Here is a 109,322-nt window from a genome sequence, read left to right on the forward strand (position 1 = left end):
GCCCGGTTACATTCCGAACCCGGAAGCTAAGCCTCACAGCGCCGATGGTACTGCAGGGGGGACCCTGTGGGAGAGTAGGACACCGCCGAACAATTCTTGAGAAAGGCCCACGCCGAATGGCGTGGGCCTTTCTGCATTTCAGAGACGCTTGCACAATTATGGGGTGCCATCGGCAAGGGGCCGCACTACGGTGGCCCCCATGAGCACCTCGACCGGCGGTGACTACGTCATCCGTGCCATACGACCCGACGACTGGCCCCGAGTGAAGCAGCTGCGGCTGGAAGCCCTGCGGGACCCGATCGCGCACCTCGCCTTCCTGGAGACGTACGAGGAGGGCGCGGCCAGAGCGGACGCCTTCTGGCAGGACCGGGCCGTCGGTTCCGGTGAGGGGTCCACGGCGGCGCGGCAGTTCATCGCCGAGGCGTCCGACGGGACCTGGGCCGGCTCGGTCACCGTGCTCATCGAGGAGGCCGGGACGAAGGACTGGGCGGGGCTCGCCGTCGAGTGCCGGCAGGGGCATGTGGTCGGGGTGTACGTCCGGCCCGAGCACCGGGGGAACGGGCTGATCAAGGCTCTGCTCGACGCCGGTGTGGAGTGGGCGCGGGAGCGGGGTGCGGAGCGCGCACGGCTGCTGGTGCACGAGGACAACGAACGGGCCCGGAGCGCCTACCGCAAGGCGGGATTCGTGCCGAGCGGGGTGATCGTGCCGTTCGTGAGGGACACCACGCAGAAGGAGTGGGAGTTCGTGCTGGAGTGGCGGTCCTAGACCGGCAGTTCCCGGTGCGGCCAGCGGGATCGGGCCTGTTCGCGGGAGCGCAGCAGGGCGAGGGCGGGCAGGCCCTGGCCGGTGCCGGTGGCGAGCAGGTCGGGGAGCTGTGGGATGGGGGCCACGGCCGCGATGTCGTCCAGGACGAGCGTGAGTGGTGGGTCGAGCCGACCGGAGGATGACCGTTCGGCCATGCGCCGGCCGCGCTCGACCACGCTGGAGACGAGGGCCGTCAGGAGCGGCATCGCGCCGGGGTTGCTCCGGGGGTCCTCGATGGATTCACCGACCACATAAAGCGTGCCCCCTTCGTGGACGAAGGAATCCAAGGCAAGCGCATCAGTTCGGTTTGGGGTGCAAGCCTCGCGGATGTTGACGGTGAACAGGGCCGAGAGGGCTCGGCTGGTCAGCTCCTGGGCGATGTCGCGGCGTTCGGGGTGTGCGGTGAGTGCGGCCTCGAGTTCGCCGGCGGCGCCGGGGGCGGCCTTGTGGTGGGTGCGGAGGGTCCGTACGGCGTCCTGGACCTGGTTGCCCTGGGACCAGCGGTGGACGTGGCGGATGGTGCGGTTCTCCAGGGCGGCGGCGTGGAGGTAGCTCCGCAGGAGCGTCAGCGCGGTGTCGGCCACGGCCTGGTCGATCCTGGCCGTGGGCTGTACGGGGCCGAGGAGGGCGGTGGCTCTGCTCAGCGCGGTCTGTTTGTCCTCGCAGCCGGTGGTGGGGGACCAGTGGAGGCGGGCCGGGGTGTCGCAGAGGTGCGCGGGGTCGTAGAGGAGGGTGGGGCCCAGCTTGGCTCTGGCGTCCTTCGTCTCGGACCAGAGGGCGGGGTTCGAGGTGACGATCACGGCGGGGCCTTCCGCGTCGCGTATGGCTTTCGCCGCGGTCGCCCGGCGGGTTTCGGGTGGGGCGTAGAGCACTGGGCCTTCGGCGCGGTCGGTCTCCCACCCGCCCACCGTTTCACCGTCGGCCGAGAGGTGAGCCAGAGGCTTCTGCGGTGCCGGATCCGGTGGGGTCACCATGGGCTGCGGGGCCGGGACGGCCTCCGTCGGCTCGGGCTCCGTACGCGGTACCGGCACCCCGTGCCGCTGTTGCGGCGGTGCCGGCATCGTTTTCTGGGCGCGCGCCCGCGCTCTGCCCGCCCGCCATCTCGCCGTCGCTCCCATCACGAAAACGGTGAGGACGAACAGGACCATCAGCTGGCCGATGAACAGGCCCCAGAACAGGCCCCAGCCGGAGAGCTGGGCGGCGGGGGTGTCGGGCCAGGCGCCGGTGATGTCGTGGGGTTCACCGATGAGGTGGCGCATGGCGAGGGGGGTGCGGGTGAAAGTGACGCCGTGCGGCCAGACGCCCTTGGCGAAGAGGGCGGCGAGGCCCGTGGCCGTCCACACCAGCACGGTCATGCCGAGGAGGAAGGCGAGCATGCCGACCAGCAGGCCGTCGGGGATGCCGCCCTGGCCCTCCCGGCGGTCCTCGCGGCGGTCGCGAGCGTCCGGTCTCACCCGTTCCTCCCCTGCCTCTGCCCCGACTCCTGCCGCTGCCTCTACGCCACCGTCGACTCGGAGTCGCCCAGGTGCTGTTCCACGAAGGCCGCGGCCCGCTGCTCGGCCTCCAGTTCGGCGGCGCGCAGCGCGTCGTCGGCCGTGAGGTCGCTGGAGGACTCGGTCATCGCGCGGTCGGTGAAGACCAGTGGGCGTTCCGTCTCCGTGACCAGGTGCTTGACCACCTGGACGTTGCCGTTGACGTCCCATACGGCGATGCCGGGCGTCAGTGTCGGGATGATTTCCACGGCCCACCTCGGCAAACCCAGCACCCGGCCGGTGGCCCGGGCCTCGTCGGCCTTCTGGGCGTAGATGGTCCTGGTGGAGGCCATCTTCAGGATCGCCGCCGCCTCCTTGGCCGCGGCGCCGTCCACGACGTCGGACAGGTGGTGGACCACCGCCACGAACGAAAGGCCCAGTCGGCGGCCGAACTTCAGCAGGCGCTGGAACAGCTGGGCCACGAACGGGCTGTTGATGATGTGCCAGGCCTCCTCGACCAGGAAGATGCGCTTCTTGCGGTCGGGGCGGATCCAGGTGTGCTCCAGCCACACGCCGACGATCGCCATGAGGATGGGCATGGCGATGGAGTTGCGGTCGATGTGGGAGAGGTCGAAGACGATCAGCGGGGCGTCCAGATCGATGCCCACGGTCGTCGGGCCGTCGAACATGCCGCGCAGGTCACCGTCGACCAGGCGGTCCAGGACCAGGGCGACGTCCAGGCCCCAGGCCCGTACGTCGTCTATGGCGACGTTCATCGCCTCGGCCGACTCCGGCTCGGGGTGCCGTAGCTGCTCGACGATGTCGGAGAGGACCGGCTGGCGGTCGAGGATCGACTCGTTGACGTAGGAGTGGGCGACCTTGAGCGCGAAGCCGGCACGTTCGTCCAGGCCGTGGCCCATCGCGACCTCGATGATGGTCCGCAGCAGCGCGAGCTGACCGGTGGTCGTGATCGCCGGGTCCAGGGGGTTGAGGCGGATCCCGTGGTCCAGGGCGGCCGTGGGGTCGAGCCGGATGGGAGTTATCCCCAGCTCCTCCGCGATCAGGTTCCATTCGCCGACCCCGTCCTCGCCCTGGGCGTCCAGGACGACGACCTGGCGGTCCCTGAAGCGCAGCTGGCGCAGGACGTAGGTCTTCTCCAGCGCGGACTTGCCGTTGCCGGACTCGCCGAGGACCAGCCAGTGCGGGGCGGGGAGCTGCTGGCCGTAGAGCTGGAACGGGTCGTAGATGTAGCCCTTTCCGGAGTACACCTCGCGGCCGATGATGACGCCGGAGTCGCCGAGGCCGGGCGCGGCCGTGGGCAGATAGACCGCCTGGGCCTGGCCCGTGGAGGTGCGCACCGGCGGCCGGGTGGTCTCGACCTTCCCGAAGAGGAAGGAGGTGAAGGCGTCGGTGAGGACGGACAGCGGATCCCGCATCGGCGAATCAGCCCCTACCTTCGGATGCCGGTGGCGAAGGGAAGTGTGTTCACGAAGGCGCGGTGGTGCTCTCGGTCGCACCACTCCAGCTTGAGGTACGACTTGCCGGCGGAGGCTCTTATCGTGCGCTTGTCGCGGTTCAGGGCCTCCGGGGTGCGGGCGGAGACGGTGATGTAGCCGACGAGGTTGACGCCCGCCGCGCCGCTGGCGAGGTCCTCGCCGCGCTGGTCGATGCGGTTGTGCGCGGCGACGTCGCGCGGGTCGACGGTGCGGTTCATCTTGGCGGCGCGGGAGGCCTCGGCCTCGTCGTTGGTCTTCTCGGTCAGCATGCGTTCGATGGCTACCTCGGTGGGCTCGAGATCCATCGTGACCGCGACCGTTCGGATGACGTCCGGGGTGTGGACGAGGAGCGGCGCGAGGAAGTTGACGCCCACCGGGGTCATCGGCCACTCCTTCACCCAGGCTGTGGCGTGGCACCAGGGGGCGCGGGTGGCGGACTCCCTCGTCTTCGCCTGGAGGTAGGTGGGCTCCATGGCGTCGAGCTCGGCCGGCCAGGCGTTGCGCTTGGTCATCGCCTGGATGTGGTCGATGGGGTGGTCCGGGTCGTACATGGAGTGGATGAGGGAGGCGAGCCGGCCCTGGCCCAGCGGCTGGCGGACCCGGATGTCGGCCTCCTGGAGGCGGGAGCAGATGTCGGTCAGCTCACGGGCCATGACCACCGCCAGACCCGCGTCGCGGTCGACCTTGCCGCCGCGGGCGCGGACGGCACGGGCCATGGCGTGCGCCTCGGCGGCCAGTTCGCGGTTGTAGGTCATGCAGGCGACGAGGTAGGCGCGGTGCTGCTCACTGCTGGTGGACACCATGGACTGCAGCTGGTCGTACGACTGCTGGAGCCAGCCGGGGGAGCGGGTGTCACCTCGCTGGGCGACGTCCTTGGCGTGGGCGTCGGGGTCGGCGGGCAGGGTGCGGGCGAGCATCTGCAGCCGGGTCACGAACCCGTCGCCGTTGGCGACGTGCTTGAGCAGCGTGCCGAAGCGGTCGACCAGGGCCTCCTGGTCCTCCGAGTCGCGCAGGCCGACGCCGGGACCTTCGATCTCGATGGCGGCGGTGACGGTCTTGCGGTCGGCATGCAGCAGTACGGCGATCTCGTCGGGCCCGAAGGGGGCGGCGAGCCAGGTGATGCGGCCGATGCCCGGGGGCGGGCCGATCTCGACCTCCCGCCCGTCGAGCCGTGTGCCCGCCTCCATGACGCCGGACCGGTAGACGGCGTGGCCGCCCTTCACGGCGCGCTTGTAGCTGCGGTTGATCTCGAACCACTTGTAGAAGGTGCGGCGCTTGTACGGCACGTAGACCGCGGCGAGCGCGAGCAGCGGGAAGCCCATCAGCAGCACGATCCGCAGGGACAGGACCGGGACGAGCAGGCCGCACATCATGCCGAGGAACGCGCCCGCGATGATCAGCGCGATCTCGCCGGACTCGCGGTTCCGGCCGATGATCGCGTTCGGCCGGGCGCGGCCGATGAGATACGTACGGCGGGGCGTGACCGGATGGGACAGGTGGGACTCGGTCGTCAACGCCCTTCACCTCCCGAGCGGTTGATGTTGCGGGTGTTGCCGGCGTGCGGGGTGTTGACGGGACTGGGCGCGCGGGGCGCGGGCGTGGCGGAGGGGACGGCTCCGCCGCCCCCGGTGGAGGTACGGCTGCTGTGGGCGGCGACGCCGCCGGTGGCGGGGTTGGCCGGGCGGGGTGTGCTGCTGCCCTGCCCTCCAGCTGCTCCGTTGTTGTCGGCGCGGGAGCTGTGGGTCTTGATGCCCTGGGCGACGAGGGTGGCGGGGGAGCTGATGACGGCGGCGGCCTTGCTCTCGGCGCCCTGCATGATGCGGTTGTTGCGGCCGCCCGCGATCTCGTCGCCGAAGCCGGGGACGAAGCGGTAGATCATCGCGCTGGCGAAGATGGCGAGCAGGATGATGGCGAGGCCGGAGACGACGGCGGAGAAGGCGTCGGGGCCGTTGCCGCTGGACAGGGCCCCGGCGAGGCCGAGCACGATCACGATGACCGGCTTGACGAGGATCACGGCGATCATGATCCCGGCCCAGCGGCGGACGTGCCCCCACAGGTTCTTGTCGACGAGGCCCGCGTAGACGACGGTGCCGAGGAGGGCGCCGACGTAGAGGAGCGCGGCCCTGATGACGAGCTCCAGCCAGAGGACGCCGGCGGCGAGGATGCTGACCAGGGAGACCACGATCAGCATGATCGGGCCGCCGCCGATGTCGGTGCCCTTGCCGAGGGCGCCGGAGAAGGTGCCGAAGAACGTGTCGGCCTGGTCGCCGGTTGCCTTGGCGAGGACGTCCGTGACGCCGTCGGTGGCCGACACGACCGTGTAGAGGATCAGCGGGGTGAAGGCGGAGGCGAGCACCGTCAGCCACAGGAATCCGACGGCTTCCGAGATGGCCGTGGTCAGCGGCACGCCGCGCACGGCTCGCTTGGCCACGGCCAGGAGCCACAGCAGGAGTGTGAGGATCGTGGACGCCGCGAAGACGATCGCGTACTGCTGCAGGAACTTGGGGTTGGTGAAGTCGACGTTGGCGGTCTCCTTCACGGCCTTGCTGAGCTTGCCGATGGTCCAGGAGGCGGCGTCCGCGCAGCCCTTCGCCAGGGAGGAGAGGGGGTCGAGGGTGTCGGTGAGGGGGTTGTTGGTGGGCCCGGTCACGCCGCTCTTGGAGCCGCCGCTGTCTTTCTCGCAGAACTGTTTGGCAGGGCCGACGATGAGGTCGCACTTGTTGGAGGACGGGGATGGTGAGGGGGCGGCGACGGCGCGTGCGGCCAGCAGGAAGAGCGCACCCTGGACGGCACTGACGACGGTGGCGATCCTGAGTACGCGGGGCGCGCTACCGGGCATAAGTAAAGCCTCCGTACTCCTCGACGGCCTTGGCCATCTGGTCGGCGCTGGATGCCTTGTCGTCACCGGGGACGGGAGCGGGCCCGTCTTTCTGGGAGAAGCTGTTGACCTTCCAGTCACCGTCCGACCATTGCAGTTGCAGCGTCAGGGTGAACCAGTCGCTGGTGACGGGGTTGGTCGAGTCGTTACCGGCCATACCGAACACGCCGGTGCACCAGACGTCTACCGAGGCGGTGGAGTCCGAATAGCTCGTTGTCTTGGTGCCGAGCGGCGCGGTGCGCGAGACGTAGGTGTGGCCGACGGGTGCATTGCCGTTTTCGTCGAGGCCGATGTTGCTCAGGAACTGCTTGCTGTACGCCTTGTTGAATTTGTCCGTCAAGGCGGCCTGCTGAGCTGCTACGAACACCTGTCTGACGATCTCGCTTCGCATGCTGGGCTTGAGGATGTCGGCCGAGACCAGTACGACGGAGTAGTTCGCCGCCGCACTCTCCACCCCCTGCTCCGTGTGGGCGAACCCCGTCGGTACGCCGGCGGACTTGGTGTTCACGGGACGCGTGCCGCTGGGTGCCGTGGGAGTGGACGCCGGCTTGTCGGACTTCGCGGTCGACCCGCCCCCGGACGAATGGTCCCCCCGGTTGGCGAAGGCGATCGCTGCGATGAGGAGGACCACTACGCCGACGACCGTGATCAGGGAGCGGGAGGAGGAGCGGGTGGGGCGGCGGGGGGCGCCGCCGTAGGGGTCGGTTTCGGGGAGGCGGGTGCGGGTGTGGCCCGTGTCGCCGTAGTCGGTGTACGCCTGGTCGTCTCCGGAGGTCATGGCGTGCGCGCTCCCTCACCCTCGTAGGCGTACGACGGTAGCCGTGCTGGTTGCCGCGCGGGCGCGGTGTGGTGACTCGACATCAGGGAGACGCAACCTTCAGGGGACTCAGACCGCCATGCCGTACACGATCGTGAACAGGGTGCCGAGGGAGCCGATGATGAAGACCCCGGTCAGACCGGCGATGATGAGGCCCTTGCCCTGCTCGGCGCTGAAGGTGTCCCGGAGGGCCGTGGCGCCGATGCGCTGCTTGGCCGCGCCCCATACCGCGATGCCGAGGCAGAGGAGGATGGCGACCGCCATCACCACCTCGATCATGACCTTCGCCTCGTTGCCCAGGCTGCCGAAGGGGCCCCAGTCCGGAGCGATTCCGCCGATGATGGTGTTGATGTCTCCCTTGTCGGCCGCAAAGAGCATGTAAGTCACCGCCCCTGGTGGGTAGTTCCGTCGCCCCCTGCGGTGTGCAGAGGTCACGCCTCATTGTCGCCGACAACGTCGCCAACGCATGTCGACTTGACGTCATTGACTGGCGGGTTTCGTACGAATGGTGCGTACGGTCACTCTGTGTATCACGGCAGGTCACGCCGGGCAACGAGGTCCGACCGGAACCTGTCGTGTGGTTCGGTCGTTGTCCTCCTTTACGACCTGGCACGATTTCTGACGGCTGGTCGGGTGAGGCGTCGAGATGATGTTCTCATGGCAGGGGGCGGGAAACCGGACATGGCCTCGGCGCGGGTGCCGTCGGGGCTCGTGACGTGCGACGCGGTGGGTGCGGTCAGCCGGTGAAGACGCTCGTGCCCTCCGGGGTGCCCCAGCCGGTCGGGCCGTCGTGGCCCGACCGGGCGGTGCACAGGCAGCTGGTGGTGCAGGTGCCGTTGTCGCCGCTGGTGACGTCGTTCAGGGCGGAGGTGCCGGCCGCGGTGTACGGGAACTTGGCCGGGTAGCTGTCGCTTGCCGCAGCCCGTGTGCGTCCTGCCGGGCCGGCTTGGCGTCGTATGCCGAGCAGCCGGAGCCGGTGCCTTCGGTGCTGCTCGTCTTCCACACCGGCTGGGTCCAGCCGCGGCTCGTCGAGGAGGACTTCGTCAGGGCCGTGCCGCCCACCGCCGTCATGCACTTCGAGGCCGCCGCGTTCGCGTGGGCGGCGTGCCGAAGAGGGCGAAGGCGGGGCGAAGTATTTCGTTCGCTCGGCCCAACTCCCCACTCACAGTTCACCCATGGGAGGTGGGCAGGGAAAACGGGCCGCGGCCGGCTGCCGTGGCCCGTCTTCCTTTCCGTGCCGCCGAGGGGACCCCACGTCCCCCTCATCCGGCGGCTCCCCGTGACCCGACGGGGCGGTCGTGCGGGTGGATCAGCTCGTGGTGAAGGCGCTCGTGCCCTCCGGGGTGCCCCAGCCGGTCGGGCCGTCGTAGCCGGACCCGGCGGAGCAGAAGTAGTCCGTGTCGCAGCTGCCGTTGCTGCCGCTGGTGACGTCGTTCAGGGCGGAGGTGCCGGCCGCGTTGTACGGGTACTGGGCCGGGTAGTCGCTGCTGCCCGGGGTGCCGGCGAGGGCGTAGACCGAGGCGATGACGGGCGAGCTGGCGCTGGTGCCGCCGTAGGTGTTCCAGCCGGTGCCGTCGGAGCCGTAGGTGTCGTAGACGGAGACGCCGGTGGCGGGGTCGGCCACGGCGGACACGTCGGCGATCATGCGTTTGGCGCAGCCGCTGTCGGTCTGCCAGCTGGGCTTGGCGTCGTAGGCGGAGCAGCCGGAGCCGGTGCCCTCGGTGCTGGAGGTGTTCCAGACGGACTCGGTCCAGCCGCGGCTGTCGGAGGAGGTGGACAGGCTGGTGCCGCCGACGGCGGTCACGTACCGGGAGGCGGCCGGGTACTCGGCGCCGTAGCCCTAGTCGCCCGCGCTGGCGGTGATGGCGACGCCCGGGTGCTTGTAGTACGAGGTGTCGTACGACGTGTCCGACGACGACTCCGAGCCGCCGTAGCTGTTGGAGACGAACTTGGCGCCCAGCTTGACGGCCTCGTTCACCGCGGTGCCCAGGTTGGCGTCGGACGCGGACTTCGCCTCGATCAGCAGGATGTTGCAGTTCGGGCAGGTGGCGCTGACCATGTCGAGGTCGAGGGAGATCTCACCGGCCCAGCCGCTGTCGGCGGAGGGGAGCGAGGTGGTCGAGCCGGTCTGGCCGACCTTGCTGAAGCAGCCGTTGTCGGTGGTGCAGTCCGGCAGGCCGTAGTACGAGCGGTAGGCCGCGAGGTCGGACTCGGCGTTCGGGTCGTCGTAGGCGTCGACGATGGCGACCGTCTCGCCCGAGCCGTTGGCGGACGCGGCGTCGGTCAGGCCGTACGCCGACCGGATGTCGCTCGGGCCGTAGCCGGTGGGGGAGTCGGAGGCGGCCTTCGGGGAGACGGTCTTCGGCGTGATGCCCTTCAGGGCCGCCTGCTTCTCCATGAAGGCGGTGGTGCCGCCGGTGACGCGCAGGGCGTCGCAGGCCGCGAAGCCCTTCTTCGGGGTGGCGCCGCACGCCTTCTCGTAGCGCACATGGGCCTTGGCGACCTGGGCGGCGACGGCCTTGGCGCTCACCTTGTGGGGCGTGGTGGCGGCTTCGGCGTGGGCCGCGGTGGTCAGGCCGGCGGTGACGAGCGCGGCGGTGGCCGCAGCGGCCGACCCGATTTGACGCCATCTGCCGCGTATGTGGGGGGAGTTGGGGGTGGTCGTACGCAAGGTACAGCCTCCTGGAAGTGGTGGACAGAGGCCTGCGGGTGTGGGGGTCCACCGGTGGGTGACCGGTGGGGGCGGCGGCCCGCGACGACCATCGCCTTGTTGAGTACGCGACAACAAGAGGCTTTCGGAATCCTGACTTCCGCGTTACTCAAGGCGGTTGGGGGATTGCTGATCAATGGCTGTGTGCTGGCGCTGTGCTGGGTGCCGCTTGACCCGGGGCACAGGTCCCGCACAGAAGTGGATCGGCCGGCCTCGGCGGGTTCAGCGGGGCTTGAGGCCGTGGAGCAGCAGGTGGACGTGTTCGTCCAGGCCGTTCATGGCCTCCTCGGCGTCGAGCGCGCAGGCGGCGATGAGGGCGGCGAGGCCGTGCAGGCTCGAGGCGGCGATCATGGTGATCCGCTCGGGGTCGCCGGCGACGATCTCGCCCTGCTCCTGCGCCTCCGCGATCATCCGGGCGAAGGAGCCGAGGGACTCGTCGACGGCGGAGGCGAGCTGGGCGGAGCTGTCGGGCGCGTGCTTGCGCGCGAACATCAGCTCCAGCAGCTCCGGGTTCTCGACGGAGAAGCCGAGGTAGGCGCGGGCGAGCGCCGCCATGCGTCCCTCCAGGGTGAGGCCGGGCTGTTCGGTGGCGGCGTCCAGGGCCTGGTTCAGACGCTCGTACCCGTCCAGTGCGAGGGCGTCTATGAGCGCCTGCTTGTCCTTGAAGTGCCGGCCGGGGGCCGCGTGGCTCACCCCGACGTCCCGGGCCAGTTCGCGCAGCGAGAGCGCGCCGACGCCCTTCTCGCGCAGGGTGCGCTCGGCGCTCCTGAGCAGGGCGGCGCGCAGGTCTCCGTGGTGATAGGGGCGGTTCGTCGGTGACGGGGACATGCGCGGCATGCGGACCATCGTAACCTGATGTTGTCATTGACAGCATTGTTGTCGATGCCTACTTTGGAGTCATGACCGATAAATGGAATGCGACCCAACTCCCCGATCTGACCGGCCGTACGGCCGTGGTCACGGGCGCCAACAGCGGCATCGGCTTCGTCACCGCCGAGGCGCTGGCCCGGGCCGGAGCGCATGTGGTGTTCGCCGTACGGGACCTCACGCGGGGCGGCGCCGCCGCGGCGAAGGTGAGCGGCAGCACCGAGGTGCGCCGCCTGGACCTGGCCGATCTGGACTCGGTGCGGGAGTTCGCGGCCGGCTGGGACCGCCCCCTGGACCTGCTGATCAACAACGCGGGCGTGATGATGCTGCCGGAGCAGCGCACCAAGCAGGGCTTCGAGATGCAGTTCGGCACGAACCACCTGGGCCACTTCGCACTGACGAACCTGCTCCTGCCCCATGTGACGGACCGGGTCGTGACGGTCTCGTCCGGCCTCCACCGCGGCGGCGACGGAGTGATCCACTTCGAGGACGTGAACCTGCGCGGCCGCTACACCCCGACGCGCGCCTACGCCCAGTCCAAGCTGGCCAACCTCCTGTTCACCCTGGAACTCCAGCGCCGTCTCACCGAGGCCGCCTCCCCGGTCCGGGCCCTGGCCGCCCACCCCGGCTGGGCCGCCACGAACCTCCAGAGCCACCACGCCAACCCCCTGATGAGGGGTGTCATGGGGATCGGCAACAGGCTGTTCGCCCAGAGCGACGAGGCCGGCGCCCTGCCGACCCTGTACGCCGCGAGCCAGGACCTGCCCGGAGCGTCGTACGTCGGCCCCGAAGGCCTGGGCGAGATGCGCGGCGCGCCCACGCTCGTCGGCCGCAGCAGGGCGGCCGGCGACGCACAGGCGGCCCGGCGCCTGTGGACCCTGTCGGAGGAGCTGACCGGGGTGGAGTGGAGCCTGAAGCCGGTCGGCCGACCCTGATGTGCTTGCCCGTCCCGAGTTGCCTGTGACCGTCGACCGGGCAGTACAGGACGCATAAAGAGCGCCCGTCGGGAAGACGTCCGGGTATGCGTGAGGGTTCATCGTTGAACTTCCGGCTCGACGGCCGTACCGCCCTGGTGACCGGATCGGTGCGCGGGCTCGGGCTGGAGATGGCGCGGGGGCTGGCCGGGGCCGGGGCGCGGGTCGTCCTGAACGGGCGGAACCCGGCGAGCCTGGAAGCCGTGGTGGCGTGCCTGCGGGCGGAGGACGGGTACGACGTCTCCGCCGCCGCGTTCGACGTCACCGACCGGCAGGCCGCCGAGGAGGCGGTGCGCGCCCTCGGCGACCTCGACATCCTGGTCAACAACGTCGGCCACCGTGACCGGCGGGGCGTGACCGAGATGACTCCCGATGAGCTGTCGGCGCTGCTCGACGACCACCTGACCGCGGCGTACGCCCTGAGCCAGACGGTGGCGAGGGGCCTGACCGCACGGGGAGCGGCGGGCCGGATCATCAACGTCTCCTCGGTGGTCGGCCAGTTGGGCCGCACCGGGGACGTCGCCTACGCCACGGCGAAGGCGGGCCTCGACGGCCTGACCCGGGCCCTGGCCGCCGACCTCGGCCCGAGCGGCACGACGGTCAACTCGGTCGTACCGGGCACGTTCGCCATCCAGGTCAACGCCGCCCCGGCCGAGGACCCCGAGTGGGAACGGTGGCTGCGCACCCGCACGGCATTGGGCCGCTGGGGCCGGCCGGCCGAGATCGCGGGGCTCGTGGTGTTCCTGGCGAGCGACGCGGCGTCGTTCATCACGGGGCAGACGATCGCGGTGGACGGGGGGATGACGACGACTTTCTGACGGCGGTGAGCAGGGCGGCGAAGGTGCCGGGGTGGCGGTGAAGCCGTTGTGGGCGGACTGTCGGCGTAGTGACGTGACGTAATCGCTGCTGGTCGGAGGGTGACTGTGCGCACGCCGGGCGCCCAACGGGAGGTTTCACAGGAAAATCTCAGTTAAGTCGCAGCGGGATTCTCACGTTCGTGGGGGACAGTGAGCACTGATGAAGCGCATCTCACGCATCACGGTCACCACGCGTCCCGCGCTGCTCGGAGCCGTGGTGATGCTCGCCCTGACCTCGGCGTCCGTAGCATCCGCCGACGACGGGCCGGGGCCCCTGGGGGTCACCGCCGATGCCGCCGCGAACCGGCAGTCGGCGCGGGTCGGCGCGCTGTTCGGCGCCGACCGGGCCGAGGACCTGTCCGGCGGCCACTTCTGCACGGCCTCGGTCGTGCACAGCCCGCGGGGCAACCTCCTCGCCACCGCCGGGCACTGCGTGGGTGACTCCGACACCGATCTGGTGTTCGTGCCGGGCTACCGGGACGGACAGGCGCCGTACGGGGTGTGGAAGGTCGATAAGCGCTACCTGCCGGTCGGCTGGGCCAAGGACCAGGACGAGGACAGCGACCTGGCCCTCGTCACCGTCGACGACCTGGACGGCAGGCGGATCGAGAACGTCGTGGGAGCGAATCGGTTCACCACCGGTACGGCCACCGGGGCCACCGCCGTGACCGTCACCGGCTACCCCGACTCCCGCGAGGTGCCCATCAGCTGCACCAACAAGCCGGCCGCGCACAGCAGCACCCAGCAGCGCATCGACTGCCCCTCCCTCACCAGCGGCACCAGCGGCAGTCCCTGGATCAACGGTGACCACCAGGTCGTCGGCGTCCTCGGCGGCCATGAGGAAGGCGGCTCGACCGACGACGTGTCGTACAGCGTGGTGCTCGGCGACCGGGCGGCCGAGCTGTACAAGGACGCCATCGGCGATCCTTGAAGTGCGGGCGGTGGGAAAGCGGCTGCCGTGGGTGGCGGGCCCGGGAGCAGCCCCCCTGCGGGTGGCGCGCCCGGGAGCAGCCCCCCTGCGGGTGGCCTGCCGGTCGGCCAGCGGATCGCCGCCACCGGGCCCGTCTTCCCGTCCGTCTCGTCCGTAGCCTTCACCGCCGCTCTCTCGGCCGCGGTCTTCGCCGCCGCTGCCACCGCCGCGCGTCGGCTGACCCGGCGCCGGCACGGGTTGCCGCAGATCGGCGTGCCGGCCGGGACGACACCGGCCGGCACGGAGACGGAGAACGCGGTGAGCGGGACGACGTCGATGAAGGGGACACCGCTGAGCGGGCCGGACGGGCGTCCTTGACTTGGCGGGCGGCTCGTCGCCCTCAAGGTGGTCCGGGACGAGATCACGGACCATCCCGAGGCCCCGGCCAGGTTCCGGCGCGAGGTGGAGACGGCACGGGCGGTCCGGAGTGCCTGTACGGCCAACCTGGTTGACGTCTCGTTGGACAGCGCGCCCTGCACGTGCCCGGACGATCCGCCATCCCGCTCACCAACGGCCCGGGTGACCGGACCGTCGAGTGGCACCACATCCGCACACCCGGCGACCGCGGCGGCGTCATGTGCGCGGGGTTCGCTGTGAAATGACGCCACATCACGCCGAAACCGCCTTGAACCGTCGGCGCATGGGGGAAAGTTGAACCGTGCGGAAAGTATGGGTGATCGGTGGGGCGGCCGTCGGGCTCGGCATGGGCTTCGTCATGCTGCTCGTCATCGGGGTGTACGTCGTCGCCGGGAACCTGGTCAACGGAGTCACCTCGGGAGGCCGGGGGCTCGCGCAGGGTGCCGTACCGGCCGCCTACAAGTCGCTCGTGCAGAAGTGGGGCAACCTGTGCCCGGCGCTCACCCCCGCACTGCTCGCCGCCCAGCTGTACCAGGAGAGCGGCTGGAACCCGACGATCGTCAGCCCCGCCGACGCGCGCGGCATCGCCCAGTTCATCCCCGGCACGTGGGCCACGCACGGCATCGACGGCAACGGTGACGGCAAGCGGGACATCTGGGACCCCAACGACGCGATCCCGTCGGCCGCTTCGTACGACTGCGAGCTGGCGAAGTATGTGAAGGACGTGCCGGGCAACGTCTCCGACAACATGCTCGCCGCCTACAACGCCGGTGCCTATCGCGTGATAAAGGCCGGTGGTGTTCCCCCCATCAGCGAGACGCAGGACTACGTCAAGCGGATCCGGAGCCTGTCGCAGAGCTTCGCCGCCCCCGTAAGCCGTATCGACCCCACCCAACAGGCCGCCGGGGCCATCGGGTTCGCGCAGAGCAAGCTGGGTACGCCCTATCTGTGGGGTGGTGAGGGGTCGGCCGAGCAGGGTGGGCGGTTCGACTGTTCGGGGCTGACGCAGGCCGCGTACGCGAAGGTGGGGATCGATCTGCCGCGCGTGGCCAACGACCAGTACAACGCCGGGCCGCATCCCTCGCGGGACCAGCTCCTCCCGGGTGACCTGGTGTTCTTCTCCACCGACCGCACCGACTCGCGGGCCATCCACCACGTCGGGATCTATGTCGGCGGCGGCTACATGATCGACGCGCCGCGGACCGGGGCCGTCATTCGGTTCGATCCGATCGACGCACCGGACTACTTCGGCGCCACCCGCGTCACCGAAGATGGCGCAAAAGCGCTCCCCACGACGGTTTGAGAGGGTGTGACCCAGCGTGAACCACGGCCCTGAGCTGCGATGATGAGTTTCTCTTCGATAACGTCTGCGTGATCATTCAGTGGAGAGTGGAACGTATTGATGGGGACCGTGCGTTCCTGTTGACGTAGCCGAGCGGACGTCAGTACGGGCAGTGCGGCAGTGCAGCGGAAGCGGATCTACGAAACCACGGGGGTAGAAGCGGCGCACACGAGGTGCGTCCGGTAGCCGACGAAGGGGCCGCAGCACCATGGCTGTACTCGCCGAATCCGGATCGAACCCCGACGTCGACCTGCTCTACGACATCAATGGCCTGGCCAAGGACGCGCCCCACTGGTTCGACCGGGCCATGGAGTTCGTCGGTGAGTACGGACTGCTGCTCGCCATGGTGCTGCTCGTGCTGTGGTGCTGGTGGTCCGTGCGGCGCCGGGGCGCCGAGGATGCCGCGTCCTCCGTCGCCGCGCTGGTGTGGGCGCCGCTCGCGGCCGGCATCGCGGTGCTGGTCAACATCCCGATCCGGGGCTTCGTGGAACGCCCCCGCCCCTTCGTCGATCACCAGGGGCTGGACGTCCTCGTCTCCGGCAAGAGCGACTTCTCCTTCGTCAGCGACCACGCGACCATCACCATGGCGCTGGGGGTCGGCCTCTTCGTCGCCAACCGCCGCTTCGGCATCGCCGGGATCGGGCTCGCCCTGCTGGAGGGCTTCTGCCGGGTCTACATGGGCGTGCACTACCCGACGGACGTCGTCGGCGGCTTCGCGCTGGGTACGGCCGTCGCGCTGCTGCTGTCCCCGCCGTCCATGGCGTTGCTCACCCCGCTGATGCGAGCGGTGGAGCGGTCGCCCCGGGCCGGGTGGATCGTACGGCGGCGCAGCGCCGCGCCGGGCGGCCGCGACGCCCTGTTGCCGGGCGCCCGTTCCTCGCTGGAGTCGGAGGAACGGGACCTGGCGGCGTAGGGCCCGCCCAGGAGGCACCCCGCCCGGCGGCTACAGCCCCTGCGCGTAGGAGAAGAACCGCTGCGGGTCGTACTGCTTCTTCACCGTGGCGAGCCGGGTCGCCGCGTCCCCGTAGTAGGCCTTCTTCCAGTCCATCAGCGTCGGGTCGGTGTAGTTCTGGTACGCCGCGCCGGAGGCGTACGGGGCCATCGCCTGGTGGGCCGAGGTGAGCCAGGACTGGGCCGTGCCGCCGGAGGAGCCCGCGCCCCAGGACGCTATGTACTGGGCCAGCATCCGGGAGCGGCGGTGGACGAAGGCCGTCGCCGTGGGGGAGACCCGGTTGACCGCACCGCCGAGGGCGGTGAACGCGATGCTGCCCGAGCCGCCCCGCACCGAGCCGATCTGCCGCAGCACCGTCTGGATGCCCGCCGCGGAGAGGGAGCGGTCGAAGAAGTCCGAGCGGGCCGCGTAGGTCTCGCGTCCCAGGCGGCCCTGGGGGGAGCGGCCGGGGGTGGCGCCCGCCAGGTGGCACTGGGCGTCCGCGGAGAAGGACGAGCAGCCGGCGTAGATCTCCATCGCCTCCTCGTAGCCTCGGCGGCGCAGGGTGACGGAGGAGGCGTTGGCGCCCGCCGCGTGGGCCAGGCGGTCCACGGCGTTCTGCAGTTCGCCGTAGGTGCCGAGGGAGAAGCAGGCCACGGAGATGGTGGGGGTGCGGCCCGGTGCGCACTCCAGGTGGAGGGAGGACCAGATCTCGTCGGGCTGGCTGGGCCCCCACTCCTGCCAGGCCTTCAGCACGGCCGCGGCCTTGGACCAGGGCCATGTCATGTACGCCGTCACCGCCTGCGGTGCCGGGTGGGTCCTGAACTGCAGCTCGGTGACGACGCCGAAGTTGCCGTTGCCGGCGCCGCGCAGCGCCCAGAAGAGGTCGGAGTGCGCGGACGCGTTCGCCGTCACCTGGGTGCCGTCCGCCGTGATGACCGTCGCCTGGGTGAGGCTGTCGCAGGTCAGGCCGTAGGCGCGGGAGGCGACGCCGTGGCCGCCGCCGAGCACCAGGCCGGAGACGCCGACGGTGGGGCAGGAGCCCGCGGGGATGGTCACGCCCTTCGCGGTCAGCGCCCGGTAGACGTCGATCAGCTTGGAGCCGGCGCCGACCACGGCCTGGCCGCCGGAGACGCGGATGCGGTTCAGCCGGGACACGTCGAGGACGAGGCGGTTGTCGCCGGAGGAGTAGCCCGCGTAGGAGTGACCGCCGTTGCGTATGGAGACCCGCACGCCGTGGGCCTGGGCGTAGGCGAGGGTTGTACGGATGTCGTCGGCGTGTGCGACGTACGCCACCGCGGCGGGCTTCAGGGTGTCGAAGCGGGTGTTGTACAGCTGGTGGGCCGTCGTCCAGGTCGCGTCGCCGGGCCGGACCAGCGTGCCGTCCAGGTCGTGGGCGAGGGCCGTCCAGTTCGCTGCGGCGTTCGCGCTGGTGGTCTTGAGGGACGTGAGCGAGGATGAGCCCGTGCTCGCCGAGGCGGTCGACCTGCCCGCGCCCGAGCTGCAGCCGGTCAGTGCGGTCGCGGCCAGTACGGCCGTGCCGCCCGCAATGAACGTACGCCGTTCCATGCCCATCGTCCCCTGTCACCTTTCCGCGGACCTCCTTGGTCCTTCGTGGGGTGAGACGGCGGCGTGGGTACGTTGGTTCGTAACAGTTCACACACAGGGAATCGAACGTCGAAGACGTGTGCGCGTAACCCGGGAGTCGGAACCTCCACGTGCCCTCCCCGTGAGCATTCCGTGACCTAACCGGGCCGACGGCAGGGGTTCACCCGCCGTTAACTTCCGGCCATCGGCGGCTTCACCTGTTCTGCCTAATTTCGGCCGTGCACGGTGCGGAGCGCGGCTCTTTATGCGCTCGCGCTCCTCCATACCTCGCACGCCGCCGGACAGCGGCGGCTCCTGGAAGGAACTCCTGAAAGTGATGCTTCAGCGCAAGAACCGGCTGCGTGCCCTGTCGCTCGGTGCGATCGCCGTGACCGGCGCCCTGGCCCTGACGGCGTGCGGCTCCGACGACAACGGTGGCGGTTCGAAGGCGTCGGGCAACCCGTCCGGCTCCGCCAACGCCTCCTCGATCAAGTGTGACAACGCCAAGGGTCAGCTGCTCGCAGACGGCTCCTCCGCGCAGAAGAACGCGATCGACGCCTGGGTCAAGGAGTTCTCCCAGGCCTGTGGCGTGCAGATCAACTACAAGGGTGGCGGCTCCGGCGCCGGTGTCACCTCCTTCAACCAGGGCCAGCTGGCCTTCGCCGGTTCCGACTCCGCGCTGAAGCCGGAGGACGTCACCGCCTCCAAGAAGGTCTGCTCCGGCGGCCAGGGCATCGACCTGCCGATGGTCGGCGGCCCGATCGCCCTCGGCTACAACGTCCCGGGTGTCGACAACCTGGTCCTGGACGCCCCGACGATCGCCAAGATCTTCAACAGCGAGATCAAGAACTGGAACGACCCGGCGATCAAGAAGCTGAACCCGTCGGCGAAGCTCCCGGACCTGAAGATCCAGGCCTTCCACCGCTCCGAGGACTCCGGTACCACGGACAACTTCACCAAGTACCTGATCGCCACCACCCCGGACAACTGGAAGTACTCCGGCGGCAAGGCCTGGCAGGCCAAGGGCGGCCAGGCGGCCTCCGGCTCCGCCGGTGTGGCCCAGGGCGTCAAGCAGAACTCCGGCGCGATCGGCTACTTCGAGCTGTCCTACGCCAAGGACATGAACACCGTCGCCATCGCCACCGGCGCCAAGGCCCCGGTCAAGCCCTCCGTCGAGAGCGCCACCGCGGACATCGCGGCCGCCAAGGTCGTCGGCACCGGCAAGGACCTGACGCTGAAGCTGGACTACGCCACCAAGGCCGAGAACGCCTACCCGATGACCCTGGTGACGTACGAGATCGTCTGCGACAAGGGCAACAAGGCGGACACCCTGCCCGCCACCAAGGCCTTCCTCGGCTACATCGCCAGCGAGGACGGTCAGAAGGTGCTGTCGAGCAACGACTACGCCCCGATCCCCGATGCGATCATCAGCAAGGTCCGTACCACCATCGAGGGCCTGAGCTGACCTGATCCGAGAGTGCGGCCCGTGCCCGACAGGGCCCGGGCCGCACCGTCCGGTGCACCGCCGCCACGAGTCGCCGCCCCACGCAGGCGGCCGGCTCCGCAGACCGGAGAACCCGATGGACATATCGACCAAGACAACCGACGCATCTCCCCCCGCGCCCCAGCCCTCACCTGCCGAGCAGAAGCGCAACAGCCGCGGCGCGACCCGCCCCGGCGACCGCATCTTCCTCGCCCTGTCCCGCGGCTCGGGCATCCTGCTGCTGGTGATCATGGCCGCGATCGCGGTCTTCCTCACCTACCGTGCCTCCCTTGCGATCAGCAAGGACCACGGGAACTTCCTGACCACCTTCGAGTGGAACACCAACCTCATCCCGCCGAGCTTCGGCATCGCGGTGCTGGCCTTCGGCACGGTCGTCTCCTCGATCATCGCCATGGTCATCGCGGTCCCGATCGCCGTCGCGATCGCGCTGTTCCTCACCCACTACGCCCCGCGCCGGCTGAGCGGTCCCATCGCCTATGTGATCGACCTGCTCGCCGCCGTGCCGTCCATCGTCTACGGCCTCTGGGGTGCCCTGATCCTCGTCCCGCACATGACGGGCCTGTACGGCTGGCTGAACGACTACTTCGGCTGGACCGGCATCTTCTCCTGGGACGGCGGCGCCCCCCGCGCCATGCTCACCGTCGGCATCCTGCTGGCGATCATGATCCTGCCGATCATCACCAACGTCAGCCGTGAGGTGTTCCGGCAGGTCCCGCGGATACACGAGGAGGCCGCGCTGGCCCTCGGCGCCACCCGCTGGGAGGTCGTCCGCATGGCCGTCCTGCCCTTCGGTCGCTCCGGTGTGATCTCCGCGTCCATGCTCGGCCTCGGCCGAGCCCTCGGCGAGACGATGGCCGTCGCCACCGTGCTCTCCCCGGACTACGTCATCCACGCCAGCCTGCTGAACCCGGGCGGCGGCACCTTCGCACAGAACATCGCCAGCAAGTTCGGTGAGGCCACCGAGCAGGGCCGGGACGCGCTGATCGCCTCCGGTCTCGTCCTCTTCGTCATCACCCTGCTGGTCAACGGCGCGGCCCGCATGATCATCGCCCGCCGCAAGGAGTACTCGGGGGCCAACGCATGAGCCACGCAGCCGTGACCGACAAGCGCCCCAGCACGCTGCGCGGCGCCAGCCTCCCGAACTGGTCCCCGTGGGCCATCGCCGGCGGCTCGATCGTCCTGGCCGTGGCCATCGGCCTGATCGGCGGCCTGCACAGCAAGGTCGAGTGGGGTCTGATCGCCGCGATCCTCTTCCTCCTCGGCACCTACGGCATCGCCACCAAGGTGGAGGGCCGCCGGCAGGCCAAGGACCGGATCGCCACCTCCCTCGTCTGGGTCGCCTTCCTGCTCGCCGTCATCCCGCTGGTCTCCCTGATCTGGGTGACGGTCTCGCGCGGTGTGAAGGTCCTGAACGTCTACTTCCTCACCCACTCCATGGGGGTCGTCGCCGACTCCGAGCCCGGTGGCGGTATCTACCACGCCATCATCGGCAGCCTGGAGCAGGTCGGCCTCGCCACCGTCATCGGTGCGCCGATCGGCATCCTCACCGCGATCTACCTGGTGGAGTACGGGCGGGGCAAGCTCGCCAAGGCCGTCACGTTCTTCGTGGACGTGATGACGGGTATCCCGTCGATCGTCGCCGGCCTGTTCATCCTGTCGCTGATGCTCATCTTCCAGATGCAGCCGTTCGGCTTCGCCGGTTCGCTGGCCCTGGCCATCCTGATGATGCCGGTCGTCGTGCGCTCCACCGAGGAGATGCTCAAGCTCGTCCCGAACGAACTGCGCGAGGCCTCGCTGGCACTCGGCGTGCCGAAGTGGCGGACTATCTTGAAGGTGGTCCTGCCGACCTCCATCGGCGGTATCACCACCGGTGTCATGCTGGCCATCGCCCGTATCGCGGGCGAGACCGCGCCGGTGCTGCTGCTGGTGTTCGGCAACCCGTTCATCAACAACAACCCGTTCGAGGGTGCGCAGGCGTCGCTGCCGCTGTACATCTACCAGCAGTACGCGCAGAGTGCGGGCGCCAACGCGGCGTACGACCGCGCGTGGGCGGCCTCGCTCACGCTGATCGCCTTCGTGATGATCCTCAACCTCGTGGCCCGCGGCATCGCCCGCTGGAAGGCCCCGAAGACCGGTCGCTGACGCGGCCACACAGCGACCGAGCTTGAATTTCTGGAAGTGAAGTAGACGACATGGCCAAGCGAATCGACGTAAGCGGACTCACCGCCTACTACGGCTCCCACAAGGCGATCGAGGACATCTCGATGACCGTCGAGCCGCGTTCGGTGACGGCGTTCATCGGCCCCTCCGGCTGCGGCAAGTCGACGTTCCTGCGCACGCTGAACCGTATGCACGAGGTCACCCCCGGTGGCCGCGTCGAGGGCAAGGTGCTGCTGGACGACGAGGACCTGTACGGCCCCGGGATCGACCCGGTGTCCGTCCGGCGCGAGGTGGGCATGGTCTTCCAGCGCCCGAACCCGTTCCCGACGATGTCGATCTTCGACAACGTGGCGGCGGGCCTGCGCCTGAACGGCAAGTACAGGAAGAGCGAGCTGAACGACATCGTCGAGAAGTCGCTCAAGGGCGCGAACCTCTGGAACGAGGTCAAGGACCGCCTGAACAAGCCGGGCTCCGGCCTCTCGGGCGGCCAGCAGCAGCGTCTGTGCATCGCGCGGGCGATCGCGGTCGAGCCGGACGTCCTGCTGATGGACGAGCCCTGCTCCGCGCTGGACCCCATCTCGACGCTGGCGATCGAGGACCTGATCGGCGAGCTGAAGGAGCGCTTCACGATCGTCATCGTGACGCACAACATGCAGCAGGCGGCGCGTGTCTCGGACCGTACGGCGTTCTTCAACCTCGCGGCGGTGGGCCAGCCCGGCCGGCTGATCGAGATCGACGACACCGAGCGCATCTTCTCCAACCCGTCCGTCCAGGCGACCGAGGACTACATCTCGGGCCGCTTCGGCTGACAGACGCTGCCGCTTCGGCTGAGCCGGGGCTGCGCTGATGGACCCCTCGCGGTGCTGCATGGCGGTGCCACCGCGAGGACGCAAAAAGGGCCCGCCCCTGGCTTCCCGGGGGCGGGCCCACTGCGTTCGGCTCCGGCCGCCGTCCCGGCCCCTACGGATTGAGGTCCGGCACGCGGACCAGCTCGCCGAGCCAGCGGTCCGGGGTGGTGGTGGCGATGATCGCTCCGTCGGGACGGTCCGGGGTGGGCTGAGCGGCGTACTGGCAGTGTGGCCGCGGCCCACGTGTTCTGCAGAGCTACCGCCAGGGCGGCGGGCGGGTCCAGGTCCAGGACGGTGACGGCGAGCAGGGCGGCGAGCTGCTCCGCCGTACCGGGACGGGCCCGATCGGCTTCGACCAGTGCGCACGCCGGGGCATACAGGTGCCGGCCGGCCCCCACACGGGCGCGGTGGATCAGCCGGGGGGCAAGGACATGGCCCCGGCCGGCCGCGGCCATGGCGGTGTCGTCCAGGACGATGTGCATCGCGTCACCGGACCGCCGCCTGGGCCGGCCGGCGGTCCAGCTCGCTGTCGAGGTCCCGTTCCTCTGCGGGACTGGGCCCGTATCCGGCCCACTCCTTCAGGGCGGCGCGGGCCTGCTCGGCCTGCTCGGCCCGCTCGGCGGGGGTGAGCAGGGTTTCGGGGAGCCGGGCCAGGTACGCGCGCAGCGACATCCCTTCGGCTGCGGCTATGGCGGTGAGCCGGTCCCGGGCTTCCCCAGGGATACGGATGTCGGCGTCGGACATCATCGGACTCCGCTGCACACCAGCGTACGGGTACGTACCCGTACTGGTAGGTGCCGTCAGGCGTGGCGGTCCGGCTGGTCCGCTGCCCGCCCGCCTCGAACCACAGCGGCTTCGCGACGCCTCGGGTACCAAAACGCCCACCCCCTTCGCCGGCTTCTCAGCCGACCGAGTCGGGTGGGCGGGAGGGTGAAAGGGAGTTACAGCACCGTCAGTTTCACGACGCCGAAGGCTGTCGCAGCGACCAGCGCGGCCGCCGGCATCGTGATGAACCAGCCCAGGACGATGTTCTTGGCCACGCCCCAGCGGACGGCGTTGACGCGCTTGGTCGCGCCGACGCCCATGATCGCGGAGGTGATGACGTGGGTCGTGGAGATCGGCGCCTTGAAGAGGAAGGCGGTGCCGAACATGATCGAGGCGCCGGTGGCCTCGGCCGCGAAGCCCTGCGGCGGGTCCAGCTCGATGATCTTGCGGCCCAGGGTGCGCATGATGCGCCAGCCGCCCGCGTAGGTGCCGAGGGACAGCATCAGCGCCGAGACGATCTTCACCCAGACCGGGATCGGGTCGCCGAACGTCTCGTGGCCGGAAATCACCAGTGCCATCACGACCACACCCATGGTCTTCTGGGCGTCCTGGAGGCCGTGGCCGAGGGCCATGCCCGCCGCCGAGACCGTCTGCGCGATACGGAAGCCGCGCTTGGCCTTGTGCGGGTTGGACCGGCGGAACAGCCACATGATCGCCAGCATGACGAGGTAGCCGACGATCAGGCCGACCACCGGGGACAGGAACATCGGGATGATGATCTTGTCCAGTACGCCGTTCCAGTGCACCGCCGTACCGCCCGCCAGGGCCGCGCCGACGAGGCCGCCGAACAGGGCGTGGGAGGACGAGGACGGCAGGCCGAAGTACCAGGTGGTCAGGTTCCAGGTGATCGCGCCCAGCAGCGCGGCGAAGAGGATGCCCATCCCCGTCGAGCCCGAGGGCGTCTCGATGAGGCCCTCGCTGACGGTCTTGGCGACCCCGGTGCCGAAGAAGGCGCCGGCCATGTTCATGACCGCGGCCATGGCGAGCGCCGCCCGCGGGGTCAGCGCCCGCGTCGACACCGACGTCGCGATCGCGTTCGCCGAGTCGTGGAAGCCGTTGGTGTACGTGAAGAAGAGCGCGACCGCGATGGTCACGATGAGCGCGAAGGTGTCCATCGACGCCTCAGGACTCCTTGACGGCGATGGTCTCCACCGTGTTCGCCACGTGCTCGAACGCGTCCGCCGCCTCTTCCAGGACGTCCACGATCTGCTTGAGCTTGAGCACCTCGATCGCGTCGTACTTGCCGTTGAAGAGGTGGGCCAGCAGCTTGCGGTGGATCTGGTCCGCCTGGTTCTCCAGCCGGTTCACCTCGATCCAGTACTCGGTGAGGTTGTCCATCGTGCGCAGGTTGGGCATGGCCTCGGCCGTCAGCTCCGCCGCCCGGGCCAGGACCTCGATCTGCTGCTCGACGCCCTTCGGCAGTTCCTCGACGTTGTAGAGGACGACCAGGTCGACGGCCTCCTCCATGAAGTCCATGATGTCGTCGAGGGACCCGGCGAGTGCGTAGATGTCCTCGCGGTCGAAGGGCGTGATGAACGAGGAGTTCAGCTGGTGGAAGATCGCGTGCGTGGCGTCGTCACCCGCGTGTTCCGCGGCCCGCATACGCTCTGCGATCTCGGCTCGGGCAGGTCCGTCCGCCCCGAGCAGTTCCATCAGGAGTTTCGAGCCGGTGACGATGTTGTCCGCGGATGCGGAGAACATGTCGTAGAAGCTCGTCTCCCTGGGGGTCAGACGAAAGCGCACGTGGGGTCCTCGGGGTGCTTCGGTTTCGGTCAGGCTGATGCTAGGCGCATCATCCGGCCACGGCTAATGGGCCGTCCCCCAGTGTCGCCCATCGGGCAGAGTGATCAGCACGGGGGCGTACCAACGGCTCCCTACCCCGGAAAGTTGGTTACCATATACCCACTAGGGGTATGTATCCCTGATTGTGTCCATAGCTTGTCCCGCAGCTCGTCCCGAGATGGAGGCCCGCGATGACGACGACCGAGGCCGGCGCCACGGCTCCCTCCGAGGCCGCGAGCGAGACCGTGAGTGAGACCGCGCACGCGACGCACGGCTACCACAAGCAGAAGGACGAGCACCTCAAGCGGCTGCGCCGGATCGAGGGGCAGATCCGCGGCCTGCAGCGGATGGTGGACGAGGACACGTACTGCATCGACATACTCACGCAGGTCTCCGCCTCCACCAAGGCCCTGCAGTCCTTCGCCCTGCAGCTGCTGGAGGAGCATCTGCGGCACTGTGTCGCCGACGCGGCCGTGAAGGGCGGCGACGAGATCGACGCGAAGGTCGACGAGGCGACGAAGGCGATCGGCCGGCTCCTGCGCACCTGAGCTCGGCTCTGCGCGGCCCAGCCCGAATTCTGTGCACCTGAACCCCGCCGCCGGGTGGCTCAATCCGACTGCCGCTCCTCGGCCACCCGCAGCACCGCGTCGATGCTCTCCAGGCTGAGCCGGTCCTCGGCCGCGGAGGCCGCGATGATCAGCTCTCCGCACAGCTCGATCTCGGCGAGGGCCACGTGGTCCTGTACCGCCGTACCGCCGACCGGAGCCACCCGCCTCACCTCTTCCCTGCCGTCACCGACTTCCTAGAGTAGGCAGCGCTCCACACACCTCGCATGGCACGGACGGGCTACTTACGGGGTGGCGCCAGGGACTAGTTGCCGTTCTCGGCGATACGGCCCGCGTAGATGTCCGCCGGACGCGGCAGCCCTACGCCGGCGGGCGCGCCGAAGTCGTAGAGGAGGGTGGTCGAGGCGACCGCAACGGGGGTTTTCTGCAGGCCGTTGACGAAGCTGAAGCGCTGCCTGAGCTTGCGGATGCGGCCCTGGTCGTCCAGGTAGGCGTCGAACGGGACTTCGGCCGTGGCGAACCCTTTCGCCGCCGCGGCCAGGGGTGCCCTGTTCTCGGCGGAGGCCCGGCGGGCCGCGCGGCTCAGGTCCGCCGTGCCACGGTAGTGCCGCACCGCGGTCCCGCCGACCTCGGTCCTGCCGACGTAGGTCGCCGTCCGCGTCCCGCGCAGCACCTCGGCCGCCGCGTACGGGTCGGTCGCGCCGCCGGTGACCAGGTTGCCGTCGGACAGCGTGGCGGTGTCCACCCGGACCCATTTGTCGGGGGGCACGCCCGCGCCCCGGTTCTTCATGAACAGGGCACCTGGGGCGAGCAGTTCGGTGATCGGCTGGTGCTCGGAGGTGCCCGCCGGGTCCTCGGGCAGGACGACGGTGAGCCGGCCGAGCCGGTGCCGGTAGTCGTAGACACCCTGGCCGCGGATGGTGACCCGGGTACCGCCCGTGGCCATCTCCATGGAGGTGGTCGCCTTCGAGCTGCCCGCGCCGCCCAGGGTGTCGGCGGCCCGCTGCAGCACGGCCACCGGATCGCCGCCCCCGCCCTTGACGTCCTCGGCGGCGGCCCCGCTCCCGGAACAGCCCGTGGCACCCGCCCCGAGGCCGAGCATGATGCCCACCGCGACGACCGTCCTGCCCGCGTTCCTGTGCTGCCGCCGATCCATCGCCTGCCTACCCCCAGCCGGTACGTCCGTCACGGGCCCCCTACACGTCCGGTTAACGACGGGTAGGGGGCGTCGTCACGGGACGCCGGCGGGTGTGGACGGCCGTACGAGCCCTTTGCCGTGGGGCCGGTAACGTTGTCATCGTGGCAGTCACCGAGGCACCGCAGGACGGGCCGGAACGCCCCCGGTCCGGGCAGGGACACCTCGTCACGACGACAGAACAGGGCCGCTTCTGCCTGGCCCGCTGCAGCTGCGGCTGGCGGGGACCCGCCCGCAGGGCCCGCAGCCAGGCCCGTACGGACGCGGAGGCTCACGCGGCGGATCGGTGAAGGGCGTCGACGAGCTCGCGGTCGCGGGGCTGGGTGAGGCGGCTGCGGGCCGCGGCGGGGGAGAGCCACAGGATGCGGTCCACCTCGGCGCTCGGCACGAAGTGCCCGCAGACTGCCTCGGCCGCCCAGTAACGCACCTGCTTCGGGCGGCCGTTCGCCAGATAGCGCAGGGTCGGCAGCTCCTCGCCGGGCGCGGCCGTGTACCCGGTCTCCTCCGCGACCTCCCGAAGGGCGCCCACGAGCGCGTCCTCGCCGCGCTTGAGCTTGCCCTTCGGGTGCGACCAGTCGTCGTACTTCGGCCGGTGGACCAGACAGATCTCCAGGTCCCCGGAGACCGGCGAGCGGCGCCACAGCACGCAGCCGGCCGCCCGCACCAACGTGTCGCTCACACCGCCTCCTCGGGAGAACTCAGGGTGTGCTGACGGTCTGCTTCTGCCAGGCCTGCTGGAAGGCGAACCTGGCGGCCTCCACCTCGTGCCGCTGGTCGGCGTGGAGCACGCCGAGCGCGTACGCCGTCGCCGGGGCGATCCGGGGCGTACGGGCCGCCTGGGCCGCCGCCGCTGCCGCCTCCGAGGCGTCGCGGTGCCGGTTCAGGGCCTGGCCGGCCGCCGACAGGCGTACGTCCACGGGCGTTCCCGCAGGCTCTCGGTCCGGCTCGAGCCGGGAGGTTCCCCCACTGCCGTGCAGCGCCTCCCGGGCGTACCGGTGCAGGCGCAGCAGCAGCCGGACCTGGTGCCAGGGGCCGTCCTGGGGGTGCGGGGACGGATCCGGGGACAGTCCGTGCACCAGGGCCTCCGCGTTGTACGGGTGGCCCGCGACGACCAGCGGGAGCGCCGCGATCGCGTCTGTCAGCCGTTCCTCCGCAGCGGCTGCCAGGGGACGCAGATCGGTGGTCGGCGCGGTGGGGGTGAGGGGGACCTCGCTGGCGAGTACGGCGACTTTGTCCGCGACGGCGTGGAAGCGGGACGAGCCGAGGGCTTGCAGTGCCGTGGAGTGGGCTCGGGTCCGGGCGAGGGTGAGCTGACGTTCGAGCAGGGCGCCCGCTTTCGCCGCGCCTATGGTGAGGTTGCCGCGTTCTGCTGTCGCCGTCGCGCCGGCCGGGCCACTGGAGTTGGAAGGTGCCGCTTTCAGCGGGACGGGCGCCGCCGCAGCGGCACGACTGCCCGCGGCCACGACGTCGACTGCCTGGGCGGGCAGGACCGTAGTCCCCGACAACCGGTGCAACGCCAGCAACAGCCGTTCCAGCCGGGCCTCGTACGCGTGCTCCAGGCCCAATGTGCCGGACAACCATGCCAGTTCGGGGCGCATCTGCTCGGACCAGTCGGGGTCGAGCAGCGGGCGGAAGGTGTGCAGGCTGCCGCTGATGCGGCGGGCCGAGCGGCGCAGCAGCCGCGCCGCGTCGACGGACTCCTCCGCACCGCCCTCCCCCACGCTCGCATAGTCCCCCACTCTCGACTTCGCTCGAGCGGGGGGACCCCCGTGCGCGAGGGCCCCCGCACCGTTGCCGCCGGTCTCGCGGTGCAGGCGCAGTGCGCGGAGGAACTCCGTGGCCTGGGCGCGCAGATACGCCGCGAGGGCGTCCCCCGTCACCACCTCGGCCGTGGGTTCCGTCGGGTCAAGGTGTTGCTGTGCCACGCCGGCGCCTCCGGGCGTCTATGAGCATCTCCTGGACGTTGCGCAGGGGTTGGCCGTCCGCGTCGGTCGCGTGTCGCGTCCACTCGCCGTCCGGGCCGAGGTGCCAGGACGAGGTCGAATCGGACATGCCGGTGTCGAGCAGCCGGTTGAGGGCTGCCCGGTGTGCGGGGTCGACGACCCGCACCAGGGCCTCTATCCGGCGGTCGAGGTTGCGGTGCATCATGTCGGCGCTGCCGATCCACACCTCGGGCTCGCCGCCGTTGCCGAAGGCGAACACGCGGGAGTGCTCCAGGAAGCGGCCGAGGATCGAGCGGACCCGGATGTTCTCGGACAGTCCGGTGACGCCGGGGCGGACCGCGCAGATGCCGCGCACCCACACGTCCACCGGCACGCCCGCCTGGGACGCGCGGTAGAGGGCGTCTATGACCGCTTCGTCGACTATGGAGTTGACCTTGAGCCGGATGAACGCCGGACGGCCCGCGCGGTGGTGCTGGACCTCCTTGTCTATCCGCGAGATCAGGCCGTCGCGCAGGGACTTGGGGGCCACCAGCAGGCGGCGGTAGGTCTCCCGGCGGGAGTAGCCCGACAGGCGGTTGAAGAGGTCGGAGAGGTCCGCGCCGACCTGCTGGTCGGCGGTGAGCAGGCCCAGGTCCTCGTACAGGCGCGCCGTCTTCGGGTGGTAGTTGCCCGTGCCGACGTGGCTGTAGCGGCGCAGGGTCTCGCCCTCCTGGCGGACCACCAGGGACAGCTTGCAGTGCGTCTTCAGGCCGACCAGGCCGTAGACGACGTGACAGCCGGCCTCCTCCAGCTTGCGCGCCCACTTGATGTTGGCGTGCTCGTCGAAGCGGGCCTTGATCTCGACCAGGACGAGGACCTGCTTGCCGGACTCGGCGGCGTCGATGAGCGCGTCGACTATCGGGGAGTCGCCGGAGGTGCGGTACAGGGTCTGCTTGATCGCGAGGACGTCCGGGTCGGCCGCGGCCTGCTCCAGGAAGGCCTGGACCGAGGTGGAGAAGCTGTCGTACGGGTGGTGCAGCAGCACGTCCCGGGTGCGCAGGGCGGCGAAGATGTCCGGCGCGGACGCCGACTCGACCTCGGCGAGGTCGCGGTGGGTGCCGGCGATGAACTTCGGGTACTTCAGCTCGGGCCGGTCCAGGCCGTGGACCCGGAACAACCCGGTGAGGTCGAGCGGGCCCGGCAGCGGGTACACCTCCGCCTCGGAGATCTTCAGCTCGCGCACCAGCAGGTCCAGCACCTCGCGGTCGATGGACTCCTCGACCTCCAGGCGCACCGGCGGGCCGAAGCGGCGCCGCATGAGTTCCTTCTCCAGGGCCTGGAGCAGGTTCTCGGCGTCGTCCTCCTCGACCTCCAGGTCCTCGTTGCGGGTGAGCCGGAAGGCGTGGTGCTCCAGCACCTCCATGCCCGGGAACAGCTCCTCCAGGTGCGCGGCGATGACGTCCTCGAGCGGGACGTACCGGCCGGGCGCGGCCTCCAGGAAGCGGGACAGCAGCGGCGGCACCTTCACCCGGGCGAAGTGCTTGTGGCCGCTGACGGGATTGCGTACGACGACGGCCAGGTTCAGGGAGAGGCCGGAGATGTACGGGAAGGGGTGCGCGGGGTCTACGGCCAGTGGGGTGAGGACCGGAAAGATCTGGTGCCGGAAGAGCGTGAACAGGCGCGCCTGCTCCTTGTCGGCGAGCTCGCTCCAGCGGACCAGGTGGATGCCCTCCTCCGCGAGTGCGGGGGCGACGTCCTCGTGGTAGCAGGCGGCGTGCCGGGCCATGAGCTCGCGCGAGCGGGCCCAGATCATCTCCAGCACCTCGCGCGGCTGCAGCCCGGAGGCGGAGCGCGTGGCCACGCCGGTGGCGATACGGCGCTTCAGGCCGGCCACCCGGACCATGAAGAACTCGTCCAGGTTGCTGGCGAAGATCGCGAGGAAGTTCGCACGCTCCAGCAGGGGTGTGTCCGGGTCCTCGGCCAGCTCCAGGACGCGCTCGTTGAAGGCCAGCCAGCTGCGCTCACGGTCGAGGAATCGACCCTGCGGCAGTAGGGTGCCCTCGACCTTCGACTCTTCGTACGCGTCCAGGTCCGCGTCGAGGTCGGGTTCGAGGTCGGACACCGCGCCCTGCGCGACATGCGTGCGGTGCGCGGCTATGGAGCCCACGTCGGGCTGGATGCGCTGGACCTCTGCCTGGGTGTCTGGCTGACTCATGACCCCATTCTTCCGCGCCACTGGCATGACAGGCGCGTCGGAACGTGCGGGCGGGAGCGTTACGGCCCCGTTCCCCGCTGTCCCCTCGGGGGGCGGCGAAGGCTCTGGCACGGCGGGCTTCATTGGCCGAGCGTCGCAAGCCTGGCTGAATCAATGGTTACGGAGACATGACGTGCGGGATAGCGAGGGGCGGCTCCCGGGGGACTTCCCCCGCGCCCGGAGGGGCGCGGGGGGCGCAAGACCAACGGCGATCAGGCGGTGACGATGACGTCCTTCGCCTCCAGGGCCGTCCCCGCCGCCCGCAGCGCTCCGGTCAGGCGGCGCAGCACCAGGCAGGACGCGAGCGCGAGCAGCGCGGTGACCGCGAGGAGCAGCGCGCTGGTGGTGAGCTGGAGCGGCCAGTAGTGGGAGTAGGGGTGGTAGACGGTGTAGTAGCCGGAGGCCTTCGCGAAGGCCGCGTCGCACGCCGCCGCGGTGGTGCAGTTCGGCATGGGCAGGTGGGCGCCGGACTTGGACAGCAATCCCTGGTCGAGCACGATGGCCGAGCCGATGCCGCCCTGCTGCAGCGTGGTGACCCGGGTGACCGTGGGCCACAGGTGGGGCATCAGCCGCTGGGCCAGGACCGCCACGCCCACGGTGACCAGCACGCCGAGGACCAGCGCGGGCAGCGTACGGCGCAGCAGCAGGCCCGCCAGGGTGCCGGCGGCGAGCCCGGCGAGGGCCAGGGCGGCGATGGTGGGGCCGTTGGCATGGAAGGTGACGAGGGTGTACCAGCCCGCGGCGGTGTCGATGCGGCCCCTGCCCGCCGCCCAGGCGCGGTGGTGCAGCCAGACCAGCAGACAGGTGGCGGCGGTGACGAGGGCCGCCGGGAGGACCAGGCGGACCGTGAGCCAGCGGGCCGGCGAGATGCCCTGGGTCCAGGACAGGCGGGCGGTGCCGGTCTCCAGCTCCCGGCCGGTCAGGGCGGCGCCTGCCCAGGCGGCCACCAGGAAGGGCAGTGCGTCCAGGGCGTAGGTGGCGTACTCGTAGTAGTCCTTGTAGCGCAGGATCGCGGCCTGGTCGTAGGAGCAGATGCTCGTGTGGCAGGCGTCGAACTGCCGCCAGCCCTCGGCCGCCGCATCGGCGAGCGGGCCGGCCAGGGCCAGCTCCAGGCCGGCCAGGCCGATCACCAGGGCGGCGAATCCGTACAGCGTGGGGCGGTGCAGCCGCAGCAGCCAGCGGGCGGTGCGGGGCCGCGGGACGGTCGGGTCGGTGGTCACGCGGCACTCTCCTCGGTGACGGCCGTGGCGGTGGTGAGGACGGGGGCCTCGGGATTGCGCAGGTGGGCGAGGACGAGTTCCTCCAGCGTGGGCGCCGAGGCGCGCCAGCCCGCGGGGAGCGGTCCGGCCGGGCGGATCAGCGCGGTCAGCTGGCGGCCCGTGACCCGGGACTCGACCACGGCGTGCGCGTCGAGGCGGTCCGAGTCGGCGGCGCCGGTGACCCGGACATGGGCGGCGAGCAGGTCGTCGATCTCGCCGGCCAGCCGGATCCGGCCGCCGCCGACGAGCAGCAGATGGTCGCAGGAGTCCTCCAGTTCGGCGACGACGTGGGAGGACATCACGATGGTGGTGCCGTACTGGGCGGCCTGGGCCATCAGCGTGCCCATCAGCTCGTGCCGGGCGAGCGGATCGAGGTCGGCCATCGGCTCGTCCAGGAGCAGCAGTTCGGGCCGCTTGCCGAGGGCGAGGGCGAGCGCCACCCGGGTGCGCTGACCGCCGGAGAGGGAGCGGATGCGCGCCCCGGGGTCCAGGTCGCCGCCCGCGACGACGTGCTCGGCGGCGGCCGGGTCCCAGTGCCCGGGGTTGAGGTCGGCGCCCATGCGCAGGATCTCGGCGATCGTGAGCTGCGGGTAGAGCGGCTTGTCCTGGGCGACGTAGCCGACCCGGGGGCGGGCCGCGGCCGGGCTGGTGCCGAGCACCCGCAGCCGGCCGTCGGTGGGCGGGAGCAGCCCCGCGGCGAGGGCGAGCAGCGTCGACTTGCCGGCGCCGTTGGGCCCGACGAGGGCGCACACCCGCCCGGTGGGCAGCCGGAAGGCGCAGTCGTGCAGTGCCCGGCCTCCCCGGCGCCCGAAGCGCTTGCCGAGGCCGGTCGCCTCGATCGCCGTGTCGCTCATGAACGTTCTCCCTGGAAGTGCGTGTCGAGTACGGCGGTGAAGAGTGCGGCCACGTCGTCCCGCTCCAGCCCGGCGCCGCGTGCCCTCTCGGCCCATGCCACGAGCTCGGTACGGAGGGAGGGGTCGACCGGGGTGGTGCCGAGCGAGCGCCGCACGAAGGTCCCGAGACCCCGGCGCGCCTCCACCAGCCCCTCCCGCTCCAGCTCCCGGTAGGCCTTCAGGACGGTGTTGGGGTTGATCGCGGTGGCCTCGACGACCTCACGTGCGGTGGGCAGCCGGTCTCCCGGCTCGAGCAGACCCATGCGCAGGGCCTGTTTGGTCTGCTGGACGATCTGGACGTAGGTGGCGACCCCGCTGTGCCGGTCGATGCGGTATTCGACCACGCGCTGAACCACCCTTTCACTAATTGAGTAGTGAAAGGGTGGTGCAAGGAAGGGGCGGCCGTCAAGCCGGCCGCCCCTCGCCCCGCCGTGTGTCAGGTCTCCGTGCGGTACATCAGGTCCGTCTCGTACGTCGTGAAGCCCAGCCGCTCGTAGACCGAGACCGCCGCCTGGTTGTCGGCGTCGACGTAGAGCATCGCGGTCGGCAGCTGCTGCCCGGCCAGGTGGCGCAGGCCGATCGTGGTGAGGGCCTTGCCGAGGCCGCCGCCCTGTTCGCCGGGGCGTACGCCGAGGACGTACACCTCGCCGAGGCCCTCCTCGGCGTGCACCTTCGTCCAGTGGAAGCCGATCAACTCCCCGCGCCGCTCGGCGAGGAAGAACCCGGCCGGGTCGAACCACGGCTCGGCCTTGCGGTCGTCGAGGTCCCGCTGGGTCAGCGAGCCCTGCTCGGGATGGTGGGCGAAGGCGGCCGAGTTGACCGCGAGCCAGGCGGCGTCGTCCTTGCCGGGCACGAAGGTGCGCACGCTCACGCCCTCCGGCAGCACCGGGTCGGGCAGCTCAAGACCGGTCAACGGCCGCCGCATCTGCCGCAGTTCGCGGAACAGGGTCAGGCCGAGCACCTGGGCGAGATGCCGGGCGGCGGCATGCCCGCCGTGCGCCCACACCCGAAGCCGCTTGCCGGAAGCGGCGAGCAGCGCCGCGCCGAGCGCCCGGCCGTGCCCGTGCCCGCGGTGCGCGGGGTGTACGGCGAGTTCGGCGGCCGGCGCCTCCACCGGGTCGGTGTCCTCCAGCTGGGCGTAGCCGACGAGTTCACCGTCGACGTTCAGCAGCAGATGCGAGACGCCCTCGCGGGTGCCTCCGCGCAGCTGCAGCCGGCCCTGCTCGGACACCGGCTGCTGCCCGTCGATCGCGGCGGCCTCGGCGAGCAGGGCCCGCACGGCATCGGCCTGGTCCGGGGTGAGCGCGGAGTGGGTCTCGATGGAGCGGGCGGGGAAGGCCCGTACGGTGTCGTCGCTGCTCATGCGTAGAGGGTACGGCAGTCACCCCGTAAAACCTATGTGAATGGCGCCGCGGTTCCCGAAACTCCCCGTGAATTACGCATAGGGCCCTTTAATTGGGATCTCATCGGAATTGGCTTTTCTCGGCTTCCGGATGTCGTAGTGTTTTTCGTGTCGGAATTCACCGGCGTGAATCACAGGAAACGGAGTACCGCCATGTCTTTCCACAAGCTCGTGCCCGTCAAGAAGCACTGCAAGCCCGCTCCCGAGCGGAAGAGGCCGGCGCCGAAGAGGGCCGTGCACACGCCGAAGCGCCGCCCGGTCGGGGACAAGGGCTGAGCCACCCCGCCTCGGCCGTGTCCACGGCGAAGGGCGCGGCCGTGTCCACAGCTGTGGAAAGGAGTTGCCGATGCCCGGGGAAGCCGGGGAGCCTTCCGCCGATTCTGGCCGCTGACCCCGGGGACCGCCGGTGGCTCGGCGTGATCACCGCCTGCGTGGTCGTGGCCGCGCTCGCCGAGACCGCCGTCGGTTATATCGGGAATTCCCTGGGCGCCTGGACCGCCGAGAGATTCGTGCTGCGATTGCGCGCGGCCGTCTTCCGTCATGTGAGGACCTGCCCCGGCACTTCTTTCAGCAGCACCGGCAGGGCGACCTGGTCGACGGCTCACCGGAGATGTCGAATCCATCGAACAGCTGGTGGTCTCCGGCGTCGTGGGAGCCGTATCAGCGGCCTTCTCCACCGTCTTCTGCGCCACCGCCGCATTCTGGCTGCGCTGGGACCTGGCACCGGTAACCTTCGCCCTCGCGCCCCTCTTCCTGCTCGCCGCGCGCCGCTTCTCCGGCCGTATCGAGCAGGCCTCACGCGACGGGCGGGTCGCCGACGGCGCGAGCACCTCGCTGGTGGAGGAGTCGCTCGGCAACGTCGTCCTCACCCGGGCGTACAACAGACAGCGGGACGAGGAGAAACGGCTCGACCGCGAGGCCCGCGCCTGGACGCGGGCGAGCGTGCGCGGGGCGCGGCCGGGCGAGATGTACGAGCAGTTCGTCGAGGCCGTCGAGACGCTGTGCGTGCTCGCGGTGATCGGGCCGGGCGTCCGGGAGATCTCCGCCGGCCGTACGCCCCTCGGCCAACTCCTCGCCTTCGCCGCCTTCCTCGGCCATCTCTGCCCGCCGGTCCGCAACCTCGGCCGGCTCGGCCTGACGGTCACCGCGGCCACCGCCGGCGCCCACCGCATCGGGGAGATCCTGGACGCCGAGCCCGCCGTCACCGACCCCGCCGACCCGGTCCCGCGGTGGCCCGTACGCGGCTGGGTCGGCTTCCACGCCATCTCCTTCCGCTGCCCGGGAGCCCCTCGTGCCACCCTCCGCAACATCGAATTCACCGCACAGCCGGGTGAGTTGGTGCTGATCACCGGCGCGAGCCGGACCGGCAAGTCCACCCTGGCCAAGCTCCTCCGCGAGAACATCGCCTGCGGCCGCCCCGGCGCGACGCAGACCGAGATCGAACAGGCGGCGAGGGCCGCGGCGGCCCACGACTTCGCCACCGCGCTCCCCGACGGCTACGACACCCTGATCGCTCCCGGCACCGGCGCCGGCGGGCGACGACACGGTGATCCTGCGCTGGTGAGGGCCTAGCGCGGCAGCCGCAGGGCGCGGGCGGCGCAGAACCGGGCGAGCAGGAGCCCGAGCAGGCCGAAGGCGGCCAGCGGTATGACCAGGAGCAGCAGGAAGAGGTTGGCCGGCGTCCCGGCGACGTCCTCCGCCAGCGCGACCACGAGCATGAGGGCGAACACCACCACGGCAGCGACGCTCGCCCACTGCCATCCCCGTCGTCGCCCGGCCTGCCGCAGGATCCGTTCCTCGGTCTCGGCCCGCTGCCCGTAGGGCATCCCGTACCGCCAGGCGGCCGCGCGCAGGGCCGCGACCTCGGCGTAGGGATCGTCCAGCTGCCACTCGTTGACCTGCGGCAGCAGGAAGCGGCGGCCTTCGGAGTCGTACAGGTAGGCCGGCCACCGGGGGTGGGCGTTGAGGGGCCGGCTGCCGGAGTTCTCGATCCGGATGTCGTACACGGCGGACCAGGCCCAGGTACGCGCCCGCAGGGGGCCCTGGCGGGTGATTCCCCGCGCCGTCACCACGGTGTGCGCCCGCCACTCCGACAGGGCGCCCCACACGCCGACCGCCACGAGAGCGGCGAGCAGGACGGGGGCCCACCAGATCGGCAGGTCGTCGTGGGTGCGGACGGTCTGCAGCGCGGCGTTGCCCAGGAGGACGAGCGGCAGCAACGCGGCCCGCAGGGGCCGTCTTCGCTGCCTGTGGTACACCCGTGTCGACCCGTCCTCGTCCATGGAGATCCCCTCCCCGGCGCACCGGAAGGGTGCGCGACCGAGGAGAGGCTAGACCCGTGTGCGGGGCGGTGCGGAGGGTGGGTGCGGGTCCCGGTCCCCCGGGTGTCTACGCCGGTGCCGCCGTCGCCGTACCCGGCGAGGCGGCGGTCTCGGCGTTGTGGGTCATGCGTTGCAGGACGTGGACCGCGGTGCGGTACTCCTCGGTCGAAATCCCGGTCATGGACAGGTCGCGGAACGCCCGCACGCTCTCGGTGACGACGGCCAGCCTGCGGCGGCCGTCGGGGGTGAGGACCAGTCGGTGCGGTGCGGTGCGGACCGCCCAGCCGCCGGTGAGCACGGCGTCGACGGAGGCCGTCAGCGTGAGAACGTCGGCGTTGGCGGCGAGTGCCGACAGGACTGCGGAGTCGGTGGCCTCGGGCGTGGTGTCGCGGATGACGTTGAGGACCTGCCAGTCGAGGCGGGTGAGGCCGTACTCCGACAGCACCCCGTTCATCGCGCGGGTGAGTGCCTTGTCGGTGCGGTTGAGCCAGTGGCCGATGGGTTTCATGCGCGGGCTCCTTCGGTGCGGGGTGCGCCCAGCAGGGCGGGCCAGTCCTGCCCGGCCGCCCAGTGCGCGAAGGTGTGCCAGCCGACCTCGGGATACGCGCGGCGCAGGGCCTGGGCGTCGACGTCGAGGCCGGTGGTGGTGAAGTAGGCGAACATGGCCGCGAGGTCCGTGGAGTGGGTGCGGACGACGTCGAGGCCGACCTCGTGGTGGGTGATCGGGCGGCGCGTGACGGCGGTGAGCGCGGCCGCGATCTGCCCGGGCGTACGGGTGTCGGAGGCGATGTCGATACGGCGGCCCAGGAACGCGGTCCGGCGCGCGAAGGCCAGCGCCGCGAAGGCGCCGATGTCGGCGGCGGGGATCAGGGCGAAGGGGCGGTCGGCGGGCATGGGCCACCCGAAGGAGCCCTCGCGCAGGCCGGAGAGGGCCCAGCCGGTGGCGTGGTTGTCCATGAACGCGGCCGGCGCGATCACCGTCCAGGGCACGCCGGACGCGCACAGGTACCGCTCGATCTCGTGCTTGCTGTCGTAGTGCGGGACGCCGGTGCCGCGGTCGGCGTGGGCGGCGGAGGTGAGGACGACGTGTCCGAGGCGGGCGGCCACGGCGGCGTCGACGAGGGCTCTGCCCTGGCGCACCTCGGTCTCGGTGTCGGTGCCGAAAGGGGTCGTGACCGCGAAGAGGGCGTCCGCGCCGGTGAGGGCGGTGTCCAGGGAGGCGGGGTCGTCGAAGTCGGCGTGACGGATCTCGGCGCCGAGGGCGTGCAGGGCGACGGCGGCCGGTGAGTCCGGGTGGCGGGTCAGGGCGCGGACGTGGTGCCCGGCGGTCAGAAGGGCGCGGGCGGTGGCTCCGCCCTGGGCGCCGGTGGCGCCGGTGACGGCGACGGTGAGCATGGGTGTCCCCCGTGGATAGGATGAGTGACGCTTGATGGCTGCGTGACGCATTAGCTGCGCCACGCAGGAGAGTAGCGGACTTTTGCTGCGCCGCGCAGTTGTTTTGAGGAGTCGCAGTGATTCTTGGGAGGCGAGTCAGGTGACGGAAGGGACAGATCCGCGCCGGGCCCGGCTGTACGAGGAGTTGTCGACGGAGTCGCGCCGCTACCACGCGGCGTACGTGCTGTTCAACCAGGCCGTCGCCGACCACCTCGGCCTGCACCCCACCGATGTGCAGGCCCTGAGCCTGCTGACCGTCGAGCCCGAGCCGCTCACGGTCCGGCAGATCGCCGACCTGACCGGCCTCACCACGGGCTCGGCCACCCGGCTGGTGGACCGGCTCGAACGCGGCGGCTATGTGGCCCGCACGCCGGACGTGCGGGATCGCCGCCGGGTGCTGGTCACCCCGGTGCCGGAGCGCATCGCCCGTGTCACCGCGGTGTGGGACGAGCTCGGCCGCACCTGGCAGACCCTGCTCGACGACCACAGCGAGGACGAACTGCGGGCGATCACCCGCCACATGCGCCGCGCGAACGAACTGAGCCGCACCCAGATCCAGCGTCTGCGCGCCCTGCCGAAGCGGGATTGAGCCCGGCGGTTCCGGCCAACGGGGGTGACGCGCTGGCGACCGGCCGGGGCGATCGGTCGGGGCCGGGGGGCATCGGGCCGGCAGTGGGGCATCGGGCGGGCGGGGTCCATCAGGCGGGCGTCCCGGGACCAGGCGGGGCGGAGCCCATGAGATGGGCTGGGGTCCATCAGGGCCGCTCCAGGCGGCCGGGGTCCCCCAGGTCGGCTGAGGTCCATCAGCCCGGCCCGGGACCCAGCGGCCCGGCCCCCCAGGCGGTCCTTGGGCCTTCAGGCGAGCCGGGTCCACCCGGCAGGTCCGGGTCTGCCGGGTGGGCTCGGGTCTGCCGGCGGGCCGTACCAGGCGGGCCGGGTCCCTCGGGCCGGCCGCGGTGCGTCGGTTCGGCTCGGGACCGGGTGGGCCGGGGTGCGTCGGTTCGGCTCGGGAGCACCAGCCCGGCCGCCCCCGAACCCCCGCTTCAGCCGTACAGCGTTTCGGCCGGTTCCGGGCTCTCCGGTGGTGGTGTCGGGGCGCCCGGCAGCCGTACCGTCGCCACCGTGCCGCCGCCCTCCGCGTGGGACAGGGTGACCTCGCCGCCGGCCTGCTGGACCGTGCGGGCCACGATGGACAGGCCGAGGCCGGAGCCGGGCAGGGCGCGGGCGCTGGGGGAGCGCCAGAAGCGGTCGAAGACGTACGGGAGTTCGTCCTCGGGAACGCCGGGGCCGTGGTCGCGGACGGTCAGGACGCCGTTGCTCAGCTGTACGTCGATCGTGCCGCCCTCGGGGCTGAACTTCACCGCGTTGTCGAGGACGTTGACCACCGCCCGCTCCAGCGCGGAGGGCTCCGCCCGGACGTACCAGGGCTCCAGGTCCGACGTGATCGTCAGCTCCGGGCCGCGCAGACGTGCGCGGCGCAGCGCCGCCTCGACCGCGTCCTGGAACGACACCACCTGGACCCGTTCGCCGTGCTGCCCCTCCGAGCGGGACAGCTCCTGCAAGCCGCCGATCAGCGCGGCCAGTTCGGTCATCTGCGCCTTCACCGAGGCGAGCAGCGCCTTGCGGTCCTCGGGCGGCAGCGGGCGACCCGTCTCCTCGCTGCGGGTGAGGAGTTCGATGTTGGTGCGCAACGACGTCAGCGGCGTACGGAGTTCATGGCCGGCGTCGGCGATCAGCTGCTGCTGGAGCTCGCGGGAGCCGGCCAGGGCCGTCGTCATCGAGTTGAAGGAGCGGGAGAGGCGGGCGATCTCGTCGTCGCTGTCGTCCTCCACCGGGATCCGGACGGCCAGGTCCTCGGTCCGCGCCACGTGCTCAACGGCCTCGGTGAGCTTGTCGACGGGACGCAGTCCCGCCCGGGCGACGGCGAGACCGGCGGCACCGGCGCCGACGACTCCTATGCCGGACACGAGGAGAAGGACCAGGGCGAGGTCGTTGAGGGTCTTCTCGGTGTTCTTGAGCGGGGCGGCTACCTGCACACCGATATTGGGTCCGCGGTCACCGCTGGTGGTCGTGGTGGACAGGAGGGGGCGGGTGAGCACGCGGAGCTCGTTGCCCTTCGAGTCGGTTCCGTTGCGGAAGTAGAGCTTGTTCCCGAGGGATTTGACCTCTGCCTCGTCGGCCCGGGTGACCTCGATCTTGCCCGAGGCACCCCCGATGAGGCAGACCTTGCCGTTCTCGGTGACCAGCTGCGAGTACCTGTCCTGGAAGAAACCGTTGGGAGTCGGCGTGTCGGTGCAGGTCTTGAGGGCGTAGTCCAGCTGGTCGAAATGTCCCGCGCCGCCCAGCGACTTCGTCAGGTCGCCGTCGAGCTGGTCGTACAACTTCCCCTGCACGATGAACCAGGCCGTGACCGAAACAGCCGCCACCGCGAACGCCACCGCCGCCGCGACCAGCATCGCCAGCCGGGCCCTGATCGGGAGAGCGTGGTAACGCCGCACGAGCTTGTTCACTCCCCGCCGCCCTGCCGCAGGACGTAGCCCACGCCCCGCACCGTGTGCACGAGGCGTGGCTCGCCGCCGGCCTCGGTCTTGCGGCGCAGGTACATGACGTAGACGTCGAGGGAGTTGGAGGAGGGCTCGAAGTCGAAGCCCCAGACCGCCTTCAGGATCTGCTCGCGGGTGAGGACCTGGCGCGGGTGCGCCATGAACATCTCCAGGAGGGTGAACTCCGTGCGGGTCAGTTCCACCTGCCGGCCGCCGCGCGTCACCTCACGGGTCGCGAGGTCCATGCGCAGGTCGGCGAAGGTCAGCGCCTCGTCCTCCTGGGCCTCGGCCGACACCGCGACCGCGTACGAGCTGCGGCGCAGGAGGGCGCGGATACGAGCGAAGAGTTCGTCCAGCTCGAAGGGTTTGACCAGGTAGTCGTCGGCGCCGGCGTCGAGACCGGTCACCCGGTCTCCGACGGTGTCGCGGGCCGTGAGCATGAGGATCGGGGTGGTGTCGCCGGCCCCGCGGATGCGCCGGGCCGCGGTCAGACCGTCCATGCGCGGCATCTGGATGTCCAGGACGAGCAGGTCGGGCTTGTAGGCGGTCGCCTTCTCCAGGGCGTCCGCGCCGTCGACGGCCACCTCCGTGTCGTATCCGTCGAAGGCGAGGCTGCGCTGCAGCGCCTCGCGTACGGCCGGCTCGTCGTCGACGATCAGGATGCGCTGGGGGTCACGGTCGCCTTCGGCGGGGCTCATGCTCGCGGTTCCTCGGGGTGCGGTGGTCGGGGTGGACGGGGTGTCTCTCGGCTGCCTCTCAGCCTGCCACGCCGGGCGGGCCGGGAGACAGACCTGCCGGGGCGGGCCGGGGAGGCGGCACCGGCCCGGCCGAGCGTCGCCCCGGAGGACGATCGGCCTGCAGGACGGTCGCCCCGGAGGACGATCGGCCCGCAGGACGGTCGCCCCGGAGGACGATCGGCCCGCAGGACGGTCGCCCCGGAGGACGGCCGGACTCGAGCCGAGGGCAGGCCCGATCCGGGACCGGCTGCGGACGGGACTCGGCCCGGACGGGGCCGAGTCCCGTCCGGGCCAGGTTGATCCAGGCCCACCCGGGGGCGGGACCGGTGGGGTCAGGCCCGTACCGCGGTGAGCCGGTTCAGCGGGACCTTGCGGCGGTGGGTGCGGACGGGTGCGGTGCGGAGGCCCATCAGCTCGGGGACCGGTGTGACGACCACCTCGGGTGCGCGGGGCGCCGACTCGGGCTTGCGCGGTGCCGGGATGGGCACGTGCAGGTCCTGGGACACCGTGAGGGCCAGGGCCAGGTCGGCGGGACCGTGGTCGGCGATCTGGTGCGAGACCTTGGTGATCATGACGTACTCCCTGCTGACTGGTGCGGTGCGGTCGGCTAGCTGTTGTTGCCGGCCCGCAGCTTGGCCAGGTCGGACTTGACGGTGTTGACGGGGATCGCGAAACCGAGGCCGATGCTGCCCGCGTCCGAGGACGACGAGGACTGCTGACTCGACGAGTACATCGCGGAGTTGATCCCGATGACGTTGCCGCTCGCGTCGATCAGCGCGCCGCCGGAGTTGCCCGGGTTGAGCGAGGCGTCCGTCTGGATCGCCTTGTAGGTCGTCGTGGACGACCCCGTGTCGCCGTTGAACTGACGGCCGCCGAACTGGAACGGCCACTGTCCGTCGCCGCCCTGCCCCTGGCCCTGGTTCTCGTCGGTGGAGACGGTCACGTCCCGGTTGAGCGCGGAGACGATGCCGCTGGTGACGGTGCCGGTCAGGCCCTCGGGGGAGCCGATCGCGACGACCGTGTCACCGACCTCGACGCCGGCGGAGTCGCCGAGCGAGGCGGGCTTCAGACCCGACGCGCCGCGCAGCTTGATCAGCGCGAGGTCCTTGGAGCTGTCGGTGCCGACGACATCGGCGGCGTAGCTCTTGCCGTCGCTCGTGCGCACCTTGATCGACTGTGCGCCGGCGACGACGTGGTTGTTGGTGACGATCTCGCCGTCCGACGTGATGACCACGCCGGAGCCGGTGGAGGAGCCGTTGCCGAGGGTCGCGTTTATCTCGACCACGCTCGGGCTGACCGCGGCGGCGATCGTGGCGACGTCACCCCTCTTGCCGGTCGGCACCACGGCGGTGCTGGTACCGGTGGAGGAGACCGCGTCCTTGCCGGTCAGCTCCTGGAAGCCGTACGCCGTGGCGCCGCCCACCGCGGCCGCGACGATCGCGACGGCCGCGAGGAGGGCCGCCGGACCCCGCTTGCGCCTCTTCTTCGCCCCGGGGGCCGGCTCGGGCGCCGGCAGGACGCCCGTCGCCGTCATCGGCTGGTACGGCGGCGGGGGCGGCCACTCGGGGTTCACGGGAGCGGAGTAGCTGCTGGGCTGCTGGGGGTGGGAACCCTGGCTCTCGGTCATGACTAGAAGCCTCCCCTGTCACCATGAGAGCTTCCTGAGTGCTCGCTGAGAAGCCCGGCAGAACCTCGTTTGCCGGATATGAAGACCTGTCGGTGAGGCTCAGGCCCTCAGGTCGCAACCGCAGCTCGTCCGCACCATCAGCCGGGACGGGAACGTCTTGAGCCGCTCCCGCCGCGACCCCGCCACCCGCAGCCCGTCGTCCAGCACCAGGTCGACCGCCGACCGGGCCATCGCCGAGCGGTCCGAGGCGACCGTGGTCAGCGGCGGGTCGGCCAGCGCGGCCTCCTTGATGTCGTCGAACCCGGCCACCGCCAGCTTGCCGGGCACGTCGATGCGCAGCTCGCGTGCGGCCCGCAGCAGGCCGATCGCCTGGTCGTCGGTGGAGCAGAAGATCGCCGGCGGCCGTTCGGGGCCGGAGAGGACGTCCAGGGCGACCTGGTAGGCGTCGTAGCGGTTGTACGGCGCCTCGAACAGCCGGCCCTCGGTGGACAGGCCCGCCTCGGCCATGGCCCGCTTCCAGCCCTCGACGTGGTCGGAGACCGGGTCGCCGACGGCCGGCGTCTGGGCCGTACCGCCCATACAGGCGACGTACTCGTAGCCGTGCTCCAGCAGGTGGCGTACGGCGAGCTGGGCGCCGCCGAGGTCGTCCGTGACCACGGCCACGTCGTCGATGGCCTCGGGGCGCTCGTGCAGCAGCACCACCCGGGCGTCCCAGGCGTCGATCTCGGCGGCGGCGAGGTCGTTCAGCGCGTGGGAGACGAGGATCAGACCGGAGACGCGCATGCCCAGGAAGGCGCGCAGATAGTGGACCTCGCGTTCACCGATGTAGTCGGTGTTGCCGACCAGGACCATCTTGCCGCGCTCGGAGGCGGCCTGCTCGACCGCGTGCGCCATCTCGCCGAAGAAGGGCTGGCGGGCGTCCGGGATGATCAGGCCTATGAGATCCGTGCGCCGGGACGCCATCGCCTGGGCGACCCGGTCGGGGCGGTACCCCAGTTCCTTGATCGCAGCGAGGACACGCTCGCGCGTGGCCGGGGCGACCGGCCGGGGTCCGTTGTTGATGACATAACTGACGACGGCGGTGGAGGTTCCAGCCAGCCGTGCCACGTCATCCCGAGTCACCTTGGCCACGCGCGGAGTCTACGCGGATTGACCCGGTCTGGGCAGGGCGTATCAGTGCTTGGATGTGCGGAAGCGATGCCCCGCCCGGGCGGTCGTCACACCCGCCCGGCGGGAACCCGTCGGTAACTTTCGGAACTAGGCGTCCGCGTGGACCTCGGCGCCGTCACGGACGGCGGATGCATCCGCGTTCTCCGCCTTTGCCCGCTCCGCCCCGGCCTTGGCCTCCTGGCCGGCCCGGTCGGTCCTGTCGGCCTTCTCGGGCGTGACGAATCGATAACCGACGTTGCGGACGGTGCCGATCAGCGACTCGTGCTCCGGGCCGAGCTTGGCGCGCAGCCGCCGTACGTGGACGTCGACCGTCCGGGTGCCGCCGAAGTAGTCGTAGCCCCACACCTCCTGCAGCAGCTGGGCGCGGGTGAAGACCCGGCCCGGGTGCTGGGCGAGGTACTTCAGCAGCTCGAACTCCTTGAAGGTCAGGTCCAGGACCCGGCCCTTGAGCTTGGCGGAGTAGGTGGCCTCGTCCACGGACAGGTCGCCGTTGCGGATCTCCATGGGGGAGTCGTCGTTGACGATCTGCTGGCGTCCCATGGCCAGCCGCAGCCGGGCCTCGACCTCGGCCGGGCCCGCGGTGTCCAGCAGCACGTCGTCGATGCCCCAGTCCGCGGTGACGGCGGCGAGACCGCCCTCGGTGACGACGAGGATCAGGGGACAGCCGGGGCCGGTGGAGCGCAGCAGCTGGCACAGGCTGCGCACCTGGGGCAGGTCACGGCGGCCGTCGACGAGGATGACGTCGGCGCCGGGGGTGTCGACGAGGGCGGGGCCCTCCGCTGGGGCCACCCGCACGTTGTGCAGGAGCAGGCCGAGGGCGGGCAGCACCTCCGTCGACGGCTGGAGGGCGTTGGTCAGGAGCAGCAGAGAACTCATACGTCTGGTTCCTCCTCGGTCCCTGCGAGGCTGTGCGGACGGGCACTGCTCTGCGATCCCGAAGGCCCCGTACACCGCGGCGGTCCCTCCCCGGTGCCTTCACCTGGGGTTTCCCACTTCGTATACAACGCTTCCGAAAGCACAAAAGGACCCGGGGGCTTCGCTGCCCGAGTCCTCATACCCAGCAGAATAGCCCACATGAGGAACCGTTCGGCAGGTCAAGTGGCGCATTCCACCGTTCGTCCGAATCGCGAGACGCGCAGACAGGCGCCTATGCGGACGTTTCTGCGCACCGCCGACGGAATTCCGATCGATTCCGTATACGATCCGGGCGCCGTCGTATACGAAACCTCCGGATCCGGTCCGGACGCCCGCCGTTCGCCCTCCCGTGACCTGGTGTTCGTCGTCGCCCACGGGTTCACCGGGGACGTGGACCGGCCGCACGTACGACGGGTGGCGGGCGCGCTGCGCGGTTACGGCGCGGTCGTCACCTTCTCCTTCCGCGGCCACGGGCGCTCCGGCGGCCGGTCCACGGTCGGCGACAAGGAGGTCCTGGACCTCGCCGCGGCCGTCGAGTGGGCCCGCGGCCTCGGGCACGCGCGCGTGACGACCGTCGGTTTCTCCATGGGCGGCTCGGTGGTCCTGCGGCACGCCGCCCTGAACCCCGGCACGCTCGACGCGGTGGTCTCGGTCAGCGCCCCGGCCCGCTGGTACTACCGGGGCACGGCCCCCATGCGCCGCCTGCACTGGCTGGTCACCCGCCCCGAGGGCCGCCTGGTCGGCCGCTACGGTCTGCGCACCCGCATCCACCACCGCGACTGGGACCCGGTCCCGCTCTCCCCGAAGGAAGCGGTCCCCGGGATCGCCCCCGTCCCCCTGCTCATCGTGCACGGCGACCGCGACGGCTACTTCCCCCTCGACCACCCCCGGATGCTCGCCGAGGCGGCCGGTGACCACGGCGAACTCTGGGTCGAACCGGGCATGGGCCATGCGGAGCACGCGGCGGACGACGCCCTGCTGACCCGGATCGGGGAATGGGCGGCCGCCAAGGCGGGCTAGCCTGACAGCACTCTTATTTCTTTCTTGCCGTCGATTGAGGAAACAGATGCCCAAGGTCACGGTGCGCTATTGGGCCGCCGCCAAGGCCGCGGCCGGTGTCGCCGAGGAGCCGTACGACGCGGACACGCTCGCCGACGCGCTGGCCGCCGTGCGTGCGCGACACCCCGGTGAACTCGCGCGCGTGCTGCGGCGATGTTCCTTCATCGTCGACGGTGACCCCGTCGGGACCCGCGCGCATGAGACGGTACGGCTGGCCGAGGGCGGCACGGTCGAGGTGCTCCCGCCGTTCGCAGGAGGGTGAGATGAGCGACCAGCCGTATCAGGGCCAGGGCCCCTATGAGGGCTATGAGGGCTATGAGGGCTACGACCCCTATCAGCAGCAGTGGCCCCAGCAGGATCCGTATGCCGGATACGGGCAGCAGCCCGGCTATGACCCCCAGCTCACCCAGCAGTGGCAGGGGCAGACCTGGGACTCGCAGACGCACGCGTCGCTGCAGATGCCCGCACAGGCGGCGCAGGCCGGGTATCCGCCGCAGCAGACGTACGAGGGGCAGTACCAGCAGCAGTACGCGGCGGCTCCGCAACCGGAGCCGCACGCCGCACCCGCACCCGCGCCTGCACCCGCGCACGCGCACGGGCCGGAAGCCGTGCCCGAGTCCGCGCCGGGGTCCGAGCCGGACTACGGCCCCGCCACCGTTGCCGGGAACGCCAGGATCACGGATGCCCAGCGGGCGCGTCTGGAGGGCCGCTCGCCGATCATCGAGCCCGGTATGCAGCCGGCGCTGCTGACCGCGCTGCTCGGCCTGCTGCTGGCCGCGACGGCGCCGGTCGCCTCGTACGCGCTCCTCGTGCCGCTCGTGGTGCTCCAGGGTGTGACGGCGGCGGGCTGGTTCCGGCTGAACGGCATGTGGCCGGCCCGGCAGGGCATCGCGCTGGCGTTCCTGGGCGGACTGACCGCCGACGTGGCGGTCCTGGCCGCCGGCCGCGACCACGCCCCCGCGGCCATCCTCGGCCCGCTCGGTGTGTGGGTCCTGCTGGCCCTGGTCCTGCAGCTGCGCTCGCACGCCTCGCCGGACGAGCGGATGTACGGCCTGATGGCGACGGTCGTCTCGTCGGCCCTTTCGGTGCTGGCCACGGGGTACCTGGGCGCCGACGCGCACGCGGTGTCCGTGGGCGCCGCGGCGGTGGCGGTGGCGGTCCTGGCCCGGGCCCTGCCGCTGCCCACACCGGTCTCGGCCGTGGTGTCGCTGCTTGCGGCGGCGGGTGCGGGGATCGCCGTGGGCGGGATGACCGGGCTGGGCGCCAAGGGCGCGCTGCTCGGCGCGGCCGCGGGTGCGTGCGCGCTGATCGGTCACCGCGCGGCCAGTTACGACTACCCGTCCCGGTTCGTGCACTTCACGGCCGGCGTGGCGTTGCCGCTGTCGGCGGCCGCGCCGGTGGTGTGGGTGCTGGGGCGGGCGCTCGGTTAGAGCTGTTCTTCCTCGTCGTTCACGTCCCGTCCGTTGTCGGACGGTGGACGAGCCGGAGCCCCGGCCCGATTCCGGCGGGCCGGGGCTCCATTCGTGCAAGGGGTTGTGGGTTACCGGCCGCCGCCGTCGCCGCCCCAGCCGCCGTCACCGCCGCCGAAGCCGCCGTCACCGCCGAAGCCGCCGTCGCCGCCCCAGCCGCCGCCCCAGCCCCAGCCGCCGGGGCACACCACGCGGAAGCTGCCGACCACGCCGTCCTTGACGTGGATGCCTTCCGTGTGGTGGACGCGCACGCCGTCGCTCTGGCTGAAGGGGCCGACAGTGGCGACGGGGGCGCCGTTGTCGCAGACCGCCCCGCGGAAGAGCTCGACCACCTTGCGGCTGTCGTTGCGGACGTTCAGGGTCCGCGCGCCCAGGCCGCTGACCACGGTGATGCAGTCACCGGGGTGTGCGGAGTAGGACCGCTCGTTGATCTGGATCCGACCCCAGTCCCAGCCGCCACGGGGGCCGCCGCCACCGGGGCCGCGGCCCTCGTTGCCCTTGCCGTTGTTGCCGTTGTTGTTGCCGGTGTTGTTGCCGCCGCCGGGGCCGCCGAGAGGTGCGGCGGCCGCCGGGGCCGCCGCATGGGCCGCCGCGGGGGCGGCAGCGGCCGGCGCGGCCGCCGGCGCCGCCTCCGGCGCGGAGGCGGCCGAGGCGTAGGTAACGCCGGTCGCCACCAGAGCCGCGGCGGCTGCGCCGGCGGCGGTGACGACGGTGGAACGGTTGATCTTCATGGTGCTTCTCCAGTCTCTGAGACACCGACGCGTTGGCCGGTCGTTTGGAACGTATTCGCCGACCTCCACGGCTGTCATGTCGGGAATGGCAGGAGACTGGGTTTTTGTGCACCAATTGGGGGAATTATGGCAATTATCCCTCGCTCTTCATTCATCGAAGGGATGTCAAATCACCATGAACGAGGGGGAGTTGACGCACCGCTAGACCTTTTGGATGATCTTATGACAAGTAGCTACCCCAGCAGCAAGCGTGTCGCTGCTGGCGCAATGCCGCGAGGCGCGCTAGTGACGGCCCGCCGCACATGCCGAAGGGCCGCACCCCACTGGCGTCCAACCCAGGGGTGCGGCCCTTCGACCGTCACTGTGCCGCTGCTTCGCGCAGCCCCGTTCAGACCGCGATGGCGACCTCGGCCAGCGCGCCCTTCTCCGCCACGACGACCGTACGGTCGGCCGTCGCGCCCGGGACGAGCGCCCGGAGCGTCCACGTGCCTTCGGCCGCGTAGAAGCGGAACTGACCGGTCGCCGAGGTGGGAACCTCGGCGGTGAACTCACCGGTCGAGTCCAGCAGACGGACGTAGCCCGTCACCGGCTCGCCGTCGCGGGTCACCTGACCCTGGATCGTGGTCTCACCGGGCTTGATCGTCGAGGCGTCCGGGCCGCCGGCCTTCGCTCCGCACATGCTGTTTCTCCAGAGGGGTCTGACCGGGAGGTCGGTCGGGATGGGTGAGGGGTGGGCTTACTTGTTCGCGCCGAGCTCGATCGGCACGCCGACGAGGGAGCCGTACTCGGTCCAGGAGCCGTCGTAGTTCTTGACGTTCTCGACGCCGAGCAGCTCGTGCAGCACGAACCAGGTCAGGGCCGAGCGCTCACCGATGCGGCAGTAGGCGATCGTGTCCTTGGCGAGGTCCACGTTCTCCTCGGCGTACAGCTCCTTGAGCTCGTCGTCCGACTTGAACGTGCCGTCGTCGTTGGCGTTCTTCGACCACGGGATGTTGCGCGCGGTCGGGACGTGACCCGGACGCTGCGACTGCTCCTGCGGCAGGTGTGCCGGGGCGAGCAGCTTGCCGGAGAACTCGTCGGGCGAGCGCACGTCGACCAGGTTCTGCGAGCCGATCGCGGCGACGACGTCGTCACGGAAGGCGCGGATCGAGGTGTCCTGCGGCTTGGCCTGGTACTCCGTCTTGGCGCGCTCCGGGACCTCGTCGCCGGCGACCAGCTCGCGGGCGTCCAGCTCCCACTTCTTGCGGCCGCCGTCGAGGAGCTTGACGTTGTCGTGGCCGTAGAGCTTGAAGTACCAGTAGGCGTACGAGGCGAACCAGTTGTTGTTGCCGCCGTAGAGGACCACCAGGGTGTCGTTGCCGATGCCCTTCTCCGACAGGAGCTTCTCGAAGCCCTCCTGGTCGATGAAGTCGCGGCGGACCGGGTCCTGCAGGTCCTTGGTCCAGTCGATGCGGATCGCGTTCTTGATGTGGTTCTTCTCGTAGGCGGACGTGTCCTCGTCCACCTCGACGATGGCGATGGCCGGGTCGTCCAGGTGCTCCTGCAGCCAGTCGGCGTCGACCAGGACGTCGGTGCGGCTCATGCTCTTTCTCCTCCGGGGCAGTTGCGGCGGGGCGTACGAGTACAGGGGTGCGCGCTCGTGAGGTCCGGGCGGCGCACGGGTGCCCTTCCAGCAGGGCGGCGGTGAGATGCGGAAGTCGGGGACTTTCGCTCAGAAGGGGCGACAGAGCATGGCGGCAACGCGGCACAGGTCGACTGCCCGCCGCTTCGTGAGATCCGCCTGTCGCTTCATGCCCCGATCGTAGGGACGTCCGGGTGGGCGTGTCACCGGTGTGTCGAATGACGAGACACGATCGTCCGTATGGCGGGATGAAAAAGCGCCCGGTGGCCGCCGCACGGCCTCCCGGGCGCTCGCGCGGGTCTCCGCAGCTGCTCTACGGACGACCCGTCTCGCCAGTCGGACGTTCCCCGTCCGTCCGGCCGTGGTCCTACCCCGCCAGCTTGACGTCCGAACCCTTCACGCTGATCTCCACGCCGTCCTGCGCGGCCTGCACCCTGTCCAGCTCGACGCCGCCGGGCAGCCGGTTGATGGCCTGCTGGAAGTCGGTGATCTCGCGGATGCGGTTCTCGGCGATCGCGGCGGCGGCGAGCTTGGGCAGGGAGTCGGCGTGGACCTGCACCTTGTCGTTCTCGACGGTCACGGTGCTGAGCACGGACACGGTCTGGTTGATCGGCAGGGGGCCGAGCCTGCCGGTCAGCTTGGCCGTCACCTTGATCTTCCCCTTGCCGCCGTCGGCGAGGCTGACGACCTGGGCGCTGAGGCCGGGGACGACCTCGGTCGGCTCGGGCTTGGCGGCCTTCAGCAGTTCGGCGTAGGAGATCGTCGCGGTGCCGGTGGCGGTGTCCGCGGTGGCGGAGCTGTAGTCGCCGGAGAAGGAGACGCCCTTCATGTCGGCCTGCAGGTCGTCGATCCGGATGGTCTTCCCGGCGGTGCCGGTCGCGGCCTCGTAGTCCTTGATCCCGACCTCGACGTCGTCGAGCGAGCCGCCGGCGACCTGGGTGAGGAACGGGAACCCCTTGATGCTCACGTCCGGCGTCGAGGCCAGGTTCTCCGTCGACTTCAGCTTGTCGGCGGCCTCACCCTCGGCGAAGTGCACGGCCACCCGGTCGGCGATCACGAACAGCCCACCCAGGATCACGACGAGGATCAGGATTATTCGCAGGGCGCGCATGTGGTGTTTCCCCCGGGACGAGAGCGGTCTTCGGCTACGTCACGGTAACCCCGCGGGCGGCGCCGGCGCGGTGATTGTCGATCACTTGTGACAGGTACGACGCGGCCTACCCTGGACCTATGTACGCACGGCGGCGGCACGTGTACTTCGCCATGATGGGGACGTGCATCGGTCTCTTCGTCCTGGCCTGGGGAGTCGTGCGCCTCTGGTCGGTGCCGGCGGCCGTCGGCATGTGCGTCGTGGCGATGATCATTCCGCCGGTGGCCGCGATGATCGCGAACCGGCGGGGCCCCGAGGACCGCTGGTGGGACGACCCCTCCGGCGATCCCCAGTCGGACGAGTGGTGGGACGAGCTGGACGGCAAGAAGCGCCCCAGGCAGTAAGCGGTCAGTACACGAGGGCCTGAGTCTCGTCCGCCAGCGACTCCTGCACGAACACCTGGGCGCCCGCGATGCGTACGCCCTCGATGACGTCCTTCTCGGTGATCTCGCGCCGGGCGGCACACTGTGTGCACAGGGTGATGCGCCCGCCGGCCAGGATCGACTCGACCAGGTCCGGCAGCGGGGCCGCGTGCGGCAGCTCGAACTCCGCCGCCCGCCCCGGCAGCGCGAACCAGGACGACTCCCCGGTCAGCCACAGCGAGACCTCGACGCCACTGGCCACCGCCACCGCCGCCACGGTGAACGCCTGCGAGCACCGCTCCGGTGCGTCGGCCCCGGCCGTCACCTTGATCACGAGCTTCTTGGTCATACCGGAAGCGTAGCCGCGAGCACGGCACCCGCCGCCCGGGCCGCCTTCGTCGTCGGAGCCAGGGGCCGGCCCGACACCCGGACCGGCCGTCGTCCGCAGCCCAGCCGCGGTCCCTGTGCGGCGGCGTACGCGGCCGGTACCCGCGCCGCGTCGAAGCCGTCGCCGTCGTCCCGGTTGCGGGCCACCGGCGTCACCGGCCTTTCGCCGCACCGGAGTGGGACTTCGGCCTGCTGCGACCCGGCGTACCCGCCGTTCCGCGGTGTCAGCAGCCGGCCGTGTCCCTCGTCCTGCTGCACGTCCACCTTCGCCGGCAGCGCCGGTGCCGGCGGGTCGCACTGCTTCCCCTTGGGGTACGGCCGCGACGTCGACCGGGCCGCGGCGGGCAGCGTCGGCCGGGGGGAGCGTGCCCCTGCAGCCGAGCGCCGCCGCCCGGTCGGCGAGCGCGACGGCTGCCTTCGCCATCAGGAGCCGGTCATCGACGCCGTCCTCCTGCCCCGGCGGCGTGCAGGCCCGCGGTCGATACGGCAGCCGCACCGCATACGGCGGAGCGTCGTCGTATGCGCCCGTCGCGAAGCAGGCGCTCGGCAGCTCGCCCCGCACGTCGTTCCCCCGGCCGTGCCCGTCGGTCCGGGACCCAGCGGGTTGCGGCCACCCGTCAGACCGTCGGTCGCCCAGGCCCCGTCGCCGCCGTGCCGGTCCAGCTCGTCGAGCTGGGCGTGGAAGACGTCGGCCTCCTGGCCCACCTCGTCAAGAGAGCCGGCGCCCGGCCGCGTAAGCTGGGCCCCGGCTCTGTCGTATGCCCACCCTCGCTCAAGGAGCACCCGTGGAGATCTTCTTCGAAACCCTGCTGGTCCTGGTCTGCGTCGGCGTGCTCGCCTTCGCCGGTCTGACCGTGAAGAAGCTGTACCAGGGCCAGCGCTGAACCACCTCTAGGAAGCATCCCTCATGATCGAGATCCCGTCCGACCTGCACAAGGACCTGGTCCCGCTCGCTTTTCTGCTGGGCAACTGGGCCGGTGCGGGCGTGCACGACTTCCCCGGCTCGCAGAAGTGCAACTTCGGACAGGAGGTCAGCTTCACCCACGACGGCCGGGACTTCCTGGAGTACCACTCGCACACCTGGGTGCTGGACCAGGACGGCAACAAGGTCCGCCCGCTGGAGTCGGAGTCCGGCTTCTGGCGGATCGACGCCGACCGCAGGGTCGAGGTGACGATGACCCGCGACGACGGTGTCATCGAGATCTGGTACGGCGAGATGGCCCACAAGAAGCCGCAGATCGACCTGGTCACGGACGCCGTCGCCCGTACGGCCGGTTCGCAGCCGTACAGCGGTGGCAAGCGGCTGTACGGGTATGTGAAGAGCGACCTGATGTGGGTCGGCGAGAAGCAGACCCCCGAGGTCGAGCTGCGCCCCTACATGTCGGCCCACCTGAAGAAGGTCGTCACCCCGGAGGACGTCGAGCGCTGGGCCAAGGCCCTGCCCGACGACATGCCCGACGACGGCATCGCCTTCTTCAAGTGAGCATGTGATCAGGAGAGGCGCAGATCGATCCACGGAATGGTGTCGCCCGGCAGCAGGTACCGCTCGATCTCGACGAACCCGTGCTTCCGTGCGAACCGCAAACCGTCCTCGTTGGAGGACAGGACCACCGTTTCGATCGTCTCGGCGCCCGACTCCCGTGCCCGGTTGAGCCCGCGCGCATAGAGTTCCCCGCCGAACCCCTGCCCACGGTGCGGAGCCAGCACGCGGGCGATCACCGTGGCCGTCAGCGTGTCGTCCGACGGAGGACGCACCGTGCTGCAGCCCACGAGATCGTCACCGAGGTACGCGACCTCCAGGTGGTGGCGCCGTGCGCGTTCCCGCACCTCCTCCAGGGACAGCGGGTGCGTAGGGATGATCACGTTGTGGACGTACTGCCAGTGCCCGAGCGTGAGGTCGTCGTCCGGCTGCTGGATGCGGAGATCAGTCATCGCAGCAGAAGACCCGAGTACACCTCGGACGTCAACTCCGTTCTGCCGCGCCACAGAAGCGCCATGGCCGCCAATGACATGATCACCGTGTGACCGGTGATTCAGCGCAGTCCTGCCGTACGAGGTACGTCCTGTTCGACGTCGATGGCACGTTGATCGACGCGGTGGAAAACCAGCGCCGGTTGTGGCGAGCGTGGGCGGAGCGCTACGGGCTGGACCCGGACGAGGTCTACCGGGCGGCCCTGCGGACCAGGCCCACGGAAACCTTCGCGCAGGTCGCCGCGGGCCACGATCCGCACGAGTGCCTGGCCGCGCTGCACGAGCTGGAGGACGAGGACGTGCGGTCCGGCGTCTACGCGGCCTTCGACGGTGCCGCAGAGGTGCTGCGCGGCCTGCCTTCGGGCTGCTGGGCTCTGGTGACCTCGAACTACGAACACCGGGTACGCGGCCGGTTCCTGCGGACGGGCCTGCCGGTGCCGGGCCTGATCGTGGACGCAGCCGCCGTCGAGGAGGGCAAGCCCTCTCCCGCTCCGTATCTGCGGGCCGCCGCGCGACTGGGTGCCGAGCCGGAGGACTGCCTGGTCATCGAGGACGCCCCGTCCGGAGTGCGGTCCGGGCTGCGTGCCGGTATGACGGTGTGGGGTGTGAACGCCGCCGCCTCGGTGGAGGGCGTGCACCGCCACTTCACGAGCCTGCGCGAAGCAGTCCCGCACATCCTGGCCTTCGCTTCCGGCGCCTAGGACTCGCCGGGACCCATGCGGCCCAGGAGTTCACCCGCGATACCTCCGATGAGGCCTTCTTCCGGTTCCATTTCGTCTTCGGCGGCCTTTTGGGCCTGGGCGTGCCTGCTGGGCCTGCTGTGCTTACTGTCGGCGGCGGGCGCAGGCAGGTCGGCCGTAGGGGCAGTCCGGTCGGCGGTGGGGGCAGTCCGGTCGGCGGTGGGCCCGGGCCGGGTCGCCGCGGACGCACCACTCATCCCGACTGCGGCGAGCAGGATCGGGGTGCTGATCGCAATGGCCAGGGCTCTGCGTGCGCGCATGGCTTCCTCCTCAGCTGGGACAACGAGTCGCCGCCAAGCTACCCCGGCATTCACCCCGAATAACCGCTTATCGAACCAACCGCTCGTACGGCAGAAAACCCGTCGGATTATCCCTTGAATTCAAGGCGCCCAGGCGAGTCCCGACCCGTCGGACCTAGACTTGACCGCGTGGTGAGCACCGACTGGAAGAGCGACCTCAGGCAGCGCGGCTACCGGCTGACGCCGCAGCGCCAGCTTGTCCTCGAAGCCGTGGACACCCTTGAGCACGCGACCCCCGACGACATCCTCGTGGAAGTGCGGAAGACGGCGTCGGGGGTCAACATTTCCACGGTCTACCGGACGCTGGAGCTGCTGGAGGAGCTGGGTCTGGTCAGCCACGCCCACCTCGGGCACGGTGCGCCGACGTACCACCTCGCCGACCGCCACCACCATCTGCACCTGGTGTGCCGCGACTGCGAGAACGTGATCGAGGCCGACATGGAGGTCGCCGCCGAGTTCACAGCCAAGCTGCGGCAGCAGTTCGGGTTCGACACCGACATGAAGCACTTCGCGATCTTCGGCCGGTGCAAGGACTGTTCGCTGAAGAGTTCAACTACCACGTCGTAGGCTGGCGGTATGAAGAGCCCTCTGCTGTCCCTGCCCGGCGCCGTCCCCGCCGAGGGCGTGGACGAAGGTGTCGCCGCCCACTACGGCGACCTGTTCCGCGAACAGCGCGCCCTCGCCGACGGCAACGGTTTCGTCGACCTGTCCCACCGCGGTGTCGTCACCGTCAGCGGTGAGGACCGGCTGAGCTGGCTGCACCTTCTGCTCACCCAGCACGTCAGCGAGCTGCCGCCCGGTGAGGCCACCGAGGCGCTGATCCTCTCCGCGCACGGGCACATCGAGCACGCGCTGTACCTGGTGGACGACGGCAGCACCGTCTGGGCGCACGTGGAGCCCGGTACACAGGACGCGCTGATCGCCTACCTGGAGTCGATGAAGTTCTTCTACCGCGTGGAGGTCGCCGACAGGACGGCCGACTTCGCGGTGGTCCACCTGCCCGCCGGGTCCATCGCCGAGGTGCCGGAGGGCGTCGTCGTACGCGAGACGCCGTACGGCCGTGATCTCTTCCTGCCGCGCGAGGACCTGGAGTCCTTCGCGGCCGCGCACGCCCCCGCCGTCGGCCTCCTCGCCCACGAGGCGCTGCGCGTCGAGCAGCACCGGCCCCGGCTCGGCTTCGAGACCGACCACCGGACGATCCCGCACGAGCTGGGCTGGATCGGCTCGGCGGTGCACCTGCAGAAGGGTTGCTACCGGGGCCAGGAGACGGTCGCCCGCGTGCAGAACCTGGGCAAGCCGCCGCGCCGGCTGGTCTTCCTCCACCTGGACGGCAGCGAGGTCCATCTGCCGGTGCCGGGCACGGAGATCCGGCTCGCGGACGAGGGTCCCGAGGGCCGCAAGATCGGTTTCGTGACGACGTCGGTACGGCACCACGAGCTGGGGCCGGTGGCTCTGGCCCTGGTCAAACGGAACGTGCCGCTCGATGCGCGGCTCGTGGCCGGAGAGACGGCGGCGGCGCAGGAGGTCGTGGTCGAGCCCTAGGGCGCGTGTCTTCGATGCGCCAAGCGCGCCCTAGATCTCCAGCAGCACCGTGAACGGGCCGTCGTTCGTCAAGGACACCCGCATCTTCGCGCCGAACCGTCCCGTCGCCACCGTCGCGCCCAGCGCCCGCAGCCGGGCCACCACCTCGTCGACCAGCGGTTCGGCGACATCGCCCGGCGCCGCCGCGTTCCACGTCGGGCGGCGCCCCTTGCGGGCGTCGCCGTACAGCGTGAACTGGCTGATGACCAGCAGCGGGGCGTCGATGTCGCTGCACGACCTCTCGTCCTGCAACATGCGGATCGACCAGAGCTTGCGGGCGAGCTGCGCCGCCTTCTCCTTGGTGTCCTCATGGGTCACCCCGACCAGGACGCACAGCCCCTCGCCCTCGATCGCGCCGACCGTCTCGCCGTCCACGACGACGCTCGCGCCGTCCACTCTCTGCACCACCGCACGCATGCGGACCATCATGCCGGGTGCCCGGTACGAGGTCACAGAGAACCAATCATAGATCCCTTATGGATCCCTTACCGCCCATCTGGGGCCGTTCGGGGGCACTCGGTCACTTAGTGGCCAGTTGGGGTGGCACGATGCTTCCACAAGCCGGTCGAGGGGACGGTCAGAAGCACATGAGCACATCGAGTATCAGCGGGCCGGTGGGGACACAGGGGACGTACCGGCCGCCCGCCCAACGCGCCGACACACCACCGGTGCCGTCGGCCCCGGCGGGCCCCACGCTGTCCGCCGAGCCGCCCGAGCCCGAACTGGCCCGGCTGAGCCTGCCCGAGCTGCGCACCCTGCGCCGCGACGCCCAGCGCGACGAGGCGGACCTCAGCTATGTCCGGCGGCTGCTGCAGGGGCGGATCGACATCCTGCGCGCGGAGCTGTGCCGGCGCGGGCGCGCGTCCCTGCCGGCGCCCGCGGACGCTGCGGTGGTCGACCGGCTCCCGGAGATCCTCAAGGACGCCCCGGCCCGGCACCGCTCCTCGGCCCGCCATGTCACGCTCGGCACTCCGCACAACGAGGAGTACCGGCAGCTGGCCGCCGAGATGCTCGCCGAGGTCGAGCTGTCGGACCTTCAGGCGCGCACGGATCTCGAACTGACCACGGCCATGGGGCGCCTGGTCCGCTACGAGCAGGAGGTCTCCGAGCGCCGCCAGCGCCTGCAGCGCACGACCGACGACTGCAGCGCGGAGATCGCCCGCCGGTACCGCGAGGGAGAGGCACAGGTGGAGGACCTGCTGATCTGAGGGGGCGACTGGACGGGGCTACTGGACGGGGGCGCCCGGACGGGGACGCCCGGGCGGAGGTGCCCGGGCGGAGACGACGGGATGGGGAACGCTGGGGCGGAGGCGGCCGGACGGGGATGCCCGGGTGGGGACGACGGGACGGGGGACGCCCGAACAGAGACGGGCGGACGGGGACGGCGGGACGGAGACGACTGGACGGGGGACGGCCGAACGGAGACGTCCGGGCGGGGACGGCCGAACGGAGACGTCCGGGCAGAGACGCCAGGGCGGTGACGGCCGGGCGGGGACGGTGGCGGGGTGGTGGCCACGGGTGGGAAAAACGGGAGGACACCCGGGCGGGCGTCCGCCTACCGTGTGCGCATGAGCGACGTCCGGATAGTCACCGAGGCCGACTTCGAGGACTGGCAGCGCGCGCTGGCCACCGGGTTCCTGGAGTCACCCGTCCTGGCGCCCGAGCAACTCGACGCCCGGCGACTGCAGTTCGTGCCGGGTCGGCTGCTCGGCGCCTTCGACCGCGGCCGGTGCGTCGCCACCTTCCGCTCCTTCGCGCAGGAACTCACCGCGGTGGGCGGCGGCCTGGTCCCGGCGGACGCGATCAGCAATGTCACCGTCAGCCCCACCCACCGCCGCCGTGGCCTGCTCACCCGCATGATGAACCAGGACCTCGCGGCGGCGAAGGAACGCGGCGACGTGGTCGCCACGCTGATCGCCGCCGAGTACCCCATCTACGGCCGCTACGGCTTCGGCCCGGCCACCTGGTCGACCCAGTGGACCGTCGAGGTGCCCCGAGCCGGCCTCGACCCGCGCTGGTCGGGCCCGGACGACGGGGGCCGTATCGACCTCGTGGACGGCGCGGAGGTACGCAAGCTGGGCCGGGAGTTCTACGAGCGGTTCCGTCGAGCCCAGCCAGGCGCGGTCAGCCGAAGCGAGCTGTGGTGGCAGGTGAACACCGGCGCCGTCCGCTTCCGCGCCGACTGGACCGAGCCGTTCTACGCCGTCCATCGCGCGGCCGACGGCGAGGTCCAGGGCCTGGTGGCGTACAAGTCCGACGAGACCTGGAACGGCAAGCAGCCGGACCAGACCGCCTCCGTGCTCAGGCTCACCGCCACCACTGCGGCGGCCGAGCGCGCCCTGTGGCACTACCTGTGTTCGATCGACTGGATCACCAGGGTCAAGAGCGGCTTCCGCGGCCCCGACGACCTGCTGCCGTACTACCTCCCCGATCCGCGCGCCGCCCGGATCACCGGGCACGCGGACTGGCTTTGGGTGCGGATCCTGGACGTCGTACGGGCCCTGGAGGCACGGACGTACGATGCGACGGGCTCGCTGGTCCTGGAGGTCGTCGACGGCCAGGGGCTGGCCGGGGGCCGGTTCCGGCTGGAGGCCTCGCCCGAGGGGGCGTCCTGTGTCCCGGCGAGCACCGAGGGTGCCGATCTCACGCTGGACGTCGGCGAGTTGGCCTCGGTATGGCTCGGCGGGGAGTCCTTGCTGCGGCTCGCGGCGCTCGGGCGGGTGCGGGAAGAGCGAGAGGGCGCCGCCCGGAAGGCCGACGCCCTGTTCCGCGCGCCCGGGCGTCCTTGGTGCCCGGACATCTTCTGACCGCTCCCTGCTGACCGGTTCCTTCCTCCTGGCGACCCTGACTGTGCATCCGTAGCGAGCTGTTCAGTTGTGGCTGTGCCGACGGTGTTCAGTTGTGGCTGTGCGATGTCGTGTTCAGTTGTGACTGTGCGCTTTCGTTGGCCGTCCCCTGTCCGGGCTCCCGGCTCCCCTCCGGAAGGGAGCCCGGTCGGCCAACCGCTGGGAAGCCTGACCATGTCCTGCAAGTTGGCAGCCAACTTCACTGTACTTATCTCCGTTGGGAAGCGGCTCATAACCAGCTGTCGATGAACTGCCGCAACTTGGCGGGAAGTTGTAGTGTTTGTCCGTGGACCCGGAGCACGCCTCCGCCAGTGGACGGACGAGGTCACAGCGGCCCCACGCGTCCCATCGCGACATCGCCGACGAACTGCGCAGCCGGATCAGGACCGGTGTGCTGCGGCCGGGGCAGCGCATGCCCACGCAGGCGGAGCTGGCCGTCGAGTTCGGCGTCGAACGCGGCGCCGTGCGCCAGGCCTTGCGCATCCTGCAGTCGGAGCACCTGCTCACCAACGTCTCCAAGGGCAGCCCGGCCACCGTGGCGGCGGTGCCCGGCCCGGCCCGGCTGCCGACCGGACCGGCTGCGCCGCCGCAGCCCACGATGGTCGGCCTCGCACCCCGGATAGCGGAGGCCTTCGCCGCCCCCCACGTGCGGATCGACGCGCTCTGCCTGACCTCGGTCTCGCTCACGCTGGCCGTCGGCGAGCCGCTCCGGCAGATCCACGCGGGACGGCTGAAACCGGCCAAGATCGATGTGCGGGTGCTGCTGCCCAGCCGGGACATCGACCTCGCATTCCCGGCCCCGGTGGCCGCCGACGACCATGGTCTGCTGCACCGGCGCTGGCTGGCCCAGCGCAACGCCCAGGGCATGGTGCTGCGGCAGAACCTGCTGGCCCTGTGCACCACGCACGGCGTCGACGTCCGGGTCTCCTTCCGTGCCCTGCCGTTCACCCCGCCGGTCAAGCTGTACCTGCTCAACGGCTCCGAGGCGCTGTTCGCGTACTACACGCTGAAGCGCCACGAGCGGGAGATCGAGCACGAGCACCTGGAGCTGTACGACACCGACGGCACGCGCTCGATGCTGTTCGCCTTCGAGCGGCGTGCCGGGCGGCGGGACGCCGCGTTCGTGGAGCAGTCGCGGCTGTGGTTCGACGCGCTGTGGGAGACGATCAGTTCGGATCTCCTGCTGCACTCATAGGGCCGGGCCCCGGAGGGTCACAGCGCCGGGCCCGCGAGGAGCACGGCGAGCAGTACGGCGCCGGCGGAAGTGGCCTTGTGGCTCCTGGTCTCGATGCCGCCCGTGAACAGCAGCATGCCCACGGCGCCGACGACGCCGTACTTCCACTGGACCAGTTGCTCGATGAGGAAAACGAGGGCAGGCACGGCGGTTCCCCCTAACGAAGATTGGCCAACTCGCAAAAGTTGGCAACCAACTCCACTTAAGTTGTCCCCACTTGGTCCCAGTTCATAAACAACTCCCAGGCAACTCCCCAAAGATGGATCAAAGTTGTAGCGTTTGGTCGTGACTCAGGAGCATGTGGCAGTGAACGGCGGCAGGAGGCTCACTCCCCAGGAGATCGCCGCCACCCTGCGCGAGCGGATCCGCACCGGCGAGCTGCAGCCCGGCGAGCGGCTGCCCACCCAGGCGGAGCTGGCCGGGGAGTTCGGCGTCGAGCGGGGTACCGTACGCCAGGCGCTGCGCGTGCTCCAGGAGGACGGGCTGCTCGCCGACGTCAGCAAGGGCAGCCCGCCGCGGGTCGCCGAGCCGGCGCCCGCGCGCGGGGAGCCGCAGCCGACCATGGTGGCGCTCGCGCCCCGGCTGACCGAGGCGTTCTCGGCGCCGCACGTGCGCATCGACGCCGTCTGCCTGACCGCGCAGAGCCTGATCCCCGCGCTCGGCGAGGCGCTGCGCCTGGTCCACGAGGGCCGGCTGCACCCCGAGCGGATCGACGCCCGCATCCTGCTGCCGTCCCGCGACATCAACCTCGCCTTCCCGGTCTCGGTCGACGCCGGCAGCGAGGAGGACGACGCCGTCCACCAGCGCTGGCTGGCCATGCGCAACGCCCAGGGCCAGGTGCTGCAGTACAACCTCCAGGCGCTGCGCGGCACCCACGACATCGACGTCCATGTCACCTTCCGGGCGCTGCCGTTCACCCCGCCGGTGAAGCTGTACCTGCTCAACGGGGTGGAGGCGCTGTTCGCGCACTACATGATCGCGCGACGGGAGGAGCCCACCGAGAGCGGGACGCTTCAGATGTGGGACACCCTCGGCTCGGAGTCGCTGCTGTTCTCCTTCGAGCAGCGGGCCGGTCAGCGGGACGCGGCGTTCGTGGAGCAATCGCAGAAGTGGTTCGACGCCCTCTGGGAAACCATCACCACGGACCTGACACTCTCCTAGTGACTTCTGATGCGACGACGCAGACCGAGACGGCGCTGACTGAGGCGACGCAGACCGTACAGACCGCGAACGAGATCGACCGGCTCCGGGACCTGACCGGAGGTGCCCGGGTGGTCCTGTGGGACTTCGACGGACCGATCTGCCGTCTGTTCGCGCGCCACAGGGCGGAACGCGTCGCGGCCGAGCTGGTGGACTGGCTGGCCGGGCGCGGGCTCCACAACCTGCTCAGCGACTCCGAGCGCGACTCGCTGGACCCGCACGTGGTGCTGCGCGCCGTGGACCGCCGGCACCCCGGCAGCGACCTCGTGGCCGAGCTGGAGGAACGTCTCACCCAGGAGGAGCTGCGGGCCGCCGGCTCCGCGCTGCCCACCCCCTACGCCGACCCGCTGATACGCACGTGGACCGCGGTCGGCTCCCGCCTGGCGATCACCACCAACAACTCCCCCAGAGTGGTCCGCGCCTATCTGCGGGGCCGCGGTCTCACCGCCTGCTTCGCCCCTCACATCTACGGCCGCACGACCGACCTGCACCTGCTCAAGCCCGACCCGCACTGCCTCAACCGGGCGCTGGCCGCGACGGGCTCCGCCCCCTCGGCGGCCCTGATGATCGGCGACTCGCCCTCCGACCTCGCCGCCGCGAACAACGCCGGCGTGCCGTTTCTCGGCTACGCGCGTAACGAACGGAAGGGGAAGCTTTTGCGGGAGGCCGGAGCCGGGTGCGTGGTCGCGTCGCTGGAGCCGCTGCTGCGCGTGCTGCGCGGCCGGTGACGGCGGGCCGGCCGGCGTCCGGAACGCCGGCCCGCGGCGCGCGCCGCCCCCGCCTGCGGATCCAGGCCGTCAGCGACACCAGCATTCCCGCGCCCCAGAGGACGAGCTGACTCAGGTCGTCGATCTGCACGTCCAACCCGAGCACATGGATCGTCACGGCTTCCCACCCCCTCGGGTCTCCGGCGACCGGTCAACCGGTCAACCCCTCAAGCTCGCCCTGTTGACTGGTGAAGTTGGCTGCTTGTGGCAGCATGCCCGGTCAACTAGATCCAGTAACCGCGCAGTTGACTTGACTGGTTGCCTGACTGGTGGGGGTTTGCGGCCGGTGCGCGGGAGGTACGTACCGCATGTGACGGTCGATCGGAAGGACGAGGCCGGCGAGGCCGGCGGCCACGAGTTTCTCCGGGTCGCGGAGGAACTGCGGGCGCGGATGGCCGACGGCTTCTACCCGGTGGACACGTTCCTGCCCTCCCAGAACGTGCTGGCGAAGGAGTTCGGGATCTCCCGGGACACCGTGCAGCGGGCCCTGCACGTGCTGCGCGGCGAGCGCTGGATCGAGTCCCGGCAGGGCAAGGGCACGCGGGTGGTGAGGAACCAGCGCATCCAGTCCTCGACGCCCCAGGCGAGCCGGTCCCGGCGCCAGCTGACCCTCGGCCCGCTGATCGCCGAGGCCTTCGAGCGTTCCGAAGTCACCATGGACATCCACACGTTGACGTCCGAGAGCCTGAACACCCACATCCACGCGCAGGCGGAGCGGATCCGCGCCGGGGTCATCGCGCCCCGGCGGATCGCGCTGCGTCTGATCCTGCCGTCCGCGATCCACGCCCTGCCCTACCCGCGGGGAGTGAACAGGAAGGACGACGAGCGGCTGAGGAAGCGGCTGCGGGGCATCGCCGACACCCAGCTCGCCTCCCTCGAGAAGGTTCTCGGGGAACTGCGCACGGAGAAGCTCGTCCCGTCGGTGGAGTACGAGTTCCGCCACGCGCCTTTCGCGCCCACGTTCAAGCTCTACATCATCAACCGCTCCGAGGTGCTGCACGGTCTCTACGTACCGCTCGTGCGCCCCGTACTGCTCGCCCCCCGCGAGGAGGTCCAGGCGGTGGACGTCCTGGGGCTCGGCGCGACCCTCACCCACCACGTCCGCGACAGCCGCGCGGACTCGCCGGGGTCGACCTTCGTGGACAGCATGACGACGTGGTTCGAGGCCACCTGGGAGCTGCTGACGGACGAGGCCGCGAAGCCCGCGCAGCAGTAGCCCACGCCGTTCGAGAGGGTCTCGAGCACCGTGCTGTAGCATGCGCGCACCGCGTGAGCAACCGCTCCCGTTCGTACGTACGGGATGGCAAACGTGCCAACCCGAATCGGCCTGACGCAGACGAGCGCCCAACACACCCGTTGTGGCTACTCGGCCTCTGTTCCGGTCGTGCGGACAGACACCCGCGTTTATCGTTTGCCATACTTTCCACCAGCGCGAGTATTTTCGGAGCGGCCAGTGGGCGCACCCTCCGTTCCCCGCCTCTTTCGCGGGGAACGCGCCGGACCCGGCACAGTGCATGCGCTGTACGAAGGTTTTGTGGGCCTCGCCACGCGAGGGGGCCAGCTGAGCAGCGGCCATCACAACGACAACTACCGGATCCCGCTCACCCTGCCGATGGCGCAGCTTTTGGGCCGGGACGCGGGGACGCCGGTGACCGTGCGGATCAGGCGCGCGGCGGCGCTGCCGGTGGTGATCAGGACGTGGGCCAACGAGGCGGAGATCCTCCGGGCGGTCAGGGGTGTCCTGCCGCACGTGCCGGAGTGCCTCGCGGAGGGGGAGGGGTTCGCCATCCACAGCCATGTGGAAGGCGTGCCGCTGTCCAGCGTCTGCGGCAACGGCAAGCCCGTCGACGCACTGCTGATCAAGGCGCTCGCCGGGCTGCTCGCCCAGATGGCCCAGGTGCGCCGGCGCGCGCTGCCGCCGCTTCCGGCCGGCTGGCCCAGCAACGACCAGGACAGCCAGGGCTTTCTGCAGACGCTGGCGCACCTCGCCGACCAGCAGATCCGCCGGCCCAACTGGATGGCGTTCGGCGGCCTGTTCGCGGCGCTCGGCATCCCGGAGGACGCTCTCCTCCGGCTGGCCCAGCGGGTGCCGCCGATGGCGCGCCGGCCGTACAGCCTGCTCCACGCCGACCTGCACCGCGACAACCTGATCATGACGTATGCCGGGGACCCGCCGTTGATCTGCGTCGACTGGGAGCTGGCGACGTACGGGGACCCGCTGCACGACCTGGCGACCCATCTCGTGCGCATGCGCTACCCGAGGCACCAGTGGTCGGAGGTGATCGACGCCTGGGCCGAGGCCATGCAGCGGATCCGCCCCGGGGCCGTCAACGGACTGACCAAGGACCTGCGCCACTACATCGCCTTCGAGTGGGCGCAGTCGGTGTACCCGGACGTCATGCGCGCCGCGGTCTCCCTGGACGAGGCGTTCGACCAGAAGGGGCTGGACCATGCCACGGGGCAGGTGTGCCGTGCCCTGGAAGCGGCCCAGGAACCGCTGAACCTGCGCAGCCTGCCCGGCGAGGCGGAGATCGAGCGGGTCCTGTTCCGCTGGCGCATCTCCCGGGGGAAGGCACGCAAGGGTCTGTTCTCCACGTTCGTCCTGCCTTCCTGGAACCCGGACAGACGGGTGCCCGAGCATCGGGACTTCCCTTATTCGGCCGTGCATGCGGCACTGCATGCGGAGGGCGCCGCTCCGGCCGGCCGGGTGTTCAAGGGAACGGCCCACCTGAATTCCGTGGTCCGGGTTCCCGGCATCGGATTCCCCGTCGTGGTGCGGCGAAAGGTGGCGAACGTCTGCCGGCGCGAACGCAGCTTTCTCAGCGAGCACGCGGTGCTGCGGGCCATCGAGGATTCGGGGGTTCCGGTGGCGGCGCCGAGGATTCTCGCCCTGGGCGAGAGCTATCCCGGGAAATTCCGGAAGGACAGCTTCGCCATCCACACCTACGAGGGACCGCTCGACACCAACCGGCCGCCCGACCACCCCGTGCACGGCCTGCTCCCGCACGAGGCGGACCGGCTGGTCGACCAGCTCTGCGCGCTGAAGGACGTGGACTACACCGAGCTCGACCCCGCGGCCGGTGAGCGGGACTTCGGCTTCTACGGCTGGCTGGCGGACCAGCTCGTCGCGCTGGTCCGGGGCCTGCCCAAGGAGTCCCAGCAGCTGGCCCGGCTGCTCGGCCTGCCCGAGGCGGACCGGCTCCGGCAGATGCTGGCCCGGCACGACGTGAGCCCGCGCAAGCAGACGCTGCTGCACGGCGACCTGAATCCGTGGAACCTCGTGCGCCGTGACGACGCCCTCGCGCTCACCCTCATCGACTGGGAGCTGGCGGCCGTGGGCGATCCCCTGTACGACCTGGTCAGACACATGCACCTGACGCCGACCCGGCCGGAGATCCGGGACCGGATGTTCCGCCGCTGGCAGTCCCTGATGCCCGCCGCGTACACCCGCGACTGGCAGCAGGACTGGCGGGTCTACCGGTGGATCGAGATCGTCCGCTCCGCCTACGTGGACCTCGACCGGCTGGTCACCGGCGCGAGCCTGGACGCCCCCAACGTCCGCCGGGCCGTGGACTCGTACGCCATGACCCTGGCGGCGGCCAAGGGCTCACTGGGCCTGCCCGTCCGCCCGACGGCGAACCCCTATCTTGCCCGGGCCCTGGCATAGGGGGACCATGACGGAACCGAAATCCGGTTCGCCCAGGGGCACTTGACGTCGGCCTGCCGGGGCGGGATGGCGCGGAGGGGGCGTGCATGTCCGGAGGGTCGAGCGGTTCGGTGCAGGACGGTCTGGGCTCACGGCTGCGCCGCTTCCAGGAGCGGTTCGAGTCGCTGGTGACCCGTGTGCTGCTGCTGGGGATCTTCGTCACCGGTCTGACCGCCCAGTTCGTGAAGCCGGTCGGTGATGCGCTGGAGGGCAAGGCCTACCTCGGCGGAGCCCTGCTCAGTCTGGTCGGCTATGTGCTGTACGACCAGGTGAAGGAGCTGACCTCCGCCGTGCGCGTGCCGAGCCGGGCGCTCGTGAACTCCAGTCAGCTCGGAAGCTTCGTCAGCGAGGCCTTCGGGGCCCGGAGGGTGGAGATCAGCTTTCTCGGCTACACGGGCGAGACGCTCTTCAACGCCCTCTACCACCGTCTGGAGGACCTCCTCGACAACCCCGGTCCCATCCGCCGGGTGTCGATCCGCATGCTGGTCCCGGACTTCGGCCGGCCGATGACGGTGCCGTCCAAGGTGGGGGACGACGACGTGCCCGTGGACGACCCCGACTTCCGCAAGCGCATGGAGGAGCGCTGCCGTGAGTACGACGGCATCCTGTCGCAGCTCGCGGAACGGCTCACCGCGACCGGCCGGGTCGTCGTGGAGTGCGAGTACCGGTTCTACCCGGGGATCCCGCGCGACAAGATCTGCATCTTCAACCGGGAACAGGTGCTGCACGGCCTGTACGACCTGTCCGCGCGGATGCGGCTGCACCACTTGGGCGACGAGTACTACGACCCGAAGGGGTACCGGACCGATCTGAACGTGTGGTCGAGGAAGGGCTCGGCCGCCGCCGAAGCGGCCGTCTCGACGTGGAACAAGCACTTCGACTGCCTGTGGGAGCTGGCGAGACGGCCTCGCTGGCGCCGGGGAGGGACGGCCTGAGGGCGGTGCCGGCCGGGTCCCGGTGGTCGCCGCGCTGCGTAGGCTCGCCCCATGGGTGAGATGGGCCTGCGTGAGCGCAAGAAGCAGAAGATGTACCAGGACGTGTCGGACATCGCCGTGCGGCTGTTCCTGGAGCGGGGCTTCGACGCGGTGTCCGTGGCCGAGGTCGCGGCGACGGCCGGGATCTCCAAGCCGACGCTCTTCCGGTACTTCCCGGCGAAGGAGGACCTGGTCCTGCACCGGATCGCGGACCACGAGACGGAGGCCGCGCGGGTGGTGGCCGGTGAGGCCGATCCGGTGGACGCGCTGCGCCGGCACTTCCTCGCCGGTCTCGAGCGGCGCGACCCGGTCACCGGGCTGAACGACCACCCCGCGGTGCTCGCCTTCCACACCCTGCTCTACGGCACTCCGGCCCTGGTGGCGCGGGCGCACTCCCATCTGGAGCGGTCGGAGGCGGCGCTCGCCGAGGCGCTCGGCGGCGGACTGGACGCGCGGCTGGCCGCCGGGCAGATCATCGCCGTACAGCGCATCCTCGCCCAGGAGAACTGGCGGCGGGTCGCGGCGGGGGAGCGGATCGAGGAGGTGGCACCGGATGCCGTACGGGCGGCCGAGCGGGCGTTCCGGCGGCTGGGGGAGGGGCTGCCGGAGCTGAGGCGCAAGGGCTGAGCGAGGGTGTATGAGACTCGGTTAAAAATTTAACTCGGTTACGTTATGGCGGTACGCTGGTGTCATGACGTCACTCGACCCCGCCCTCACGGACACCCTGCACACCGAGCGCGCCTACCACGACACCTGCCGCGCCGCCCTCGCCGCAATGGTCGAGGGCGCCGCCGAACAGGTCGTCATCGGCGAGGACGTCTCCGCCTCCGGAGCCGACGCCGAGGTCCTCGGCCACCGCCTGCGCAGCCAGGCCAAGGCGCTGCGCGAACTGCCGCCCGGCCCCCTGTTCTTCGGCCGCCTGGACTTCACCGGCACCGACCCGGAGCACGGCGGACAGAGCTACCACCTGGGGCGCCTGCGCATCACCGAGAACCCGGCCGCCCCGCCGCTCGTGGTCGACTGGCGGGCCCCCGTCTCCCGCGCCTTCTACCAGGCCGGCGCCCGCGACCCGCGCGGCGTCGAGGTACGGCGCCGGTTCGGCTGGGCGCCTGGCAGCCGGGGCGCCTCCGCCGACCTCACCGGGCTGGAGGACGAGCACCTGGGCCGGGGCGAGTCCCGGACCAGCGACATCCTCGCCCGCGAGATCGAGCGGCCCCGCGTCGGACCCATGCGGGACATCGCCGCCACCATCCAGCCCGAACAGGACGACCTCGTGCGCGCCGCCCTCACCGACTCGGTGTGCGTCCAGGGTGCGCCCGGCACCGGCAAGACCGCCGTGGGCCTGCACCGCGCCGCGTACCTGCTGTACACCCATCCCAAGCGGCTCCAGCGCGCCGGACTGCTGATCCTCGGCCCCAACCGCACGTTCCTGCACTACATCGCCGAGGTGCTGCCCTCGCTCGGCGAGACCGGCGTAAGCCAGTCGACGCTCCTGGAGGAGATCGCCCGGCACCCGGTCACCGGCACCGACCCGGCGGACACGGCGGCGCTCAAGCACGACGCCCGCATGGCCGAGGTGCTGCGCCGGGCGCTGTACGGCAGGGTCACCACCGACGGCGTGAGCGACCTCGCCGTGAAGGACGGCTCCAGCTGGTGGCGGGTGCCCGCCGGGGAACTGGCCGCTGTCGTCGAGGCGGTGCGCACCGAGGAGCCGCTGTACGCCATCGGCCGCGAGCGGGTGCGCACCCGGGTGGTACGGCGGCTGCGCGAGCGGGCCGAACGGCGCTCCGGGGTCCTGCCCGCCTCCTGGGTGCGCCGCGTCGAACGGGCCCGCCCGCTCACCGAGCACCTCGACCTGGTCTGGCCCAAGGTCCGCCCCGAGGAGGTGCTGACCCAACTCCTCAGCGATCCAGGCGCGTTGTCCCGGTCGGCGGACGGCCTGCTGGACCCGGACGAGCAGGCGGCGCTGCTGTGGTCCCGCCCGCCGCGCTCGTACAAGTCGGCCCGCTGGTCGGCCGCCGACCTGGTCCTGCTGGACGAGCTCTCCGGTCTGATCGAGCACCCGGAGGGCTACGGTCACATCGTCGTCGACGAGGCGCAGGACCTCTCGCCCATGGAGTGCCGGGCCATCGCCCGCCGCGCCGCCTTCGGCTCACTGACCGTCCTCGGCGACCTCGCCCAGGGCACCATCGCGTGGGCCGCCCGCGACTGGTCGGTCCAGCTGCGCCACCTCGGCCGGCCGGACGCGGCCGTGGTCCCGCTGACCACCGGCTTCCGGGTGCCGGCGGCCGTCGTGGACCTGGCCAACCGCCTGCTGTCCCGCCTGGACGTGTCGGTACCCCCGGCCCACTCCCTGCGTGCGGACGGCGCGTTGAGGATGCGCCCGACCGACGACGTGCCGGGCACGACCGTGACCGCGGTGCGCGAGGCGCTGGCCCACGAGGGCTCGGTGGGCGTCGTGACGGCCGACGCGGACCTGGACGCCGTACGGCAGGCGCTCACGGCGGCCGGCCTCGACCCGGCCGGCCCGGACGCGCTCGGCGCCCACCTGACCCTGGTCCCGGCGAGCATGGTCAAGGGCCTGGAGTACGACCATGTCGTCGCCGTGGAACCGGCGGCGGTGGCGGAGGCGGAGGAGCGCGGGGCGCATCGCCTGTACGTCGTGCTGACGAGGGCGGTCTCCCGCCTGGACGTGGTCCACGCCCGTGCGCTCCCCTTCTGAACAGGGGATGCCGTGTTCTGACAGGGGATGGGATCCCGCCTTCCGCAGCCGGTGGGGGCCGGCTCTCCTCGGCCTCTTCACCCGCGTCCGCCCCCTGCTGGGCCCAGGGGCCTGGGCGGCGTGCGAGACGGTGCCGGCCGGATGGCTCAGCCGCCCCTCACGCCTCCACGTACTCGGCCAGGTGCTCCCCCGTCAGCGTCGAGCGCGCTTCGACCAGGTCGGACGGGGTGCCCTCGAAGACGACGCGGCCGCCGTCGTGACCGGCGCCGGGGCCGAGGTCGATGATCCAGTCGGCGTGGGCCATGACCGCCTGGTGGTGTTCGACCACGATGACCGACTTGCCGGAGTCGACCAGGCGGTCCAGGAGGGCGAGGAGCTGTTCCACGTCGGCCAGGTGGAGACCGGTGGTCGGCTCGTCGAGGACGTAGATTCCGCCCTTGTCGGCCATGTGCGTGGCCAGCTTCAGGCGCTGGCGCTCGCCGCCGGAGAGCGTGGTGAGCGGCTGGCCCAGGGTGAGGTAGCCGAGGCCGACGTCCGACATCCGCTCGAGGATCTTGTGGGCCGCCGGGACCCGCGCCTCACCCGTGGCGAAGAACTCCTCCGCCTCGGTCACCGACATCGCCAGCACCTCCGCGATGTCCCGCCCGCCGAAGGTGTACTCCAGAACCGAGGCCTGGAAGCGTTTGCCCTCGCACTCCTCGCAGGTCGTGGCGACACCGGCCATCATCGCCAGGTCGGTGTAGATGACCCCGGCGCCGTTGCAGGTCGGGCAGGCGCCCTCGGAGTTGGCGCTGAACAGCGCCGGCTTGACGCCGTTGGCCTTGGCGAACGCCTTGCGGATCGGCTCCAGCAGTCCGGTGTACGTCGCCGGGTTGCTGCGCCGCGAGCCACGGATCGGGGTCTGGTCGATGGACACGACGTCCGCGCCCGACGGCATCGACCCGTGGACCAGCGAGCTCTTGCCGGAGCCGGCCACCCCTGTGATGACGCAGAGGACGCCCAGCGGGATGTCGACGTCCACGTCCTGCAGGTTGTGCGTCGTCGCGCCCCTGATCTCCAGGGCCCCCGTCGGCTTGCGCACCGTGTCCTTGACCGCCGCCCGGTCGTCCAGGTGCCGGCCGGTCAGGGTGCCGCTGGCCCGCAGCTCCTCCACCGTGCCCTCGAAGCAGACGGTGCCGCCCGCCGTACCGGCGCCGGGACCGAGGTCGACCACATGGTCGGCGATCGCGATCGCCTCCGGCTTGTGCTCCACGACCAGCACGGTGTTGCCCTTGTCGCGCAGGCGCAGCAGCAGCTCGTTCATCCGCCGGATGTCGTGCGGGTGCAGGCCGATGGTCGGTTCGTCGAAGACGTACGTCACGTCGGTCAGCGACGAGCCGAGGTGGCGGATCATCTTCACCCGCTGGGCCTCGCCGCCCGAGAGCGTGCCCGCCGGGCGGTCGAGCGAGAGATAGCCGAGGCCGATCTCCACGAACGACTCGAGGGTGTGCCGCAGGGAGGCCAGAAGCGGTGCCACCGTCGGCTCGGCGAGCCCTCGTACCCACTCGGCCAGGTCGCTGATCTGCATCGCGCACGCGTCGGCGATGCTGACGCCGCCGATCTTCGAGGACCGGGCCGCCGCGGTGAGCCGGGTGCCCTCGCACTCGGGGCAGACGGTGAAGGTGACCGCACGGTCCACGAACGCCCGGATGTGCGGCTGCATGCCCTCCTTGTCCTTGGCGAGCATCGACTTCTGGATCCGCGGGATCAGACCCTCGTAGGTCATGTTGATGCCCGCGATCTTCATCCGGGTCGGCTCGCGGTACAGGAAGTCGTGCAGCTCCCGCTTGGTGAACTTGCGGACCGGCTTGTCCGGGTCGTACAGGCCGGACTCGGTGTAGAGGCGGTAGTTCCAGCCGCCCGTCTTGTAGCCGGGGACGGTGAGCGCGCCCTCGTTGAGGGAGAGGGAGTCGTCGAAGAGCTGGGTGAGGTCGAGGTCGGTGACCGTGCCCCGGCCCTCGCAGCGCGGGCACATGCCGCCGGTGATGCTGAAGCTGCGCCGTTCCTTCACCTGCTGCCCGCCGCGCTCCACGGTGACCGCACCGGCACCGCTGATGGAGGCGACGTTGAAGGAGTACGCCTTGGGCGAGCCGATGTGCGGCTTGCCGAGCCGGCTGAACAGGATGCGCAGCATGGCGTTGGCGTCGGTGGCGGTGCCGACCGTGGAGCGGGGGTCGGCGCCCATCCGCTGCTGGTCCACGATGATCGCGGTGGTGATCCCGTCGAGAACGTCGACCTCGGGGCGCGCGAGCGTCGGCATGAAACCCTGTACGAACGCGCTGTACGTCTCGTTGATCAGCCGCTGCGACTCCGCGGCGATCGTGTCGAACACCAGCGAGCTCTTGCCGGAGCCCGACACACCGGTGAACACGGTCAGCCGGCGCTTGGGCAGCTCCACGCTGACGTCCTTGAGGTTGTTCTCCCGGGCGCCGTGCACACGGATCAGGTCGTGGCTGTCGGCTGCGTGCGGTGCGGTGGCGTCGTCCATGCCGGTCACGGTAGCGGGGCCGGTCCGCCCGGCGCTTCTCGAATCCTGACGACAATCCCACGGCCCGACGAGCCGGGTGTCACACCCGGGAGCCCGGCGGTGTCTTCATGGCGAACCGGTCAGCACATGAGGAGGACACCATGACACTGCGCATTCCGAAGGCAGAACTGCCCGCCGAGCTGCGGGAGGCCCTGCTGAAGCAGCTCGGTTCCGTGCCCGAGCCCGACGAAGTGCTGTGGAACCACCCGGAACTCGCCGTGGCCAACCGGGAGTTCGCCATGAAGGTCGGCACGTGGACCGCGGCCCCCGCGGACCTCAAGACCTTCGCGCACATGGCCGTCGCCGCACAGGTCGGCTGCAGCTGGTGCCTCGACGTCAACTACTTCCTCGCACTGAACCAGAACCTGGACCTCACCAAGGCGAGCCAGGTGCCGCGCTGGCGGGAGTCGGAAGTGTTCACGCCGCTGGAGCGGGACGTGCTGGAGTACGCCGAGGCCATGACGAACACCCCGACGACAGTCACCGACGAGCTGTCGGCGCGGCTGCTCGACCGGCTCGGCCCGGCGGCGCTGGTCGAACTCACCGTGGTCATCGGCTTCGCCAACTTCGCGAGCCGCAGCAACACGGCCCACGGGATCACCTCGCAGGGCTACTCCGAGGCCTGCGAGATCCCCGTGGCCGCGCGTCAGGAGCAGCCGGCTTCATGACCGAGGATCCCTTCGTCGCCCACCGCAGCCTGCTCTTCACGGTCGCCTACGAGATGCTCGGCTCGGCGGCCGACGCCGAGGACGTCCTGCAGGAGTCCTGGCTGCGGTGGGCCGGCGTCGAGCAGGCCGGCGTGCACGACGCGCGGGCGTACCTGGTGCGGATCGTCACCCGGCAGGCGCTCAACCGGCTGCGCACCCTGTCGCGCAGCCGCGAGGAGTACGTCGGCGAGTGGCTGCCGGAACCGCTGCTGACCAGCCCGGATGTCGCCGAGGACGTCGAACTCGTGGAGAGCGTGTCGATCGCGATGCTGACGGTCCTGGAAACCCTCGGGCCGACCGAGCGGGCGGTGTTCGTGCTGCGCGAGGTCTTCGAGCTGCCGTACGGGGAGATCGGCGAGGCGGTCGGGAAGACGGCGGCCACGGTACGGCAGATCGCGCGGCGCGCCCGTGAGCACGTGGCGGCCCGGCGGCCGCGCGTGCGGGTGACCCGCTCCGAGCAGCAGGCCGTGGTGGACCGCTTCCTGGCCGCACTGCGCACCGGGCAGCTCGGGGAGCTGCTGGAGATCATGGCCCCGGACGTGGTCATGGTCACCGACGGGGGCGGGGTGGTGGCCGCGGCCACGACGCCGTTCCACGGGGCCGCCGTGGTCGCGGAGGTGCTCGCGCGCGCACACCGGGTGGTGGACACGCTGGAGACGACGGCGGTGTGGCTCAACGGCGCCCCGGCCGGCCGCGTCGACTTCGACGGCGAGCCGAGCACGGTGAGCCTCACGGTGGAGGACGGCCGGATCACCCGGATCCACGTGGTCCGCAACCCGCACAAGCTGACCCGCCTGGACGAGCCGGCCGAACTCGCCCGGTGAGCGGGCTCAGGTCGGGTGAGTCGGACGGGAATCGCCTGTGGCGAGGTGTCGGGTGTCGTTGAGGAGTTGCACCGACGCGCCGCCGTCCGCCCGGTACGCCACCGCCGACAGCGATGCCGCCGCCAGTTCCATCCGGAACAGTGACTCGGGCGGTGCGCCCAGTGCCAGCCGTAGGAGGGTCCGCAGCGGGACGACGTGCGAGACGACCAGCACGGTCTGCCCGGTGTGCTGGGCCAGGAGCCGGTCGCGTACCGCGGACACCCGTCCGGCCACCGACTCCAGGGGTTCACCGCCCCCGGTGGGCGGAACCTCGGGGGAGGCCATCCACGCGGCCAGGTCGTCGGGGTGGCGTTCGCGGACCTGGGCGAAGGTCAGGCCCTCCCAGGCGCCGAAGTCCGCCTCCCGCAGGTCCGGGTCGATGCGGGGGTCGAGGCCGAGCCGGGCGGCAACCGTGTGGGCTGTTTCCCGGCAGCGGCGCAGCGGCGAGGTGACGACCGCCCGCACTCCGCCCCGGGCGGCGAGCAGGTCGGCTGCCGCGCGGGCCTGTCGCCGTCCGGCCTGCGACAGGCCCAGGTCCGTGCCGCCGCTTCCGGAGATCCGTCTCTGCGGCGTCAGCAGTGTTTCGCCGTGCCGCAGCAGCAGGAGCGTGGTCGGTGTGCCCGTGCCGGTGGGCCGGCCCGAGGGGGCCACCGCGGCGGCCCCCTCGGTCGTGTTCGTCGCCTGCTTCACCGGCGGCTACTTCTGGGATGCGGCGAAGTGGTCCCGAACGGAGTCGGTCTGCTTCGCCATCATGGCGATGATCGCCTCGACCACATCGGGTTCGGCGTCGTCGGCGATCACGAGTTCCCGCGACCAGTCGAAGAAGCTGCGGCCCGGCTCGTTGGTGATCGGCCGCACCCGGACGGTGGCGGCGTAGCTGTCGATGCCCATGGTCGGGGCGACGGCCCGGTAGGTGGAGGAGCGGTCCACCTCGTTGCGCCCGGCGACCTCCTGCTGGACGAGTCCTTCGTTGAACACGAGGGTGAAGTCGTAGCGCGCCGGGACCCGGTCGGCCGATCCGCCCTCGGCCCAGCCGACGTCCTTCACCGCCGGCCCGGAGACGATCCTCACGACCTGCATGGGGTCGCGGACGACGGACCACACGACGTCGGGGCCGGCGTCGACCACCGTCGAGTGGTACATGGTGTGTTTCCGCTTGATCTCCACCTGGGAGCTCCTCGTCAGTAGTCGACGCGGTCGGCCTTGGCCACCCACGCATCGAACGGTGCGGTCCGGTTGGGGAGGTCCAGCTGGTCGACGGCCATCGGCCACATCGACGCGGGCTTCTTCTCGAACAGGTCGTAGAACCTGCGGTCGTCGAATCCGGCCACCGCGGCGTCGTGCCGGTCGGCGGAGAACACGACCCGGTCCACGCGCGCCCACAGCGCGGCGGAAAGACACATCGGGCACGGCTCGCACGAGGTGACCAGGGTGTAGCCCTCCAGCGTGAAAACGCCGAGTTCCCGGCAGGCTGCGCGAATGGCGCTGACTTCGGCGTGCGCGACCGGGTCCAGGGTCGAGGTGACCCGGTTGTTGCCGGTCGCGATGATCTCGCCGTCCTTGGCGATCAGCGCGCCGAACGGGCCGCCGCCGTTGGCGACACTGGTGGTGGCCAGCTGGATCGCCTCTTCCAGCCAGGCCCGCTCGAACTCCTGGACGCCGGTCTCTTGGGTGTACGCGGTCATGACTGCTCCTTCTCGGGCAGGTGGGTGGGTGTGGGTGTGGCGGGCCGGGGGTGGGTGCGGCCACCCCCGGCAGGGGTCGGCCTGCTGGATCAGGCGACGGCCATGTGCTCCGGCCTGACCGGGGTGCGGGTCAGGTTCGGGCCGGTCGTGTGACCTCCGTCTTGGTGACGAGGTGGTTGCCGAGCATCAGGTGGTCGATCTCGGTGGACAGGAAGCAGTTGACGGCGTCGGCGGGGCTGCACACGATCGGTTCGCCCGCGACGTTGAACGAGGTGTTGATCAGGCACGGGACGCCGGTCAGGGCGGTGAAGCGGCGCAGCAGCGCGGCGAGCCGCGGGGTGGCGGAGTCGGTGACCGTCTGCACCCGGGAGGTGCCGTCGACGTGGGCGGCCCCGGGGATGACGTCCCGGAATTCGGGTCGTACGGGGAAGACGAACGTCATGTGGGGCGAGCTGGTCTTGCGGCCCATGTCGAAGACCCGGGAGGCGTCCGCTTCGAGGACGAGCGGTGCGAACGGGCGGAACGGCTCGCGGTGCTTGACCCGGGTGTTGATGACGTCCTTGATGTCGGGGAAGCCGGGGTTGGCGAGGATGCTGCGGTGCCCGAGTGCACGGGGGCCGTGCTCGAGCCGCCCCTCGAACCAGCCGATGACGACCTTCTCGGTGAGCAACTGCGCGACCTGCTCGATCACTTCGCCGTCGTCGAGGCGACGCCAGGTGATCCGGTCGCCGGCCTCGTGCAGGGCCTGCTCGATCGCTGTCTCGTCGTACGCCGGTCCGAGGTACGGCGTCACCGCCGGGGCGTCCCGCCTGCCACCGCGGCCGGTGCTGTCGGGGTGCTGGAGCCAGGCGTGCACCGCGGCGCCGATGGTGATGCCCGTGTCGCTGGCGCCGAAGCTGACGTGCATGTCGCTGAACCGCGAGCCCTCGAGCAGGGGTGTGTTGTTCAGGCAGTTCAGCGCCACCCCGCCCTCGAACAGCAGACGGTCGCAGTCCGTCCTCGCTTCGAGCGCGCGCAGCTGGTGGCCGGTGACGACGGCCAGCATCTGCTGCGCCGCGGCGGCCACCCGTGCCTTGTACTCGACGGTGTCCTGGAGAGGCCCGAAGTGCCGCTCGAACAGGGCGTCCAGGCTGCGCGGGTCGTCCGTGGCCAGCGGCCGGCGGAAGGTGTAGCGGCCGTCGCCGTGGAGTACGACCAGGTGCTCGAGGAACGGGTTCGGTGTCGGCGGGGCGGCGAATCCGGCCAGCCCCATGACCTTGTACTCGTCGTTGTTCGGTACGAACCCCAGGAAGCGGGTGATCGCCGCGAACAGCAGGCCGATCGAGTGCTCCGCGCCGATGACCGACTCGTCGAACACCGTGATCCGGCCGTCGCGGATCTCACCGGTCAGCGACGAGTACCGTTCGGCGCGGCCGTCGCTGATCAGGAACGCCGCGTCGGGCATGCCCGCCAGGTAGTAGCCGGTCGTCGCGTGGGCGAGGTGGTGCGGTACGAACACCACCTTCTCCGGGTCGGGTGCGAACCCGGTGCGCGCCGCGAAGTCGGCGAGGATCGCGTCGTGGCTGACGGCCCCGGTGTACAGGGCGCCGATTCCGTCGATGAGGTCCAGCTTCGCCGTGGGCGGCATCGGCGCGGCCGTGAGGTCGGACAGCATCCCGTCGAAGACGCCGGCGGAGAAGTCCCACGGGACGGCGATCAGGTCGACGTCGGCGAGCTTCACGCCGGCCTCGGCGAGACACCACTCGATGGCGCCCGCGGGGAAGTCGGTGGTCTTCTTCTCCCGGTTCAGGCGTTCCTCCTCCACGGCGGCGACCAGCTCGCCGTCGACTAGGAGGGCCGCGCCCGCGTCGTGGCCGAGGAGGTAGTGCCGTTCGGTGCCGACCGCACCGAAGCGCTCGGCGAAGATCCGGGAGACGCCGCTGAAGCCGTTGCACCCCAGAACAATCATGGTCGGTTCCCTTCTGTCCGGGGCTGCTTGCCGGTGACGAGATCGCGGACGTTTTCCCCGGCCGCGGGCGCCTGGCACAGGCCCTGACCGGAGAACCCCGCCGCGTACACGAAGGGGCGGGCGGGATGCCGGCCGATGAACGCCGCGCCGTTCGGGCTGCCGTCGAACGATCCGCTCCATCCCCGGTGCACACGGATGCCGTCGAGCGCCGGGTAGGTGGTGCCGAGTTGCTGCGACAGCCGCTTCAGCCACGTCCGGCGCGACTCGTCCGGGCGGGGGCGGCCCATGCCGATCAGGATGCGGTCCTTCCACGACCTGATCCGCAGACCCGAGGCCGCGTGCAGCGTCATCGGCAGCGTGCCCGGATGCGGGGCGGGCGGGTCGGTCAGCAGCAGCTCGATCGGGTACGAGGTGACGGGCAGGGCGACGTCGGCCATGGCGGCGACCTGCCTCGCCCACGGCCCGGCCGCGCACACGATCGTGTCGGCGGTGATGCTGCCCAGGGTGGTGTGCACACGCCCGTCGGGGTCGATCCCGGTCACCGGCGCCTCCGTGCACAGAACGGCACCGGCCTCCAGCGCGGCGGCGGCGTAGCCCCGTACGATCGCGGCCGGATCGCAGGCGTAGGCCTGCGGCGACCACGCGGCGGCGAGGATGCTCCGCTCGCAGAGCAGCGGGTTGTACTTCACCGCCTCGGCGGGGCCGATCAGCTCGACCTCCACGCCCGCGGCACGCTGCGCGGGCTGGGTGCGGTGGAACTCCTCCACCTGGTCCTCTTCCGTGAACAGGACCAGGAAGCCGACCCGCTCCAGACCGAGGGGGGTTCCGGTCCGCTCGGCGAACGTCCGGTACGCGGCCATGCTGCGTACGGCCAGGCCGCCGGTGTGCGGGTCGCCGGGGAAGTAGGTGCGCAGCACGCCCGCCGTCGCCGCCGACGCCCCGGAGCCGAGCGCGCCGCGCTCCAGCAGGACGGTGCCCACACCGGCCTCGGCGAGATGGCACGCGACCGACGTGCCGACGACCCCGCCGCCGATCACGACGACGTCGGCGCGCGGTGGCAGCGCGCTCACGACCGGCCGCCCGTGGTGGCGGGCCGCTGTTGGCGCAGGTGGTCGCCTGAGTCCCAGGGGAACAGGTGCAGGTTCCATCCGCCCAGGCAGTTGATGTAGAGCGCCATCTGGCCGGCCACCGCGTGGAGGTCGTCGCGGTCGAGCCGGTCGAGGCAGTCGAGGAACCGCTGCGTGAACGCCCACAGCTTCTCCAGCCCGCAGTAGCCGAGGAACTCGGCCGGGATGCCGACCAGCAGCCGGGCCATCTGGCGCAGCGACTCGGTCGGCATGCCGGTGTGCACGGCGCGGACCAGGCCGCCGTAGGAGGCGTAGCCGAGCGGGCGGGTCTCGCCGTTGACGAACAGCAGTGTGGGCAGAACCGTCTCCAGGGTTCCGGCGCCGGACGGGATCAGGCCCCGGTGCAGGTCGCCCAGTTCGGCGGGTTCGGCGAGCCAGATCCGCTCCGTCTCGGCGTGGAGGTCGGCGATCAGCCGCCGGGCGTCCGCGTCGGTGGCCGCCAGCCGCGGGATGCGGTGGCCGCCCGGCTCGCCCGCCCTGCGGACCTCGGCCAGGATCGGCTTCTTCGTGGAGTACACCGCGTCCCACACGGCGCGCCCGGCCTCGTTCAGGGCGGGCAGGTCCGCTTCGCGGATCTGCCCCACGGGGGAGGCCTGCATCGGCTCGGTCAGCGTGCCGTACTTGATGCCCAGGTGCTGGAGCGCGGAGCAGAACACGGTGCCGTCGGGGGCCTCGCGCCGGTCGATGCGCGTGGACCCGTGCAGGTGCAGCAGCGAGGGTATCGGCGCCGCGTGGTAGAGGTGGTGGCCCGCGACCAGCGCGTGCCCCTGAAGGCTCTGGTAGGGCAGCGACTCCCACAGGGCGTCGGCCAGCACGGTGTTGCGGTCGTCGAGTTCGGCGGTGACGGTGATGTCCAGGTCGGGCCAGGCGATCTCGATACGACGACCGGTCAACGACTTGCTCAAGGCTCTTCTCCCTCGTTTGACGAAAGGTCAGGGGATCGAGCGCTGTGGTCGGCCGACAGTGGTCCATGTCGGTGGCAGCCCTCACTCCGGTACAGCCCGCGCCGCAATGTCGCGTCCGATGCCGGGCCCTCGCCTCCAGCGGCCCGCCGAAGGGCATGGCTGGAGGCGGCACGCGGCACCAATCCCCCGTTCGCTGCAACTCGCCTTGCTCCGTTGCAACTTGTACGTCGAGTACACAGGCAGTCCCGTACAGTCAGCCAGGAATGGAAGGTATGAAAGAATCCGCAGGCTACGACCGACTCTTTGTAGGCTCCTACAACAACCGGTCGCTCACGCGGCCTGAGGAAACTCCTAACCGGCACCGGCCCCCGACGCCTCCATGGGCACCTCCCCGGCCGCCGCTCGGACGCACAGCACCGACCCGCCGACCCAGCCTCCTGCCCGGTCGCGGCGGACCCCCGCGACACACTTTTGCAAGCGGGTGCTTGCAATTGTTAGCGAAGGTGGGGCATGGTGGAGACATGGCATCGCTGAACGTCGGCAACCTCGGTGAGTACCTGCGCGAGCAGCGGCGGAACGCGCAGCTGTCGCTGCGGCAGCTCGCCGACGCCGCCGGGGTGTCCAATCCCTACCTGAGCCAGATCGAGCGCGGACTGCGCAAGCCCAGCGCGGAGGTGCTCCAGCAGGTCGCCAAGGCCCTGCGCATCTCCGCCGAGACGCTGTACGTCCGCGCCGGGATCCTCGACGCCGAGCGGGACCGGGATGAAGTGGAGACCCGGGCGGTCATCCTCGCCGATCCCTCGCTCAACGAGCGGCAGAAGCAGGTGCTGCTCCAGATCTACGAGTCCTTCCGGAAAGAGAACGGACTCGGGATCGGCGAGCCCGCCGACGACGAGGACGGCGCACAGGAAGCGGACACCGACGGCACCGCCGTGCCCGGCACCGGCACGGCCGGCGGACACGATGCCGATGCAGGCCCGCGGCGGACGGCCGGATAACCGGACCAGGGCGCCGGCTCCCACCGCGGACCACACCAACCTCAGCCGAACGCGAATCCGGGAGGACCAGATCACCATGGCCATCACCGACGACCTGCGCAAGACCCTCAGCGACCCGACCCCGCTCTACTTCGCCGCCGGCACCGCCGACCTCGCCCTCCAGCAGGCCAAGAAGGTGCCCGCCCTGGTCGAGCAGCTGCGGGCCGAGGCGCCGGCCCGCATCGAGGCCGTGCGCAACACCGACCCCAAGGCCGTGCAGGAGAAGGCTGCCGCCCGGGCCAAGGAGGCGCAGGAGACCCTCCAGACCAAGGTCAACGAGTTCCTCGGCACCCTCGACGTCGACCTGAAGAAGCTGGGCGAGCAGGCCCAGGACCTCGCCCTGCGCGGTGTCGGCGTCGCCGCCGAGTACGCCGTCAAGGCCCGCGAGACCTACGAGAAGGTCGCCGAGCACGGCGAGCAGGCCGTGAAGGGCTGGCGCGGCGAGGCCGCCGAGGAGATCGAGGACTTCGCGATCGTCGTCGAGGGCAGGCCCGAGCCGGCCGAGGCAGAGGCCGCTGACGAGCCGAAGCCGGCCGAGGCCGCGGCCGAGCCCGCCGAGAAGAAGCCGGTGGCGAAGAAGGCGCCGGCCCCCCGCAAGTCCACCACCGCGAAGAAGACGACCCCGCCGGCCAAGTGACCCGCGGCGGGATCACGAGATGACAGCGGGCCGGGCACCTTGGGGGTGTCCGGCCCGTTGTACGGGTACGGTGGCTGTACGGACGACTCGACTCGGGTGGTGGGCATTGTGCTGATGACGGCGGTCGGCGGAGTGATGTGGCTGATCTTCACCGCCATGCTGGCGCTCGCCATCGTGGCGTTCGTGATGGCGGCGGTCTTCCGCGATGACGCGTACCGCGCCGCGGACAAGCAGAACAAGGGCTTCTGGCTGATCATCCTGGGCATCGCGGTCGCCGTGAACCTGTTCGTGCCCATGCTGTTCCTGCAGCTCGCGGGCCTGGTCGCCTCGATCGTCTTCTTCGTGGACGTACGGCCCGCGCTCCAGCAGGTCTCCGGGGGCAGAGGGTTCCGGCGCCGGGGACGGGGCAGCAGCAGCGACGGTCCCTACGGCCCCTGGAACGGCGGCCGCTGAGCGCCCCTGCGGCCGAGACTCCGGTTACGGCGTTCGATCCAGCAGAACCACCGCGACGTCGTCCGTCAGCTCGCCCCCGTTGAGGTCCCGGACCTCACTCACCGAGGCTCGCAGCAGCGCCTCACCGCGCAGCCCCTCCGAGAGCTGCCGGCGGATCATCGACACCATCCCGTCCTGGCCGAGCCGCTCGCCGCCCTCGCCGACCCGGCCCTCGATCAGGCCGTCGGTGTAGAGCATCAGGCTCCACTCGGAACCCAGCTCCACCTGCATCCGCGGCCAGCGGGCGCCGGGCAGCAGGCCGAGGGCGGGGCCGTTGTTGTCGTACGGCAGCAGCCGGGCCTGCCGGCCGGGGCGGGCGAGCAGCGGGGCCGGATGCCCGGCCAGGCACAGGCCCGCGTGGCGGCCGTCGGGCGCGATGTCCACCGTGCACAGGGTCGCGAAGATCTCCTCGTCGGCCCGCTCGTGCTCCAGCACCTGCTGCAGCGTGCCCAGCAGCTCGTCCCCGCACAGCCCGGCCAGCGTCAGCGCCCGCCAGGCGATGCGCAGCTCCACGCCGAGCGCGGCCTCGTCCGGGCCGTGGCCGCAGACGTCGCCGATCATGGCGTGCACGGTGCCGTCGGGGGTGCGGACGGCGTCGTAGAAGTCGCCGCCGAGCAGCGCGCGGGAGCGGCCGGGGCGGTAGCGGGCCGCGAAGCGCAGCGAGGAGCCGTCCAGCAGCGGGGTGGGCAGCAGGCCGCGCTCCAGGCGCCGGTTCTCCTGCGCGCGCAGCCGGCCCTCCGCCAGCCGCCGCTCGGCCGTGTCGGAACGTTTCCGCTCCACCGCGTAACGGATGGCACGGCTCAGCAGCCGGCCGTCCAGCTCGTCCCGGAAGAGGTAGTCCTGCGCGCCCACGCGCACGGCCTCGGCACCGCGCTCGGCGTCGCCGGAGGCGGTCAGCGCGAGCACGGCATGCCGGGGCGCGAGCCGGAGCACGTGCTTGAGCACGGCCAGCTCGTCGTCGGCGTCGCTGCCGCCCGGCGCCGACAGGGCCAGGTCCAGCAGGATGCAGTGGACGTCGTCGGTGAGCAGCCGCTCGGCCTCGGTGAGGTTCCGGGCGGTACGGACACGGATCGGCTTGCCGGCCGAGTCCAGCAGGTCGGGCACGATCGGCGAACCGGCCGGATCGTCCTCGATCAGCAGCAGGGTGAGAGTGGCGCCGGTGCCGTTCGTGGGCATGGCGTCGCGGTGGGCCTCTTCCTTGAGGGGGCCGCCGACTGCGGAGGCGGCCTGAGCCTGACCACTCTCCACGGCCGGGATCGCTCGCTGCCGCGGTACGGGTACGGGCATCGTTTTGGTTTCCTTCCCTCCCCCCGAGGGCACGGGCGGCGTCGAGGGTCTCGAAGCCACCGACGGGGACCATAGCGGGTGCTCCCACCCCGATGGAATGGTGTGAGCCGCGTCGCTCCGGCTCAGGCCGTTGTCATATGCCGCGTTCTATACCGCAGTTGGACAGGCCGCCGGACGAGCGGGAATGACGAAGCTCACGTCCGGCCCGGGTTTGGGCGGGGGTTGGTGGTGGAGTGGGTCACATGGCGTACATCACGGGGCATGGCCGGAGATGACCTGGCTCACGCGTGCGATGACCTGGCTCACGCGTCCGGCCGTACGATCCCCAGGATCGGCATCGAGCCGGCGCCCGCGACCGTCACCGTCCGCCCGGGGCGCGGGGCCTGGATGATCGCGCCGTCGCCGACGTAGATGGCGACATGGCTGGCGTCGTCGAAGTAGATGATGAGGTCGCCGGGGCGCATGTCCTTGATGTCGACGTGCTTGAGCTGCTGCCACTGCTCCTGCGAGGTGCGCGGGATGGGGTGGCCGGCCGCCGCCCAGGCCTGGGAGGTCAGGCCCGAGCAGTCGTAGGACTTCGGGCCCTCGGCGCCCCACACATAGGGCTTGCCGAGCTGGGCGGCGGCGAACGCGACCGCCTTCTCGCCCTGTGCCGACGCCGTGCCGTGGATCTTCTTGAGGACGCCGGTGTCCAGCCAGTCGGTCTGCGCCTTCAGCGCGGCCTGGTCCTCCAGCCGGGCGAGCCGCTCCCGGTCCTTCTTCTCCAGCTCGGACTCCAGCTTCTCGGCGGCGGCGATCTGCTGCTGGATCTTCTTCTTTGCGGTGGCCTTGGCCGTGCGCTCGGCGTCCAGCTTCTGCCACTGCGCGGCCGCGTCGTCGGCGTACGCCTGCAACTGCTTCTGGGTGCTGCTCAGTTCGCTCATCAGCGACTTCGTCGCCCGCTGGCCCTGGAGTACCAGTCCGGCCCCGTCGAGGACCTGTCCGGGGTCGTCGCTGAGCAGGAACTGGGCGGTGGGCGGGATGCCGCCGGTGCGGTACTGGGCGCGGGCGGCGGCGCCCGCCTGGTCCTTGAGTCTCGCGAGCTTCTGCTGCCCCTGGTCGATCTGCTTGGCCAGCGCGACGATCTGGGCGGACTGCTTCTTGGTCCTCTCCTCGGCCGCGTTGTAGGCGTCGGTGGCGACGGCCGCGGCGTGGTACAGCTTGTCGAGCTTCTCGCGGACCTTCTCGAGATCCTTGCCCGGCGCGGGAGTCGGGGACGTGCTGGGAGTGGGCGCCGGGCCGGCGAAGGCCGTGCCGGGCGCTGCCAGTACGGTCACCGCGCAGACCACGGTCACGGCGGCCGAGAGGATGCTGCGCCTGCCCCAGCCCATCACAGATGCCCCCAAAGCTGATTTACCGTCAGTAACTTACGGTGCCCCGGGGATGGTGTCATGCCACGACGAAAAACGACAGAGGTGCCCCCTCGTGTCGGCCCCGACCTGACGATCTCCCCGCCGGTGTGACGAACGGCCCACGGAGATCGTTCCGTTCCGGCTTCCCCGAACGGGTGAACTCAGCCGCGCGGCGCCAACGCCTTCCACGCCACCGTCATTTCCCCCTGCCGCCAGCGGGCGGGGGAGTCCGTCACCGGCCAGTCGGCCGTCAGGTCCCGCACCGTGCGCAGCCAGCGCTGCCGGGCGCCGTAGGAGGCGTAGGGCGCGGCGGCGGCCCAGGCGCGGTCGAAGTCGCGCAGGAACGCGTGCACCGGCTCGCCGGGCACGTTCCGGTGGATCAGCGCCTTCGGCAGCCGTTCGGCGAGGTCGGAGGGGCGCTCCAGCGAACCCAGCCGGGTGGCGAACGTGACGGTCCGCGGCCCCTCCGGGCCGAGCGCCACCCACACGTGCCGCCGCCCGATCTCGTCGCACGTGCCCTCGACGAGCAGCCCGCCGCGCGAGCCGCCGCCGGTCGGGGCGAGCCGCGCGCACAGCCGCTCCCAGACGGCGGCGACCTCGGCCTCGTCGTACTGGCGCAGCACGTTGGCGGCCCGGATCAGCATCGGCCGCCCGGGCACGGGCACCTCGAAGCCGCCGTGCCGGAAGGCCAGCCCCTCCCGCTCGTACGGCCGCGCGGCCGCGACCCGTTCCGGTTCGATCTCGACGCCGACGACATGGGTGCGCGGAGCGGCGGTCCGCAGCCGGCCGAGCAGTTCGACGGCGGTCCACGGGGCGGCGCCGTAACCGAGGTCGATCGCCACCGGGTCCCCGGCGCGCCGCAGCTCGGCACCGTGCGTCGCCGCGATCCAGCGGTCCATACGACGCAGCCGGTTGGGATTGGTCGTCCCGCGCGTCACCGTTCCCACGATGGGGGTCCCCCCGCTCGACCGAAGCCGAGAGTGGGGGAGGGAGGCTGCGCGGGCTGTCATGCCTACGAGGGTAAGCGGGCGGCGGCCGGCAGCGACCCGCCCGCCGGGCGCCGGCGGGGCCGGGCGGCGCCCCGGCCGACGGGCGCCGGCCGGGCCGGGCGGCCGGATCGGCGCGGGCGGCGGTGTCCGCGGAGGGTGGCTGCCTGGCCCGGGGGCTGGGTTGGTGCGGGTGGCGGGGCGTCCTGTGGCGCAGGGTGACGATGCCGTCGCCGGCCGCGGCCAGCGCCACCGCCGTACCGGCGGGCGCCGGAGTGTGCCGGCGGTACCGGTCTCCGCGAGGGCTCCATGAAGGCTGGGTCCTACCCCCCGCGGCCGTTCGAGCGGAGGTCATGATTGGGTAAAGCGGCTTGATGTGGAAATGGCCCGGCCCCCTGCCGCTGTTGCACCTGCGTGGAGGGCGAGGTCGGTCCTCCGTCCGGCATGCCCGCAGCAAGGAGAGGACCGCCAGGTGAGCCAGTACGTCAGCAGGCTCGGGCGACGCTCCCCGTCGGCCGCGTCACGGCTACGACTGCACCGCCGCCCCCGCCGCGTCGCCGTGCTCTCCGTGCACACCTCCCCGCTCCACCAGCCCGGCACCGGCGACGCCGGCGGCATGAACGTCTACATCGTGGAGCTGGCCCAGCGGCTCGCCGCCATCAACATCGAGGTCGAGATCTTCACCCGGGCCACGGCGGGCGGACTGCCGCCCACGGTCGAGCTGGCCCCCGGCGTCCTCGTCCGGCACATCGACGCCGGCCCCTACGAGGGCCTCGCCAAGGAGGACCTGCCGGCCCAGCTGTGCGCGTTCACGCACGGCGTGATGCAGGCGTGGGCCGGTCACCGCCCCGGCCACTACGACCTCGTCCACTCCCACTACTGGCTCTCCGGCCATGTCGGCTGGCTCGCCGCCCAGCGCTGGGGCGTCCCCCTGGTGCACGCCATGCACACCATGGCCAAGGTCAAGAACGCCAACCTGGCCGACGGCGACACCCCCGAGCCCGCCGCCCGCGTCATCGGCGAGACCCAGATCGTGGCCGCCGCCGACCGGCTCATCGCCAACACCGCCGAGGAGGCCGACGAGCTGGTGCGGCACTACGCCGCCGACCCCGCGAAGGTCGCCGTCGTCCACCCGGGCGTCAACCTCGACCGCTTCCGCCCCGCCGACGGCCGCGCGGCGGCCCGCGCCCGCCTCGGACTGCCTCAGGACGCCCTGGTCCCGCTCTTCGCGGGCCGCATCCAGCCCCTGAAGGCCCCGGACATCCTGCTGCGCGCGGTGGCGGTGCTGCTGGAGGAGCGCCCGGAGCTCCGCTCCCGCATCCTCGTCCCGGTCGTCGGCGGCCCGAGCGGCAGCGGGCTCGCCAAGCCGGAGGGGCTGCAGAAGCTCGCCGCCCGGCTCGGCATCGCCGACGTCGTACGGTTCCGTCCCCCGGTCGGCCAGGAGCAGCTCGCGGACTGGTTCCGGGCCGCGTCCGTGCTGGTCATGCCGTCGTACAGCGAGTCCTTCGGGCTGGTCGCCATAGAGGCCCAGGCGGCCGGCACACCGGTGCTCGCGGCCTCCGTCGGCGGACTGCCGGTGGCGGTGCGCGACGGCGAGACCGGTTTCCTGGTGCAGGGCCACCATCCCGCCGACTACGCGCGCGTGCTGCAGCGTTTCGTCGACGAGCCGTCCCTCCCGGCGAGCATGGGCGCGGCCGCCGCCCGGCACGCGCAGTCCTTCGGCTGGGACCGGGCCGCCGCCGAGACCGCCGACGTCTACACGGCCGCGACCCAGTCCCACCGCCGTCGCGTACGCTCCCACCATGGGTGATGTCGAGAAGGCCGGGCAGGTCCTCGAAGGCGTTCTGAAGGACGCCGAACTGGAGTGGGAGAGCCCCGAGCCCGGGAACTACGTGGTCAAGCTCCCCGGCACCCGCAAGCTCTCCACGACGGTCTCCTTCCTCGTGGGCCGCCACTCCCTGTCGCTCAACGCCTTCGTCGTCCGCCACCCCGACGAGAACGAGGCGGGCGTCCACCGCTGGCTCCTGGAGCGCAACCTCAGGCTGTACGGCGTGAGTTACGCCGTCGACCGCCTCGGCGACATCTACGTCACCGCCCGCCTGCCCCTCGCCTGCGTCACCCCCGACGAGATCGACCGCCTCCTCGGCCAGGTCCTGGAAGCGGCCGACGGCGCCTTCAACACCCTCCTGGAACTGGGCTTCGCCTCCTCCATCCGCAAGGAGTACGCCTGGCGGGTGTCCCGCGGTGAGTCCACGCGCAACCTGGACGCGTTCAGGCACCTGATCGAGCGCCCGACGGACTGACGTACTGCACGACCCCTTCCCTCCACCCTGCGGGCAGTGGCATGCTCACCGCCGACGCATTCCTGAACGTCGTTCATATGCATGAATATGAAGGGGCGGGTGGACATGAGCAGCACGCACCTCACGAGACGGACCCTGCTGGCCGCCGCCACAGCCGTGGCGCTCGGAGCGACCGCGGCGACCGCGGTGACGACAACGGCCGAGGCGGCGGCGCGGACGGGTGATCCGGCAGATGGGGCGGCGACCGGGCGGGGTGAAGTCCCGTCCATCTGGGGGGAGTTCGTCCACTCTCCGTTCACCCACCCCCAGATTCCGTACGTCGGCCGCGCCGGACACCGCGCCGGAGCCGACCGCTTCCCCCGCCCCCGTCACTTCGCCGACGTCACCGAGTACGGCGCCGTACCCGACGGCACCACCGACTGCGCCCCCGCGATCAACCGTGCCATCGCCGCCGCCGGAAGGGCCGGCGGTGGCACGGTCACCATCCCGCCCGGCACCTTCCGCATCGACGACCTGATCCGCATCGGCGACTCGGGCGTCGTCCTGCGCGGGGCCGGCAGTGGCCGTACGACGCTGTACGCGACGAAGTCCCTCACCGAGCTGATCGGCGTCTACGGCTCCCGCTACGGCGGCGACAAGTCGGCGTGGTCCTGGGCCGGCGGTCTCATCTGGCTGGCGCCGAGGGCCCGTTGGGACTCCCTGGTGGCCGCGATCCGGTCCCGGGCCTGGCCCTTCGAGGGCTGGACCGGCAACAGGCGGGACGAGTGGGCGCCGCTGACGGCGGTGGAGCCGGCCCGGCGGGGCTCGTGGACGGTCACCGTCGCCGATCCGGAAGGGCTGCACCCCGGCCGCCTCGTCCTCCTCCGCCTCGCCGACGACCCCGCGCACACCCTCCTCCAGCACATGGCGGGCGGCGGCCCGGGACCGGCGTCGTACTACTGGGACGGCAAGACCAAGCTGCTGTCGTACCTCCCCTACGAGTGGCCGGTGCGCGTCGTCCGCGTCCGGGGCCGCCGGATCACCCTCGAACGTCCCCTCCCGCTCGACGTACGCCCGGAGTGGAACCCGCAACTGACCACCCACGTCCCCGAGCTGACCGGGTCGGGCGTCGAGGGGCTCACCCTGCGGGCGGTCGAGACCCCGCAGTCCCCGCACCTGCTCGACAAGGGCTACAACGGTGTGGTCCTGCAGTGCGCATACGACTGCTGGGCGGACGACGTCACGGTGTCCGACGTGGACAACGGCTTCGGCCTCGTCGCCGCCTCCGCCTGCACCCTGCGCCGCACCCGGGTGGCCGGCCGCGGCTCGCACCACCCGTACTTCTGCCGAGAGGGCTCCCACGACAACCTGATCGAGGACTTCACCGTCGAACAGCGCACGGTCCCGGCCCCGCCGAACACCCAGCTCCACGGCATCAACGTCGAAGGACTCTCCTCCCACAACGTCTGGTCGCGCGGCGAGATGCAGATGGGCACCTTCGACAGCCACCGCGGCCTGCCCTTCGCCGACGTCCGCACGGACATCACGGTGAACAACAACGGCCGCCACGGCGGGGACGCCAACGCGGGCCCGCTCTTCGGCGCCCGGTTCACCCACTGGAACATCAGGGTCACCAACGGCCGCGCGGGCCTGATGAAGATCGACGGCCTGGCCCCGTACTCGGCGACCGTCGGCCTCGACACGGTGACCGAGTTCGACCAGATCGACGTCCCCGACTTCGCCGGCGACCTGCACTCCCGCCTGGAGCTGTACGGAACGACGGACGCCGTACGCCCGCGCAATCTGTACGAGGCTCAGCGCGAGCTGCTGCGATAGCGCCCGGGGGTCACCCCGACCAGCTTCTTGAAGTGCCGGGTGAGATGGGCCTGGTCGTAGAACCCGGCGGCCGAGGCCACCTCGCCCGGCGCCACCCCGTCAAGCAGCAGCCGCCGCGCCTGCCCGACCCGGCGCGACATCAGGTACTGGTGCGGGGCGATGCCGTACGCGCCGCTGAACGCCCGCACCAGATGGGCGGGATGGGCATGCAGCAGGCGCGCGGCCTCCTCCAGCGAGAGACCGTCGACGACCCGTGCGTCGAGCAGCTCCCGCAGCGAACGGGCGAGCACCGGATCCGGGCGGGGTGCCGGGCCCTCCGTCCGCCGCAGATGGCCGTGCAGCCGCTCCCCGACGAGGGACAGCCTGCTCTCCGCCTCCAGTTCGTCGCCGGGCCGGGCGAGGGCGGAGTGCAGCTGCCCGACGCGCAGCCGCAGCACCGGATCGCGCAGATCGGGCCTGTCGACGGCCCGCCCGATGAGATCCTCGCCGAGCCGGCTGCTGTCGAGGTAGACGACCCGTTTGCGGAAGCCGTCCGGGGTGGCCGGGGCGCCGTTGTGCGGCACGTGCGGCGGGAGCAGTGTGACGGTGTCGTGCGGGGTGCCGTGCTCGTGCCGCTCCAGGTCGTACCGTACGGCGCCGTCGTCCACGATGAGCAGCGTCCAGGCGTCGTGGACGTGCATCGGGTAGGCGTACTCGGTGAAGTGGGCGTGGAAGACCTCGGTGACGCCCGGGACGCGGGGACGCCACGCGCTGACTTCCTGGCGGGCGGCCATGCAAACAACGTACAAGACGGCGTCGTACGGCGGTCGGCAGTCTCGTTCCATGAGCGCTGAACCCATCCGTTTCGACACGAAGATCGCCGTGCTGCTGCGCGAGGACCTGGAGCCCTGGCAGCGGCTCAACGTCACAGCGTTCCTGGTCAGCGGCCTGGGCGCGACGGTCCCCGAGGTGATCGGCGAGCCTTATGAGGACGCGGACGGGGTGTCGTACCTGCCCATGTTCCGCCAGCCGGTGCTGGTCTTCGAGGGCTCGAAGGAGACCCTGAAGGCGGCCCACGGCAGGGCACTGAACCGCGCCCTGCCCCGCGCCGTCTTCACCTCGGACCTGTTCGCCACGGGCAACGACCGCGACAACCGCGCGGCGGTCCGCGCCGTCCCGACGGTGGAGCTGGACCTGGTGGGGCTGGCGGTGTACGGCCCCCGCAACGGCGTGGACAAGGTCCTCAAGGGCGCACGGATGCACCCCTGAGACTCCTGGTCACGGTCAGTCGAACATGCCGGGCTGGTAGTCGCCGGCGGGCTGCTGGACGATGACGTTGACGCGGTTGTAGGCGTTGATCAGGGCGATCAGTGCGACGAGCGCGGCGAGCTGGTCCTCGTCGTAGTGCTTGGCGGCGTTCGCCCAGACCTCGTCCGGGACGCCGCCGGCCGCGTCGGCGATGCGGGTGCCCTGCTCCGTCAGCTCCAGCGCGGCCCGCTCGGCCTCGCTGAACACCTTGGCCTCCCGCCAGGCCGCGACCAGGTGCAGCCGCTGCGCCGTCTCCCCGGCGGCGGTGGCGTCCTTGGTGTGCATGTCGGTGCACATCGCGCACCCGTTGATCTGGCTGGCCCGGATCCTCACCAGCTCCTGCGTCGCGGCGGGCAGGGCGGAGTCCGAGACGATCTTCCCCGCCGAGTTGATGTGCTTGAAGAACTTGCCGGTGACCGGGTTGGTGAAGAGGTTCAGACGAGCGTCCATGGTGTGCTCCCGTGTGGCCTGCGTGTGGTTTCCGATGGCTGCACCTCACTGACGGATCGCTCCGGGGAGATGTGACGAGGGTCGAGTGTGACCTGGGTCACCGGCTGGTCGGGGTGGGCTCGCCCTGGTGCCTGCCGTGAGCCCGGCCCGGGGGCGATTTCATCCGTGAACCGAATCTGCACAGCGCGTCCGCAACCGTGTGCCGGGCGGACTCCGTTGGTGTGGAGTTGTCCTGGTCGGCGCGGACATGGCAAGAGCTGCGCCCCGCCTGTACGGCGCCGCATGTGGAGGAACTGGCCCCAACGCGTGACCGTACCCGCACGGATGAGTCACCTGCCGGGGCCAACTGGGCGGGAGCGAGCGGTGGTTGACTGGATGCCCGGCAGGCTCCGTGGTTTGATCGCTCGCACCGCCGGGATCGCGCCAGGTGTCCTGAAAGGGATGGCGCACGCCCGCGGCCGCGGCCCGCCGTCTGTCCCCGGGGGGGCCGCTTCCCCTTGTGGACCACCCATGCGAAGGGCAGTTTCACCATGAACGCCGCTCACCAGATCCAGACCCTCGAGATCACCGACGAGCTCGACACCGTCTCCGGTGGCCTGAGCCCCGAGGCCAGCCTCACCGCCGACTCCACCACCCTGAGCAGTGCCGACGCGCTGTCCCAGCTCGGCGCCGTCCAGGGCGAGGTGCTGGGCGCCCTCGGCCAGCCTCACCAGATCGGCGTCAACCTCGCCTTCTGAGAGTTCTGATCGCTCCGATCGCTGCACAAGCCCCCTGCCGGTGGAGAACTCCCGGTGGGGGGCTCGGTCATATCCCGGCGTTTCCCCGGCCGGGGGTTCCGACACGGCCGGCGCCATGTGCGCCGCCTGTTCGAGTGCTTGTGTGCACGTCACCGCTTCTCGCACGGGGGTCGGCGGCATACCTGTGGCGACCGCAAACCGACCGAAGGAGACGCTTATGCGTGCACGTACCGTGCTGGCCGCCATCGCTCTGGCCGGAACCGTTCTGCTCGGAGGCGCGGGCCAGGCCCTCGCCGACGACAACGACGACATGGGGAACGTCGGAGGTACGAGCAGCGTCGGAGGTGACTTCGGGAACACCTCTCACGGCTCGTCCGATCCCGGCCAGGGAATGTCTCCCGGCCAGGGCATGTCTCCCGGCCAGGGCTCGTCCGGTTTCGGCCAGGTCGGATCCATTTTCGATCGGACCGACGGCAGCTGACGGCGGCGTCGTGCCCCCACTCCCCGCCCCGTCCCGTGATGCACTCGGTGCGGGGCGGGGACTGGCGGGGTTTCGGCAGGGGGACGACTCTCTCAGGCGGTACGGACCTCGGACCCGGTGTCCGCCCGCGGGGACGCCATCGCCGGGCTCTCCTTCGGCAGCCCCCGCATGAGCGCCCCGTACCCCACCCCCGCGACCGTCCCCACCACCGCGCACATTCCCCACAGCCACTCCGCGCCCCAGCGGTCGATCACCGCGCCGGACATCAGCGGGGCGACCAGCGCGGCGACGGACCAGGACAGCGTGTACACGCCCTGGTAGCGGCCGCGCCCGTGCACGGGGGACAGTCGCACCACCAGTCCGGTCTGGGTCGGGGCGTTGACGATCTCGGCGAGGGTCCAGACGCACACGGTGACCATGAAGACGCCGACCGAGCCGGCGAAGGCCGTGAGCCCGAAGCCGTAGCCGGCGAGCAGCGAGGAGACGACCAGCAGGGTGCGCGGGTCGCGGTGCTCGATGAACCGGGTGACCGGGATCTGCAGGGCGACGATCAGGATGCCGTTGACGGCGATGGCGACGCCGTAGTCGGCGGGCGAGAACCCGGCCCGCCCCATGGCCACCGGCAGTCCCACGGACCCCTGCTGGAAGACGAGGGCGACCAGGAAGGACAGCCCGACGACGGCCATGTACCGCCCGTCCCGCAGCACGGTGCCGAGACTGACGGCGCCGTCCTTCTCCTTCACGTGTGCCGTCGGCCGGGACTCGGGCACCTTGAGGAAGACGACGAGCGCGCAGGCCAGGGTCATCCCGGCCTCGATGAGGAAGCCGGCGAGATAGCTGAACTCGGCGATGAACCCGGCAGCCATGGAGGAGACGGCGAACCCGAGGTTGATGGCCCAGTAGTTGAGGGAGAAGGCCCGCACCCGGTCCTCGGGCCGGACGATGTCGGCCATCATCGCCTGTACGGCGGGCCGGGAGGCGTTGGAGGCCATGCCGACGAGGAAGGCGACCGCGGCGATGGCGACGGGGCCCGTCATGAAGCCGAGCACCGCGACGGAGACGGCCGTGGCCGACTGGGCGATGAGCAGGGTCGGCCGCCTGCCGAGCCGGTCGGCCATCACCCCGCCGCCCAGCGAGGAGACGACGCCGCCCAGCCCGTGCAGCGAGGCGACGAGACCGGCGTACGAGGCGGAGTAGCCGCGGTCGAGGGTGAGGTAGAGGGCCATGAAGGTGGCCACGAAGGCGCCGAGCCGGTTGACGAGGGTGCTGGTCCACAGCCACCAGAACTCACGGGGTAGCCCGGAGACGCTCTCCCGGGCGGCACGTCGGAGACGGGTGGTGAACATGACAAGACCCCCAGTGGTAAGTGGCTCGCGCGGCAAGCACAACTTACAGACGGGGGTCTTCCGCCGGCCACTCAATTAACAGACGACGTCAACGGTCCACCCAGCGGTCGGCCGGGACGGTGCCCCGAACGCGTGGATTACGCTCTGACCCATGGCCGACGCACCGTACAAGCTGATCCTCCTCCGCCACGGCGAGAGCGAGTGGAACGCGAAGAACCTGTTCACCGGCTGGGTGGACGTCAACCTCAACGAGAAGGGCGAGAAGGAGGCAGTCCGCGGTGGCGAGCTCCTGAAGGACGCCGATCTCCTCCCCGACGTGGTCCACACGTCCCTCCAGAAGCGCGCGATCCGCACGGCCCAGCTGGCCCTCGAGGCCGCGGACCGCCACTGGATCCCGGTCCACCGCAGCTGGCGCCTGAACGAACGCCACTACGGCGCCCTCCAGGGCAAGGACAAGGCGGCCACCCTGGCCGAGTTCGGCGAGGAGCAGTTCATGCTCTGGCGCCGCTCCTACGACACCCCGCCGCCCCCGCTCGCGGACGACTCGGAGTTCTCCCAGTTCGACGACCCGCGCTACGCCACGCTCCCGCCGGAGCTGCGCCCGAAGACGGAGTGCCTGAAGGACGTCGTCCACCGGATGCTTCCGTACTGGTTCGACGACATCGTCCCCGACCTCCTGGCCGGCCGCACGGTCCTGGTCGCGGCCCACGGCAACTCGCTGCGCGCCCTGGTCAAGCACCTGGACGGCATCTCCGACGCCGACATCGCGGGCCTGAACATCCCGACGGGCATCCCGCTGTACTACGAGCTGGACGAGAACTTCAAGCCGGTCACCCCCGGCGGCAAGTACCTCGACCCCGAGGCGGCCGCAGCGGCGATCGAGGCGGTCAAGAACCAGGGCAAGAAGAAGTAGGTTACGTGATCATGCCCCTGACCTGCGTTTTCGACGCAGATCAGGGGCATTTTCGCGGCCTGGGCCCTCTCTGGGCCCTCCGGCCCCTGGGGCCTGCGGCCGGAGCGGACGTCCGCGGCCCCTCAGTCGATGCAGAACTCGTTGCCCTCGATGTCCAGCATCGGGATGCACGAATCATTGCCGTCGTACAGCGTTCGCACGTGTACCGCCCCGAGCGGGACCAGCCGTGCGCACTCGGCCTCAAGTGCGGCGAGGCGCTCTTCACCCACGAGTCCGGTGCCGACCCGCACGTCGAGGTGCAGCCGGTTCTTGGCGGCCTTCCCTTCGGGGACGCGCTGGAAGTACAGCCGCGGACCCACGCCTGAGGGGTCGATGCAGGCAAACCATGCGCCCTGCTGCTCAGGTGGCTGCGAGCGCTTGAAATCGTCCCACGTGGCAAAACCCTCGGGTGGCGGCGGTACGACGTACCCCAACACCTCGCACCAGAAGCGGGCGAGGCGCTCCGGTTCTGCGCAGTCGAAGGTGACTTGGAACTTCTTGATCGACGTCACCGGGCCACCGTATTGGCGCGTGCTCTTCAGCAAAACCCCCAGGGTGCCGGGGGGTGGGGCAGTTTTTATTCGCCGGTCCGGTCGGCCATTCCGGAGTCCATGATGAACTGCACGGTGGCGGCCTCGGAGGTGCGCGCATGCGCATGCGCACCGCTGCCCGGGCCTGAGGCTGGGCTCAGGTCCGGGCAGGGTTCTGGAGGTGCTGCTCAGCCACCGTTGCCGGCGCCTCCGGTGTCGGCGCCACCGGTGTTGGCGCCGCCGTTGTCGGCGCCACCGGTGTTGGCGCCGCCGTTGTCGGCGCCGCCGGTGTTGGCGCCGCCGGTGTCAGCGCCGCCGGTGTTGGCGCCACCGGTCTCCGGTGCGCTGGGCGCTCCGGTGTTGGCGCCACCGGTGTCCGTCGCGGTGGGCGCTCCGGTGTCCGTCGCGCCGCCGGTCGGCGACTCGGTGCTCGGTGGACTGGTGGTCGCCCCGCCGGTGGTCGCCCCGCCGGTGGTCGCCCCACCGGTGGTCGGCGTACCGGTGGTCGGCGTGGCGGAGCCCGTGGTGGGGCTCGTGGTGGGGCTCGTGGTGGGGCTAGTGGTGGGGCTCGAGGTGGGGCTCGACGGTGGTGGCGTGGAGCCTGTCTTGGGTGAACTCGAGGTCGGTTTCGGCGAGGTCGTGGACGGCGCCGGCGAGGTCGTGGTCGGCTTCGGCAGCGACGGGACGACGATGACCGTCGGCGGATTCTTCGGGGTGGGGACCTGCACGAGGACGATCACGATGACGTCGCCGCCGTTGCGGTGGACGTGCCGCCTCCTGACCTCGTAGCAGACGATTTTCTTCGGATTCTTGTGCGTCCGGTAGCACTTGATGACCTTGGCGGTGGGCGTGCGAGCGGGTGACTTCGACGTCGCACCTGCGTCCGTCGCCGAAATGCCCCAGGCGCCTGCCGCAAGGCAGGACGAGGCCGTCACCGCGACACAGATTTTCCTGAGTTTGTTGTCCATTTTCCCAAACCCTGGTTTCGGTTCACACGGGACGTACTCGAGGATCGCTGCCGTTCCGCGGAACCTCCAGAGGCAGAACAACCCAGCCGGTGTGGGGAGAACTACCCCTCCTCGGCCGGTTCGACGGCCGTCATCCCCCGTCTCAGTGCGAGCCGCGTGAGGTCCGCCCGGCGGCGGTAACCGGTCTTGCTGCACAACCGGTCCAGATGGGAATGCACGGTGTGTTCGCTGATATTCAATTCAGCGGCGATTTCCCGGTCGGTGGCACCGTTCGCGACGAGTTGTAGAATCTGTTGCTCCCGGTCGGTGATACGCGGTGGATTCCTGTGCACGTCGAGGTCACCGAAAAAACTGGTGGAGAAATAGCTGCGGCCGGAGGCGACGGTACGCAGCGCGGTCAGCAGTTCTTCCTCCCTCGCCCACTGACTCACATACCCCCGGGCCCCGGCCTCGAGGAGCAGCACGAGGTCGGTCTGCGTCGCGGCGGCCGACAGCACGACCACCCGGCGGCCCTTCTCGTGCAGCCGGACCACCTGGTCGCAGATCTCCCGGACGGGGACTCGCAGATTGAGCAGGACCACCTCCGCCTCGCCGACCTCGTGGGGCGGTGCGCCGTGGGTGCCCGCCCCGAGCAGCCGCCGCAGCTCCGGCGCGCTGTCGACGACGCGGATCAGGCCGTGCAGAAGGAGCGGGCAGTCGGAGACGACCGCCACACACGTCGGTTCTCGGCTCATCCAGGTCCCCGTGGTCAGGGGGCCGGCCACGGGCGGACGCCGGCTGGGCAACCGGGTGGCAGGCCACGGTCATCCCAGCATCCAGGGCCGGAACCGCCCCCGCCCGCCGGACTGACCCAACCGGAGGCCTGTACCGGGTGAGTTCTCGCAGGGGTGGGAACCCGGTGTGTGAAGCAGTCGGTCTTGGGGGCGGACGGGATACTGGTGGATCATGGGTGCTGACGGCGCGCCGCGACGGGGGTGATGATCATGGCGCCCGAGCGGTCGGACGGACCGGCCGGTGGCGGTGTGCCGCCGGACGGCAGGGCACGGCTGTGGGTCAGGGAGACGCTGGCCGCCGCCGCGAGGGACATCGACGACCCGCACGCGCTACCGGGCGCGCTGTGCCAGGCGTGCGTACGGCTGCTGCCCGTCAGCGGTTCCTCGGTGTCGATCTCCGGCGGGAAGGGCGTAAGCGTCACCTGGTGCGCCAGCGACCGGGTGGCCGCCCGGCTCGCCGAGCTGCAGTACACCGTGGGCGACGGACCGTGCCAGACCGCTCTCGACCAGGGCGCCCCCGTCGTCGCGGCCGACCTCGACGACGGCCGCGACGCCCGCCGCTGGCCGATCTTCGCGCACGAGGCCGTGGCCCTCGGCGTCCGCGCCGTCTTCTCGTTGCCGCTCGGTGTCAGCGGTGCCGCCATCGGCACCCTCGACCTGTACAGCGAACGCGCCGGCGGGCTGACCGAGCAGGACATGCGGACCGCGCTGTGGGTGCGGGACGCGGTCACCTACGCGCTGATGAGCCTGCAGGCGGTCGGCCACGACATCGCCGAAGCGGGCATGGAGGACGAGGTAGCGTCCTGGGTGGCGGCCTCCGAGGCCGACCACACCGAGGTCTACCAGGCGGTCGGCATGGTGATGGTGCAGCTGGACCTGGACCCGGAGCAGGCCCTGGACCGGCTGCGGGCCCGCGCGTACGCCGAGGGCCGTACGGTCAGCCAGCTGGCCCGCGAGGTCCTGGCCCGCAAGCTCCGCTTCCAGAAGGAGGCGGAGGCGGACGCCGCCGGTGGCCGGAGGGACTACGCCGGCGAGGACGGGCGCGACGGCGGGGACGAGGGAAGGGACGGTAAACGGTGATGGGCCGTGAACAACAGCTCGCCGAGGCGCTCGTCGGGCTGGCCGACTCCCTGGCCGACGACATCGACCCGGTGACGCTGGTCGAGCGCCTCGCACGCACCTGCATCGACATCACCGGAGCCGACGCGGTCGGCGTCCTGGTCGTCTCCGGCCGCGGCGGTCTGCGCAGCCTGGCGGTCACCGACGAGGACGCGGAGGCGCTGGAGTTCTTCCAGCTCCAGGCCGACGAGGGGCCCTGCCTGGACAGCTTCCGCGAGTGCCGTCGTATCGACGCCCCGGACCTGGAGCACAGCGGCGACCAATGGCCGCACGTCGCCCCCTTCGCCGTACGGTGCGGGTATCACTCCCTGCACGCGCTGCCCCTGCGCGTCCACCAGCAGACCGTCGGCGCCGTCAACCTCCTGCTGCGCCGGCCGGGCGGTCTGCCCCCGCTGGAGCTGGAGCTGGCCCAGGCGCTCACCGACGTCACGGCCGTCGCGCTGGTCAACTGGCGCCCGGAGCGGCTGCGCCCGACCGACGTCAGTGACCGCGTCCAGGCCGCCCTCGCCGCCAAGGCCGCCGTCGACATGGCCACGGGGATGCTCGCCGAGGCCGGTGAACTCTCCCCGGCCGACGCCCGCGCGGCCCTGCGCGCCTACGCCGGCGGCCGGCGCCACCGCCTGGTGGACACCGCGCACGCCCTGGTCCAGCGGGCCCTGACCCCCGACGCCGTCCTCAACACAGAGGCAGGGGCAGAGGAGACAGGGACAGAGGCAGAGACAGCGGCAGAGGTCGAGACGGAGACCCGGAGGGCTGACGCCCCCTCGCCGTGAGACTTACGCTGGAGAGGGGCCGAGCCGCGGGACCCGGGCGATCCTGTGGCGTGCAGGCAGGGGCCCGAGATGGAGCACTTCACCTGCCGGACCGTGGTGGAACTGGCCATGCCCGGACTGGCGACCGGCAGGCTGACCGTACTCGCGCTGTCCGGCGACGCCGACTCCGGTGCCGACCTGGACGCCGCGTTGCGCGCTCCCGGGCTCACCCAGCTCATCCTCGACCTGAGCGGACTGCGCCGGCTGTCGCCCGCCGCCGCGCGGGCCCTCTACCGGTTCGCCGAGGGCGCCGCCGAGCACGGCCACATGCTCTTCCTCGCCGCCTGCCCGGCCGAGGCCGACGCCGCTCTGGCCCGGGCGCGGCCACCCGGTGGCAACGGGTGCGGGCTGTATCCCACGGTGTCCGACGCCCTGAGCGTCTTCCTCACCTCGGCCGCCGCACCGGACGGCCCCCACCTGCGCCCGTACGCTGTGGAGCTGCGTCACGAACTGCTCGTGCACGCCCTGGTCGCCCGCGCGCACGGGATCCTCATGGAGCGCTACGGCCTGCGCGGCGCCCGCGGCGCCGCCGCCCTGCTCCAGGCGGTGGGCCGCGAGAGCGGACTCGGCACCTCCCGGCTCGCCGCGGCCCTCGCCGAGGCGCCGCCGCCGTGCGCCGGCGAGCCCTGGTTCCCCGGCCGTATCCGGCTTCCGCCGCCCGCCGTCGGTTTCGTCGGCCGCACGGGGGAGCGGCCGCCGTCGCTGGCGGTGTTCCTCGACGCGCTCCGGGACGCCGTCTGCGCGATCACCCGCACGGGCATGGCCGACGTGCAGCTCATCGACGCCAGCGACGACACGCTGTGGCTGGAGTCCCACTGCGGTTTCTCCACGGAGTTCGTGCGCTTCTTCGCCGTGACCGACGGCAGCTCCACCGCCTGCGGGCACGCCGCGCGCAAACGCGCTCGGGTCGTCGTCGACGACGTCGCCACCGCGCCGGAGTTCGACGAGACCTCTCGTGCCGTGATGCTCGCCGCCCACAGCCGCTCGCTGCAGTGCACGCCGATCCCGGGCTCGGCGGGCCGGCCGCAGGGCTTGTTCTCCACCCACCACGACCAGCCCGGCCACGCCTACACCGGGGCCGAACTCGGTGCGCTGGACGGGGTCGCCCGGGAGGCCGGGGCGTGGCTGGACTGGTACCGGACGACCACAGTCCGGGACGCCCTGGAGGATCTGCACGGGCGTGCGCAACGGGCGTGACCAGGCTCCGTAGACCGCCGTACACGGAAAGGGCCGGTGTGAATCGAGTTCACACCGGCCCTACGACACCCGTTCCTACGGCATCGCTGTACGACACCGGCCCTACGACGACGTACGGCCGCTCAGCCGCACTGGCAGGGGGCGCCCGACTGGCACCCGCAACCGCAGCCCGAGCCGCAGCCGCACGCAGCGATCAGCGCAAGGCTCCTGGTCTCGGCGGGCTGGTCGGTCTCGCGCTCCTGCGTGGGGTCGGGCGTGGTGCTGGGGGATTCGGCCATGGGTCCCTCCTAGACGCTGGGGCAGGGATGCCCTCGCCTAGTGCATGCCCGCTTCCCTGGGCGCATCAACGGCGCATGGAGGCGCTCCCGCGCCCCTCCCCGGAGGGTTACGCGCCCTCGACCCCCGTCACCGGCTGGATGTCCGGCTGCAGCTCGTCCGCGTGCTCGCCAGTGACCAGGTAGACGACGCGCTTGGCGACGGCCACGGCGTGGTCGGCGTAGCGCTCGTAGTAGCGGCCGAGCAGAGTGACGTCCACCGCGGTCTCGATGCCGTGCTTCCAGCGCTCGTCGATCAGGTGCTGGAACAGGGTGCGGTGCAGCAGGTCCATCTCGTCGTCGTCCTGCTCCAGCTGCAGCGCGAGGTCGACGTCCTTGGTGATGATCACCTCGGCCGCCTTCGCCATCAGGCGCTGCGCGAGCTGGCCCATCTCCAGGATCGTGGCGTGCAGGTCGTTCGGCACCGCGCGCGCGGGGAAGCGCAGCCGGGCCAGCTTCGCCACGTGCTGGGCGAGGTCGCCGGACCGCTCCAGGTCGGCGGACATGCGCAGCGAGGTGACGACGATCCGCAGGTCGGTCGCCACCGGCTGCTGCCGGGCGAGCAGGGCTATGGCCCGGGCCTCCAGGTCGTGCTGCAGCTCGTCGACCTTCTGGTCGGCCTCGATCACGCTCTCGGCCAGCTTCAGGTCGGCGTCCAGGATGGCGGTCGTGGCGCGCCCGATGGCCGACCCGACCAGCCGGGCCATCTCCACCAGACCGTCGCCGATCGAGTCAAGTTCCTCGTGGTACGCGTCCCGCATCAGGGTTCCCTCTCATAGGTGTGCTTGGTCCCCACGCTCCCACGTTCTGTCCCGCACGCGTCCGTTTCCGCCACCCCAAATGAACCAATCCTGGCCCCAAGGTGAACTCTGGGCGACGAGTGTCCGAGGTCCCACCTGGACGGCTGTGGTCATGTCGTAGGGCCTGCTTAACCTGGATGCATGGACGTGAACGCGGCGGTCGCCGCAGCGGCAGCGATCGCCGGAGTGCTCACCGGCGTCATCGCCATGCTGGCGTTCCGTTGGAGCGAACGCGACCAGAAGCGACCGACCAGGACTTCTTTGCACACCGATCCCGTACTCCCGCCCGGCGTGGACACCGTACTGTCCGTGCTCCGCTCCTCGGCCGTCGTCCTCGACGAGGCCGACGCCGTCGTCAAGGCCAGCTCCGCCGCCTACGCCCTCGGGCTGGTCCGCGGCGGCAAGCTCGCCATCGAGCCCATGCTGCAGATGGCGAGGGACACCAGACGCGACGGCGAGATACGACAGGTCGAGCTGGACCTGCCCCGGCGCGGCACCGGACGGGGCGAGGCCCTCGCCGTCTCCGCGCGCGTGGCCCCGCTCGGCTCCCGCCTGGTCCTGCTGCTGGTCGAGGACCTGACCGAGGCCCGGCGGATCGAGGCCGTACGACGTGACTTCGTGGCGAACGTCAGCCATGAGCTGAAGACGCCCGTCGGCGCGCTCTCCCTCCTGTCCGAGGCGGTCATGGACGCCTCCGACGACCCCGAGGCCGTACAGCGCTTCGCGGGCCGTATGCAGATCGAGGCGACCCGCCTGACCAACCTGGTCCAGGAGCTGATCGACCTCTCCCGGGTGCAGAACGACGACCCGCTGGAGGACGCCGAGCCCGTCCGCGTGGACGAGCTGGTCGCCGAGGCCGTCGACCGCTGCCGCCACCAGGCCGGCACCAAGCAGATCACCATGGCCGCGGGCGGCACCGCCGACCTGCACGTCTGGGGCAACCGCGGACAGCTCGCGGCGGCCCTCGGCAACCTGGTCGAGAACGCCGTGAACTACTCCCCGGCCCGCACGCGCGTCGGCATAGCCGCCCGCCGGGTCAGCGCACCCGGCGGCGACATGATCGAGCTCGCCGTGACGGACCAGGGCATCGGCATCTCCGACAAGGACAAGGAGCGCATCTTCGAGCGCTTCTACCGCGTCGACCCGGCCCGCTCCCGGGCCACCGGAGGCACCGGTCTGGGTCTCGCGATCGTCAAGCACGTGGTCGCCTCGCACGGCGGGGAGGTCACGGTCTGGAGCGCCGAAGGCCAGGGCTCCACTTTCACCCTCAGGCTGCCGGAGGCGGGCGCGGCCCGCGACCGCGCACAACAGCACCCCGACCTCGACGAAGAAGACGAGGACGGCGGCGCCCCCGACTCATCCCCGTACGAACCGCTTCCCGCCCCGGAGGTCCTTCCGTGACCCGAGTGCTCGTCGTCGAGGACGAGGAGTCCTTCTCCGACGCCCTGTCGTACATGCTCCGCAAGGAGGGCTTCGAGGTGGCCGTGGCGGCCACCGGCCCCGACGGACTCGACGAGTTCGAGCGCAACGGCGCCGACCTCGTCCTCCTCGACCTGATGCTGCCGGGGCTGCCCGGCACGGAGGTGTGCCGCCAGCTGCGCGGCCGCTCCAACGTCCCCGTGATCATGGTGACGGCCAAGGACAGCGAGATCGACAAGGTCGTCGGCCTGGAGATAGGAGCCGACGACTACGTCACCAAGCCCTTCTCCTCCCGTGAGCTGGTCGCCCGCATCCGTGCCGTCCTGCGCCGCCGCGGCGAGCCGGAGGAGGTCACCCCGGCCGCGCTGGAGGCGGGCCCGGTCCGTATGGACGTCGACCGCCACGTGGTCACCGTGGCCGGCTCCAAGGTCGACCTTCCGCTGAAGGAGTTCGACCTGCTGGAGATGCTCCTGCGCAACGCCGGCCGCGTCCTGACCCGCATGCAGCTCATCGACCGCGTCTGGGGCGCCGACTACGTGGGCGACACCAAGACCCTGGACGTCCACGTCAAGCGCCTGCGCGCCAAGATCGAGCCGGACCCGGGCGCGCCGCGGTACCTGGTGACGGTCCGGGGGCTGGGCTACAAGTTCGAGCCGTAAGCCGTATCCACCGGCATCACCGGCCGCACCGGCCGTACGACGAAGGGCGGCACCCCGAGCCGGGGTGCCGCCCTCGTGCGTACGTCTGCTCAGCGGCTCGTACGGCTGCTCACTGGCCGGTGGCCGACTGCGAGGCGGAGTCGCCCGGGGTCGCGCCCGCGCCGGCGGTCGCGCTCTTGCTCGCGGTCGCCGACGGGGTGGCCTTGCCGTGCTTGCCCGGCTTGGCGCTGCCGGAGGCGGTGGCGCCGGGGGCCGGGGAGACGGACGCCGAGGCGGTCGGGATCTGGCTCGGGCCCCACTTGTCGAAGTAGCTGGCGGCCGGCACCACGAAGGCGCGCAGGCTCACGTCACCGGTCCTGCTGAAGGTGAAAGTGACCTTCTGGGCGTTGCCGTCCTGCACGGACTGCCGGCCGCTGGGGATCTCGGCGGAGGCGTTGCCCTTGCCGCCGAGGAGCAGGGAGCCGTGCGCCGGGACGGTCAGGCTGCCGCCCTTGGCCGGGGTCAGCGTCACGGTCTCGGTGCTGCCCGGGATGGCGATGGACTGCAGGGTCTCGTCCTTGCCGCCCGTGTTGAACAGGGTCGCGGAGATCACCGCCGGGCCCGTCGACTTCAGGTCGGGCTGGGTGATGATCGTGGCGTTCTGGACCTTGATGTTGCCGACGCTGGTCGCCGCGTTGTCCGGCTTGACCTGCAGAGTCTGCGAGTCGTTGCCGGCGCCGCAGGCGGCGAGCGAGGCGATCGAGAAGACGATGGCGGAGGCGGCGAGGGCGCCGCGTCGAAGGCTGCTGCTCACGGCGGCGGCAACTCCTTGAACGCGCGGGCGGCTCCCCTGATAAAGCCACCCTAAGTGTCTGTCAGCGGCCTTAGGTTACCGAGCCGTTCCCGGGCCGCCGCACCCGACCCTCCCCAAGCCCCCGGCTTCCCTCCGGCTGGAGGTACCGGGGAACCTTCGTCTCTGCTGTCACAGGTGACTCTCCAGTCACTTTGCCGAGCGCTCGTCCGCCATTCACATAACCACGCGCAAAATTTCCGTGAAGGAATGCGCGAGCCCTCGATGACCGCCTCGATGACCGCCCCGATGACCGCCCTGGATATTGATCACGCGCACCCCTCCCGGCAACCGTTGATCAATTCCGGAATCGGCCCGGGATCGGCCTCGGGTCACCGAACGGAGTAGCGGAAGTCGTACGCTTGGAAGCGGGCAAATCGGGACGTTCATCCACTTGGAGACGGCTCCCGGGGTGTGTGACGCACGTGTTTCACCTCGCCCGAAGAGCCCCTCCCACCTGCGAATTCCCGCTTCCGCAGGCCCCTCGCAGCACGTTCCTGTCGCAGTTGTCAAGCCCCGAGATATGCCCTGACCTGCGAAAACGCCATTCAGAACACGCCGTATCCGTGTTACCCTGGATAGCCACGGAAGGGGTACCTGTCACATGACGTTCAAGGTTGGCGACACCGTGGTCTATCCCCATCACGGGGCCGCGCTGATCGAGGCCATCGAAACTCGCCAGATCAAAGGCGTGGACAAGACCTACTTGGTGCTGAAGGTCGCCCAGGGTGACCTGACGGTACGTGTGCCAGCGGACAATGCTGAGTTCGTGGGCGTGCGTGATGTGGTCGGTCAGGACGGGCTGGACCGGGTCTTCGAGGTGCTGCGCGCGCCGTATGCCGAGGAGCCCACGAACTGGTCCCGTCGTTACAAGGCAAACCTGGAGAAGCTCGCCTCCGGCGATGTCATCAAGGTCGCGGAAGTCGTGCGTGACCTGTGGCGTCGTGAGCGCGAGCGAGGGCTCTCCGCCGGTGAGAAGCGCATGCTCGCCAAGGCCCGCCAGATCCTGGTGAGCGAGCTGGCTCTCGCGGAGAACACGAACGAGGACAAGGCCGAGGCCCTGCTCGACGAGGTGCTCGCCTCCTGACGCGCCACGGCGGCGAACCTTCGCCTCCGACACGCTCAGCATGTTCAGCGCAGTGAAATGCCGCGGTGCCCGATGACACGGACCATGTCGCCGGGCGCTGCGGCATGTTCGTCCCCGCGGGCGGGTGCCTCGGGGAGGCCGGTGGAAAAGCCCCCGATACTTGACGTGCCGGGCCCGGGCGGATGGCTCGACCAGGGTCACGGAAAGGGTCCGGTCAAGGCGCGCGCCCGGCACTCCTCCAGGCCATACCCACCTAGGTCGAGCACACAAACCTGACAGGAACCGATGTCTGACGAATCGCGCCCTTCGCCCGCGCAGACCCCCGTCGCCGCCGTGATTCCGGCCGCCGGCCGGGGCGTACGGCTCGGTCCGGGCGCCCCCAAGGCGCTCCGCGCGCTGAACGGCACGCCGATGCTCATCCACGCGGTCCGCGCGCTCGCCGCGTCCCGCCATGTCTCCCTGGTGATCGTCGTGGCCCCGCCGGACGGCGCCGCCGAGGTCAAGTCCCTGCTCGACGCGCACGCCCTGCCCGAGCGGACCGACTTCCTGGTCGTCCCCGGCGGGGACTCCCGCCAGGAATCGGTCAGGCTCGGCCTCGACGCGCTTCCCCCCGAGTACGGCGTCGTCCTCGTCCACGACGCGGCCCGCCCCCTCGTCCCGGTCGACACGGTCGACGCCGTCATCGAGGCCGTACGCGCGGGCGCCCCCGCCGTCGTGCCCGCGCTCCCGCTGGCCGACACCGTCAAGGAGGTCGAGCCCGCCGCCGAGGCCGGCGAGCCCGAGCCGGTCGTCGCCACCCCGGAACGGGCCCGCCTGCGCGCCGTACAGACACCCCAGGGCTTCGACCGGGCGACCCTGATCCGCGCCCACGAGACGGTCACCGACAACGTCACCGACGACGCGAGCATGGTCGAGCAGCTGGGCCTGACGGTCGTCGCCGTGCCCGGGCACGAGGAGGCCTTCAAGGTCACCCGCCCCCTCGACCTGGTCCTCGCCGAGGCGGTCCTGGCCCGCAGGAGGCTGAACGATGGCTTCTGAGCACCTGTTGCCGCAGGTGGGCATCGGCACCGACATCCACGCCTTCGAGGAGGGCCGCGAGCTGTGGTGCGCGGGCCTGCGGTGGGAGGGCGAGGGGCCGGGCCTGGCCGGGCACTCCGACGCGGACGTCGTCGCCCACGCCGCCTGCAACGCCCTCTTCTCCGCCGCCGGCCTCGGTGACCTGGGACAGCAGTTCGGCACCGGCCGCCCGGAATGGTCCGGCGCGTCCGGGGTGTCCCTCCTGACGGAGGCCGCCCGGATCGTCCGCGAGGCCGGCTTCACCATCGGCAACATCGCCGTCCAGGTGGTCGGCCCCCGCCCGAAGATCGGCAAGCGCCGGGACGAGGCCCAGAAGATCCTCTCCGAGGCGGCCGGCGCGCCCGTCTCCGTCTCGGGCGCCACGACGGACGGCCTCGGCTTCCCGGGCCGCGAGGAGGGCCTGATGGCGGTGGCGACGGCACTGGTGGCCCGTACGGGCTGAGGCCGTCGTCGGGCCGCTCGTGGTGCGGGTGAGCGCAGAGCGTGCGAGGGTACCCGGAGAGTCACCGCTGACTTAAGGAGGTACCCATGCCCGCCGCCCTGCCCGACCGGCTCAAGTCCCTGCTCGACGGTCCCATCTTCATCGTGGTCGGCACGATCCAGCCGGACGGCCGCCCGCAGCTGTCCCCGGTGTGGGTGAAGCGGGACGGTGACCAGATCCTGTTCTCCACGACCGTCGACCGCCGCAAGAAGAAGAACCTCGACCGCGACCCCCGGGTGAGCGTCGTCGTCCAGGACCCCGAGATGCCGTACTTCTACGGCGAGATCCGGGGCACCGCGGAGCTCGCCACACAGGGCGCCGAGGAACTGATCGACGAGCTGTCACTGAAGTACACCGGCAAGAAGTACGCCGAGTTCAACCCGGCCTCCGCCAACGACGCCGACCGTGTGATCGTCAGGGTGACCCCGGAGAAGGTCGTGGGCATGTTCTGAGGGTGCGTCCGGTGCGGTCGTGGGCTGTTGGCCGGCGGGCTGGTGTCGGTGGGCCGAGTGTCGGCGGGCTGGGCGGGCTGGGCGTGCAGGGCGCCGGCAAGCAGGGCGTGTGGTGCACTCGCGAGAGGTACGCCGCCCGCGGGCGGAGCCCGCTGTCGGACGGGGCAACCGGCCTCCGCCGACGCCGACCGTGTGATCGTCAGGGTGACCCCGGAGAAGGTCGTGGGCATGTTCTGAGGCAAGCGGGACGAGGCACCATCCGGCGCCCACTACCCTGGAGTGGTGACCATTCGCCTGTACGACACCAGCGCCCGGCAGATCCGTGACTTCACCCCGCTCACGCCGGGCTGTGTCTCGATCTACCTGTGTGGCGCCACCGTGCAGGCCGCACCCCACATCGGGCACATCCGGTCGGGCCTCAACTTCGACATCATGCGCCGGTGGTTCACGTACCGCGGCTATGACGCGACCTTCGTCAGGAACGTCACGGACATCGACGACAAGATCATCACCAAGGCCCAGGAGCAGAGCCGGCCCTGGTGGTCGATCGGGTACGAGAACGAACGTGCGTTCAACGAGGGCTACACCGCCCTCGGCTGCCTGCCGCCGACCTACGAGCCGCGCGCCACCGGCCACATCACCGAGATGGTCGAGATGATGCAGCGCCTCATCGACCGCGGGCACGCCTACGCGGCCGACGGCAACGTCTACTTCGACGTACGGTCCTTCCCGCGGTACCTGGAGCTGTCCCGGCAGGAGCTGGACAACCTGCTCCAGCCCTCCGGCGAGGGCGAGACCGGCAAGCGGGACCCGCGCGACTTCGCCATGTGGAAGGCGGCGAAGCCGGGCGAGCCGACCTGGCCGACGCCGTGGGGAGAGGGGCGCCCCGGCTGGCACCTGGAGTGCTCGGCCATGGCCCACAAGTACCTGGGCACCGCCTTCGACATCCACGGCGGCGGCCTCGACCTGATCTTCCCGCACCACGAGAACGAGATCGCCCAGGCCAAGGCCTACGGCGACGACTTCGCGCAGTACTGGGTGCACAACGCCTGGGTGACCATGGCCGGCGACAAGATGTCCAAGTCGCTCGGCAACAGCGTGCTCGTGAGCGAGATGGTCAAGCGGTGGCGGCCGATCGTGCTGCGCTACTACCTCGGCACCCCGCACTACCGCTCGATGATCGAGTACAGCGAGGAGTCGCTGCGCGAGGCCGAGTCGGCGTTCGCGCGGATCGAGGGCTTCGTGCAGCGCGTGACCGAGCTGGCCGGCAAGACCGTCGAACCGGCCGCCGAGGTCCCGCCCGCCTTCGCCGAGGCGATGGACGACGACCTGGGCGTGCCGCAGGCCCTCGCCGTCGTGCACACCACCGTCCGGCAGGGCAACAGCGCGCTGGCCGCCGACGACAAGGACGCCGCCGTCGCCCGCCTCGCCGAGGTACGGGCCATGCTCGCCGTCCTCGGCCTCGACCCGCTCGACGAGCAGTGGGCGGGGGAGTCCGACAAGGGCGAGGACCTGCACGGCGTGGTCGACAGCCTCGTCCGGCTCGTCCTCGACCAGCGCGAGT

The 109,322-nt window shown here is 71.0% G+C and carries 112 protein-coding genes, 1 rRNA gene and 4 pseudogenes (1 of these 117 running past the window's edge); 56 read left to right on the forward strand and 61 right to left on the reverse strand.

The annotated features are described in order from the left end of the window. Together rrf and ACWGJ5_RS14665 are read left to right on the forward strand one after the other, a co-directional pair. Window positions 1-91: ribosomal RNA gene (gene rrf, locus ACWGJ5_RS14660) — 5S ribosomal RNA — on the forward strand; the annotation flags it as partial. 108 nt (window positions 92-199) lie between these two features. After that, a complete protein-coding gene (locus ACWGJ5_RS14665; RefSeq protein ID WP_453310093.1) occupies window positions 200-766 on the forward strand; it encodes a GNAT family N-acetyltransferase in 567 nt (188 codons plus the stop codon). Here the strand turns inward: ACWGJ5_RS14665 and ACWGJ5_RS14670 are convergent. The 9 genes and pseudogenes from ACWGJ5_RS14670 to ACWGJ5_RS14710 all read right to left on the reverse strand — a co-directional run bounded on the left by ACWGJ5_RS14670 (window position 763) and on the right by ACWGJ5_RS14710 (window position 11,024). Next, entirely contained in the window at window positions 763-2,259 is a 1,497-nt protein-coding gene (locus ACWGJ5_RS14670) for a type IV secretory system conjugative DNA transfer family protein (RefSeq protein ID WP_453310094.1), read from the reverse strand. The two genes, ACWGJ5_RS14665 and ACWGJ5_RS14670, sit on opposite strands and share 4 nt — an antisense overlap. 41 nt (window positions 2,260-2,300) lie before the next feature. Beyond that, window positions 2,301-3,713, reverse strand: coding sequence for an ATP-binding protein (locus ACWGJ5_RS14675; protein WP_453310095.1), 1,413 nt, complete (start codon window positions 3,711-3,713; stop codon window positions 2,301-2,303). Between the two features lie 14 nt (window positions 3,714-3,727). After that, window positions 3,728-5,287 (reverse strand): SCO6880 family protein, encoded by a 1,560-nt coding sequence (locus tag ACWGJ5_RS14680; RefSeq protein WP_228626650.1) that lies wholly within the window; start codon window positions 5,285-5,287, stop codon window positions 3,728-3,730. Beyond that, window positions 5,284-6,612: a hypothetical protein gene (locus ACWGJ5_RS14685; RefSeq protein ID WP_453310096.1), complete on the reverse strand. Its 1,329-nt coding sequence runs from the start codon at window positions 6,610-6,612 to the stop codon at window positions 5,284-5,286. The genes ACWGJ5_RS14680 and ACWGJ5_RS14685 overlap by 4 nt, the downstream gene beginning before the upstream one ends. After that, window positions 6,602-7,429, reverse strand: coding sequence for a hypothetical protein (locus ACWGJ5_RS14690; protein WP_453310097.1), 828 nt, complete (start codon window positions 7,427-7,429; stop codon window positions 6,602-6,604). The genes ACWGJ5_RS14685 and ACWGJ5_RS14690 overlap by 11 nt, the downstream gene beginning before the upstream one ends. A gap of 108 nt (window positions 7,430-7,537) precedes the next feature. Further along, on the reverse strand, window positions 7,538-7,846 hold the full coding sequence (locus tag ACWGJ5_RS14695; protein WP_014673544.1) for a hypothetical protein: 309 nt from the start codon (window positions 7,844-7,846) through the stop codon (window positions 7,538-7,540). Between the two features lie 358 nt (window positions 7,847-8,204). Beyond that, complete coding sequence (locus ACWGJ5_RS14700; protein ID WP_453310098.1) at window positions 8,205-8,471, reverse strand: hypothetical protein; 267 nt, start codon at window positions 8,469-8,471, stop codon at window positions 8,205-8,207. 306 nt (window positions 8,472-8,777) lie between these two features. Further along, window positions 8,778-10,139, reverse strand: a pseudogene (locus ACWGJ5_RS14705) (S53 family peptidase). Between the two features lie 261 nt (window positions 10,140-10,400). Beyond that, entirely contained in the window at window positions 10,401-11,024 is a 624-nt protein-coding gene (locus tag ACWGJ5_RS14710) for a TetR/AcrR family transcriptional regulator (protein WP_453310099.1), read from the reverse strand. A 53-nt stretch (window positions 11,025-11,077) separates the two neighbouring features. Here ACWGJ5_RS14710 and ACWGJ5_RS14715 point away from each other — a divergent pair, with 53 nt between their 5' ends. From ACWGJ5_RS14715 to ACWGJ5_RS14740, 6 genes are all read left to right on the forward strand, one after another. Further along, window positions 11,078-11,980: an oxidoreductase gene (locus ACWGJ5_RS14715; protein ID WP_453310100.1), complete on the forward strand. Its 903-nt coding sequence runs from the start codon at window positions 11,078-11,080 to the stop codon at window positions 11,978-11,980. Between the two features lie 104 nt (window positions 11,981-12,084). Beyond that, window positions 12,085-12,837: an SDR family oxidoreductase gene (locus tag ACWGJ5_RS14720; protein ID WP_453310101.1), complete on the forward strand. Its 753-nt coding sequence runs from the start codon at window positions 12,085-12,087 to the stop codon at window positions 12,835-12,837. A gap of 199 nt (window positions 12,838-13,036) precedes the next feature. Continuing rightward, window positions 13,037-13,807, forward strand: coding sequence for a trypsin-like serine peptidase (locus ACWGJ5_RS14725; RefSeq protein ID WP_453310102.1), 771 nt, complete (start codon window positions 13,037-13,039; stop codon window positions 13,805-13,807). A gap of 27 nt (window positions 13,808-13,834) precedes the next feature. After that, entirely contained in the window at window positions 13,835-14,164 is a 330-nt protein-coding gene (locus ACWGJ5_RS14730; RefSeq protein WP_453310103.1) for a hypothetical protein, read from the forward strand. Between the two features lie 385 nt (window positions 14,165-14,549). Further along, window positions 14,550-15,506, forward strand: coding sequence for a bifunctional lytic transglycosylase/C40 family peptidase (locus tag ACWGJ5_RS14735; RefSeq protein ID WP_453310360.1), 957 nt, complete (start codon window positions 14,550-14,552; stop codon window positions 15,504-15,506). A gap of 247 nt (window positions 15,507-15,753) precedes the next feature. Beyond that, window positions 15,754-16,458 (forward strand): phosphatase PAP2 family protein, encoded by a 705-nt coding sequence (locus tag ACWGJ5_RS14740; protein WP_453310104.1) that lies wholly within the window; start codon window positions 15,754-15,756, stop codon window positions 16,456-16,458. Between the two features lie 30 nt (window positions 16,459-16,488). On the opposite strand, the gene ACWGJ5_RS14745 is transcribed toward ACWGJ5_RS14740, so the two are convergent. Further along, complete coding sequence (locus ACWGJ5_RS14745; protein ID WP_453310105.1) at window positions 16,489-18,045, reverse strand: FAD-binding oxidoreductase; 1,557 nt, start codon at window positions 18,043-18,045, stop codon at window positions 16,489-16,491. 352 nt (window positions 18,046-18,397) lie between these two features. On the opposite strand from ACWGJ5_RS14745, the gene pstS reads away from it, so the two are divergent. The 4 genes from pstS (at window position 18,398) to pstB (ending at window position 22,536) form a co-directional block, all read left to right on the forward strand. Further along, window positions 18,398-19,528, forward strand: coding sequence for a phosphate ABC transporter substrate-binding protein PstS (gene pstS / locus ACWGJ5_RS14750; protein WP_453310106.1), 1,131 nt, complete (start codon window positions 18,398-18,400; stop codon window positions 19,526-19,528). A gap of 115 nt (window positions 19,529-19,643) precedes the next feature. Next, window positions 19,644-20,651 carry a phosphate ABC transporter permease subunit PstC gene (pstC, locus tag ACWGJ5_RS14755; protein ID WP_453310107.1) on the forward strand — a complete coding sequence of 336 codons (1,008 nt, stop codon included), beginning with the start codon at window positions 19,644-19,646 and terminating at the stop codon, window positions 20,649-20,651. Continuing rightward, complete coding sequence (gene pstA / locus ACWGJ5_RS14760) at window positions 20,648-21,709, forward strand: phosphate ABC transporter permease PstA (protein WP_453310108.1); 1,062 nt, start codon at window positions 20,648-20,650, stop codon at window positions 21,707-21,709. Before pstC ends, pstA begins: the two co-directional genes overlap by 4 nt. A 50-nt stretch (window positions 21,710-21,759) precedes the next feature. Next, complete coding sequence (gene pstB, locus ACWGJ5_RS14765) at window positions 21,760-22,536, forward strand: phosphate ABC transporter ATP-binding protein PstB (protein WP_453310109.1); 777 nt, start codon at window positions 21,760-21,762, stop codon at window positions 22,534-22,536. 151 nt (window positions 22,537-22,687) lie between these two features. Here the strand turns inward: pstB and ACWGJ5_RS14770 are convergent. From ACWGJ5_RS14770 to ACWGJ5_RS14785, 4 genes and pseudogenes are all read right to left on the reverse strand, one after another. Beyond that, a pseudogene (locus ACWGJ5_RS14770) lies at window positions 22,688-23,057 on the reverse strand (hypothetical protein). A gap of 4 nt (window positions 23,058-23,061) precedes the next feature. Then, window positions 23,062-23,319, reverse strand: coding sequence for a hypothetical protein (locus tag ACWGJ5_RS14775; RefSeq protein ID WP_453310361.1), 258 nt, complete (start codon window positions 23,317-23,319; stop codon window positions 23,062-23,064). Window positions 23,320-23,516: 197 nt separating this feature from the next. Then, on the reverse strand, window positions 23,517-24,515 hold the full coding sequence (locus tag ACWGJ5_RS14780) for an anion permease (protein ID WP_453310110.1): 999 nt from the start codon (window positions 24,513-24,515) through the stop codon (window positions 23,517-23,519). Between the two features lie 7 nt (window positions 24,516-24,522). Continuing rightward, window positions 24,523-25,143, reverse strand: coding sequence for a DUF47 domain-containing protein (locus tag ACWGJ5_RS14785; protein WP_453310111.1), 621 nt, complete (start codon window positions 25,141-25,143; stop codon window positions 24,523-24,525). 230 nt (window positions 25,144-25,373) lie between these two features. On the opposite strand from ACWGJ5_RS14785, the gene ACWGJ5_RS14790 reads away from it, so the two are divergent. Next, the gene (locus ACWGJ5_RS14790; RefSeq protein ID WP_453310112.1) at window positions 25,374-25,730 is read left to right on the forward strand and encodes a metal-sensitive transcriptional regulator; all 357 of its coding nucleotides are present in this window, start codon (window positions 25,374-25,376) and stop codon (window positions 25,728-25,730) included. A 59-nt stretch (window positions 25,731-25,789) separates the two neighbouring features. Here ACWGJ5_RS14790 and ACWGJ5_RS14795 read toward each other — a convergent pair whose 3' ends face one another. The 9 genes from ACWGJ5_RS14795 to mshD form a co-directional block, all read right to left on the reverse strand. After that, a complete protein-coding gene (locus ACWGJ5_RS14795; RefSeq protein WP_351615119.1) occupies window positions 25,790-25,951 on the reverse strand; it encodes a hypothetical protein in 162 nt (53 codons plus the stop codon). 101 nt (window positions 25,952-26,052) lie between these two features. Next, window positions 26,053-26,904: a hypothetical protein gene (locus tag ACWGJ5_RS14800; protein WP_453310113.1), complete on the reverse strand. Its 852-nt coding sequence runs from the start codon at window positions 26,902-26,904 to the stop codon at window positions 26,053-26,055. Window positions 26,905-27,214: 310 nt separating this feature from the next. Then, a complete protein-coding gene (locus tag ACWGJ5_RS14805; RefSeq protein ID WP_453310114.1) occupies window positions 27,215-27,622 on the reverse strand; it encodes an NUDIX hydrolase in 408 nt (135 codons plus the stop codon). Between the two features lie 19 nt (window positions 27,623-27,641). Further along, complete coding sequence (locus ACWGJ5_RS14810) at window positions 27,642-28,868, reverse strand: CHAD domain-containing protein (protein WP_453310115.1); 1,227 nt, start codon at window positions 28,866-28,868, stop codon at window positions 27,642-27,644. Then, window positions 28,849-31,203, reverse strand: coding sequence for an RNA degradosome polyphosphate kinase (locus ACWGJ5_RS14815; RefSeq protein WP_453310116.1), 2,355 nt, complete (start codon window positions 31,201-31,203; stop codon window positions 28,849-28,851). The genes ACWGJ5_RS14810 and ACWGJ5_RS14815 overlap by 20 nt, the downstream gene beginning before the upstream one ends. Before the next feature lie 128 nt (window positions 31,204-31,331). Beyond that, entirely contained in the window at window positions 31,332-32,339 is a 1,008-nt protein-coding gene (locus ACWGJ5_RS14820) for an ABC transporter permease (RefSeq protein ID WP_453310117.1), read from the reverse strand. Next, the gene (locus ACWGJ5_RS14825; RefSeq protein WP_453310118.1) at window positions 32,336-33,232 is read right to left on the reverse strand and encodes an ABC transporter ATP-binding protein; all 897 of its coding nucleotides are present in this window, start codon (window positions 33,230-33,232) and stop codon (window positions 32,336-32,338) included. The genes ACWGJ5_RS14820 and ACWGJ5_RS14825 overlap by 4 nt, the downstream gene beginning before the upstream one ends. Beyond that, a complete protein-coding gene (locus tag ACWGJ5_RS14830) occupies window positions 33,229-33,615 on the reverse strand; it encodes a GntR family transcriptional regulator (protein ID WP_453310119.1) in 387 nt (128 codons plus the stop codon). The genes ACWGJ5_RS14825 and ACWGJ5_RS14830 overlap by 4 nt, the downstream gene beginning before the upstream one ends. Window positions 33,616-33,707: 92 nt before the next feature. Next, on the reverse strand, window positions 33,708-34,634 hold the full coding sequence (mshD, locus tag ACWGJ5_RS14835) for a mycothiol synthase (RefSeq protein WP_453310120.1): 927 nt from the start codon (window positions 34,632-34,634) through the stop codon (window positions 33,708-33,710). Between the two features lie 192 nt (window positions 34,635-34,826). Between mshD and ACWGJ5_RS14840 the strand changes: the two genes are divergently transcribed. Then, a complete protein-coding gene (locus ACWGJ5_RS14840) occupies window positions 34,827-34,949 on the forward strand; it encodes a hypothetical protein (RefSeq protein WP_453310121.1) in 123 nt (40 codons plus the stop codon). 315 nt (window positions 34,950-35,264) lie between these two features. Then, a pseudogene (locus ACWGJ5_RS14845) lies at window positions 35,265-36,245 on the forward strand (ABC transporter transmembrane domain-containing protein); the annotation flags it as partial. Here the strand turns inward: ACWGJ5_RS14845 and ACWGJ5_RS14850 are convergent. The 3 genes from ACWGJ5_RS14850 to ACWGJ5_RS14860 all read right to left on the reverse strand — a co-directional run bounded on the left by ACWGJ5_RS14850 (window position 36,242) and on the right by ACWGJ5_RS14860 (window position 38,389). Next, window positions 36,242-36,955 carry a PH domain-containing protein gene (locus ACWGJ5_RS14850; RefSeq protein WP_453310122.1) on the reverse strand — a complete coding sequence of 238 codons (714 nt, stop codon included), beginning with the start codon at window positions 36,953-36,955 and terminating at the stop codon, window positions 36,242-36,244. The pseudogene ACWGJ5_RS14845 and the gene ACWGJ5_RS14850 overlap by 4 nt on opposite strands. 106 nt (window positions 36,956-37,061) lie before the next feature. Continuing rightward, window positions 37,062-37,502, reverse strand: a complete 441-nt coding sequence (locus ACWGJ5_RS14855) for a MarR family winged helix-turn-helix transcriptional regulator (RefSeq protein WP_453310123.1) — start codon at window positions 37,500-37,502, stop codon at window positions 37,062-37,064. Next, complete coding sequence (locus ACWGJ5_RS14860) at window positions 37,499-38,389, reverse strand: NmrA/HSCARG family protein (protein WP_453310124.1); 891 nt, start codon at window positions 38,387-38,389, stop codon at window positions 37,499-37,501. Before ACWGJ5_RS14860 ends, ACWGJ5_RS14855 begins: the two co-directional genes overlap by 4 nt. A 139-nt stretch (window positions 38,390-38,528) precedes the next feature. Between ACWGJ5_RS14860 and ACWGJ5_RS14865 the strand changes: the two genes are divergently transcribed. Continuing rightward, window positions 38,529-39,017 (forward strand): MarR family winged helix-turn-helix transcriptional regulator, encoded by a 489-nt coding sequence (locus ACWGJ5_RS14865; RefSeq protein ID WP_453310125.1) that lies wholly within the window; start codon window positions 38,529-38,531, stop codon window positions 39,015-39,017. A 454-nt stretch (window positions 39,018-39,471) separates the two neighbouring features. On the opposite strand, the gene ACWGJ5_RS14870 is transcribed toward ACWGJ5_RS14865, so the two are convergent. The 6 genes from ACWGJ5_RS14870 to ACWGJ5_RS14895 all read right to left on the reverse strand — a co-directional run bounded on the left by ACWGJ5_RS14870 (window position 39,472) and on the right by ACWGJ5_RS14895 (window position 45,381). Continuing rightward, window positions 39,472-40,938, reverse strand: a complete 1,467-nt coding sequence (locus tag ACWGJ5_RS14870; RefSeq protein ID WP_453310126.1) for a sensor histidine kinase — start codon at window positions 40,936-40,938, stop codon at window positions 39,472-39,474. Further along, window positions 40,935-41,669 (reverse strand): response regulator transcription factor, encoded by a 735-nt coding sequence (locus ACWGJ5_RS14875; protein ID WP_453310127.1) that lies wholly within the window; start codon window positions 41,667-41,669, stop codon window positions 40,935-40,937. Before ACWGJ5_RS14875 ends, ACWGJ5_RS14870 begins: the two co-directional genes overlap by 4 nt. A 371-nt stretch (window positions 41,670-42,040) precedes the next feature. Beyond that, complete coding sequence (locus ACWGJ5_RS14880) at window positions 42,041-42,280, reverse strand: hypothetical protein (RefSeq protein ID WP_453310128.1); 240 nt, start codon at window positions 42,278-42,280, stop codon at window positions 42,041-42,043. Between the two features lie 35 nt (window positions 42,281-42,315). Then, window positions 42,316-43,335 (reverse strand): S1C family serine protease, encoded by a 1,020-nt coding sequence (locus tag ACWGJ5_RS14885; protein WP_453310129.1) that lies wholly within the window; start codon window positions 43,333-43,335, stop codon window positions 42,316-42,318. Between the two features lie 99 nt (window positions 43,336-43,434). After that, window positions 43,435-44,466: a LacI family DNA-binding transcriptional regulator gene (locus ACWGJ5_RS14890; protein ID WP_453310130.1), complete on the reverse strand. Its 1,032-nt coding sequence runs from the start codon at window positions 44,464-44,466 to the stop codon at window positions 43,435-43,437. Between the two features lie 126 nt (window positions 44,467-44,592). After that, entirely contained in the window at window positions 44,593-45,381 is a 789-nt protein-coding gene (locus ACWGJ5_RS14895) for a winged helix-turn-helix domain-containing protein (RefSeq protein ID WP_453310131.1), read from the reverse strand. A 198-nt stretch (window positions 45,382-45,579) separates the two neighbouring features. Between ACWGJ5_RS14895 and ACWGJ5_RS14900 the strand changes: the two genes are divergently transcribed. From ACWGJ5_RS14900 to ACWGJ5_RS14910, 3 genes are read left to right on the forward strand one after another with little or no spacing between them, the layout of a single operon-like run. Beyond that, window positions 45,580-46,440, forward strand: a complete 861-nt coding sequence (locus ACWGJ5_RS14900; protein WP_453310132.1) for an alpha/beta hydrolase family protein — start codon at window positions 45,580-45,582, stop codon at window positions 46,438-46,440. A 46-nt stretch (window positions 46,441-46,486) separates the two neighbouring features. Continuing rightward, window positions 46,487-46,741, forward strand: a complete 255-nt coding sequence (locus ACWGJ5_RS14905; protein WP_453310133.1) for a MoaD/ThiS family protein — start codon at window positions 46,487-46,489, stop codon at window positions 46,739-46,741. 1 nt (window position 46,742) lies between these two features. Next, entirely contained in the window at window positions 46,743-47,909 is a 1,167-nt protein-coding gene (locus ACWGJ5_RS14910; RefSeq protein WP_453310134.1) for a hypothetical protein, read from the forward strand. A 110-nt stretch (window positions 47,910-48,019) separates the two neighbouring features. Here ACWGJ5_RS14910 and ACWGJ5_RS14915 read toward each other — a convergent pair whose 3' ends face one another. The 4 genes from ACWGJ5_RS14915 to ACWGJ5_RS14930 all read right to left on the reverse strand — a co-directional run bounded on the left by ACWGJ5_RS14915 (window position 48,020) and on the right by ACWGJ5_RS14930 (window position 51,411). Then, the gene (locus ACWGJ5_RS14915; protein ID WP_453310135.1) at window positions 48,020-48,679 is read right to left on the reverse strand and encodes a hypothetical protein; all 660 of its coding nucleotides are present in this window, start codon (window positions 48,677-48,679) and stop codon (window positions 48,020-48,022) included. A 388-nt stretch (window positions 48,680-49,067) separates the two neighbouring features. Beyond that, complete coding sequence (locus tag ACWGJ5_RS14920) at window positions 49,068-49,358, reverse strand: DUF1416 domain-containing protein (RefSeq protein WP_228626577.1); 291 nt, start codon at window positions 49,356-49,358, stop codon at window positions 49,068-49,070. A 57-nt stretch (window positions 49,359-49,415) separates the two neighbouring features. Then, entirely contained in the window at window positions 49,416-50,261 is an 846-nt protein-coding gene (locus tag ACWGJ5_RS14925; protein ID WP_453310136.1) for a sulfurtransferase, read from the reverse strand. Window positions 50,262-50,667: 406 nt separating this feature from the next. Beyond that, complete coding sequence (locus ACWGJ5_RS14930) at window positions 50,668-51,411, reverse strand: LmeA family phospholipid-binding protein (RefSeq protein ID WP_453310137.1); 744 nt, start codon at window positions 51,409-51,411, stop codon at window positions 50,668-50,670. Window positions 51,412-51,530: 119 nt separating this feature from the next. On the opposite strand from ACWGJ5_RS14930, the gene ACWGJ5_RS14935 reads away from it, so the two are divergent. Beyond that, window positions 51,531-51,794, forward strand: coding sequence for a DUF3099 domain-containing protein (locus ACWGJ5_RS14935; protein WP_453310138.1), 264 nt, complete (start codon window positions 51,531-51,533; stop codon window positions 51,792-51,794). A 4-nt stretch (window positions 51,795-51,798) separates the two neighbouring features. On the opposite strand, the gene ACWGJ5_RS14940 is transcribed toward ACWGJ5_RS14935, so the two are convergent. Together ACWGJ5_RS14940 and ACWGJ5_RS14945 are read right to left on the reverse strand one after the other, a co-directional pair. Beyond that, window positions 51,799-52,161: a DsrE family protein gene (locus tag ACWGJ5_RS14940; RefSeq protein WP_453310139.1), complete on the reverse strand. Its 363-nt coding sequence runs from the start codon at window positions 52,159-52,161 to the stop codon at window positions 51,799-51,801. Then, a complete protein-coding gene (locus tag ACWGJ5_RS14945; RefSeq protein WP_453310140.1) occupies window positions 52,158-52,457 on the reverse strand; it encodes a hypothetical protein in 300 nt (99 codons plus the stop codon). Before ACWGJ5_RS14945 ends, ACWGJ5_RS14940 begins: the two co-directional genes overlap by 4 nt. A 649-nt stretch (window positions 52,458-53,106) precedes the next feature. Here ACWGJ5_RS14945 and ACWGJ5_RS14950 point away from each other — a divergent pair. Further along, window positions 53,107-53,682: an FABP family protein gene (locus ACWGJ5_RS14950; protein ID WP_453310141.1), complete on the forward strand. Its 576-nt coding sequence runs from the start codon at window positions 53,107-53,109 to the stop codon at window positions 53,680-53,682. Window positions 53,683-53,690: 8 nt separating this feature from the next. Here the strand turns inward: ACWGJ5_RS14950 and ACWGJ5_RS14955 are convergent, their stop codons facing one another. Beyond that, window positions 53,691-54,131, reverse strand: a complete 441-nt coding sequence (locus ACWGJ5_RS14955) for an N-acetyltransferase family protein (protein WP_453310142.1) — start codon at window positions 54,129-54,131, stop codon at window positions 53,691-53,693. An 89-nt stretch (window positions 54,132-54,220) separates the two neighbouring features. Between ACWGJ5_RS14955 and ACWGJ5_RS14960 the strand changes: the two genes are divergently transcribed. Beyond that, the gene (locus ACWGJ5_RS14960; protein WP_453310143.1) at window positions 54,221-54,871 is read left to right on the forward strand and encodes an HAD family hydrolase; all 651 of its coding nucleotides are present in this window, start codon (window positions 54,221-54,223) and stop codon (window positions 54,869-54,871) included. On the opposite strand, the gene ACWGJ5_RS14965 is transcribed toward ACWGJ5_RS14960, so the two are convergent. After that, a complete protein-coding gene (locus ACWGJ5_RS14965; protein ID WP_453310144.1) occupies window positions 54,868-55,170 on the reverse strand; it encodes a hypothetical protein in 303 nt (100 codons plus the stop codon). The genes ACWGJ5_RS14960 and ACWGJ5_RS14965 overlap by 4 nt on opposite strands. A 168-nt stretch (window positions 55,171-55,338) precedes the next feature. Here ACWGJ5_RS14965 and ACWGJ5_RS14970 point away from each other — a divergent pair, with 168 nt between their 5' ends. Then, the gene (locus ACWGJ5_RS14970) at window positions 55,339-55,776 is read left to right on the forward strand and encodes a Fur family transcriptional regulator (RefSeq protein ID WP_228624414.1); all 438 of its coding nucleotides are present in this window, start codon (window positions 55,339-55,341) and stop codon (window positions 55,774-55,776) included. Between the two features lie 9 nt (window positions 55,777-55,785). Beyond that, complete coding sequence (gene ygfZ / locus ACWGJ5_RS14975) at window positions 55,786-56,751, forward strand: CAF17-like 4Fe-4S cluster assembly/insertion protein YgfZ (protein WP_453310145.1); 966 nt, start codon at window positions 55,786-55,788, stop codon at window positions 56,749-56,751. 30 nt (window positions 56,752-56,781) lie between these two features. Here ygfZ and dtd read toward each other — a convergent pair whose 3' ends face one another. Continuing rightward, on the reverse strand, window positions 56,782-57,207 hold the full coding sequence (dtd, locus tag ACWGJ5_RS14980) for a D-aminoacyl-tRNA deacylase (protein ID WP_116154474.1): 426 nt from the start codon (window positions 57,205-57,207) through the stop codon (window positions 56,782-56,784). Window positions 57,208-57,377: 170 nt separating this feature from the next. Here dtd and ACWGJ5_RS14985 point away from each other — a divergent pair, with 170 nt between their 5' ends. The 3 genes from ACWGJ5_RS14985 to ACWGJ5_RS14995 all read left to right on the forward strand — a co-directional run bounded on the left by ACWGJ5_RS14985 (window position 57,378) and on the right by ACWGJ5_RS14995 (window position 60,831). Next, the gene (locus tag ACWGJ5_RS14985; RefSeq protein ID WP_453310146.1) at window positions 57,378-57,998 is read left to right on the forward strand and encodes an RsiG family protein; all 621 of its coding nucleotides are present in this window, start codon (window positions 57,378-57,380) and stop codon (window positions 57,996-57,998) included. 360 nt (window positions 57,999-58,358) lie between these two features. After that, the gene (locus ACWGJ5_RS14990; protein WP_453310147.1) at window positions 58,359-59,597 is read left to right on the forward strand and encodes a GNAT family N-acetyltransferase; all 1,239 of its coding nucleotides are present in this window, start codon (window positions 58,359-58,361) and stop codon (window positions 59,595-59,597) included. A 319-nt stretch (window positions 59,598-59,916) separates the two neighbouring features. Next, window positions 59,917-60,831, forward strand: coding sequence for a GntR family transcriptional regulator (locus ACWGJ5_RS14995; RefSeq protein ID WP_453310148.1), 915 nt, complete (start codon window positions 59,917-59,919; stop codon window positions 60,829-60,831). A gap of 17 nt (window positions 60,832-60,848) precedes the next feature. On the opposite strand, the gene ACWGJ5_RS15000 is transcribed toward ACWGJ5_RS14995, so the two are convergent. Then, window positions 60,849-61,016: a hypothetical protein gene (locus ACWGJ5_RS15000; protein WP_453310149.1), complete on the reverse strand. Its 168-nt coding sequence runs from the start codon at window positions 61,014-61,016 to the stop codon at window positions 60,849-60,851. 133 nt (window positions 61,017-61,149) lie between these two features. On the opposite strand from ACWGJ5_RS15000, the gene ACWGJ5_RS15005 reads away from it, so the two are divergent. The 7 genes from ACWGJ5_RS15005 (at window position 61,150) to ACWGJ5_RS15035 (ending at window position 70,239) form a co-directional block, all read left to right on the forward strand. Further along, window positions 61,150-62,031 carry a winged helix-turn-helix domain-containing protein gene (locus tag ACWGJ5_RS15005; RefSeq protein ID WP_453310150.1) on the forward strand — a complete coding sequence of 294 codons (882 nt, stop codon included), beginning with the start codon at window positions 61,150-61,152 and terminating at the stop codon, window positions 62,029-62,031. Window positions 62,032-62,141: 110 nt separating this feature from the next. Continuing rightward, window positions 62,142-62,798: an HAD family hydrolase gene (locus ACWGJ5_RS15010; RefSeq protein WP_453310362.1), complete on the forward strand. Its 657-nt coding sequence runs from the start codon at window positions 62,142-62,144 to the stop codon at window positions 62,796-62,798. Window positions 62,799-63,147: 349 nt separating this feature from the next. Beyond that, window positions 63,148-64,053 carry a winged helix-turn-helix domain-containing protein gene (locus tag ACWGJ5_RS15015; protein WP_453310151.1) on the forward strand — a complete coding sequence of 302 codons (906 nt, stop codon included), beginning with the start codon at window positions 63,148-63,150 and terminating at the stop codon, window positions 64,051-64,053. A gap of 318 nt (window positions 64,054-64,371) precedes the next feature. Then, complete coding sequence (locus tag ACWGJ5_RS15020) at window positions 64,372-66,504, forward strand: phosphotransferase family protein (protein ID WP_453310152.1); 2,133 nt, start codon at window positions 64,372-64,374, stop codon at window positions 66,502-66,504. An 86-nt stretch (window positions 66,505-66,590) separates the two neighbouring features. Further along, on the forward strand, window positions 66,591-67,478 hold the full coding sequence (locus ACWGJ5_RS15025) for a hypothetical protein (RefSeq protein ID WP_453310153.1): 888 nt from the start codon (window positions 66,591-66,593) through the stop codon (window positions 67,476-67,478). A gap of 51 nt (window positions 67,479-67,529) precedes the next feature. Further along, window positions 67,530-68,144: a TetR family transcriptional regulator gene (locus ACWGJ5_RS15030; RefSeq protein ID WP_453310154.1), complete on the forward strand. Its 615-nt coding sequence runs from the start codon at window positions 67,530-67,532 to the stop codon at window positions 68,142-68,144. Between the two features lie 64 nt (window positions 68,145-68,208). Further along, entirely contained in the window at window positions 68,209-70,239 is a 2,031-nt protein-coding gene (locus ACWGJ5_RS15035) for a HelD family protein (protein WP_453310155.1), read from the forward strand. 157 nt (window positions 70,240-70,396) lie between these two features. Here the strand turns inward: ACWGJ5_RS15035 and ACWGJ5_RS15040 are convergent, their stop codons facing one another. Beyond that, the gene (locus ACWGJ5_RS15040; protein WP_453310156.1) at window positions 70,397-72,766 is read right to left on the reverse strand and encodes an ATP-binding cassette domain-containing protein; all 2,370 of its coding nucleotides are present in this window, start codon (window positions 72,764-72,766) and stop codon (window positions 70,397-70,399) included. A gap of 140 nt (window positions 72,767-72,906) precedes the next feature. On the opposite strand from ACWGJ5_RS15040, the gene ACWGJ5_RS15045 reads away from it, so the two are divergent. Both ACWGJ5_RS15045 and sigJ read left to right on the forward strand, forming a co-directional pair. Beyond that, a complete protein-coding gene (locus ACWGJ5_RS15045) occupies window positions 72,907-73,473 on the forward strand; it encodes a carboxymuconolactone decarboxylase family protein (protein WP_453310157.1) in 567 nt (188 codons plus the stop codon). Next, window positions 73,470-74,336, forward strand: coding sequence for an RNA polymerase sigma factor SigJ (gene sigJ / locus ACWGJ5_RS15050; RefSeq protein ID WP_453310158.1), 867 nt, complete (start codon window positions 73,470-73,472; stop codon window positions 74,334-74,336). Before ACWGJ5_RS15045 ends, sigJ begins: the two co-directional genes overlap by 4 nt. A 6-nt stretch (window positions 74,337-74,342) precedes the next feature. Here the strand turns inward: sigJ and ACWGJ5_RS15055 are convergent. The 6 genes and pseudogenes from ACWGJ5_RS15055 to ACWGJ5_RS15080 form a co-directional block, all read right to left on the reverse strand. Further along, a pseudogene (locus ACWGJ5_RS15055) lies at window positions 74,343-75,035 on the reverse strand (histidine phosphatase family protein); the annotation flags it as partial. Between the two features lie 36 nt (window positions 75,036-75,071). Continuing rightward, window positions 75,072-75,542 carry an SRPBCC family protein gene (locus ACWGJ5_RS15060; protein WP_453310159.1) on the reverse strand — a complete coding sequence of 157 codons (471 nt, stop codon included), beginning with the start codon at window positions 75,540-75,542 and terminating at the stop codon, window positions 75,072-75,074. Window positions 75,543-75,556: 14 nt separating this feature from the next. Next, a complete protein-coding gene (locus ACWGJ5_RS15065; RefSeq protein WP_453310160.1) occupies window positions 75,557-76,060 on the reverse strand; it encodes a nucleoside deaminase in 504 nt (167 codons plus the stop codon). Window positions 76,061-76,190: 130 nt separating this feature from the next. Continuing rightward, the gene (locus ACWGJ5_RS15070) at window positions 76,191-78,008 is read right to left on the reverse strand and encodes a carbamoyltransferase family protein (RefSeq protein WP_453310161.1); all 1,818 of its coding nucleotides are present in this window, start codon (window positions 78,006-78,008) and stop codon (window positions 76,191-76,193) included. Further along, a complete protein-coding gene (locus tag ACWGJ5_RS15075) occupies window positions 78,005-79,078 on the reverse strand; it encodes an NAD(P)/FAD-dependent oxidoreductase (protein WP_453310162.1) in 1,074 nt (357 codons plus the stop codon). Before ACWGJ5_RS15075 ends, ACWGJ5_RS15070 begins: the two co-directional genes overlap by 4 nt. After that, window positions 79,075-80,040 (reverse strand): cucumopine synthase-related protein, encoded by a 966-nt coding sequence (locus tag ACWGJ5_RS15080; RefSeq protein ID WP_453310163.1) that lies wholly within the window; start codon window positions 80,038-80,040, stop codon window positions 79,075-79,077. The genes ACWGJ5_RS15075 and ACWGJ5_RS15080 overlap by 4 nt, the downstream gene beginning before the upstream one ends. A gap of 521 nt (window positions 80,041-80,561) precedes the next feature. Between ACWGJ5_RS15080 and ACWGJ5_RS15085 the strand changes: the two genes are divergently transcribed. The 3 genes from ACWGJ5_RS15085 (at window position 80,562) to ACWGJ5_RS15095 (ending at window position 82,167) form a co-directional block, all read left to right on the forward strand. Then, window positions 80,562-81,038, forward strand: a complete 477-nt coding sequence (locus ACWGJ5_RS15085) for a helix-turn-helix domain-containing protein (protein ID WP_453310164.1) — start codon at window positions 80,562-80,564, stop codon at window positions 81,036-81,038. 76 nt (window positions 81,039-81,114) lie between these two features. After that, window positions 81,115-81,714 carry a hypothetical protein gene (locus tag ACWGJ5_RS15090; RefSeq protein WP_453310165.1) on the forward strand — a complete coding sequence of 200 codons (600 nt, stop codon included), beginning with the start codon at window positions 81,115-81,117 and terminating at the stop codon, window positions 81,712-81,714. A 114-nt stretch (window positions 81,715-81,828) separates the two neighbouring features. Beyond that, entirely contained in the window at window positions 81,829-82,167 is a 339-nt protein-coding gene (locus ACWGJ5_RS15095) for a DUF2516 family protein (protein WP_453310363.1), read from the forward strand. A gap of 24 nt (window positions 82,168-82,191) precedes the next feature. On the opposite strand, the gene ACWGJ5_RS15100 is transcribed toward ACWGJ5_RS15095, so the two are convergent. The 3 genes from ACWGJ5_RS15100 to ACWGJ5_RS15110 all read right to left on the reverse strand — a co-directional run bounded on the left by ACWGJ5_RS15100 (window position 82,192) and on the right by ACWGJ5_RS15110 (window position 85,831). Continuing rightward, complete coding sequence (locus ACWGJ5_RS15100) at window positions 82,192-83,493, reverse strand: PP2C family protein-serine/threonine phosphatase (protein ID WP_453310166.1); 1,302 nt, start codon at window positions 83,491-83,493, stop codon at window positions 82,192-82,194. A gap of 302 nt (window positions 83,494-83,795) precedes the next feature. Next, on the reverse strand, window positions 83,796-84,863 hold the full coding sequence (locus ACWGJ5_RS15105) for an NlpC/P60 family protein (protein WP_453310167.1): 1,068 nt from the start codon (window positions 84,861-84,863) through the stop codon (window positions 83,796-83,798). 182 nt (window positions 84,864-85,045) lie between these two features. Then, entirely contained in the window at window positions 85,046-85,831 is a 786-nt protein-coding gene (locus ACWGJ5_RS15110) for a class I SAM-dependent methyltransferase (RefSeq protein WP_453310168.1), read from the reverse strand. 511 nt (window positions 85,832-86,342) lie between these two features. On the opposite strand from ACWGJ5_RS15110, the gene mshA reads away from it, so the two are divergent. From mshA to ACWGJ5_RS15125, 3 genes are all read left to right on the forward strand, one after another. After that, the gene (mshA, locus tag ACWGJ5_RS15115) at window positions 86,343-87,680 is read left to right on the forward strand and encodes a D-inositol-3-phosphate glycosyltransferase (protein ID WP_453310169.1); all 1,338 of its coding nucleotides are present in this window, start codon (window positions 86,343-86,345) and stop codon (window positions 87,678-87,680) included. Continuing rightward, on the forward strand, window positions 87,673-88,173 hold the full coding sequence (locus ACWGJ5_RS15120) for a YbjN domain-containing protein (RefSeq protein ID WP_453310170.1): 501 nt from the start codon (window positions 87,673-87,675) through the stop codon (window positions 88,171-88,173). Before mshA ends, ACWGJ5_RS15120 begins: the two co-directional genes overlap by 8 nt. Before the next feature lie 105 nt (window positions 88,174-88,278). Beyond that, window positions 88,279-89,988 carry a glycosyl hydrolase family 28-related protein gene (locus ACWGJ5_RS15125; RefSeq protein WP_453310171.1) on the forward strand — a complete coding sequence of 570 codons (1,710 nt, stop codon included), beginning with the start codon at window positions 88,279-88,281 and terminating at the stop codon, window positions 89,986-89,988. Here ACWGJ5_RS15125 and ACWGJ5_RS15130 read toward each other — a convergent pair. After that, on the reverse strand, window positions 89,967-90,761 hold the full coding sequence (locus tag ACWGJ5_RS15130) for an AraC family transcriptional regulator (protein ID WP_453310172.1): 795 nt from the start codon (window positions 90,759-90,761) through the stop codon (window positions 89,967-89,969). The two genes, ACWGJ5_RS15125 and ACWGJ5_RS15130, sit on opposite strands and share 22 nt — an antisense overlap. Between ACWGJ5_RS15130 and ACWGJ5_RS15135 the strand changes: the two genes are divergently transcribed. Then, entirely contained in the window at window positions 90,760-91,236 is a 477-nt protein-coding gene (locus tag ACWGJ5_RS15135) for a DUF2000 family protein (protein WP_453310173.1), read from the forward strand. The genes ACWGJ5_RS15130 and ACWGJ5_RS15135 overlap by 2 nt on opposite strands. Before the next feature lie 15 nt (window positions 91,237-91,251). Here the strand turns inward: ACWGJ5_RS15135 and ACWGJ5_RS15140 are convergent, their stop codons facing one another. Then, entirely contained in the window at window positions 91,252-91,725 is a 474-nt protein-coding gene (locus tag ACWGJ5_RS15140; protein WP_453310174.1) for a carboxymuconolactone decarboxylase family protein, read from the reverse strand. A gap of 530 nt (window positions 91,726-92,255) precedes the next feature. On the opposite strand from ACWGJ5_RS15140, the gene ACWGJ5_RS15145 reads away from it, so the two are divergent. Both ACWGJ5_RS15145 and ACWGJ5_RS15150 read left to right on the forward strand, forming a co-directional pair. Continuing rightward, window positions 92,256-92,462 carry a hypothetical protein gene (locus ACWGJ5_RS15145; RefSeq protein ID WP_453310175.1) on the forward strand — a complete coding sequence of 69 codons (207 nt, stop codon included), beginning with the start codon at window positions 92,256-92,258 and terminating at the stop codon, window positions 92,460-92,462. Window positions 92,463-92,679: 217 nt separating this feature from the next. After that, complete coding sequence (locus tag ACWGJ5_RS15150) at window positions 92,680-92,943, forward strand: hypothetical protein (RefSeq protein WP_453310176.1); 264 nt, start codon at window positions 92,680-92,682, stop codon at window positions 92,941-92,943. Window positions 92,944-93,035: 92 nt separating this feature from the next. Here ACWGJ5_RS15150 and ACWGJ5_RS15155 read toward each other — a convergent pair whose 3' ends face one another. Continuing rightward, window positions 93,036-94,289, reverse strand: a complete 1,254-nt coding sequence (locus ACWGJ5_RS15155; protein WP_453310177.1) for an MDR family MFS transporter — start codon at window positions 94,287-94,289, stop codon at window positions 93,036-93,038. A 151-nt stretch (window positions 94,290-94,440) separates the two neighbouring features. On the opposite strand from ACWGJ5_RS15155, the gene ACWGJ5_RS15160 reads away from it, so the two are divergent. After that, window positions 94,441-95,202 carry a phosphoglyceromutase gene (locus tag ACWGJ5_RS15160; protein ID WP_453310178.1) on the forward strand — a complete coding sequence of 254 codons (762 nt, stop codon included), beginning with the start codon at window positions 94,441-94,443 and terminating at the stop codon, window positions 95,200-95,202. A 122-nt stretch (window positions 95,203-95,324) separates the two neighbouring features. On the opposite strand, the gene ACWGJ5_RS15165 is transcribed toward ACWGJ5_RS15160, so the two are convergent. From ACWGJ5_RS15165 to ACWGJ5_RS15175, 3 genes are all read right to left on the reverse strand, one after another. Then, window positions 95,325-95,753, reverse strand: coding sequence for a VOC family protein (locus tag ACWGJ5_RS15165; protein WP_453310179.1), 429 nt, complete (start codon window positions 95,751-95,753; stop codon window positions 95,325-95,327). A 206-nt stretch (window positions 95,754-95,959) separates the two neighbouring features. Continuing rightward, window positions 95,960-96,739 (reverse strand): hypothetical protein, encoded by a 780-nt coding sequence (locus ACWGJ5_RS15170; protein ID WP_453310180.1) that lies wholly within the window; start codon window positions 96,737-96,739, stop codon window positions 95,960-95,962. A 101-nt stretch (window positions 96,740-96,840) separates the two neighbouring features. After that, window positions 96,841-97,473 carry a LuxR C-terminal-related transcriptional regulator gene (locus tag ACWGJ5_RS15175; protein ID WP_453310181.1) on the reverse strand — a complete coding sequence of 211 codons (633 nt, stop codon included), beginning with the start codon at window positions 97,471-97,473 and terminating at the stop codon, window positions 96,841-96,843. 249 nt (window positions 97,474-97,722) lie between these two features. On the opposite strand from ACWGJ5_RS15175, the gene ACWGJ5_RS15180 reads away from it, so the two are divergent. The 3 genes from ACWGJ5_RS15180 to ACWGJ5_RS15190 all read left to right on the forward strand — a co-directional run bounded on the left by ACWGJ5_RS15180 (window position 97,723) and on the right by ACWGJ5_RS15190 (window position 100,640). Beyond that, entirely contained in the window at window positions 97,723-98,592 is an 870-nt protein-coding gene (locus tag ACWGJ5_RS15180; protein ID WP_453310182.1) for a GAF and ANTAR domain-containing protein, read from the forward strand. Next, a complete protein-coding gene (locus ACWGJ5_RS15185; protein ID WP_453310183.1) occupies window positions 98,592-99,404 on the forward strand; it encodes a GAF domain-containing protein in 813 nt (270 codons plus the stop codon). Before ACWGJ5_RS15180 ends, ACWGJ5_RS15185 begins: the two co-directional genes overlap by 1 nt. Window positions 99,405-99,473: 69 nt before the next feature. After that, window positions 99,474-100,640: a hypothetical protein gene (locus ACWGJ5_RS15190; RefSeq protein WP_453310184.1), complete on the forward strand. Its 1,167-nt coding sequence runs from the start codon at window positions 99,474-99,476 to the stop codon at window positions 100,638-100,640. 122 nt (window positions 100,641-100,762) lie between these two features. Here the strand turns inward: ACWGJ5_RS15190 and ACWGJ5_RS15195 are convergent, their stop codons facing one another. Continuing rightward, window positions 100,763-100,918: a hypothetical protein gene (locus ACWGJ5_RS15195; RefSeq protein ID WP_453310185.1), complete on the reverse strand. Its 156-nt coding sequence runs from the start codon at window positions 100,916-100,918 to the stop codon at window positions 100,763-100,765. A gap of 107 nt (window positions 100,919-101,025) precedes the next feature. Continuing rightward, window positions 101,026-101,715, reverse strand: a complete 690-nt coding sequence (gene phoU / locus ACWGJ5_RS15200; protein WP_453310186.1) for a phosphate signaling complex protein PhoU — start codon at window positions 101,713-101,715, stop codon at window positions 101,026-101,028. A 180-nt stretch (window positions 101,716-101,895) separates the two neighbouring features. Here phoU and ACWGJ5_RS15205 point away from each other — a divergent pair, with 180 nt between their 5' ends. Both ACWGJ5_RS15205 and ACWGJ5_RS15210 read left to right on the forward strand, forming a co-directional pair. Next, complete coding sequence (locus ACWGJ5_RS15205) at window positions 101,896-103,155, forward strand: sensor histidine kinase (RefSeq protein WP_228624463.1); 1,260 nt, start codon at window positions 101,896-101,898, stop codon at window positions 103,153-103,155. After that, window positions 103,152-103,832: a response regulator transcription factor gene (locus ACWGJ5_RS15210; RefSeq protein ID WP_030342036.1), complete on the forward strand. Its 681-nt coding sequence runs from the start codon at window positions 103,152-103,154 to the stop codon at window positions 103,830-103,832. Before ACWGJ5_RS15205 ends, ACWGJ5_RS15210 begins: the two co-directional genes overlap by 4 nt. 109 nt (window positions 103,833-103,941) lie before the next feature. On the opposite strand, the gene ACWGJ5_RS15215 is transcribed toward ACWGJ5_RS15210, so the two are convergent. Then, a complete protein-coding gene (locus ACWGJ5_RS15215) occupies window positions 103,942-104,625 on the reverse strand; it encodes a DUF461 domain-containing protein (RefSeq protein ID WP_453310187.1) in 684 nt (227 codons plus the stop codon). Window positions 104,626-105,265: 640 nt separating this feature from the next. Between ACWGJ5_RS15215 and ACWGJ5_RS15220 the strand changes: the two genes are divergently transcribed. The 5 genes from ACWGJ5_RS15220 to cysS all read left to right on the forward strand — a co-directional run. Beyond that, window positions 105,266-105,748, forward strand: coding sequence for a CarD family transcriptional regulator (locus tag ACWGJ5_RS15220; RefSeq protein WP_003953493.1), 483 nt, complete (start codon window positions 105,266-105,268; stop codon window positions 105,746-105,748). Window positions 105,749-106,033: 285 nt separating this feature from the next. Further along, window positions 106,034-106,786, forward strand: a complete 753-nt coding sequence (gene ispD / locus ACWGJ5_RS15225; protein ID WP_453310188.1) for a 2-C-methyl-D-erythritol 4-phosphate cytidylyltransferase — start codon at window positions 106,034-106,036, stop codon at window positions 106,784-106,786. After that, window positions 106,776-107,267 carry a 2-C-methyl-D-erythritol 2,4-cyclodiphosphate synthase gene (gene ispF / locus ACWGJ5_RS15230; protein ID WP_453310189.1) on the forward strand — a complete coding sequence of 164 codons (492 nt, stop codon included), beginning with the start codon at window positions 106,776-106,778 and terminating at the stop codon, window positions 107,265-107,267. Before ispD ends, ispF begins: the two co-directional genes overlap by 11 nt. An 86-nt stretch (window positions 107,268-107,353) precedes the next feature. Continuing rightward, on the forward strand, window positions 107,354-107,758 hold the full coding sequence (locus ACWGJ5_RS15235) for a PPOX class F420-dependent oxidoreductase (RefSeq protein WP_453310190.1): 405 nt from the start codon (window positions 107,354-107,356) through the stop codon (window positions 107,756-107,758). A 282-nt stretch (window positions 107,759-108,040) separates the two neighbouring features. Next, window positions 108,041-109,322 carry the 5' portion of a cysteine--tRNA ligase gene (cysS, locus tag ACWGJ5_RS15240; RefSeq protein ID WP_453310191.1) on the forward strand. 119 nt of this gene lie beyond the right edge of the window, so only the first 1,282 of its 1,401 coding nucleotides appear in the window; it begins with the start codon at window positions 108,041-108,043; its stop codon lies off the right edge, out of view.

Source organism: Streptomyces sp. NPDC054783 (genome assembly GCF_053611725.1).

Excerpts from the sequence above, each read along its gene's own strand:
- ACWGJ5_RS14665 (WP_453310093.1), top strand. The coding sequence starts at position 200 with ATGAGCACCTCGACCGGCGGTGACTACGTCATCCGTGCCATACGACCC.
- ACWGJ5_RS14675 (WP_453310095.1), bottom strand. The coding sequence starts at position 3,713 with ATGCGGGATCCGCTGTCCGTCCTCACCGACGCCTTCACCTCCTTCCTC.
- ACWGJ5_RS14685 (WP_453310096.1), bottom strand. The coding sequence starts at position 6,612 with ATGCCCGGTAGCGCGCCCCGCGTACTCAGGATCGCCACCGTCGTCAGT.
- ACWGJ5_RS14690 (WP_453310097.1), bottom strand. The coding sequence starts at position 7,429 with ATGACCTCCGGAGACGACCAGGCGTACACCGACTACGGCGACACGGGC.
- ACWGJ5_RS14695 (WP_014673544.1), bottom strand. The coding sequence starts at position 7,846 with ATGCTCTTTGCGGCCGACAAGGGAGACATCAACACCATCATCGGCGGA.
- ACWGJ5_RS14710 (WP_453310099.1), bottom strand. The coding sequence starts at position 11,024 with ATGGTCCGCATGCCGCGCATGTCCCCGTCACCGACGAACCGCCCCTAT.
- ACWGJ5_RS14715 (WP_453310100.1), top strand. The coding sequence starts at position 11,078 with ATGACCGATAAATGGAATGCGACCCAACTCCCCGATCTGACCGGCCGT.
- ACWGJ5_RS14725 (WP_453310102.1), top strand. The coding sequence starts at position 13,037 with ATGAAGCGCATCTCACGCATCACGGTCACCACGCGTCCCGCGCTGCTC.
- ACWGJ5_RS14735 (WP_453310360.1), top strand. The coding sequence starts at position 14,550 with ATGGGCTTCGTCATGCTGCTCGTCATCGGGGTGTACGTCGTCGCCGGG.
- ACWGJ5_RS14740 (WP_453310104.1), top strand. The coding sequence starts at position 15,754 with ATGGCTGTACTCGCCGAATCCGGATCGAACCCCGACGTCGACCTGCTC.
- ACWGJ5_RS14745 (WP_453310105.1), bottom strand. The coding sequence starts at position 18,045 with ATGGAACGGCGTACGTTCATTGCGGGCGGCACGGCCGTACTGGCCGCG.
- pstC (WP_453310107.1), top strand. The coding sequence starts at position 19,644 with ATGGACATATCGACCAAGACAACCGACGCATCTCCCCCCGCGCCCCAG.
- pstA (WP_453310108.1), top strand. The coding sequence starts at position 20,648 with ATGAGCCACGCAGCCGTGACCGACAAGCGCCCCAGCACGCTGCGCGGC.
- pstB (WP_453310109.1), top strand. The coding sequence starts at position 21,760 with ATGGCCAAGCGAATCGACGTAAGCGGACTCACCGCCTACTACGGCTCC.
- ACWGJ5_RS14775 (WP_453310361.1), bottom strand. The coding sequence starts at position 23,319 with ATGTCCGACGCCGACATCCGTATCCCTGGGGAAGCCCGGGACCGGCTC.
- ACWGJ5_RS14780 (WP_453310110.1), bottom strand. The coding sequence starts at position 24,515 with ATGGACACCTTCGCGCTCATCGTGACCATCGCGGTCGCGCTCTTCTTC.
- ACWGJ5_RS14790 (WP_453310112.1), top strand. The coding sequence starts at position 25,374 with ATGACGACGACCGAGGCCGGCGCCACGGCTCCCTCCGAGGCCGCGAGC.
- ACWGJ5_RS14800 (WP_453310113.1), bottom strand. The coding sequence starts at position 26,904 with ATGGATCGGCGGCAGCACAGGAACGCGGGCAGGACGGTCGTCGCGGTG.
- ACWGJ5_RS14815 (WP_453310116.1), bottom strand. The coding sequence starts at position 31,203 with ATGAAGCCCGCCGTGCCAGAGCCTTCGCCGCCCCCCGAGGGGACAGCG.
- ACWGJ5_RS14825 (WP_453310118.1), bottom strand. The coding sequence starts at position 33,232 with ATGAGCGACACGGCGATCGAGGCGACCGGCCTCGGCAAGCGCTTCGGG.
- mshD (WP_453310120.1), bottom strand. The coding sequence starts at position 34,634 with ATGAGCAGCGACGACACCGTACGGGCCTTCCCCGCCCGCTCCATCGAG.
- ACWGJ5_RS14840 (WP_453310121.1), top strand. The coding sequence starts at position 34,827 with ATGTCTTTCCACAAGCTCGTGCCCGTCAAGAAGCACTGCAAGCCCGCT.
- ACWGJ5_RS14850 (WP_453310122.1), bottom strand. The coding sequence starts at position 36,955 with ATGGACGAGGACGGGTCGACACGGGTGTACCACAGGCAGCGAAGACGG.
- ACWGJ5_RS14855 (WP_453310123.1), bottom strand. The coding sequence starts at position 37,502 with ATGAAACCCATCGGCCACTGGCTCAACCGCACCGACAAGGCACTCACC.
- ACWGJ5_RS14860 (WP_453310124.1), bottom strand. The coding sequence starts at position 38,389 with ATGCTCACCGTCGCCGTCACCGGCGCCACCGGCGCCCAGGGCGGAGCC.
- ACWGJ5_RS14875 (WP_453310127.1), bottom strand. The coding sequence starts at position 41,669 with ATGAGCCCCGCCGAAGGCGACCGTGACCCCCAGCGCATCCTGATCGTC.
- ACWGJ5_RS14880 (WP_453310128.1), bottom strand. The coding sequence starts at position 42,280 with ATGATCACCAAGGTCTCGCACCAGATCGCCGACCACGGTCCCGCCGAC.
- ACWGJ5_RS14885 (WP_453310129.1), bottom strand. The coding sequence starts at position 43,335 with ATGACCGAGAGCCAGGGTTCCCACCCCCAGCAGCCCAGCAGCTACTCC.
- ACWGJ5_RS14895 (WP_453310131.1), bottom strand. The coding sequence starts at position 45,381 with ATGAGTTCTCTGCTGCTCCTGACCAACGCCCTCCAGCCGTCGACGGAG.
- ACWGJ5_RS14900 (WP_453310132.1), top strand. The coding sequence starts at position 45,580 with ATGAGGAACCGTTCGGCAGGTCAAGTGGCGCATTCCACCGTTCGTCCG.
- ACWGJ5_RS14905 (WP_453310133.1), top strand. The coding sequence starts at position 46,487 with ATGCCCAAGGTCACGGTGCGCTATTGGGCCGCCGCCAAGGCCGCGGCC.
- ACWGJ5_RS14910 (WP_453310134.1), top strand. The coding sequence starts at position 46,743 with ATGAGCGACCAGCCGTATCAGGGCCAGGGCCCCTATGAGGGCTATGAG.
- ACWGJ5_RS14915 (WP_453310135.1), bottom strand. The coding sequence starts at position 48,679 with ATGAAGATCAACCGTTCCACCGTCGTCACCGCCGCCGGCGCAGCCGCC.
- ACWGJ5_RS14920 (WP_228626577.1), bottom strand. The coding sequence starts at position 49,358 with ATGTGCGGAGCGAAGGCCGGCGGCCCGGACGCCTCGACGATCAAGCCC.
- ACWGJ5_RS14925 (WP_453310136.1), bottom strand. The coding sequence starts at position 50,261 with ATGAGCCGCACCGACGTCCTGGTCGACGCCGACTGGCTGCAGGAGCAC.
- ACWGJ5_RS14930 (WP_453310137.1), bottom strand. The coding sequence starts at position 51,411 with ATGCGCGCCCTGCGAATAATCCTGATCCTCGTCGTGATCCTGGGTGGG.
- ACWGJ5_RS14935 (WP_453310138.1), top strand. The coding sequence starts at position 51,531 with ATGTACGCACGGCGGCGGCACGTGTACTTCGCCATGATGGGGACGTGC.
- ACWGJ5_RS14940 (WP_453310139.1), bottom strand. The coding sequence starts at position 52,161 with ATGACCAAGAAGCTCGTGATCAAGGTGACGGCCGGGGCCGACGCACCG.
- ACWGJ5_RS14950 (WP_453310141.1), top strand. The coding sequence starts at position 53,107 with ATGATCGAGATCCCGTCCGACCTGCACAAGGACCTGGTCCCGCTCGCT.
- ACWGJ5_RS14955 (WP_453310142.1), bottom strand. The coding sequence starts at position 54,131 with ATGACTGATCTCCGCATCCAGCAGCCGGACGACGACCTCACGCTCGGG.
- ACWGJ5_RS14965 (WP_453310144.1), bottom strand. The coding sequence starts at position 55,170 with ATGCGCGCACGCAGAGCCCTGGCCATTGCGATCAGCACCCCGATCCTG.
- ygfZ (WP_453310145.1), top strand. The coding sequence starts at position 55,786 with ATGAAGAGCCCTCTGCTGTCCCTGCCCGGCGCCGTCCCCGCCGAGGGC.
- dtd (WP_116154474.1), bottom strand. The coding sequence starts at position 57,207 with ATGCGTGCGGTGGTGCAGAGAGTGGACGGCGCGAGCGTCGTCGTGGAC.
- ACWGJ5_RS14985 (WP_453310146.1), top strand. The coding sequence starts at position 57,378 with ATGAGCACATCGAGTATCAGCGGGCCGGTGGGGACACAGGGGACGTAC.
- ACWGJ5_RS14990 (WP_453310147.1), top strand. The coding sequence starts at position 58,359 with ATGAGCGACGTCCGGATAGTCACCGAGGCCGACTTCGAGGACTGGCAG.
- ACWGJ5_RS15025 (WP_453310153.1), top strand. The coding sequence starts at position 66,591 with ATGTCCGGAGGGTCGAGCGGTTCGGTGCAGGACGGTCTGGGCTCACGG.
- ACWGJ5_RS15030 (WP_453310154.1), top strand. The coding sequence starts at position 67,530 with ATGGGTGAGATGGGCCTGCGTGAGCGCAAGAAGCAGAAGATGTACCAG.
- ACWGJ5_RS15035 (WP_453310155.1), top strand. The coding sequence starts at position 68,209 with ATGACGTCACTCGACCCCGCCCTCACGGACACCCTGCACACCGAGCGC.
- ACWGJ5_RS15040 (WP_453310156.1), bottom strand. The coding sequence starts at position 72,766 with ATGGACGACGCCACCGCACCGCACGCAGCCGACAGCCACGACCTGATC.
- ACWGJ5_RS15045 (WP_453310157.1), top strand. The coding sequence starts at position 72,907 with ATGACACTGCGCATTCCGAAGGCAGAACTGCCCGCCGAGCTGCGGGAG.
- sigJ (WP_453310158.1), top strand. The coding sequence starts at position 73,470 with ATGACCGAGGATCCCTTCGTCGCCCACCGCAGCCTGCTCTTCACGGTC.
- ACWGJ5_RS15065 (WP_453310160.1), bottom strand. The coding sequence starts at position 76,060 with ATGACCGCGTACACCCAAGAGACCGGCGTCCAGGAGTTCGAGCGGGCC.
- ACWGJ5_RS15070 (WP_453310161.1), bottom strand. The coding sequence starts at position 78,008 with ATGATTGTTCTGGGGTGCAACGGCTTCAGCGGCGTCTCCCGGATCTTC.
- ACWGJ5_RS15085 (WP_453310164.1), top strand. The coding sequence starts at position 80,562 with ATGGCATCGCTGAACGTCGGCAACCTCGGTGAGTACCTGCGCGAGCAG.
- ACWGJ5_RS15090 (WP_453310165.1), top strand. The coding sequence starts at position 81,115 with ATGGCCATCACCGACGACCTGCGCAAGACCCTCAGCGACCCGACCCCG.
- ACWGJ5_RS15095 (WP_453310363.1), top strand. The coding sequence starts at position 81,829 with ATGACGGCGGTCGGCGGAGTGATGTGGCTGATCTTCACCGCCATGCTG.
- ACWGJ5_RS15100 (WP_453310166.1), bottom strand. The coding sequence starts at position 83,493 with ATGCCCGTACCCGTACCGCGGCAGCGAGCGATCCCGGCCGTGGAGAGT.
- ACWGJ5_RS15105 (WP_453310167.1), bottom strand. The coding sequence starts at position 84,863 with ATGGGCTGGGGCAGGCGCAGCATCCTCTCGGCCGCCGTGACCGTGGTC.
- ACWGJ5_RS15120 (WP_453310170.1), top strand. The coding sequence starts at position 87,673 with ATGGGTGATGTCGAGAAGGCCGGGCAGGTCCTCGAAGGCGTTCTGAAG.
- ACWGJ5_RS15125 (WP_453310171.1), top strand. The coding sequence starts at position 88,279 with ATGAGCAGCACGCACCTCACGAGACGGACCCTGCTGGCCGCCGCCACA.
- ACWGJ5_RS15135 (WP_453310173.1), top strand. The coding sequence starts at position 90,760 with ATGCAAACAACGTACAAGACGGCGTCGTACGGCGGTCGGCAGTCTCGT.
- ACWGJ5_RS15130 (WP_453310172.1), bottom strand. The coding sequence starts at position 90,761 with ATGGCCGCCCGCCAGGAAGTCAGCGCGTGGCGTCCCCGCGTCCCGGGC.
- ACWGJ5_RS15140 (WP_453310174.1), bottom strand. The coding sequence starts at position 91,725 with ATGGACGCTCGTCTGAACCTCTTCACCAACCCGGTCACCGGCAAGTTC.
- ACWGJ5_RS15145 (WP_453310175.1), top strand. The coding sequence starts at position 92,256 with ATGAACGCCGCTCACCAGATCCAGACCCTCGAGATCACCGACGAGCTC.
- ACWGJ5_RS15150 (WP_453310176.1), top strand. The coding sequence starts at position 92,680 with ATGCGTGCACGTACCGTGCTGGCCGCCATCGCTCTGGCCGGAACCGTT.
- ACWGJ5_RS15155 (WP_453310177.1), bottom strand. The coding sequence starts at position 94,289 with ATGTTCACCACCCGTCTCCGACGTGCCGCCCGGGAGAGCGTCTCCGGG.
- ACWGJ5_RS15160 (WP_453310178.1), top strand. The coding sequence starts at position 94,441 with ATGGCCGACGCACCGTACAAGCTGATCCTCCTCCGCCACGGCGAGAGC.
- ACWGJ5_RS15170 (WP_453310180.1), bottom strand. The coding sequence starts at position 96,739 with ATGGACAACAAACTCAGGAAAATCTGTGTCGCGGTGACGGCCTCGTCC.
- ACWGJ5_RS15175 (WP_453310181.1), bottom strand. The coding sequence starts at position 97,473 with ATGAGCCGAGAACCGACGTGTGTGGCGGTCGTCTCCGACTGCCCGCTC.
- ACWGJ5_RS15180 (WP_453310182.1), top strand. The coding sequence starts at position 97,723 with ATGGCGCCCGAGCGGTCGGACGGACCGGCCGGTGGCGGTGTGCCGCCG.
- ACWGJ5_RS15185 (WP_453310183.1), top strand. The coding sequence starts at position 98,592 with ATGGGCCGTGAACAACAGCTCGCCGAGGCGCTCGTCGGGCTGGCCGAC.
- ACWGJ5_RS15190 (WP_453310184.1), top strand. The coding sequence starts at position 99,474 with ATGGAGCACTTCACCTGCCGGACCGTGGTGGAACTGGCCATGCCCGGA.
- ACWGJ5_RS15195 (WP_453310185.1), bottom strand. The coding sequence starts at position 100,918 with ATGGCCGAATCCCCCAGCACCACGCCCGACCCCACGCAGGAGCGCGAG.
- phoU (WP_453310186.1), bottom strand. The coding sequence starts at position 101,715 with ATGCGGGACGCGTACCACGAGGAACTTGACTCGATCGGCGACGGTCTG.
- ACWGJ5_RS15205 (WP_228624463.1), top strand. The coding sequence starts at position 101,896 with ATGGACGTGAACGCGGCGGTCGCCGCAGCGGCAGCGATCGCCGGAGTG.
- ACWGJ5_RS15220 (WP_003953493.1), top strand. The coding sequence starts at position 105,266 with ATGACGTTCAAGGTTGGCGACACCGTGGTCTATCCCCATCACGGGGCC.
- ispD (WP_453310188.1), top strand. The coding sequence starts at position 106,034 with ATGTCTGACGAATCGCGCCCTTCGCCCGCGCAGACCCCCGTCGCCGCC.
- ispF (WP_453310189.1), top strand. The coding sequence starts at position 106,776 with ATGGCTTCTGAGCACCTGTTGCCGCAGGTGGGCATCGGCACCGACATC.
- ACWGJ5_RS15235 (WP_453310190.1), top strand. The coding sequence starts at position 107,354 with ATGCCCGCCGCCCTGCCCGACCGGCTCAAGTCCCTGCTCGACGGTCCC.